Raw genomic sequence first — 84,917 nt, forward strand, 5'->3', positions numbered from 1 at the left:
GGCGACTGACGTGCCAACGGTAACCGCGACCGCTACAGCGATTGCAACCGCGACCGCAACGTCGATTGCGACCGCAACGGCAACCAACGTACCGACTGCAACAGCCACGGCAATTGTAACTGCCACGGCAACGGCAACCAATGTGCCAACTGCGACGAGCACCAACGTGCCAACCGCAACGAGCACCAACGTACCAACCGCAACGAGCACCAACGTGCCAACCGCAACGGCTACGACTCAACCAAGCCCATTCAAGATTTTCTTGCCAATCGCAATGAAAGGCGAATAAATCTTCGTAAGCTCAGCCGCCCTGTTTGTTCAACAAACAGGGCGGTTTTTTTATTAAGCGAGATTTTTATGATACAGTTCGAGATGCGGTGAGAATGGTTCTCAAAATCTATTTAGGAGGTCTTTGTGATCGATCGTATGTTCCTTTCGCCGACTATTCACATGCATATGGGGTCGCTTGTGATCATAGTTAGCCTTTTGGCGATGGGTTATACCTGTTGGTTGGCTTGGAAAGGTAAGGAGCTTAATCGCTGGGCGAATGTGGCGATTATTAGCATGCAAGTCGCGATTATGATTCAAGCACTGTTGGGGATTAAATTGCTTGATCAAGGGCTTGGTGTCGTGCAGTTATATATTCATTATGTCGGCGGGCTGGCTCCACTTTTCTTTTGCTCGCTGTTTTATTGGATTCCGATTGCGCGCCCGAAGATCAAAACCCGTTTTGCAGCAGCCGTCACAGTTGGCTCGTTTTTGTTTGTGATTATGACCTTTACAATTGGCCAAGCCTATGTGCGTGGCACAATTTAATTGATCATCAGCCTCTCGTAGCCGCAAAACTATGAGAGGCTTGCTTGATCTTAATCCTTGGCTAAATCTGTTCGAGTTGGCTACGGGTGCGCTCATTGTTCAAATTGCCAGTGTTGAGCGTGGTTGCTGGCTCGAACATCATCAACCAAACTTCTTCGGTTTCGGCCACCGGACAATGCTCGACCCCACGAGGTACAATCAACATATCGCCTTGATTCAGCACTTGGTCCCCATCACGCAGTTGCATGCGCAAGCGGCCTTGCACCACGAAAAATAATTCATCTTCATGCTCGTGATGATGCCACTCAAAAGCGCCTTGAAGTTTTGCCACCTTAACGTGTTGGCCGTTAAGATCACCGATCACCCGTGGATTCCAATAATCGTTGAAGTGAGCGAATTTCTCAAGCAAATTAATCACTGAAGGCATAGGTTGGCTCCTTAAAACGAATGCGCTGCTTAAATAATAACCCGACTGACCCCATTTAGGATCAATCGGGTTGCTGATTGAGATTAATGCTATTTAGATTGTTGGGCAAGCGGCAAGTATTGGGCTGCTGAAGCTGGTTTTTGCCAAACTTCAACATAATCAACTTCGAGCAAGCCATTGCCCGCCACAATACTATCGACGGTTGATTGTTTGATGCCGAAGTAGGCACAGCCTGCTGGTAATGGGTTGCCAGTGCAGCCATTGTAGCCAGCGGGATATTCGCCGCCCAAAGCCAAGTTCAAGATGAAGAATTTGGGATTGTCATACGTCCATTGGCCATAATCGGCGATGATTTGGGCACGGGTAAAGCTCAGAATTTCGCGATCGTCGACGAACCATTTAATAAAGGTTGGGTCCCATTCGACAGCGTAGGTGTGCCAATCGCCCGTTGTTTGGCCTGCTGGTAAATTGACCAAGCCGCCAGCCGAGCCAGCACCCCAATAGCCTGGGCCATGCAATGCGCCTGATGTCCAGTTGCCATAGCCAATATTTTCCATAATATCAAGCTCGCCGTTGCCGGGCCAGCCAACTTCATTAATATTTGCGCCCATCATCCAGAAGGCTGGCCAGTAGCCCTCGCCAACTGGCATTTTCATACGCGCAACCATCTTGCCATATAAGAAGCTTTGGCGGCCTAAGCCGAAAATTCGGCCTGAGGTAAAGGGATAGCCATTGGCGGTTTCTTTGCGAGCTGTGATTTTCAAGGTTCCGCCGCTGACCGCGACGTTGTTGCTGGTATATTGCTGCTGCTCGCCATTGACATGCACATCGTTATCGTAGGCCCAATTGCTCATGTTCAAGCTGTTGCCATCGAAATTTTCAACCCAAACTCGGCTATAGCTTCCAGTCAATGGCGTAGGCGCTGGATCGTAGCTTGGGTTGCCTGCGTTGCAGCCGTAGACTTCCAATTCCCAGATTGAATAGCCATATTCGGTGGCTTTTTTGGTCATATTGATGCGCAAATAGCGGCCAGTAACTGGGTTCAGATTGTAGTCGTTGCTGGTTTGGGTGTTGCCAACCACGCTACGCAGCGTCGTCCAATTGCTGCGATCATTCGAAATTTGAATTTGATAATCGGCAGCGAAGGCTGATTCCCACAAAATGCGCACGCGATTGATTATGGCATTGCTTGAACCTAAATCAACATACAACCACGCATTAGCTGGGCCGCTTGGATACCAAAGATGGCTCCAGCGTGTGGTCGTGGCGTTGCCATCAACAGCTTGGGCCGGAGTCGAAGTTTTCGATTCGTAAAACCAAGCATAGGCTGGTTTGTTCAAGGCAATGTTGCTCGAAGTTGGGCAGCTATTTGGAATGGTGGTTGGTTGGGCGGTGGGCTGAGCCGTCGGTTGGGTCGTTGGCTGAACTGTTGGTTGGCTGCTGCCACTATAAATCTCAACCTCAAATAACGAAATACCATACGCTGTGGCGCGAGTGATGCTTTCGATTCGCAAATAACGGCTTGTGCCACTGATGCTCAAATCGTCAAGATTGCCATCGCTGTTGCTGATGGTTTGAATTGTCGTCCATGTGGCGGCATCGTTGGAGGTTTGGATGCGGTAGCTCGTGGCGTAGGCTGCTTCCCAACGCAAAACAATGCGATTGAAGCTTTGCACACTGCCAAGATCAACCCGCAACCATTGGCCATCGGCAAAACTGCTGCTCCAACGGGTATTGATATTGCCATCGACAGCATAATTGGCTGCTGTGGCCGCATTTTCGTTGCTTGAAGCAAGTGTTGTTTTGTTTAATGCAAGATTGCTGCTATCTGTAGCGCCATAAACCTCAAATTCAAACAGCGAAATGCCATAGGCTGTGGCGCGAGTGATACTTTCAACCCGCAAATAACGGCCTGTGCCACTGATGCTCAAATCGTCAAGATTGCCATCGCTGTTGCTGATGGTTTGAATCGTCGTCCACGTGGCGGCATCGTTGGAGCTTTGGATGCGGTAACTGGTGGCGTAGGCTGCTTCCCAGCGCAAAACAATGCGATTGAAGCTTTGCACACTGCCAAGATCAACCCGCAACCATTGGCCATCGGCAAAACTGCTGCTCCAACGGGTATTGATATTGCCATCGAGTGCCAGTGCCGCGCCAAAATCAGCATTTTCGCTGCTTGAGGCCAGCGCCGTTTTGCCCAGCGCGATGTTGGTTGCGGCAAACGTGCTTTGGGGCTTGCCCAAAAACAGCATTGGTCTGAGCAGCAAACAGGCTAATAAAGCCAAGCGTGATCCACCACCAGCAGAAAATCGTCTCCTTGAGAACATTGTTGGTGCTCCTTTGATCAAAAGACCAATACTTATTCCAATGAAATTAATTAAAACACGTTAAGATATGCGCATGCAAGAGTTTTAATCAAAGATGACTTGAAATAGCTGTTTGAATAGCTAGCTAGCGCTACCTTTTGCTTTATCGGCGTGTGAAAGGAGTGTTATGGATAGCTACGATAGTGTGGTGATTGGCAGCGGACACAATGCCCTGATTGCAGCAGCCTACTTGGCGCGGGCAGGCAAATCGGTGTTGGTGCTCGAAAACAACGATCGCCTTGGTGGGCTAGTTCGAACGGAAGAATTAACCTTGCCTGGCTTCAAGCACGATGTCTATTCTTCGGCGCACCCACTTTTTACCACCAGCCAAGCCTATGCTGAGCTTGGCGCTGAGTTAACCGCCCGTGGTTTGCGCTACATTAACACCGATATTCCAACTGGTGTATCGTTTAGCGATGGCAGAACCGCGATTTTACCTCAAGCCTTCGAGGCTGTTTTGACCGAGGCTGAGCGCTTAGCAGCGGGCGATGGCGCAATCTTTGGCCAAATGCTGGCTTCATTCAATCCCTATGTTGAGGATGTGTTTCGCTTGTTTGCGATGGATTTGCAATCGCCCACAGCGCAAACGATTATTCAACGCTTGTTGCGTGGCGAAGCTGGCTATTCGCCATTTAGTAAGTTGCTGTTTGAAACGGCGCGCCATGTGGTCAGCCCATTTCAATCGCCAGTGATGCAGGCCATGCTTGCGCCATGGGTGATGCATCTTGGCCGCAATCCCGATGAAATTGGCAGTGGTTTGTGGGTTTATCTGATTGTGTTGGCGACGATGGGCGCGGGCATGGCCACGCCTGAAGGTGGCAGCGAGCAATTAGCCGTGGCTTTGGGCCGTTTAATTAGCGATCATGGCGGCGTGATTCGCACGCAAACCGCAGCCACGCGAATTGTGCTGGATAATGGCAAAGCCAGCGAAGTGCATACCAATAGCGGCGAGGCCTTCAAGGTGCGCGAGCATGTTATTGCATCGGTCAATCCTGATCAATTGTATTTGCGCTTGTTGGCCGACACTCCATCACCAGACCATGTGCTCCAGCAAGCCAAAAATTATCGCTATGGGCGCGGTTGCGTGCAAATTCATTTGGCGCTCAGCGAGCCGCCGCGCTGGCCTGATGCTCGCTTCAATCGGATTGGCCAGCCGCATCTAACTGATGGCTTGAATCAATGCACCTTGGCGGTTGCCCAAGCAATGGCGGGCTTGCTGCCGAGTAATCCGACTTTTACTGTTGATTGCCCAACCAACCTCGACCCAAGCCGTGCGCCAGCAGGCAAGGCGATTATGCGGGTGCAAGTGCTCGAAGTGCCATGTCGCCCGCTTGGCGATGCTGCTGGCCAGATTGCGGTTGGCGATGGCACATGGACAGGCGATTTGACCAAGCGCTTTGTTGAACGGATTTTGGCAATCGTTGAACGCCATATTCCCAATATTCCGTCGAGTGTTTTGGGCATAAACGTGATTACGCCAAGCAGTTTGGCCCAATTTAGCCCCAACCTTGGGCCTGGCGATCCCTATGGCGGCGCACACGATTTGGCGCAAAGTTATCTGTTGCGGCCAATGCCAGCTCAACCAAGCCACCAAACCTTGGTGCCCAATATCTTTATGCTTGGGGCTGCAACCTGGCCGGGCCATGGAATTAACGGTGGTTCTGGCTATATTGTGGCTAAGCAGCTGTTAACTTAATTGGCTCGACGGCGCTGCCGCTGCCAACTAATGCCATGCCAAACAGCACGCAAGCAGGCTAACCATGCGATGCCGCCAATCCAGCCAGCGCTAATATCGGTAGGATAATGCACGGCAAAAACGACCCGTGAGATGCCAATTAGCACAGCGATTGCTGCCAAACCACAAATAATGCCCAAGCGCCGTTGTTGGTGCTGGCCATAACTGAGAGCAATTGCCAAACTGCCGTACCATGCTGCTGCTGCCATGGCATGGCCACTGGGAAAGCTATAGGTGCTAATCTGGTAGGCTGGCTCGAAGATGCTGGGGCGTGGTCGCTCGAAGCCCTGTTTGAGCACCGTCATCCAAATTGCTGCCCCAAGCAGGGCTAAGACGATTAAGCTCAAGCGACTGCGCCATGCTGCTGGCTTGCGCCGATACAGCCAATAACCAACGAGCAGGGTTTGGAAACTTAAGCCATAGAGCGTGCCAATCCACGTTGCCAAATAAAAAATTGGCGTGAGATAGGGCACGTGGCTACGCAACCAAAACCCACCAGCCAAGCCATTAAGATCAAATTGGTTAATATCACTATTAATAAAGCCCGAAAGCCACCAAAAAATGGCAATCAGGCCAGCAGTGGCAGCGGTAGAAATCAGGATTGCGCGCAAACCGCCGATTGCAGTTTCGGAAACATCTGCTTGCCATGTATCGTTGGTTGGTGATTGTTGCATCGAATTGAACTCCATTAAGCTAGCTGGTGGGCCTCTATAGCAGGCTTAAGGCCAACAAAAAACCACGGAGCCGAGGAATTGGCTCCGTGGTTGTTCAATACTGCCGAGTATGACTAGATCCGGCTGCGGCCCCAACCAAGGTAGAGACCTGCCCCGATTAGCACGATCGGCACCCATACCATACCAAGACTTAGTAAACCTGGCAAGGTGGTAATTGCGATGATCGTACCAACAACAAACAAAATCGAGGCTGGAATAAAGCCCCAAAAGCCGTTGGTGCGAAACAGTGGCTTACCAAGCAGGCCAATTGAGCCAAAGCCCAAGGCTAAGCCCCAAACAACCGACAATCCATTGGTAAGGTCGGCAAAGGGAATCCCAACCGCAAGTCCAGTCAGAATTGCCGCAGGAATGAAAAGCCCAAATAGGCGTTTGGCAAAGGCAAAGAAGAAGAAACAACTGGCAATCGTAAATAAGATCATGGCTGGAATAAATGCGTCGGTATCGATCCCAAAATCAGCACCGCCCATCAAACGAGCTAAAAACCATAAAACTCCAAACACAATCAAGCCAATTGCGGCAATCCCGCGTGAATCGCGTTGCGCAGTCAGTTGATCTAAAAGTTTGTTGCTTGGCGCTGGTTGATTGGTTTGATAGATCGGATATTGAGCTTGGGCAGCCTCGATTTGGCGTGCGCGTTCGGTATCGTGATCAGTATATGGTTGCATAACTTCCTCCTATGGTTTTGGCCTCGATTGGACGACAACACGTTCACAGTTGTTGCAGCACTGTGAATGAATATGAAATTTATTTGCTCTTTCAACTTGACGCTCTTTGTATAATAGCCTGCACCGGACGTTTTGGCTATATCCAGTTTGCTGATTAACTGCATTACGCTTAATTAGCGCTGTTTTAGGGATGTTATGCGCTTGAGCTTTGTTCGTTGGTTGCTGCTATTCAGCATGCTGGGTTTGTTTGGGCTTCGCTATTTAAAACCAATCCAAGCCCACATTGCTCCTCCTGTTTCCCATGCTCGCGTTGCTGCCAACCCAAATATGTTTAATTGGGATACGTTTCAGCCGATTCCCTTGGCTCGTTTTGAAGCTGGCGGGGCAATTGTTGGCGATAGCTTGTATGTGATTGGCGGGTTTTATACCAACCAAGTGCAAGCCACCGATACCGTTTTTGCCTACAATATCAGCACCAATCAATGGCGAATCTGCGCTAATATTCCCGAAGCGATCACCCATGCGCCTGTCGTGGCCGATGGAAATTTGATTTATGTGCTGGGTGGCTATATTGGCGATTCGCCAGGCGGCAGCACGCAGCATGTCTGGGTTTACAACACCATTACCAATGCTTGGAGCCGTGGCCCAGATTTGCCAGAAGATCGTGGCGCGGCTGGCGCAACCAAGTTGGGCCGCGAAATTCACTTTTTTGGTGGGGCGCATCGCCGCGATCGTCAGCTCGAAGAATGGGACAGCGACCAGCATTTTGTGCTTAATTTGGATAGCCAAGTTTGGCGCACAGCCGCACCCATGCCCAATGCCCGCAATCACCTTGGCGCGGCGACGCTGAATGGCTCTGTCTATGCAATTGGCGGTCAATATTTAGCCGCTGAATCGACCAGCAGCCAAGTCGAAGTTGATCGTTATGACCCCGTTACCGATAGCTGGACGCGAGTGGCCGATTTGCCCAAAGGCCGTGGCCATATCACCTCGTCGGTGTTTGAAGTTGATGGCCGAATTATGGTCGTTGGTGGCTCGGTCAATGGCGGCGATTATGGCTTAGCTTCTGCCGATGTGATGCTTTATGATCCTAACGATGATGTATGGATGAAATTAACCTCGATTCCCGGGGTGCGCAAAACTCCGGTGGGCGCAGCCTATGGCAATAAAATTTTGGTTACCACAGGCGGCTATGTGCCCAATCCTGAAATGTGGATTGGCCAGCTTGAAGATCATTGGGAACTGGCTCGAACCTTGCCAATCTCGCTGGGCGAGGCTTCTGGTGGGATTATTGGCAATAAAATGTATTTGGTTGGCGAGAGCAACGGGGCCACGGCGGCCTTCGATTTGGGGGCAAACTCGTGGAATGCTGGTTTGGCCCAACGCCCGTATAAAAGCCATAGCCACAGCGCCCAAGTTTGGAATCAACGGCTCTATTTGTTTGGCGGCGCAGGCACAAGCGCTGGCAAAGTCCAAATCTATCAACCTTCGAGCAATAGTTGGTCGCAAGGCGCAGCCATGCCATTTGCCACAATGGCCGCTAGCTCTGCATTAATTGATGGCAAAATCTATGTTGCTGGCGGAATTGTCAGCGGCAATACCGCAAATTATCATGCGCTGTATGATCCAGCAGCCAATACCTGGACTCCGTTGCCAACCATGCCCTTGGCGCGTAATGGCGCTGCCGGTGGCACTGATGGACGCTATTTCTACCTCTTTGGCGGGCGCGCTAGCGGCACAACTGGCGCGGCGAGCGCCGATGTACAAATCTATGACCCGCTTAGCCAAACTTGGACGAGCAGCCTGAGCGACCAGACAATTCCGCCGTTGCCACAAGCGCGCGCTGATTTGGGCCAAGCCATTTGGTACAAAGGCGAATTTTATCTGCTGGGCGGAGCTGATCAGTCAAGTGTGAGCGATCGGGTTGATGTGTATAATCCTGTGACCAAAACTTGGCGCAGCGTGGCGGCCATGCCCACGGCGCGCCAAGGCCATGCGCCAATGTTGGTTGGCGGGCGCATCTATGTGCCTGCTGGCGGAACCCAAGCGACAAGCAGCCAATCGCGCATTTTTGAGGTCTATAATCCTGGCGCTGCTTCCCAAGCGTCAGCAACGGCCACGCCAACCACAATACCGACCAATACTGCTACCAACACTGCGACAGCTACCCCAACCGCGCTACCGACCAACACGCCAACCAATACGGCAACCGCAACTAATACACCGACGAATACGGCTACGCCAACTGTGATGCCAACTAACACTGCGACAGCTACGCCAACTGAATTACCGACAGAAGTTCCAACCGCAACCCCAAGCGCAATACCGACGAATACGCCAACCAATACAGCTACGCCAACTGTAATCGCAACCAATACTGCGACGGCTACACCAACTGAATTACCGACAGAAGTGCCAACTGCAACGAATACCGAAATACCAACGAATACAGCGACAGCTACGCCAACCGAATTACCAACAGAAGTGCCAACTGCAACGAATACAGCGACGATTATGCCAACCGCAACGCTTGAGCCGACCCAGCCAACCAACCAGCTAATCCAGATTTATTTGCCGTGGGCAAGCAAATAGCTGCATGCCCTCACCCCAACCCCTCGCCCACGGAGCGGGCGAGGGGCTTTTTATTGTGGTTCTTGTCACAATTCGTTGGTAAAAATGGGTGCTAGGGGTGAGGGCATGAAAACCGCATTAGCCCAGTACAGGCTGTTACGAGCTTATTGAGTTTGGTGCAGAAAATCGAGCACCAGCTGATTGAATAATTCGGGATTATCCATGTTGGCGCAATGGCCAGCATTTGGCAAGCCATGGTGCTCAGTGCTTGGCTTACGCTGCTGCCATTCACGACCTGCTTGCACAATAACCGCCTGATCATGCTCGCCAACCAAAATCAATAATGGGTGCTTTGGTGCTGTTTGGTTTGGGTGCATGAGCTGATTCAATTTGCTCATTAATCGAAACGATGAGCGTGAAAAATGCTGCATGCGTTGGTAAAACAAGGTTTGGCCTTCTGGATACAACACGCTGGTTCGGGCAACATAACGCCGAAAACGTTCCATTGAGAACACCACCAAAAACACCCATTTCAGCATTTCTTTGCGTTGCGCCCGCATAATCGCTCGTTGATCGCCAAAAATGCTGTAGCCACCAACCACAATTAGGCTTTTGACTAAGGCTGGGTAGCGATAGCCAAATTCTTGCGCGATGAGTGAGCCAAGCGAAACCCCCAATACATGGGCTTGAGTCTGATTTTCTGCTTGCAAAATCGCTGCTAAATATTCTGGGGTCCGTTCGATGCCAATTAGGCTTTGGTTTGGTTGCGAACGGCCATGGCCAGGCAGATCGATCAAGATAACATAATGTTGTTTGGAAAACATTTCAATCTGCTGAACAAAACATTGATGATCACCAAATGCTGGGTGAATCAACACCAAACTTGGGTTGTTGGGATTGCCCAGCGTATAGTAGTGCAAATCAAAATCGTGCAACGCCATTATTTTGGCGTTTAGCGCATCATTCATGGCCAGTTTCCTCAAGCTTGGTTAATAATTGTTGATACCAATTGATACTGAAGTTGTAGTAGGCCACGCCATATTCTAAGGTAAGCCATTGAAAATCGGCGATCGCTTGTTGATGTTGGTCAACGGCGGTTTGTTCGCGTTCGCGCAACAAGCTATTGAGCTGGGCATGGACAATTTGCAAGCTTGTAAGATGTTCGCGCACCAGCCGAATGCGCTCGTTTGGGGTGAGAAAGCCCATAAAAAACAAGCGCGTTAAGGCTGGTTCTTTGACCTTCTCTTGGGGAATGGCACTTGCCAGCCATTGATCGAAGGCAATTTTTCCCACAGGTGTGAGGCTGTAGATTTTTTTAAATCGACCAGCCTCAATTTGTTCCTCTACAGTAATTGCTTGCTTAGCGATCAGTTTTTCAAGCGCGCTGTTAATGCTGCCAAAACTGGCGCTATAAAACAGCGAGATCGTTTCTTCAAGAATTTTCTTGATTTCGTAGCTGCTGCGTGGCTTGAGCAGCAATAAGCCCAAAATTACATATTCCATAATATATCCTTACGTGATATATCTAATAGTAATATTATTTTGGCAATTGTCAAGGTGTTAGGCGCGTATCAATAATTTGAAGCACCAATTCTGATTTGCTATGATCAACAGTGAATCTTGGAGCGAATTGCTTGTTATTTGGGAGGTTGCTATGGCCCATTCATCAAACATCAAACCAGAATCGTGGCTCGTTTCAGCGGGGCGTGGTTCGCAGCCAGGCGATCCCTTGAATGTGCCGCTTATGCCAGCCTCGAACTTTCTGATTGGCAGTGGCCGCGAATACTCGCGCGACGATGGTACGCCAACGTGGGAGGCGCTTGAAGCGGTGGTCGGTGGCTTAGAAGGTGGTAAAGCACTGGCGTTTGCCTCAGGCATGGCGGCGATTGCGGCAGTGTTTGATCAGCTGGCGGTTGGCGCGCTGGTGGTGCTGCCTGATGATTGCTATCAAAGCGTTGCTGGGCTGGCCATGGCTGGAGCTGAGCGTGGACGTTGGTCGTTGCAGCGGATTGCAGTTGATGATACTGCTGCGTGGGTTGTTGCGTGTGCTAAGGCCGATTTGATTTGGCTCGAATCGCCATCAAATCCATTGCTGACGGTTGCCGATTTAGCGGTTATTTGTGCTGCGCCGCGCAAAGCAAGTGCGATTGTTGCGGTTGATAATACTTTTGCAACCCCGCTCAACCAGCAGCCGCTTGCTTTTGGCGCAACTGTGGCCTTGCAGTCGGCAACTAAATTTATTGGTGGGCACTCGGATTTATTGGCTGGTGTTGCCACAACCAATGATCTTGGCTTCTGGCATGCGCTCAAAAAATCACGTGAACTAACTGGAGCAACGCCCGGCACACTTGAAGCGTTTTTGGCTGTGCGTGGCGCGCGTACTTTGGCGGTGCGGCTCGAGCGGGCGCAACAAAGTGCAATGCTACTAGCCGAGCGGCTTGAAGCCCATCCGCAGGTTATGCGTGTGCGCTATCCTGGTTTGGCCTCGCATCCAACTCATGCGACGGCGCAACGGGTACTCAAAGGTTTTGGCACGATTATTTCGTTTGATCTTGTGGGCGGAGCTGAGGTTGCCGATGCAGTTTGCAAGCAAGTGCAATTAATCCACCATGCGACCAGCCTTGGTGCAGTTGAATCGACGATGGAACGGCGGGCGGCAATTCCTGGGCAAGAGCATCTGCCGCCATCGTTATTGCGCTTGAGCGTTGGGATTGAGGATGTTGAGGATTTGTGGAATGATCTTGCAGCAGCGATCGCTGCTGCAACCAGCTAAATTTAATAGTGGGAATGAAGAGTTCCCTCACCCCCAACCCCTCTCCCGTGGCGCGGGAGAGGGGCGTTTGGTTCAGTGGTTTAAGCCTGATTTCTTGGTTTTTCAATCGTGCTCCCCCTCGCCCGCGTCTAGTGGGAGAGGGGGTGAGGGAACTTATCCCAATCTAGGCTGCTGGGCCAGCTACGCCAATCACATAGCGATCGGCGGAGAGCAAGCGTTTGGCTGCGGCGTGAATTTGCTCAAGCGTGACTGAGCCGATAATCTCGGGGTAGCGTTGAACATAATCCAGCCCCAGCTTGAAGCGCTCGATATTCAAGAGCATGTTGGCAATACCGCTGTTGGCTTCAAGGCTAATGCCCAACATTCCCGTGAGATAGGCCACAGAGTCGCTGCGTTCGAGTTCGCTAATGCCTTCGGCCAGCAAACGATCAACTTCTTCTTGAATGGCATTGAGGGCGCGATCAACATTTTTGGCATTGATCCCAGCGTAGACAACCCATGCGCCAGCCCCAACATCGGCATCGATCCGGCTGGTGGCGTAGTAGGCCAAGCCCTGTTTGTCGCGCACATTCTCGCCCAAACGGCCCATCAAGCCTAGTTGGCCAAGCACCAAATTAGCCATCATGGCTGCATAAAAATCAGGGTCGGTGCGGGCTAAGCCGGGCACAGCCCAAACCAAGTCGGATTGGGTTTTGCCTTCGACCACAATCTCGCGGCGCAGGACGTTCTGCGGTTGGGCAACTTCGGGCACGTTGGTGGTTGGCGGCTCGCCTTGGCCTTGCCAATCGCCAAACCAGCGCTCAACTTCGGTCAAAATCGCCGTTTCATCAATATCGCCAACAATTGCAATAGTGGTTGCTGCTGGGTGATAGCGTTTGGCAAAGGCTGCCAAATCGGCGATCGTAATGGATGGCACGGTTTCGAGCGAGCCATTAGGCGACAAATAATAAGGATGATCGCTGGGATACAGCTGTTCGCGGGCGGCTTTGGCTGCTTGCGAACGTGTATCTTGCTCGCTTTGGCGCAGCATCGTTACGAATTGGGTGCGTAGGCGCTCAATTTCGCGTTCGGGAAAGGTTGGGTTGCGCAGCACATCGGCCAATAATTCCAAAATTAATGGCGCATCGTCGCTCAGTGCTTTGCCCCCAAACGAAGTCGTATGACGGCCTGCGCTGGCGGCAATTGAGCAGCCACGATCTTCGGTGAGATTGGTAATATCGTGGAAGCTGCGCGTGGTTGTGCCACGATTGAGCGCCGAGGCGGTGAACACGGCCACGCCATTTAATGCTGCTGGCTCGTGCACTTGACCAAGCGCAATTTCACCTTGAATGCTTACGGTAGGGCTGTTGGGATTGCGTTGCAATAATACAACGATTCCATTGCTCAGCACATGGCGGGTTACTTGCGAGCCATTATTGGCTGCCGCAGTTGCTTCGGCTTCAGCAGCTTTGGCATTATAAAAGCTCAGCGCTGGGTGAAATGTGCGAGCGGTTGGGGTAATTTGGCCGCCACCGCTGCTATTGCTTGGCGTGAAAATCCCGACATTGCGCTTTTGCGGTGCTAGATATGCTTGGGCAACCCGTTGCACATCGGCAGCAGTAACCGCAGCAATTTCATCCAACGAACTATCGGCGCGTTCGTAGCTATCGAGAGTTTGCCACATGCCCAACATCATCGCTTGGTTGCTAATGCGTTCGAGGCTATAGGCTTGTTGCGCGCGCACTTGGCGCTGAATTTTGTGCAATTCTGCATCGCTAATTGGCGTTTGTTGCAGCTTTTCAATTTCGCTGTAGAGCGCTTGCTCAACTTGCTCGACTGTGCGATCTGGCCGCACGGTTGCGCCAACTTCGAATAAAAATGGATCAAGCGTGGCCATAAACGACGAATAGGCTCCGGTCGCCAATTCGCCCTCGACCAAAGCCCGATACAAGCGGGCTGAACGATTGGTTTGCGCGCCGCCACCAGTGAACGACGGCGATTTGCCGCCAGTCAAGACTGCATCAAGCACGGTTAATGCGGCCCAATCGGGCGAGGTGGCTGCTGGAGCATGGAAAGCGACTTGAATCATCGAGTTGGGGCCGGGCCGCGAAACATGGACGCGGCGTTCGCCTTGTTGCTCTGGCTCTTCGCCGCGCACTTCGGGTAATGGCAAGCCTTGAGGAATCGGCCCATACAATTCTTCGATTTGCTTGAGCACTTCGTCGGTTTTGAAAGCGCCGACGACAACCAGCACCGCATTATTGGGGGCATAAAAGGTTTTATAGTGGGTATATAAATCTTCGCGGGTCATAGCCCGTAGGTCGCTCTTCCAGCCGATTACGCCATTCCGATAGGGGTGAACCTTGAAGGCGGTGGAGCGTAATTCTTCATCGAGCCAAAAACTCGGGCTATTTTCGTTGCCCTCGCGTTCGGAGATAATCACCGTGCGCTCAGAAGCGACCTCATCAGGATCAAACGATGAATTGACCATGCGATCAGCTTCGATTTGCAAGCCCAATTTCAAGCGATCGGCTGGCAAGGTTTCATAATAGGCGGTGTAATCGATCCAAGTAAAGCCGTTGAAGGTACCGCCATTGCGCGCAATCGTCGCATCGAAGACACCTTTGGGCATTGAGGGCGTGCCTTTGAACAACATATGCTCGCACCAGTGTGAAATGCCCGAAATTCCCACCCGTTCGTTGCGCCCGCCAACTTTATACCAAATCCAGTTGGTGGCGATTGGCGCGGTATGCACCTCGCGGGTAATTACGGTCAAGCCATTGGGCAGCCGATGAACATTGGTTGCAAGTGTCATCATCTGTCTCCTGCAAAAGAAACCTGTGAGTATTATAGAACCGAAAAGCTGGCCGCGCTGCTTACAAGCTATTAACATTCGCACTGCTAAAATCCCACTTAGAGGGGACAAAGTACGGGCGAATAAACAGGATTGCGAGGGCGATTATTCTAGGCTATGATGGATTTAGCCCTTATTAATCAACAAAATCATTCAGCGCCAATCTGATCCCTGTCCCACGTGCGATCACTGGTGCGCCAGCAATGGAGCCTCCCATGCAAATCATCCTTGACCATGTTCAAGCGCACCTTGACCACTATGTTAAAACCGCGACAGATCGCGTGTTTAATGCCAAAATCAATCTCTATCGCAGTTTTAGCTATGAGCAATTAGAAACCTCAATTCGCTATGCCTACATGGCGTTTGTGACCGATCTGAACAATGGCACGGTTGAAGCGATGCCCAATTTTCTGCTGCGCATCGGCCCGCAACGGGCTGAACAAGGCGCATCGGTCGAAGATATTTTGTTTGGCATCAATATGGGCGTTGAGGTAATTAGCAACGATTTGCTTCAAACCTTTGAGTCGAATCCAACCGCGTTGTTGTGGTGGATGCAACGCATGCACGCGATTATCTATACTGGCGCAATGAAACTTTCGGATACAATTCTCAAGTTACGCGAACAGCATATTCGCGAGCAGGCCAGCCAAATTGCCGAAATCTCCACGCCGATTATTCCGCTTTCGCAAGGGGTGTTGGTTGTACCATTGATTGGTACGTTGGGCGAACATCGCGCCAGCCGCATTACCGAAGCGCTCTTAAATCGCATCAGCGAGGAGCAAGCCTCGACTGTCTTGATCGATGTAACGGGGGTTCCGGTGGTTGATACCCAAGTTGCTCACCATTTAATTCAATCGGCCCAAGCTGCTAAGTTGGTTGGAGCAGAAGTATTGTTAGTGGGCATTCGGCCTGAGATGGCGCAGACCTTAGTGCAACTTGGGGTGAATTTGCAGGGTGTGCGCACCCAAGGCACGTTGCAAGCTGGAGTTGAGTATGCCTTTGAACGTCAGAAACAGCAAGCAGCCAAAGCCTATCGCCGCTAATGATTGAATGCTGCGTAGCCTGAAATCGGCTGCAAATTGGTAGTACAATGACTGCCAACAGAACCGTTAGGCGGCTCAGTGCCGAGTTGTTGAATGGTTTTGGTGCTGAAGAAGCTTGTTTGTGGCCGTGAGGAAGCATGCATGATTGCTGCGGATTTTTTTGATCAGGTAATTGATCGAGTTAACACCAATTCGGTAAAGTGGGATATGCGCGAGCAATACCTTGGCGGCGCTGATGTGTTGCCATTGTGGGTTGCTGATATGGATTTTCGCTCGCCGCCAGCGGTTACAGCGGCCTTGATCGAGCGTGCTCAACACCCGATTTATGGCTATGCTGCGCGTCCTGAGCGTATGTTCAAGGCAATTCAACACTGGAACCAGACCCGCCATAACTGGGAAATTCCTCAAGAACATATCGTAATTAATCCTGGAGTGGTGTTTGCGCTAAACGTGGCAGTCCGCGCTTTTACTCAAGCAGGTGACGGAATTGTGGTTCAGCCGCCAGTGTATGCACCGTTTTATGGGGCAATTACTGATAATGGCCGAACGATCATCGAAAATCGGCTGCTTGAAGTCGATGGTCGTTACCAGATTGATTTTGCTGATCTCGATGCCAAACTAACTCAAGCCAAAATGTTGGTTTTGTGCAGCCCGCACAATCCAGTTGGGCGGGTTTGGAATGCAGATGAGCTGAATCGAATTGCTGATTTATGTTTGCAGCATAACGTCATGATCGTTAGCGACGAAATTCACTGCGATTTAACTCTATTTGCCGAATTTACCCCGCTTGGCCGTTTGCGCCCTGATTTGGCCGACCTGCTGATTACCTTGGCCGCACCGAGCAAAACCTTCAACTTGCCCGGTCTGACAACCTCGTATGGTGTGATTGCCAATGAAGAAAAGCGTAAGCTCTATGAGGAAGAAAAAGGTCGTAGCGGCTATCACGTTGGCACCGTCTTTGGCGATATTGGTCTGACCGTGGCCTATGAAGCTGGTGCTGAATGGCTCGATGCGTTGCGTGAATATCTGCGTGAAAACTATCGCCTGATTGAACAAACTTTTGCTGAGCATCCACAGGTTCGGCTAACTCCGCTCGAAGGCACCTACTTGGCATGGCTCGATTTTCGGGCAACTGGCTGGAGCGAAGACGAATTGACCGAGCGTTTTCGGACGCAGGCCAAAGTTGGGCCAGAAAAAGGTGGCTTGTATGGCGAGGCTGGCTTGGGCTTCTGGCGGGTCAATTTTGCCACGCCGCGCTCGGTGCTAGCCGAAGGCTTGCGGCGCATGCAATTGGCCTTAGCAGAACATAGATCATAGAACATAGAACATAAGGCGCTTGGCTGCGGGATGAGTTGTTTGAAAACTCAATAATTTGTCCCATAGCCAAATCCCTATAGCTCATAGCTAAGCGTGTACTATTGTTGCTGAATTACGAATGGTAGATAAACAAGTTCTTGATCAATTGTATCGGGAGCTGATGGTAGGCTCACTTGGATAATGGTTGAGACGTTATTGCTGCTATCACGGAAGCGAGCATAATAGGTATCAGCGATTGGCATACTGACATATTGACTAAAGGGCTGCCAAACATCGCTTGCTTGTTGGTTTGTCCAAAGCTGCATTTCGGTGATAGAGCCTGCATTGCTGCTCGCTGCTAATTTCAAAAACATTTCAGTTTCAGTATTGCTGAATAGTGTAATGCTCCCAGTTATAGTCTCAGTTTGGCTAGCTTGAATTGTTGTTGGAGCTGGGGTAATTGGCTGAATTGTATTTTCTGGCTTAAGTGAACCATTTCTTCGATAAATCCGCATGCCACTTGGCGAGCCACGAAACCAAGCTAAGGTGCGACTAAGAGTTGTACGCATGCCATTTTCTAATCCAGGATCATTGACCATATAATTAGCTGGATTAGTGCCATTGCCTCCAAGTACAACAATAAAGTGTTGTGAGTCAGATCTGCTTAATTCTAAAATGACCGGGCCTTGACGTAGCTCTTGTTCCAAACGAGCATAGGTAAACCCATTTATTCTTTCTACAAAACGTACTTTGTAGTCACTGCACGGCAGAATTTTTGGGCTTGGCCAATTCATCCCACATGCATCATTTCCAAGACACGTATTGAGTGTGCCTGGATTTTTATCTGCGCCATAGAATTTAAAGACCATTGCTAATGAACTTAATGCGCAGCCAACATTACCGATTGAATTAGTACATTTTCCAATTTTATGATTTTTCCAGGCTGGGTCTGCTTGCCAGAAAAAAGGCACATTCCATGGTGGGTTTGGACTGGGTGTTGGTGGTGGCGGTGGAGTTGGCGGTGTCACTGGCGCAGCTAATGAAATGTAGATCCGTCGTTGGATTGTGTGCCATGAATTACTTATGGTGCTGTGATAGCGAATTTGTAAAGTTGCAGCGCCAGCCGGAAAGGAACGAAGATTGATGGTTGCAAGAAAGCCAGTATTGCGAAAACGCATATCGCTATAGGCATCTTGCACATCTTGGCGTGGCTGGGCCGTCGCAACTGAGCTAATAAGCGTATTATTTAAGCGAACTTCAACCGCATCGACTCCTGAACTGCCATTAATTGCGCCAACATCGGCAGCCCAACCACGGAGATATATTTGGCCAAAAACCACTTGATTTTCCAATGGCTCATTAATATCGCCAACGGCTGCCGAAACTGCGGCTGGTTGGGCAGGACTACAATTACCAACTCCAAGCCCAGTAATTCGGCAATCTGTGCGAGCAGCCCGTTGCATAAATGCTTCTTCGCTGAGTATCCCATCATTGGCCGTGGCATAGATACGAAAAACTTCGCCAGTATTGGCTTGCGCATTTAACACAACTCGCCACCAGCCATTTGCATTTGGTGTGCATCCCCCACTGCTGCCAGCACGATGAAAGATCTCAGTCCGCCAGTTATTAATGCTTTCCGAGCGAAATTGAAAATTTGGCGAATCGGCGCAGATCCGTAAACCAATGGTAGTCTTGCCATTTTCAGCAATAAAAAAGATTGGCATACTATGAACTGTTGATTCAGGATGTTCGACTAATTGCTGATTATCTCTTGCTTTGAGGGGCATTGGCTCAGCTGCTTTTGTGCTCAAACTATGGCCAAAAAGGCTTTGCACAAGCACTAAACAGCTGAGCAAGCAGTAACGAAGGCCCAAACGGCGTGAACGAGCAACGAATGGATGATTGTTCATAAACGGCCTCTCGCTGAAAACTACACGCTTAATGCGTGACAATTAGGAGATAGATCTTGATGCAAAATTGGATTAACTTTAAACATTTGGCTTGAGCAGAGTATAGCGATCGCGGTATAATTGCGCTGCTAGGCATCCCTAGCGGTTTAGGGTTATGCTAGGTATCCCTAGCATGCTCAGTGGGTTCAATTGCAAGATAGGCTAGGGTGGCACTGACGCGATTATCGACGTTGAGTTTCGTGTAGATGCGGTGGAGGCTGGTTTCAATTGTGCCTTCGGTAGTGTTCAACAGTTGGGCAATCGCTTTATTGGTTTTGCCTTGAATCAGAATTTGCATAATCCGCTGTTCGTTGACCGTAAGTTGAACTGCTTGCTTGCTCATCGCTGCTCCTTTGGCGTAATGATGCCTAACTCAAGCTTGAATGGATGATCGTGGATGCCAAGGGTTTAGCTGGCTATAAACCGCCTGCCAGCCACGATCAATTGTTTACCTAATCCAGCGGGATAGTTTGAGCCTACTGCAAGCGGCAAAAACGAATCCGAAGATGGTTGCAAGCATTGCTCTGTGGGTGTGAAGCATTGGATTATGGGATAGCACGATGATACCTAATCGCCTAGGAAAACACATCGCTACATTTAGCGATTTTTGACCTGCGCCGCTGGTTTGAGCGCTTGCTGATTGCGGGCGGCATAAACTGCTTGTTGGCGCGATTTAACCCCAAGTTTACTCGCGCTATTGCGCAGATGGCTGCGCACAGTCCAAATCGAAATATCCAAACGCTGGGCAATTTCTGCATCACTACAACCTTGATCAACCAATTCCAACACATCACATTCACGCGCACTAAGGCTATTCATACGGCACAGGCTCCTTAATTCAATTAAGCATGAATTCGCGATTCACACTGTTTGGTTGGTCTGAATTCCGGATGCTGCGCAGCACAAGAACTTGATGCAGCTACTTTACCAAGGCGTTGCAGCTTGCAGTTATGGTTTTTTAGCACTCGCGAATCAATTGCATGCTTGAACAGCCAATCGGGTGGATTTTTCAGGGGGAATCATGGATTATCGCTATCAAGCCTATACCTTTGCCGAATTGTTACGAATCTTTTTCGAACGCAGCCGTAGCGAGATAATCAATCAAAATAGTCTTGCCCAAACAGTAGGCGTGTCGGTGCCAACCCTGAGTAATTGGTTCACCGGCAAACATACGCCGCGCTTCAAAGATCAGGTTTTGCGCTTAGCCACAGCCTTGGGCCTAACTGCGCTAGAGGCCGATTTGCTGCTGTGTTCGGTCAAAGACGCATGGAATACCTATAGCACGCCGCATGATGTTTTGCAGAAATATGCGATTGTGCGCTATCGTGAGGAGTTGGTTTCGCGGGTCGATGGAGTTGCTGATCTGGATGTTTCGCTGGCAACAGTGCAATCAACATGGCAGCTTGCAATCCACGATTCTTTTGTTTCAAATAGCCACCATTGGGGCTTAGGTTACAAAGATGATGGGGTTTGTCGGGTTGAGCGCACAATGAGCAATGGTAATTATCAACTAACATTACATAATCGTTTTCATAATGATGTTTTTATTGGCGGCGATTCCCACTGTTTTGCGCCGCCGAGCTATTACCTAAGCGTCTATGCCCAACGGGTCGCGGGCGGCAGCGAAAATGATGGTTTTGCGCTTATTTTTGAAGAAATCAGCGATGCTAGCCACGCAATTTTTCGCATTCGCGATCAACTCCAAATTGCGTCGGTAATCAGCACCCGCAACGGCGGCGACTATTTTCAGATTCACCTTGATCGCACTTCAGCCCCAATGATTCGTCCAGCTGCGTTTAATCAATTGGGCTTGTTGGTTATTGGACGCAAACATCATTTTTTTATCAATAATATTTGGGTTGGCTCGGCGGAAATTGAGCGCTTGCCGCAGGCGCGGCTTGATCTGGGGATTATTAGCCAATCGCCAACCCCAGTTATTTGCCGGTTCCAAGATTTTCGGCTCTATACGCCGCCAAATCGCTTTGCAGCTAACGAACATTCCGATTAACAAGAAGTAAATGCGACGCGTAATTAATCCAACAAGCTGCTTAAATGATCAAGCTCGACCAGAATCTACGCTGATTCGGGCCAAGCACTTGCGCTTTGCGTGCAATTCTAGGCTTGGCGAATTGTGAAAATCGATTAAGGTGGGCTGAATGTGAACAGAGTCTATGGATTGCGGTATAATTGCCCTGCTAGGATCTCCTAGCAGTTTGGTCGGCTTAGTTTTGGTCGCTAGGTTCAAGCGCAAGATAGGCCAGCGTCGCACTGACGCGATTATCAACATTGAGTTTGGCATAAATCCGATGCAGGCTACTTTCAATCGTGCCTTCGGTGGTTTGCAACAAGTGAGCGATTGCTTTGTTGGTTTTGCCTTGAATCAGAATTTGCATAATCCGTTGTTCGCTGGCGCTAAGGTGGTTTGCTGGCTTAGGCATACATGCTCCGTTTGGCTTGGTTGCTTTGATGCTTCTATCCTACCTACGAGGAGCGAAAAGATCTATTTAGATCGTCTTTAATCAAGCTAAAACTTTTTTTGGCTAGCTGCCGAGGTATCGCGTCGATGACAATCACTAGATTGGCCTTGGCCAAACTCCTTGCAACTGATAGTGCGATTACTCCGCAAAGTTATTTTCTTTTTGATCAACCGTGTACGCTTGGCCGAATGGTTGATAATACGCTGCATATTGATAAGCGCAATGTTTCGCGCTATCATGCCGAAATTTATTTTGCTGCTGAGCACTTCTGGCTGCTTGATCGGGCGAGCCGTAATGGAACCTTTGTTAATGATTATAAAATCGCACCAAATCAGCCCTATCAATTAAATAATAACGATTGCATTGGCTTTGGTACTAGTCGCCGCTTATTGATATTTATGTGTGATAATGCAACCACAGAAATAGAACCCCAAGCTGAATATAGCTTATTATTCGACGATCAACACTTGCAGTTTTACCTTAATCAAACCCTTGTGCCGATTCGGGCTGGAACAATGAAATTTAAATTACTCAAACATCTGTACGATCAACGGGGCCGAATTTGCTCACTTGAAGCATGTGTGCGCGCCTATCAACCCCCAGATTATCGCTATCAGCCAAGTTTGGATAATCCTAATTTGCATACCCATATGAGCCAATTACGCATGCTGTTGGCCGATATTTATCCAGGCGAAATAATTGTGACCTATCCCAATCTTGGCTATAAGTTACTGTGAACGGTGATCTGATGCATGAATTCAAGATCTTTGCTCAAGGCAGTTTGATTCAGCAACGCTATGAAGTGCACGAAATTATCGGGCGCGGTGGCTCGGGTATTGTCTATAAAGCGCTGGATAAAACTATTCGGCGTTGGGTGGCAATTAAACAAATTGTGCATGAAGAGGCAAATTATGCGCGCTTTATTCCAGAAGCTCGGATTTTAGGCGGCCTCAATCATGCTGGTTTGCCCCAAGTCTTTGATTGTTTCGTTGAACAAGCAATGTTCTTTGTGGTGATGGAATTAATCGCAGGCGATACCCTTGCCGATCTTGTTACCCGCCAAGGTGCGCCACTCGGCCTAGAACAGGCTCTGGAATGGATCAACGCTTTGGGCGTGATTATTGAATATTTACATCAGCAAACGCCGCCGATTATTCACCGCGACATCAAACCGCAAAATATTAAAATTACTGCTAGCGGAAATTTGGTGCTGTTGGATTTTGGGCTAGCCCAAGGTTCCGCGCAAGTTACGGCCAACTCGACGATTGATGAAGTTATCAACGGCTTTAGCCCTAATTATGCAGCGTTGGAGCAGCGCAATGGCAATCAAGTCGATCAGCGCAGTGATTTGTATGCTTTGGCGGCAACCTTCTATTATGGCTTGACTGGGGTTGCGCCAGCCGATTCATTGGAGCGGGCGATTGCGGTTGCGGCGGGCTTGGCTGATCCCTTGATTCCATTAGCTATTCATCAGCCGACGATTCCTAGCCACATTGATCGAGCCTTTGCTCAAGCCCTCTCCTTAAATCCAGCGCTACGCCCAGCCTCAATTGACGATTTTAATCGCCAATTAGTGGCTTCCCCGCCAGTTCAAACCGCGCAACGGCGTTGGCCGGTTCGGCTAGCGCTTGGTTTAAGTTTGCTAATTGGCTTGCTGGTTATTGTATATCCAAGTATTAATCTGGATTTTAGTGCTTCAGATTCAGCAACTGGGTTGGAGCAAACGCTAACATTAACTCCAAGATCTGCGGCTGCGCTTGACCAGGATGCAGCAACGCCAACAATCTTGCTGCCAACAATGTTGCCAGCGAGCCAATTGGTTGATCCCACGATTTTGCAAACTCAAGCCGCCCAATTACGAGCTGAAGCTGCCCAGTGGACGCAGATTTTTTCTGATACGTTTGAGCTGAATCGCAATAACTGGTCATTGCAAACCACGATTGATGATTATGCCAATAGTACGCTCTCGCTGCAGGCTGGCAAGCTTGTTTTTGATGTAACCTCAAATACGCCAACTGGCTCAATTGCTTGGAATTTGCAGCCGACTATGCCCTATGTCGAAGATTTTGCACTGTCGGTTGATATTACCTGTGTTGTTTGCGAGCCTTCAACCGAGCCAGGTTTGGTTTTTCGCAAAAGTGGCTTGCTCAACGCTGAAACCTATTATTTTCTTTTGTATGGCTTTGATCAGCGAGTGCGCATTATTAAGCAAGTGCCGCACGATGCACTGCGGGTTGGTTGGGATATTGCTCCAAGCATCGATCAGCGCAAAAATATGACCCATCATATCGAACTGATTGTCAAAGGTGATCAGATGGCGGTGTTTATCAACAATCGCTATGCGCTCAAGGTTGAAGATAGCACGTACTCATCAGGCTATCCGCATCTTGCTGTTTATCTTCAAGGAGCCACGACCGAGCAAGTAAGCTTTGATAATCTGTATCTAGCGGTTCCAGCCGATCAAGTTAATCGCACCAAACGCTAAAGCGCAAAAAAACGATTGGCACAGCAGCCCAAATCTGTACCAATCGTTTCTATCCTTCGTATATGTTCTTGCTCTCTGTTCTCTGCTATGCCAACGGCTTGCGATGGGTGCTTGAGCGATATTCAACCTCGAAGCCACATTGTTGATACACGCTCAATGCGCCAGTGAGGTTTTCGCTATCGACCCCTAAGGCTGCCTCGGTCATGCCCATCTCGCGGAACATCGCGAGGCTACGGTTGATCAAGGCTGAAGCTACACCTTGTTTGCGCCAAGGCCGGCGTACGCTGATACTTTCGGTATAGCCACGTTGGCGGTTATACTCGGCATTTTCTTTCTGATCAAAATAATTGAGCACCATGCCCACAACCTGATCGCCGCTCCAAGCGACTTGCCAAATCGCTGGCTGGAACAATGGCGATTGTGTCCAGCGTTGAAAATCGGTTTCGCTTGGCTCGGAAAAGCCCCAGTGATCGCGGAAGGATTCTGCATCTGCTTGCCAAATTTGGCGGTACAGTTCTGGGGTGCTTGGGCGCACTTCAATACCTTCGGGCAAGGCTTGGCTGCCAATCGGCTGGCTTAAATCGCGTTTCATGCTAAAACTATGGCGAATTGGCTGATAGCCAAATTCAGCATAGAGCTTGGCGCTGTAGGAGTTGGTATCGCTCGCATGGGTTTGCAGAAACGCTGGCTTGTTGGTGGGGTTGGCGGCATGCACAGCGCGTTGACGTTGCTCTTGATGGGTCAGAATTGCATGGCCAATCCCGCGATTAATCCATTCAGGCTTGATATGGGCGAGGGTGCGGAAAATCCGATTGCCAACTGCTTCGTCGTACCAATGGGTAAACGCATAGCCGATTGCTTGCTGATCAACTTCAAGGATGATCAAATCTTGCGTAAGATCGCTGTTTGGGGTGTTGTGATATTGGTTTTGTAGCTCGGTTGCTCCAACCACATTTTTGTGGCCAAAGGCTTTTGATGAGGCATTAAAAATTTTGGCCATTGCGCTAAAATCGTTGTTGTCGCGGAAAAAGCGGGCTTGAAAGCCGTCGATTTGGGGTGGATTAGCAAATTGAATTGCTTGCTGTTGCTCGGTCATAAAACGCTATCTGCTCCTACGGTCATTAATCGTTGCTGCGCTCAAGTATCGTTTGCTGGCCGCGCTTTGCCATCAGCCTTAGGCCGATGCATGCTCTCCGCCTTGCGACTGAGCATAATCAAGCTGGTGGATTCTGATGGTATAGTTAAGCGAGAGTGTTTGCCTCACGCTATGTTCAGAGACTTTGCAGCATGAAGGAATCGAATGAGTACTGATGTTATTAATTTAATTTTTGGCATGAAACTGCGTCAAGCCCGCCTCGAAGCCAATTTAAGTCTGACCGAATTTGCTGCACGAGCCGAGTTATCGCCATCGTATGTGACTGAGATGGAGAAGGGACGTAAATATCCCAAGCCCGATAAAATTGTTAAAATGGCCCATGTGTTGGGCAAAGCCTACGATGAATTGGTCTCGATTAAGCTGAATCCTGCTTTGGCTTACCTCGAAAATATGCTCTCGTCGCCGTTGTTGCGCCATTTTCCCTTCGAGGAATTTGAGCTTGATCCCAATGAATTGGTCGGCTTATTTACCAAAGCTCCCGATAAAGCGAGCGCCTTGTTGCACGCCATTTGGGAAATTGCCCGTCAATACGATATGAAGGATGAGCATTTCTTTCGGGCAGCACTGCGTTCGTATCAAGAAATTCACGAAAATTATTTTCCCGAAATTGAAGAAGAAGCTGAAGCCTTTGCTGCCAAATATCAACTTAATCTATTTCCAGTTGGCATCGACCAACTCAAGCAGATTTTGCAGCAACAATTTGGCTATCGAGTTGATGAAACCAGCTTGGCTGATCACGAGCTACTTTCGCATTATCGTGCTGTTTATATTGACACGCCGCGCAAAACCTTGTTGATCAACCCAAATTTATATGAGTTGCAGCGCAAATTTATTTTGGCGCGCGAGCTTGGCTATGCCGCCTTGGGACTGAACGAGCGCTCAGTCACCTCAACGCCTGATCAAGTGTTGTCGTTTCGCCAAGTTTCGAATGATTTTAAAGCCTCGTATTTTGGCGGAGCTTTATTGATGCCCCGCCAGCCGATGATTGCCGATATTTCGACCTTGTTCAATCAAACCAGCTGGAGCGCCGAGCCGCTGCTGGCGATGCTCAATCACTATGATGTAACGCCTGAAATGTTGCTCTATCGGTTTAGCGAGGTGATTCCCGCGGCTTTTGGTATTTCGCTGCACTTTTTGCGCTTTCACAATGTTGAAGGTTCATACAAACTAATCAAGCGGATCAATATGAATCGTTTGTTGCTGCCAAGTGGAATCGGTTTACATGAACACTATTGTCGGCGTTGGCTGGCCTCGCGTTTGCTGATCAACTTATCTGAGCAGACGGGGCCACAGCAGCAGCCGTTGGTCGATGTACAAATTTCGCAGTTTTTAGAAAGCCAAGATCGCTTCTTGGATATTGGGTTTGCCCGACCCTTGGTGCTTACGCCAACCGTCGGTAGCAGCGTGGTGGTTGGTTTTCGCTTTACGCCTGAGTTAGCGAAGGTCATCAAGTTTGTTGATGATCCAGCGATTCATCGTACGGTGATTCATGAAACCTGCCAGCGCTGCCCAATTGACGATTGTGCGGTGCGGAAATCGGTTCCAACCGTGCTGTGGGGCGAGCAACTGCGCGACCGCCGTAACGCCGCGATTGCCGAGATTCGGCGTACCTTATTGCCATAATGTGGTTAATCCTCAACCAATCAGCAACAGCGCCAGCCCTTGGCGCTGTTATTATTTAACCCCAAGTCCTAGGACTTATGACCGAATTGACATCGAATAGTGTTAGAGTTATTATTTGACTTATCAGTCATATTTTATTTGATGGTCAAATAATGGCTGAGCGTAAGGAACTGAGCATGCTAAGCCCTGAGAAACCGACCAAGCCTGCCGTGTCGTTGAAAGAGCGCCAACGCGAAGAACGGGCGCGCCTGATTTTAGAGGCCGCCCAAACGATTTTGTTGGAGCGTGGCTATCACGAAACCTCGATTGACGACATTGCGGGCCAAGTTGGGATTGCCAAAGGTACGGTCTATTTACATTTTCCCAGCAAAGAAGATTTGATGATTGCCTTGGTGGAAGGGCAATTACAAAATTTTGTGCACGTGATCGAAGAAGTGGCGGCGAGCACCAGCAGCGCTCGCGAACGCTTAGAAGCGATTTTGCAACGCACCTACGATCCGAGCGAAGCACGGCGCATGCAGATTTTTCTCGAAGTGTTTGGTAGCGCCGATATGCGGTCGCGCTTTGCTGAAAAACACGAGCGAACCCAGCCAATCATTGATCATGCGCGTAGTTTGTTGCGGGCAATTATCGAGCAGGGCAAAGCTCAGGGGGAATTTGATCAGCACATCTCAACCAAAGTGATGATTGTGATGTATCTCAATTTGCTTTCACCTCGCAACTATCATCATCTGACAACTGATCAAACAGTGGCGTTTGAAGAGTTGCTGCCTCAAATAATTCAAATTTTCTTCCATGGGATTTCACGGAAGCAAGCTTAAGAAAGGCGCGGAATGGAAACGGCAATTAAGCAAACGGCTTCAGCAGCAGCCGAATTTGAACAGCCACGCTATACCAAGCGCGAAACCTTGCTCACAATGTTGAGCGTGCTCTTGGTGATGCTGTTGGCCTCACTTGATCAAACAATCGTTGGTACGGCGATGCCCAAAGTCATCACCGAATTGCACGGCTTTGATCGCTATACTTGGGTTACGACGGCCTATCTGTTGGCTTCAACGGTGATGGTGCCAATTTATGGCAAGCTTTCAGATATGTTTGGGCGTAAGCCGCTCTTTATCTTTGGCTTAATTGTCTTTTTGATTGGCTCTGGCTTGTGTGGCGCAGCCCAAAGCATGAACCAATTGATTATTTTTCGTGGCTTGCAAGGCTTAGGCGCAGCCGCCTTGATGCCGATTGCCTTAGCGATTGTTGGCGATTTGTTCACGCCTCGCGAACGTGCGCGCTGGCAAGGAATCACTGGCGGGGTTTTTGGGATTTCGGCCATCCTTGGGCCTACCGCTGGTGGCTGGCTGACCGAACACGTTTCATGGCGCTGGATTTTCTACGTCAACTTGCCGCTGGGCATTATCGCGCTCTTGACCTTGATTTTCTTGATGCCAACCCTTGGCCGCAAAGCCCAACGGGTCAAAATTGACTACATCGGCTCGATTTTATTGGTTGCCGGAACGGTTCCGCTGTTGCTGGGCTTCACTTGGGCTGGCTCGAAATATGCTTGGCTCTCAGCCCAAGTCTTGGGGATGTTTGGCTTGGCGGTTGTGTTTTTGGGTGCATTTATTGCCTACGAAGCATGGCTCGAACGCAATAATGGCCAGCCAATTATCGAACCAAGCCTCTTCAAAAACAGCATTTTCCGCATTTCGGTGCTGATTACAATCATCTCGAATATGGCGCTGTTTGGCAATATTTTCTTCTTGCCGTTGTTTGTGCAAGGGGTGATTGGTACCTCGATTACCAATAGTGGCTTGATTATGACCCCGTTGATGCTGACCGCGATTATTTGTAGCGTGGTGGCGGGCCAAATCGTGGCCGCAACTGGCAAATACAAAATTATTGCAATTGTTGGCATGGCAATTAGCGTCTTGGGTGGTTTCTTGCTGCTGCAACTCGATTTGAATTCGACCAATACCAACGTGGCGATTGATATGGTTGTGTTGGGGTTAGGCATGGGCGCGGGAATGTCGCTGTATACCTTGATTACCCAAAATGCCTTGCCAAACAAAATTGGCCAAGCAACCTCAGCCTTGACCTTCTTCCGCTCGATTGGTAGCACAATTGCTTTGGCGGCGATGGGTTCGGTGATGAATTCGGCCTATTTGCCAGCGTTCAAAGCAGCAATTCCCGCTGAAATTGTGCAAAGCGTGCCAGCAGAAAGCTTGGCGGCCTTCAACAATCCACAAATTTTGCTTTCGCCTGAAACGCAATCGCTGATTCAGGCTCAGTTTGCCCAAGGCGGCGAGCAAGGCCAAGCGCTCTACAACACCTTGTTGGGCGCGGTCAAATATGGCTTGGTTGATGGTATTCACCATGTGTTTATTTTCAGCTTTGGCATCACGGTTTTGGGCTTTGTGGTCGTCTTCTTCCTCAAAGAAATCGAACTGCGCGGCGGACGCAAAAAAGCTGGCGCGCAAGTCGAGCAAGATGGCGAAGCCGGCGCAGCTGGCATGGCAGCGTTTCACTAGAAGAACAAAGAGCATAGAACATAGGGATTTGGGATTTGGGATTGGCAACCGTGTCCCCTCACCCCCCAGCCCCCGCTCCCACGAAAACGCGGACGAGGGGTAGCATCCATGTTCACCACGCCGTGCGGTAGAACCACAAGATTAAAGCCCCTCGCCCGCGCCGTGGGAGAGGGGTTGGGGTGAGGGGGAATCGTTGTTAACGCAATGAATCAGTACACATAGAACATAGGGATTTGGGATCGGGAATCGGTTGTTGGGGATCGGGCTAGTTGTAGCTCGATCCTCATTTTTTAATGCAAAAGTCAGAAGTCAGAAGTCAAAAACCAATAGCCAATAGCCAATAGCTGTACTAGTTCATTTGATTGGCAACCGTTTTCCCTCACCCCCCAGCCCCCGCTCTCACTGAACGCGGGCGAGGGGGAGTACCGTTTTTACCAACGAATTGTGGCAGAACCACAGCGTTAAAGCCCCTCGCCCAGTGGATGGGAGAGGGGTTGGGGTGAGGGGATCAGGCAGTGGTTAACCTGATGTACCAATACAAATAGCCAATAGCCATTTCCCCTTCGTGCTCTTTGTGCGCTTCGTGGATCACATTTTTAACGCAGAGATTTAAGAAGGATGAATTATGAATTATGAGGGATGAAGGGCAGAAAGCAAAAGTCAAAAGTCAAAAGCCTAATTCTACTAATCTGTGGGAATCTGTGGCTAAAACAGCCTTCGTGCCCTTCGCGTGCTTCGCGGTTTCAACTCTTCGTGTTCTTCATGCGCTTCGTGAATCAAAATATACTAAATTATCTGCTAGCGAATATTCGCTTGACAGCTTTAAAACATTGTGATATTCTTCGCTCAGTGAAAATTCGCTGGCGATAAAAATTATCTACCAAGCATGTTTTTACTAGAATCCATGCACCAATCCAACGTCGATGGTGACGCACCGGAAAGGAACGACCGCATGACTGATCGGCAACATGGCGTGAAAATCAACGCCCCCATCACCCCCGCTGCGGCGGAATTGTTGACGGAACCAGCTCTCCACTTTTTAGCTGCTTTGCATCGCAGCTTTGACCAGACTCGCCGCGACCTATTGCACGGACGAGTGGAACGCCAAAGCCGACTCGATGCAGGCGAACGCCCTGATTTTCTCGCTGAAACTGCTCCTATTCGTGATAGCGACTGGCAAATTGCCCCAATTCCTGATGAAATTCGCAATCGGCGGGTTGAAATCACTGGGCCAATCGATCGCAAAATGATCATCAATGCGCTCAACTCTGGAGCCAACGTCTTCATGGCCGACTGTGAAGATGCCACAACTCCAAGCTGGGATAATTTGGTCAGCGGTCAATTGAATTTGCGCGATGCAGTCAACCGCACGATTAGCTTCACCAACGAAGCTGGCAAAGCCTATCGCTTAAACGACCAAGTTGCGGTGTTGTTTGTGCGGCCTCGCGGCTGGCACTTGCTCGAAAAGCATGTCACCGTCGATGGTGAACCAATGGCTGGCGGTTTGTTCGATTTTGGCTTGTACTTATTCCACAACGCCAAAACCTTGCTCGCCCGTGGCTCTGCTCCCTACTTCTATCTACCAAAACTTGAAAGCCATCGCGAAGCCCGTTTGTGGAATGATGTTTTCGTCTTTGCTCAAAAGCAGCTCGGCCTGCCCCATGGCTCGATCAAAGCAACTGTCTTGATCGAAACAATTTTGGCAGCCTTCGAGATGGACGAAATTCTCTATGAATTGCGCGACCACTCTGCTGGCCTCAACTGTGGCCGCTGGGATTATATTTTCAGCTGCATCAAAAAATTTGCCAAACTTGAGCATTTTGTGCTGGCTGATCGGGCTTTCGTAACGATGACCTCACGTTTTATGCGCTCATACTCCTTGCTGGCGATCAAAACTTGCCATCGCCGTGGTGCGCATGCGATGGGTGGTATGGCAGCCCAAATTCCGATTAAGCACGATGCCCAAGCCAATGCCGAAGCCCTCGCCAAAGTTCAAGCAGATAAAGAGCGCGAAGCTCGCGACGGCCACGACGGCACATGGGTTGCGCACCCAGGCTTGGTTCCCTTGGCCAAGGCCGCCTTTGATGCCTTGATGCCTGAAGATAACCAAATTGGCAAGCAACTTGAGGTTGAAATTACCGCCGATGATCTGTTGCGTTTCGAGCCATCAGCACCAATTACCGAGCAAGGCTTGCGCAAAAATATCAGCGTTGGCATCCAATATATCGAGGCATGGCTTGGTGGCTTAGGCTGCGTGCCGCTCTACAACCTGATGGAAGATGCAGCAACTGCCGAAATCTCACGCGCGCAAGTTTGGCAATGGGTGCATCAGCCCAACGGCATCACCGAAGATTTTCGCAAAATTACCCTCGAATGGGTGCGCGAGTTGGTTGTTGAAGAATTAGCCACAATTGAACAAGAAGTTGGCGCAGAACGCTATCGCACTGGTCATTATGCCCGCGCTAGCCAATTGTTTGATCAGCTAGTTGCCAACCCAACCTTTACCGAATTTCTCACCCTTCCCGCCTACGAACAAATCGATTAATTGCATTCATTGGCAGCGTGCAGGTGCTAGCATCAAACAACAATGACTAAAACCTGCAATGCTGTGTCGGGATAGATTTGATTTTTACTCGTTACCTTGGCGACGTTGCCCTAGCGCTTTGGCGATTGTAACGAGCTACATGCCACCATTGTAATTTGACAAAGGAGTCAGCCATGAACACCACGAACGGTATCTCAACAACAGAACTGGAACGGGGTTGGGCAACGGACGCACGTTGGCAGGGGATTCAGCGCGATTACACAGCCGAAGATGTTGTGCGCTTGCGCGGTTCAGTCATTATTGAGCAAACTTTAGCTCGTATGGGTGCTGAACGCTTGTGGGATCTCTTACACAGCGAAGATTACGTGCATGCGTTGGGTGCGCTGACTGGCAATCAAGCCATGCAAATGGTTAAAGCTGGCTTGAAAGCAATTTACTTGAGTGGCTGGCAGGTTGCTGCCGATGCCAATATGGCAGGCCAAATGTATCCCGATCAAAGCTTGTATCCCGCTAACAGCGTGCCACAAGTGGTCAAACGGATCAACCAAACCTTGCAACGCTGCGACCAAATTTATCACTCAGAAGCGAAAGATGGGACCTACTGGTTTGCGCCAATCGTTGCCGATGCCGAAGCTGGCTTCGGCGGCCCATTGAATGCCTTCGAAATGATGAAAGCCATGATCGAAGCTGGCGCAGCAGGCGTTCACTTCGAAGATCAATTGTCATCGGAAAAGAAATGTGGCCACTTGGGCGGCAAAGTGCTTATTCCAACCAGCCACTTCATTCGCACGCTGCAAGCAGCTCGTTTGGCCGCCGACGTGATGGACGTACCAACCTTGGTCGTCGCTCGCACCGATGCCAATGGCGCATACCTCTTGACCAGCGACGTTGATCCTCGTGACCGTGAGTTTTGTACCGGCGAACGCACTTCAGAAGGCTTCTTCTGTATTCGCGGCGGCATCGATTCAGCAATTGCCCGTGGCTTGGCCTATGCGCCATATGCCGACCTGATTTGGTGTGAAACCTCAACCCCAGATTTGGAAGAAGCACGCAAATTTGCAGAAGCGATTCATGCCCAATATCCAGGCAAATTGTTGGCCTACAACTGCTCTCCATCATTCAACTGGAAGCGCAACTTGGACGATGCTACGATTGCTAAGTTCCAAAGCGAACTCGGCGCAATGGGCTACAAGTTCCAATTCATCACCTTGGCTGGCTTCCATGCCTTGAACTACAGCATGTTCGATTTGGCAACTGGCTATCGCGATCAAGGCATGAGCGCCTATGTTCAATTGCAACAAGCCGAATTCAACCGCGAAAGCGAAGGCTACACCGCCGTCAAGCACCAACGCGAAGTTGGCACTGGCTACTTCGATATGGTGGCCCAAGCTGTTTCAGGTGGCATGTCGTCGACCACCGCCTTGAGCGGCTCGACCGAGCACGAACAATTTGTTGGAGCCCATTAGAAAGTCAAAAATCAGAAGTCAAAAATCAAAAGGTAGGATTTAGGGGTAGAAACAGAACATAGAACATAGAGCATAGAACATAATCCTAAAAATCTGTGGCAATCTGTGGCTAAAACCTAGCCTTCGTGCTCTTCGTGGTTTCAATGTTCTAGCCCCTGAATCCTACTCGATCTGCGACTATTGCAAAGCCAGTGAGCCGGTTTTGCGATGGTAAAAAATACCCTGCATTGCTCGCACCGCGCTGATCCTTCCATGAGATCGCGGTGCGAGTTTTTTGGCTATAATACAACCTCGCTTGTGTTTTGGAGATTTGGCAATGGCGCAGCATCGCAATGTGATTTTGATTGGCATGCCTGGCTCAGGCAAAAGCACGCTAGGGATTTTATTGGCCAAAGCGTTGGTCTTTGATTTTATTGATACTGATGTGGTAATTCAAACTCGCCAGCATGGCCGCTTGATCGAGATTCTCGAACGCTTGGGTCCTGAGCAATTTTGTGCGGTCGAAAACCAATATTGTGCTGAGCTAGAGCTTGATCAATATGTGGTGGCGACTGGCGGCAGCGTGATTTACAGCCCCGATGCCATGGCCAATTTCCAGCGGCTTGGCACAATTGTCTATCTGGCGATTGAATTCGCTGAACTTTTGCCCCGGATTAGCGATATGGATTCGCGCGGAATTGTGATGCAGCCAGGTCAAACATTTGCCGATTTATATGCCGAGCGCGTGCCACTCTACCAACAATTTGCCGATATTACTGTGCAGTGCACTGGCGATGATCACGAGCATACGGTCAGCCAAATTATGGCGGCGTTAGCTGCACATACTTAATTTGGCTGTGCTCAACGCTAATTGTGCCATCGGTAGCGAAAAAACGCTCGCCACTATCAACTGGAATCGACAGCAAATCAATGGGAGCTGAGCGTTTAATCTTGCTGGTTAATTCGCCAATCACCTGAGTTAATGGTTCTAGGTTGCTGGCCCATTTGGCAAATACAAAATGGGTTTGGCGATAGCGTTTGAGCAAGGTTTCCAATTTATCCATGCCCACGTGGCCAGCCTCGCCCCAAAATAGCGGCAAACCATGGTTATCCAGCGAGATCACATCGGGCTTATAGCGCAGGCCAATTGGGGTTTCAACCCTGGCCTCTGGATAGTTGGGCAAATACAAAGCCCAAATTAATGCCTTCATAATCACATGTTCGCTCGATTCGACTGGGCGTTTAATCATCACCACCTGCGAACCATGGGCCTTGAATGTCCATTTACGGCGCAAAAATAGCTCATTGCTCATGCTGAAACTCCCCATGCATCTTAGCGTATAGCTCTAGGCTATCTATTCTACGAATTGAGAGTTTGAAAGGATTGTTGTTATGGATTCAATATTTTCGTTTTTGGTATTTGTCGGTTTGGTTGGGCTGATTATCGCTTGGCATGTTTTTGAACATAAACGCTCAGTTCAGTTAATTCAGCAATGGGCTGCTAGCAACGGCTATCAGATTTTCGATCTTGAGCAGCGCTGGTTTCGGCGCGGCCCCTTCTTTTGGCGCTCTAGTAAATATCATACCGTGTTCTATGTTGATGTGATTAATGCTCAAGGCGCGACGCAAGCTGTTTGGATTCGCTGTGGTGGCTGGTTTAGCGGGCTTTTCTCCGATCAGCTGACAGTCCGATTCGATTCATAAGTTTGAAACCAATCCCAATAGGGTGTGTTTTTGATCAAGCGCCGATTATAATCAGGTGCTTGATCGTTCCACCAAACTGGGCCACGTTCGCCGAGCGCCACTTTACAACGCTGAACCTCGGCACGAGCAGTGCGTTCGGCCTCTTGGTTTTGTTGGCGCTTGGCTTGGCCAACAGCGCGGCGGGCGTTCATCAATTGATTGATCAAATGTTGACGTTCTTCAGGATCTAAGTTTGGGTTGCTACAGCGCCATAAGCGTTGCTTGACCACAAAATAGCGTCCATCGGGAGTTGTTGGATATTTTGGCATAGCTGCTCCTTGCGGTTGCATACCAAAAATGATGCCAACGCAACGTTTAATCATTAACTGCGTATCGAGAGCAAGATTGTTTTGAAAGGAGAGGTTTTTGATGCTTGTCTATGTATTGGTTACTTTAGCGGTTGTGAGTGGCGCATTTTTGCTTGGCCGCTATCAAATTCTCAAACGCGATGAACATATTGAAGCTTGGGCTGTGCAGCAAAAATATCAAATTGTAGCGATTAAACGCCCTTGGCTGAGCCTTGGCCCCTTTCTCTGGCGCACAGGCGAAAATGATCAAGTCTATAAAGTTGAATTACGTGATCAGACTGGCGAAAATATGAGTGGCTGGTTGCGCTATCGCGGCTTTTTATTTGGCAATTATGAAATTGATTTAGAAGTTGAATAGTTTTTTGAAATAAAATTTGCTTTTGAAAATGCGGATGGTGCAGAGCTAAAAATTCAGCCTTGCACTATCCGCATTTGAATAGATTGAGATTATATTGACAAATGCTTGCCAATATAACCAATAATAATTTTATAGCGTGCGCCGTCAGGCAAGAAATGAATCCGTACTGCGTCTGATAATTTACTATGCCATTCAAATAATCTATCCTTGCCATCGGAACATCTAAATATTCTTTCATGACTATATAAATTCATTGTAGATTTACTTTCGGTGCTACAACGTAGTTTTAAGCCATTTTTATCAAAAGTACCAGTTTGCCAATTTGCAGCATATGCTTGAAACTGAAATAAATGCCGCTTAATATGCGGCCAATTTTGATCATTAGCTTCCAATTGTTTTAGTGCATCCAGTGCCGTTTCTGTCCACTCTAAATCAGGGAATAACTCACTGCACCGTTCATATGCATCACGCCCATCACGAACTGAACGTTTATTAATTTCCTCGATTAGCGGCTTATTTTGCTGAATATGTTGTGGACTGCTATGGTGAAGGACATCATGGTGTTTTTCGGCTAATTCACCAGAATCATCGAAAAAAAACTCTTCAATTGTTAATTGATTGTTATCCCAATCAGAATGGCTTGCTAAACTTATCGCAATACCATCAAGCATAACAGCCATACCTAAACCAAGCGCAGTTTGCTGCTTAAACATAAATTCAGAAGTATGTTGTTTATCAGTTAGGCTAGCTTCTTGAGGATGATCCTGTAAGTACGGCGATTTAGTTGCCATACTCATAATATAGGTACGTTGGTTTTTATATCGACCTTTCATCTCGGGTTCATTTATCCATTGATGAAAATAATAATTAGGTGCTAACTCCATTGTATAAATCGGTTGGTGTAAGCGCATTGTATTTTTTCCACCAACAGTTTGCATAGTTTGAATAAGTTGTAACAATTGTGTATGAGCTTGATGTTGATCTGCGGCGATGGTGATTGAGCGATCATTTAATACGATATCAATTCCCATGGATCAACTCCTTGGCATCATTAATCGTTCTAAACTCTTATCAAATTCATCAAAAAATCCATCTGGCCATTGATCAATTAACCCATCTTGATCAATCGTTGGGGTTGAAACTGTATGGCGAGTTTGACCTTCGATCATACGGCGCTCAAAGTAATTTAATTGCACATCGGCTGGGTTAATTTTGCCATCGTGAACAGCTAAACGAATGCCATTTAATACATGATCACTATGGCTTTCAACCACAATTTGGACTCCAGCTGCTGCTGCGTAGGCCAAAAATTGACCCATGAGTGCTTGACCGCGTGGATGTAAATGAGCCTCGGGATTTTCGATTAATAATAATGAATTGGGCTTGGCTGATAAAACCGCTACTAAAATAGGTAAGGTATAGGTTAATCCAAAGCCAACATTGGTTGCCCGAAAAGCATTCCCTACAACTCCATCATTGACGAATGAGAATCGTAAACTTACCAAATCAATATCAGGGTTCCCTGAAATGTTGATTCGTGTGCCTGGAGAAATTTCACTTAGCCACGCTTCAACTTCATTGCGTAAGGTTAATGTGTTTGATTGTTCATGATGTAATTTTTCGTTGGGAATTAATTCATTGCCAAATAATGATAAATAGTGAATCGCATATTCGCCGCTTGGGCCAAGTTGGCGATGTTGGCGCACGAGATAATCCGATGTACCGAATGATGTGCGTGGCCCAATCCTTTCGGCTTGAAGATACTGAAAGTCATCAGTGAATAGATTACTAAAAATAATATCATTATTGAAGTAGGTATCCGATGCTCCAACCAGTATGCTATTTAATCCATCAGGCGCAGCTTCAATATCCAAGACATCGGTTGAAGAATTATATTGATAGCGCCATTCATCGACACTAGTTTTGCTATAAAGCTTCAAGCCGATACTAATTGTGTCATCATCAGCATATTCAAAGAATACATCTTGGGCCGTACCGAGTCGAACTAAATCACCATTAACTGCTAAGCCTTGGGTTATGAGGCCTTGTTGAAACGATTGACGTAATAAAAGCAATGATTGAATAACTGACGATTTGCCCATGCCATTTAATCCCGACAGCAAGGTTAGCTTGCCAAGATTAATTTTTTGGTGACCAAAGCACTTAAAGTTGTGTAAAACGATCGATTCAAGCGTTTGTAATGGTTGTTCACTCATTTTAATACCTCTTGAATAAGGTGAGCAATTCGGCGGAAACGAATATTAACTTTATTTGTATCACCAGTACCTTGTGAGATTGCTTTATCGAATTCGCGATCATGGTTCAACATTGCAATAAATTTTTGCATTAATAGATTTTTTCTTCGGACAAGAACTTTGATTTGATCATCGCTACAATTGCTTAAGTTAACTGACCATGATTCAAACAGCGATTTATTGATCATTCCACGGGAAGCATTTGCTTTATAGCGTTTGCGAAAAGCGTCTTTATCAAAAATGGCTTTCGCTGCACGCATTGCCCGGCGGAACTGTTGCTCAAATGAATCGAGAGCCTTTTGATCAAGCTTATTAATTGTAGCCATTGTATTGCTTAAAAAGCTATCGAAATCGGCAAATTCATTGCGATTATATTTTTCAGGAGGTACCAGATGAAAGGCAATGAAGCGTAACACAAATTCACGGTCACTCATGCGCGATGTAGGTACAGAGTTGGTAGTAGCTTGCTTAAATTCAGGAAACTCAGCCATTCGTTTGAGCAATTCGGTTGCTCGCCCTTGATGTAACGCGTGGCGAATCTCTTGGGGCGAAAGTGGCAATCCACCAGTATTAATCCGTTTGAAGATATTGAATTTAACTTCTTCTGGTGTTCCTGGAGCAATTTGGTAAATTAATACTTGAGTTTCCATAATCCGCCGTTGGAAATTTCTAGGCAGATCGTCAAAGCCTTTATCCGTAATCGTATTGAGGAATTCTAAGCCTTTGAGTTTTAATTGATTTTCTGGATGATTTTTTTTTGCTAAAATAAAATTATAGAGAGTTGTTAATCGTTGGAGTCCATCAACAATAATCCAGCGGTCTTCGTTTGTTGCATCCATATAGAATGCTGGCAGTGGAATACGAATTAGAATCGACTCGATTAAGCGGCTTTGGGCTTCGCGGGTCCATAAACCTGCTTGACGCTGAAAAGCTGGTTGCATATCAATCTCATTATTTTCCATCCGTGAAATTAAGAGATCGACAGTCATTGGCTTAAAATCAATTCGGATCTGGCTAGGATTAAAGGGTGTAATAATTAATTCGTCATCATCCTCTTCTTCTTCTTCAATATCGTTACTTAATCCATATAATGCTGCCTGTGATGATAGCTGGAAGCCTTGAAATCCACCTTGTGGTAACTCCTCTTCATCATCGTTATTCAGATCCAAATCTTCATTATTATCAACCATTGGTTCTTCCTCATCGTAGAATGCTGTTGTATTGTACTATAGCTGATTGATTTTTAGTGGCCCTGATTTGCGCCGACCATGCGGCGGAATAGGCTGCCAACCAAGCTAAATGGTTGTGGTTCGGCAACGCCCAAGCGGCTGGAGCTTGTTTGATCGATTAATCCAATCACCCGCGCGAAGGTTTCGATTTGTTGCTGCATCAAATCAAAATCAAGTTTATCGATGGCTGCATTGCTGGGCGTGGCGCATAAATAATTGGGCGCAGGAATTAGTGAAATTGTGGGAATATTGGCTTTGTAGAATGGCTCGCCCTCGCCAAAATAAATATTGTTGATCGGCAGAATGGTGAGCACACGCTGCTTGGTGCGCTGCAAAAGCGCGGTGTAATACAGTTGCTCCAGCATTGGGCTGGTGGTGTAGGTCAACTCAATTTCTGGTTGGGTCGTTGGTTGATAGCTGGTGAAAGCTCGATTATCGTGCCATTCGCTACAGCCTAGATGCTCCAAGGTAACCCCTGCAACCGCCCGAAATTGCTGGCCGTTCCATAATGCTGGGTGCTCGGCGAGCCATGTGCTGGTTGCTTGGCCGTGCTTGCCAAGTTGCGGCAGTTGAAAGTGACCAGTGGCAAAAATGAAAATTAAATTTCGCTCAAGGCTTTGGTTTTTGAACCAACGTACCAAGGCCAATAATCCGAGCGCACCATTCTCTTCTGGGGCGTTCGGCCCATCGGTGTGGGTATTAATCAAGATGCTTTCGTTCGATGTTTGGCTTGGCAAAACCACATACAAGCTTTCAGTTGGGCTTTGCTCGGTTAGCGTGGCTTCTAACGTGAAGCGAATCTGTTGGCCTTGAGCAGCTGCTTGCTTGAGTTGCTGGCCTGTGCTGTGATCAATCCAAAGGGCTGGGCATTCTTGGTAGTTGGTGGTGAAGGGTAGATATTGATCTTCAGCATTGGCTGACGAGATTTTCGACCACATGCAAATTACGCCTTTAACCCCGGCTTTTTTGGCAGCTTGCAGGTCGGGGCCGCCGAGAAACGAGCCAAGGGTTGGGTTGCGCAGCGTTTTTGGGAGTTGGGTGGTGCTGGCTTGAGCCGCCTTGGTTGGGTGGATAAAAAGCATAGTTGGCAATGCTGGAACTGCAACTTCGACCAAGGCTATTTTGCCAGCTGCTTGCTGAAAATTGCCTGGGCTTTTGCCACAATCGACCAATTCGCCAAGAATGCCTTCGGCGGGCGTGCAGCCAGAATAGGGATAGTAGAAACTTGTGGTAATTGCGGTTTCGCTGCGATTGGCGTTTTGCAGCGCCAAGCCCCACTTTTGGGCTTCCCAGCGCGTGAAATAATAGCGATCGCGCTGAACTTCGCAGCCGAGGGCAGTTAATTCGGCGGCCAAAAATTCGATAAAGCGCTGATGAGCTTCGCTGCCGGTTAGACGTGGCCCTAATGCTTCGAGATAGCGATGCCAGCCAATTAATTCTTGATGGGTGGTAATCTTCATGAATCCAGCCTCACTCGCACAGGATGTTCGATCAACTCGGTTAGTTCGAGCACAATCTCGCGATGCCACGCCCAATCGTTGCGTAGCTGGGCGACAATCAAATCAGTTAAGTTCATGTGCAGCCAATAGCAGCGTAAACGCTTTTCAAGATTAGCGGGAATTATATCGTACTGTTGGGCAAATTTAAGCCATGGTTGTAAATAGATAGTGCTTTGCCCATAACAGCTTTGTTGAGCAAGATCGTATACCCAATCGCCATAGCCAAATTCGGCCCAATCGAGCACAGCCACAATCGCTTGCTGCTGGCAAAGCACATTATCAAAGCCAAAATCGCGATGGATTAATGAGCGTTCGGTGGTGATTGTGCTGAGCAACCGTTCCATGACGCGATAGCCTTGACGCAATAAGGCTCCGGTCTGGTCTTGGCGCTCGATCCAATCGTGCCAATCGTAATCAAACTTATAATTGCCAAGATCTAAAATTTCTTCGGCCCATGTTTGGTAGCGGCCTTGGCCTTGGCTGTTGGCCAAACCCCAACCAGTGCTTGGGCCAAGGTCTTGTTGATGCAGCTGGTGCAGTGTTTGAAACAGGTGCGGCTGGATTTGGCTGAGTTGTTGTGGCTCAAGCGCTGAGATGGTTTGGCCTGCGATGAATGGACTAATCGCGTAGACCCAGCCATCGGCAAATTGCTGATGCGCCAGGATTGGCGGAATTGGCACATGTTGGGCCCAATGCTGGGCGGCGTAGGCATCTTTTAAAAAATCTTGGTAGTGCTTGCTGATGCGCACGACATAAGTTTGGGCATTGTGTTCAAATTGGTAGGCTTGGGCAAACCAACCAGCGCCGATAAAGCTGATGTGTTCGAGCTGAAAGCCCGAATCGGCTTCGATTGCTTGGCGTAACAGGTGAGTAAGCTGCATCAAACATCCTCACACAGACACTATTCCACCAGCATTGTACCCCGAAGTGCTTAATCCACGAAGGACACGAAGGGTTGAAACCGCGAAGAGCGCGAAGGACGCGAAGAACGTCACGCTCCATGGGGAGAGTATATCCCTTCATCCTTCATCCCTCATCCTTCATCCTTGCCGTTGGCCACAGATTGGCACAGATTGCTTTGATTAGGTTCGTGCATTCCCAATAGCCAAAAGCCATCATTGTTCTGCGCCGTTGCGTTAATAATTAATATATAAGGATAGGAAAGGATGGAAACCGCGAAGAGCGCAAAGAACGCGAAGGTTTCGTTTTTTTAGCCACAGATTTTTATGATTATTTTATATCCTTTGCGCTCTGACTTTTGACTTCTGACTTCTACATTTTGCATTCATCCTTCATCTTGCATTCATCCTTCATCCTTCATCCTTCATCCTTTGGTTCTCTGCGCCGCTGCGTTAAATGTTGCCTTTTGCCTTTTGCCTTTTGCCTTCTGACTTCATCTCTCATCCTTCATCCTTTCTTCCTCCCCCAATGCTAGTTATGGGGGTGGACTAGCGATTGATTGCATTGAGGCCTACTTACCAGCATACTTGAGTGCTAGAATTATTAAAATTGCGCTGGTTTAGGTGAGGAGCAATCGGTGCAACGCAACCTTGGGTTTGGGCTATTGGGGATGCTGCTGTGGCTGGTTGGGTTGGCAGTATGTGGCGGCCTGTTTGGCTGGAATTTGGCTTGGCTCAAGGAGTGGCAATGGCTAGCTGAGCAAACTGGCTGGCGTTTTTGGCTAGCCCAAGTGATTTTTCGGGCGCTCTTGTTTTTGCCATTGGTGCTAGGATTGTTGTTATTGCTGCATCCTTTATGGCTTGGGCGGCGCTTATTGCCAACACCCAAGTCTGATTCAACTGTAATTGCTGCCCCGTTGGCCCACGAAACGCTCAATCGGCGACGTTTTATGATCGAGGCGGGCTTGCTTGGTGGTTTGGTTGGCTATAGCAGCATGATCGAGCCATTCAACCCCGAAATTGTAGAGCTTGAGCTGCCAATCGCCAATTTGCCAAGCCGCTTCGAGGGCTTTAAAATTGTCCAATTGAGCGATTTGCATGTGTGTGCTTACACTCCCGCCGATGATGTGGCCCGCGCTGTGGCCTTGATTAATCGGCTTGATGCAGATATTGTGACGATTACTGGCGATTTTGTTGATCGCCATGCCAAATTTGCCGATGATGCGACGATTCCGTTACGCCAATTACAAGCCCGCGAAGGCATTTTTTCGGTGCTCGGCAACCACGATTATTATACTGGCGATATTGAGCGCATGATTTGGGCAATTAAACGCGCTGATTTGGGCTTGTTGATCAATCAGCAAACCGTGATTCGGCGTGGCGCTGAGCGCCTAAATCTGGTTGGCTTGGACGATCCCAAGCATAATGATGGCAATGGCTGGAGCCATGGCAATATTGATTTGGCGCGGGCGTTTGCCAACCTGCATGCTAGCGATCCATGCATCACATTGTTGCATAATCCGATTTTTGCGCCGAGCGTGATTAGTGCTTATGCGCCGCAACTTGTGCTTTCTGGCCACACCCATGGCGGCCAGATTTGGGTGCCGATCTTGACTGAACAAGCGGTGCGTTCGCGCGATCGCTTTGTGGAGGGCCGCTATCAACTTGCCACCAGCCAGATCTATGTTAATCGTGGTTGGGGCTTTACTGGCCCGCCGTTGCGTTTTGCCAAACGCCCAGAAATTAGCGTAATTCGGTTGACGAGGGATCAGGGGTCAGGGTTTAGGGATCGGGGATAGTTTTTAGAATCAGATTGGATAATTTAGGAAGCAGATAGTGGCAACAATTATTCCTCTGATGCGCCATGTTGGGCGCTGGGTAGGCTTGGCCTTGGCGATTGGGCTAGCTGCTGGTTTGGCAAGTGCGCTTTTTCTCGTTAGTTTAGCGTGGGTAACTCAGCTGCAAACCACCAATTGGTGGCTGTTGCTTTGTTTGCCGTTGCTTGGTGGCTTGGTGGCTTGGCTCTATCAGCGTTTTGGCCAGCGCGTGGCAGCTGGCAATAACCTAATCATCGAACAATTGCATAACCCTGACGCAGCGGGAATTCCCTTGCGGATGGCTCCGTTGGTATTGCTTGGAACCTTGCTGACCCATCTTGGTGGTGGCTCTGCTGGCCGAGAAGGCACTGCGGTGCAAATGGGTGCAAGTTTGGCAGCGCAGCTTGGCCGCTGCTGGCGTTTGCCGCAGGCTGAATTGCGTTTAGTGCTGATGATGGGTATGAGTGCTGGCTTTGGGAGCGTGTTTGGCACCCCGATTGCCGGCACGATCTTCGCGCTGGAGGTGCTTGCATTTGGAGTTTTGCGCTATGAAGCAGTATTGCCATGTTTGGCGGCGGCCTTGGTAGGCGATGGCGTGGTGCGTTGGCTGAATATTGTGCATAGCCATTATCAGGTTGCTAGCGTGCCCGATCTTGGTTCGATTTGGGCTTGGTTGCTTGGGGCGGGAATTTGCTTTGGGCTTGTTAGCAGAGCGTTTGTGATCTGGATTGAACTGGTGCAGAGTAGGTCGCGGCGTTGGCTACCCAACCCAATTCTGCGGGCAATGCTTGGCGGCTTAGTGATTGTAATTATAAGTTTTTTGCTGAATACTCGTGATTACAATGGATTGAGTTTGCCTTTGCTGGCCCAAGCATTTGAGCTACAAGGCGTTGTACCATGGGCTTTTGCGATTAAGTTATTGTTAACTGGTTTGACGTTGGGTGTGGGCTTCAAAGGTGGTGAAGTAACGCCATTGTTTGTGATTGGCGCGACGCTTGGCTCGGCATTGGCTCAGCTTTTTGGTTTGCCAAGCGATCTGCTGGCAGCTTTGGGCTTGATTGCGGTCTTTGCTGGGGCAGCGAATACGCCGATTGCTTGTGTTTTGATGGGGATTGAATTGTTTGGCTCGGCGTTGCTCGTGCCATTGATGCTGACAACCGTGATTGCCTACACAATTTCGGGCCATCGCGGAATCTATGCGGCCCAACGAGTTGGCTGGGCGAAACGGCATAATTTGGCGGAGCATACTGGTAAGCGGCTTGATGAGTTGGAGGCTGATTAAATGCGAGAGGCCCGAACTCTAGCCTAGTGTCGGGCCTCATTGTTGCTATTGATTTGCACACATCAATACGTTTAAACTACCACGTCAGTCCTAAAAGCGCTGGGTTTTTCCATTAAACTACGGCCCCAAAGTTTGGCGGAGCTGGCTAGATTCGAACTAGCATCCAGCGGTATATGCATGATAGTGCTTGACTTGATGTTCAACAGCGAATACTGAATCTAGAGCGATAATCTGAATTTGAGTGGCTGTGTCAGCGCCTCTGCCAATTGGGCTACCCAGCCGAATGTGGTGGCTGGGGGAGGATTCGAACCTCCACTTTCTAACACACTGTGCCGATTCAGCTTGAGCTTTAGCCTCAGCTTGCGCTCTTGCGCAGCAGTATTGTAGGCCAGTTTGGAAGTTTGGGCAATCGTGCTTTAGGCTGATCCACGAGCAACGAGGGCTTAGGGATCAGGGGTCAGGGGCTAGATTTGGAAACCGCGAAGGCCACGAAGGGGCTGAAACCACGAAGAGCACGAAGAACGCGAAGATTAAGTTTTTTCGCCACAGATTGGCACAGATTTTTATGATTATTTTTTATATTCTTCGCGCGCTGATTTTTGATTTTGACCTTTGACTTTTGATTTCTGACTTTTGCATTTATCCCTCATCCTTCATCCTTCATTCTTATGCGTTAACTTTCTGATCTACGAAGCGCACAAAGAGCACGAAGGCTAAGTTTTTCGCTAGGCATTGCCCAAATTTCACCAATTAATGTCCGATAACCATTAACCTCTGATCCCTGACCCCTAGCCTCTGACCCCTACTCTATACAGCTCAAACGTGCGTTGCAACATGGTTTGCACCTCAAATTGCTGTTGAATGCATTGGCGGGCAGCTTGGCGACAAGCTTGATTTAATGATTGGTCGCTGAGCATGCGCCCGATGGCTTGAGCTAGTGCGGTGCTTTGGCCTGGCTCGACCAATAAACCTTGTTGGCCATCGCTGATTGCTTCGCGCGTGCCGTCGGTGCTGCTGGCCACAATCGCCTGCCCACTGGCCATGGCTTCGAGCAAAGCAAATGATAAGCCTTCGTAGAGCGAAGGTAACACAAACACATCAAGCGCGGCGAGCGCTGCGGGCATATTCCGCTGTTGGCCGACAAAATGAACCTGATCTGGCTTTGGCAAATGCTGGGCAGCTTGACGTAATTCGTGCTCTAAATCGCCTTCGCCAATTAAGGCTACATGCACATTGGGTTGCTGTTGCCAAATTGTTGGCAAGGCCTCGAACAAAATTTGGTGGCCTTTTTGGCGACTCAAGCGGCCAACCACGCCTAAAAGGGGCACATCGTGGGGAATTTGCCAAGCCGCGCGGGTTGCTGGATTGCGCGGTTGGGGCTGCCAGCGCTGGCTATCGACGGCATTATAAATGGTGTGCAAGCGCCGCTTAGGAAAGCCAAATTGCTCAAGTAACAACTGGGCATTGCCTTGCGAAACTGCAATTCCAGCGTGCAACGTGGCATATTGCCAGCGCCGATTGAGCAAGCGCAAATGGTGCGAAAGCCAATTGAAACGCGGAATTGACGTAACTAGCTGGAAGGTGATAATGCGGCGTGGAACGCGGGCCAAGGCTGCACCCAGCACCAATTCAGCGGCTCGGCGTGGCGAGGGCACGACAAAATGCACAATATCGGGCCGCAATTGGCGAAAAAGTTTGGCTGCTTGGTTAACCGCTTTAAACGATAAGCCATGCTCATGAACTGCATCCAAGGTGGCGATGCTGGCTCCATGAGCTTTGGCCCGATCGATCAAAGGTTGGGTGGCTGCACGCGGCGGCATCAACAATCCAAGCTCAAAACGCTGTTGATCGGCATGCATCAACAGCGTTTCTAAATAGCCTTCAGCGCCGCCAAGACCAGTGCTATCGGTAACAAACCATAGCCGTTGTTTCACGCAGGCACTCGGTAAATTGCTAAGCGGGTTTGTTGAATGCGATAAATTGGCAGCCGATCGGCTAGCTCGTTGACACAGCGCGTTACGCCAACACACTCAGGATGGGCATCGACCCAGGTATAATCATCCCAAACCACCACGCCACCAGGCCGTACCAATTTGAGCGCCACTTCGGTATCGGCCTTCACAAAGGGATATGAGTGGTCAGCATCGACCAACACCAGATCCATTTGGCCATAATACGGGCTAAAATCAAATGGCTCTAAACCAAGCCAAAGTTGGCTGATTTTGCTGGCTTCAGGGGTGTTGTGAAAATGCTGGCCTGGCGTGAAAGTTAATTCAAACTGATAGCCGTTGCGCCGCAAATATTCGTTGCGGGTTTTGAGATCAAGATCAAGCGTGTAGATTTTGGTTTCGGGGCTGCTATGTTGGGCCATCATGCGCGTGGTTGCGCCCATGTAGGTGCCAAATTCAAAAATCGTTTTGGGTTGGCTAATTTGGGTCACGCCCGCCAACGACAACAATTCGGCCAAGGGCATTTCCATGGTATCGTCGCGCACAATCGATGCAACTGGCACTTCGATGCTCGCTTGGCGACCTTCGGGAAATAACTCAGGCAACGAGCGTTGGGTCAGGGTATATTCGGCGTAACGGCCATATTGCTCAAACAAACGTTGGCGCACGGTTTTTTGGTTGCTGGCAACCCGCCAAGCAATGTAGCGTTGCATAATTGGCTTGGGAATAAATGGCCGCACTCGGCTTTTCCACGACATAGCGATTCCTTTTACACTGAATAAAGGCTGGTAATTGCTTGCGATAATTCGGCCAGATCGACGGTAGCCGTGCCAACTTTGCCGACCACGATGCCCGCCGCGATATTGGCCAATTGCATAGCCTGCTCCAAACTGCTGCCGCTGGCCAAAGCCAAGGCCAAAATGGCCACGACCGTATCGCCCGCTCCGGTCACATCGTAGACATTGCGAGCATGAGTTGGCAAAAAGACTGGTGCATGCTGGTTACGATAGAGCGCCATGCCATCAGCGCTGCGGGTGATAATCACTGCCGCGCCTTGCAACAAATCCAATAATTGATCGGCGGCACGTTGCAGTTGTTCAAGGCTGTGTAAGCTGAGGCCAGTGACGACCTGGGTTTCTTGCAGGTTGGGTGTAATTACGCTGGCTTGGGCATAGCGTTGATAATTAATTCCCTTGGGATCGACGACCACCGGAATGTTGTAACGCCGCGCCTGTTGAATCACATGTTGGCAAACCCGCTCTGTGAGCACGCCCTTGGCATAATCGGAAAGAATGCAGACCTGACAATCAGCGAGCTGTTGATCAACCCACGTACACAGCGCTGTTTCACTGGCCGAATCGAGCGCAGTGTTGACCTCGCTATCATAACGCAACATCTGTTGGTTATGCGCGATAATCCGCGTTTTGAGCGTGGTTGGGCGTTGGGCCTTGATCAAGCCGCTGCTTTCGCCAACGCCAGCTTGTTCGAGCGCCAGTTTGAGCTGTTGGGCAGCCAGATCGTCGCCAATTACGCCGCCAAGCAGCACTTCTGCATTGAGCGCGGCAATGCTAGCGGCCACGTTGCTGGCTCCACCAGGTCGATAGCTGCGCGAGCGCACATTGACGATTGGCACTGGAGCTTCGGGCGAAATCCGCGTAACATCGCCCCAAATATATTCATCGAGCATCACATCGCCAACAATTAAGACTCGTTGTTTGCTTAATTTGGCCAGTGTTGCGGTTAATTCATGCACGATGAATCTCCAATTCGATCAGCTCATGGGCGGGCCGCGGCTTGATATAATCAATCTTTAAGGGCTGTCCAACCAAGGCCAATTGCTCTTCGACCGCCGCCAGCACTTGCTCAGGCGTAATTTCCTGCATACATTGGCGCTCGATTGGGCAATTCTCCCAGAGCCAGCAGGGCGCACAATTTAATGGTGTGTATAAATTGCTGTTGCAGCTATAGCCCGATTGAAATGGCGCTTCACGGCCGCCAAAAATAATCACCGAGCGGCAATCGACAGCTCGTGCCAAGTGCATTTGAAAGCCAACAAAGCCAATAAATAATTGCGCCGCCTGCAAAATTGCTGCTGATTCGCGAATACTAGCTTTGCCACGCAAATCAAGCACATGCTCAAGTTTGGGATCGCTAGTCATGCCAAGTTGGACGACGGTAAAGCGTTTAGCTACTTCGTTGACCACAAGCTGCATGCGTTCGGGATACCATTCTTTGGTAGCGATTGGATAACGCGCTGCTAAAATTGAGCTTTGTACTACAATATAAGGCTTGGAAATAATATGTTGTGAACGTTCAGCCTCAGTTAAATGTAGATAAGGCCGGATACCAACTGGATAATCAATGCCTAGCACCGAAGCCATATTTGTAATTAGATGTTGCTGCGGTGGTAAATCACGGCCTTGCTCTTTAATATGGGTCGTATAATTCAGCCGTTTAAAGGCCATATTATGCTGTTCGATAATGTTGAAATAATAGGGCATAACTGGAATAATCCCAGCAACATCGGGATTATGGGCGAATAATTCGGGATTGTTGGTTTGCATCCACAGATCGTTTTCGCCATGCTCGCGTAACGCCCGAAAAATCGCTGTACACAATAATTGATCGCCAAGGCCGCCACCAAAGCCTAGTACTCGCTTGATTATTAGCTTGCGCACGTGTAAATTTAAATGCCACCAGCGTGGTATGAATTTACTTTGCCAATCGTAGCGCAATCGGCGCTGAACTCGCGCTAAAAATGAAATTTGGTTTGGATCTGCCACAACTAGGCCTCAATTTTCTCAGGCACTGCTTGGTTACAGGCAGCGTAGAGCGCTGCTTCAACCCGATCGATCATCGTGGTCATGCGAAACTCGCGATCAACAATCGCGGTCGCTTGCTGGCGCAGTTTGTCAGCTAAGGCTGGTTGGGTGAATAACGTGGCAATATGGGCTGCGCAGCTAGCTGCATCATCGCGAGCAAAGACCATGCCAGTTTCTTCGTGCTTGATAATTTCGGTCGTGCCGCCAGTATCCGAGGCCACCACCACCAAGCCCATTGCCAGTGCCTCGACGACGCTGATGCTAAATGGCTCATCCCAGCGTGATGGGAAAATCAGAATATCGTGGTTAGCGTAAATGTCGGGCAGTTCTTGGCGTGGTAATTTGCCGCGCCAATCAACGCTTTGGCTGATGCCCAGTGTTTCGGCGTAGCGCTGCATGTCGCTGGTATATTCTGCAGAAAGCCCAGCGCCCACAATCGAGAGTGTTGCTTGTGCGAAGCCATGGTTTTGTTGCACCAAGGCAAAGGCTTCGAGCAAGGTTTCCATGCCTTTGTGGCCAGAAATTTGGCCAACGAATAACAGTCGTTGGCCCATCGGTGCTGAGCGTTCGCGGCGCACAAATAAATCGTAATCAACGCCCCAACGAATAACGTGAGTGTTGGGCATGGGGCCGATTGGCTGGGTTTGCTTGAGCAAAAAGTCGCTGGCAAAAATCGCATTGGCATAGCTAATGGGCAGATGATTGCGAAAGCCTGTTTTGCGTCCAAGCTTCCAGCCCAGCAGTTTGCGCCCAAGCCAACGCAACGGATGGCGCGGCATATAGTGCCATGGATCGAAAATGCCAATCCGAATTGGCCAGTGATCGGAGATGAAAAAGACGGTGCGATAGCCTTGATCTTGCAGCATACGCACTGCCGACATCGACGCTTGATAGAAGCTCCACACAAACACAATATCGGGCTTTAGCTCTTTGACAAGCTCTAAAATCCGTGGTTGGTTATGCATTTCGCGTTCGTATAAACGCCGTTGATGGGCTAAAGTAGTTTGGGCAACGGGATGGACATCTATTGTTAGCGATCGTTCGATATACGTATCGATTACTGGTTGATCAAGACCATAGGTGCTTGTTAAAACGTGAATGCTATGTCCACGTTTTTGAAGCCCTTCGACAACATCTTTGCATCCGATTTCATAGCCACCAATATAATAAGGCGGGTATAAGCTAGTTAGTACTAGGATTTTTAGCTGCGGCATTAATCGAGTTCCTTTGTGGCATCCTGAGTCCATTGCCATCGACCTTCTAGTCGAACGCTACCAGCATAATCTAAACGGCTCATTGAGGCTGGTGTCGTTGGGCCAGGCAAAATTTCTATCTGAGCACACCCAGGGAGGTAATCTAAGGCATTACCATCACCAGAGCGTGAGCCTACATCAAGCAAATAGATGCCAGGTTGCAGTTGTAGCGTATCTATTATGACGTGAGCTTGACCTTTATTTCCCCCGTGAATAGTGTAGCGAGAGGAATATAAATCACTATCGATAGAAAGTAAACGTGTACCTTCAAGTGACGATAAACCAAATCCAAAAGAAACGCCGTAGACTGTACTATAGGCTTCATAATTGAAACTGACATTAAGCGGTTGACCATGAAGAATTGGCTCACCATTATTAAAAGTGAGTTCGGTTATTTTGAGCCGTTTGCCAAAATCATATTGGCGAGTTGCCTCGCTCAAATCAACGCGCGAGCTGCTTGAGGTCACAGTTTCCATCAAATATTCATTGACGATTGAGGCCGATGGGCCATCTTTGAGCACTGTGCCTTTGTTGAGCCAAATAACGCGTTGACATAAGCTGCGAATTGCTGCCATATTGTGGCTAACAAACAGCACCGTGCGGCCATTCTGGGCAACTTCGCCCATTTTGCCCAAGCATTTCTTTTGAAACTGGGCATCGCCAACCGCCAACACCTCATCGACGATCAGAATTTCTGGCTCAAGGTGGGCGGCAACCGCAAAGGCCAAGCGCAAATACATGCCGCTGGAATAATGCTTAACCATCGTATCGATAAATTGCTCAACTTCAGCAAACGCCACAATTTCATCGAATTTGCGGTTAATTTCGGCGCGACTCATGCCCAAAATCGCGCCGTTGAGATACATATTCTCGCGGCCTGTGAGGTCGGGATGAAAGCCCGTGCCAACTTCAAGCAAGGTGCCAACTCGCCCACGAATCATGGCCGAGCCAGCGGTTGGCTCGGTGATGCGCGAAAGCACTTTTAACAAGGTGCTTTTGCCAGCGCCGTTATGCCCAATAATCCCCACAACCTCGCCTTGATTGACATCAAACGAGACATCGCGCAACGCCCAAAACTCTTTGGTTGCGGCTTGGGTTCCTTGGCCACGCAGCGCCGAACGCAAACGCCTGGCTGGCGCAAGCATGGCATCGGACACAGTTTCGCGAAAGGTTTTCTGAAACGAATTCGCCCCAATGCGAAATTGCTTACTTAAATGCTCGACCTGAATCGCAATCTCGCTCATTGTTACACCATATCTGCAAATTGTTTTTCAATGCGGCGGAAATATAACGCTCCGGTAACCATCAGGAAAAGGGCAATGCCAACCGATGGCAGCATCGTTGACCAGGTGATTTGGCCAGTGCCAAGCAGCGACCAACGAAAGCCATCGATTACGCCAGCCATTGGATTTAGCCCATACACCCAGCGCCATTGGCTGGGAATTAAGCTGCTAGAGTAGGCCACCGGGCTGCCATATTGCCAAAGCTGCGCCATAAACGGAATGACGTAGCGAATATCACGAAACTGCACATTTAATGCAGATAACCATAAACTTACCCCTAAGCCCGTGATAATCACCAATAAAATGAAGAGTGGTAGTGCCAGCATGCGGATGCTTGGCGTAATATCAAACCACAGCAACATTCCAAACATCACCACAAAGGCAATCGCAAAATCGACCAAGCCACCGAGGACGGTCGAGATTGGCACGGTTAGGCGGGGGAAATAGACTTTTTTGATCAGGTTTGCGTTGCCAACTAGGCTATTTGAGCCTTGACTGAGGGCATTAGCAAACAGCGCCCACGGCACCAGCGCCGTAATCGAAAAAGCTTCGTAGGCGATGCCATCCGAGGGCAACTTGGCCAGCCTGCCGAAAATCAACGTAAAGACAATCATCGAAAACACTGGTTGGATAATTGCCCATGCTGCGCCAAGCACTGTCTGTTTATAACGGACTTTGACATCGCGCCAAATCAGAAAAAACAGTAATTCACGGTAGGCCCAAAGTTCGCGCAATTGCAACGAAACCCAGCCATTCGATGCTTCTATCCGCGTGATGGAGGTTGTTTGTAACGTCGTGGAGGCTCTTTGCACTGTTTTTCTCACCACACAATGTTTGTTAACAGACGAAGCCATTATAGCATATCACGCTTGGCTTGGCAGTTTGTTGGGTTCGGGGATCGGTTGTTGGGGGTCGAGGATCAGTTTTGATCCACGAAGAGCACAAAGAGCACGAAGGCGACATGGCTATGGGCTTTTGGCTCTTGACGTTACCAACCCATGTCCGATAGCCAACAGCTGTAATGGTTCATTGCGTTAACCACCGCATGATCCCCTCACCCCAACCCCTCGCCCATCCGATGGGCGAGGGGCTTTAACCGCATGGTGTTGGCGCACTGCGTGTTAAAAAAGGGTCTGCTCCCCTCGCCCGCGTGCAGTGGGAGAGGGGCTGGGGCAGTAAAGCCACGGTGATACGACTCGACAGCGGAGGCTCCCCTCGCCCGCGTGCAGTGGGAGAGGGGCTGGGGGTGAGGGAATGAACCATGGTTGCCAACCTAATGAACCATTACAAACAGCCTCTAGCCATCAGCCAACAGCCAAACCTCCTCAATACCAAGGCAGCTACTCATGCTCAGGTTTTGTACCAGTGGCATCAACATAGGCATGAATACGGGGGTAGGTATAGCTATCGGATTCGCTAATGTAAATGGTGCGCAACCCATAGACTAAATTATCGGTTTGAATTTGGCTCAACATATCGTGGGCTTTGATGGTTGGGTCGATGCTCTGCCAAATGCGCTCAAAATCGGGCAGTTGCATCAAACTGGTAATTTTCTCTTGATACCACGATTCAAATTGGCAGGTGCGATTGGCCTGTTGAAAACTATAGACATAGCTACGGGCGACTCGCTCCCATTGCAAACCACCTTTATTTAAAAGTTTGCGGGCTGAATAATGCTCATGATCAAACATGAAGTGCAAGATATTGCGATGTTGTTCGGGAATGTTCTCAAAGCGTAGCCCTAAAAATTGCTGAAAAACATGCACCATCGGTTGATTAATCGCCAACAAATCCCAAACCTGATTAACCAAAAACGCCGGATACACCAAAATATCGAGTAAACTTTGATATTGGGCAATTTGGGCATCGAGGGCTACCCCGCTGAGAATATCGGGATCTTCTGCATAGCCCGCGCTGCGCAACAGATGGTTGCGCTCATGGGTTGGACATTCCAACAAACTGGCAATTCCACGCACAACATGCTCGGCGACCTGATTCTTGGCGCGTTGCTCGAGCAGTCGTTTATACGTTGGATATTCGGCCCAAATTGCTTGTTGGCTAAAAGGATTAGGCTGCTTTTTTTGTTTATTGTGCCAAAGCTGATCTTCAAAGGCGCGCTTGCGTTGAATCCGAATAGTTTCGGCAGCGGCAATAAAGGCGGCGTTGATTTGTCCAGCCCGATCGTTAATTTTCGTCATTGCTTCTTTGCCTTTTTCAAGGATAAACCCCCTTTTTTGATGCTATCAAGCCTTTGAAACAATGTCAAGCTAGCTTGATTTAGCGTAACAAAACCCTAGACAAATATCTAGCCAAATAGTTGCGAAGCCGCTATGCTAGGTCGTAGAAGGTCGCCATATGCATCAGTTTGTGGGAGAGTTGAGCAGATACGGCAGGATTGACATATTGGGGTATGTCAATCCTGTTGCTATTTAAACTCGCTTAATTGCGCCAAGCAGCGTAAGATTGTTGCTAGCGACTGCTCATTTGTTACAACTCCTAAATTTAACGTTAAACCCGAATTTCAGCCCTTGAATGCTTGGGTGCTAGGCAACGTATGCATGAGGTGGCTATGAACGACCATTTTCAGCGTCAGTTTGTTGGATTTCGGCGGATGCGAAGCGCATGCTCATTGCTGCTGCTTATGAGTTTGCTTTGGCTCAATTCGCTTGGCAATGGCTTGGTGAAGCAAGGATTTGCCCAACATAATCCCAATTCGCCGCAGTGCCTTGGCCCAGAAATGACCGTCACCAGCGCCGCCGATGCTGGCCCAGGCTCGTTGCGCCAAGCACTTGCTGATGTATGCGACGCTGGCTTGATTAACTTTGATAGTGCTAAAAGCATTCATTTGGCCAGCACTCTGAGTTTGAATCAACAGGTAACGATTGCTGGTGCTGAACATAATGTTGTAATTAGTGGTGATAGCGACCAAAATGGGATTGCTGATGTGCAACCATTTTTGCTTACCAGCACTGCTAGCGTGACCATGAGCAACCTGATGATTGTTCATGGCACGGCAACCAGCGGTGGCGCGATTCAAAATCAAGGCCAGCTTTGGCTTGAATCCGTTCGCTTGGTTGATAATCATTCAACTGCTACGGTTAATGGCCAAGGTGGTGGTGGCCTCTACAACACTGGTTGGGCAAGCTTACGCAATTGTGTTATCGAGCAGAATACGGCGGCTCGTGGCGCTGGAATTATGGTTGCCAATGGCGGCAAGCTCCAAATCGAGGATTGTATTATTCGCACGAACATTGCCTCGACTGCTGGCGGTGGCTTGCTGAATGCCCTAGGTGGCACGATTGCAATTGTTGATACCGCAATTTTGAGCAACACCGCCTCGATTGGTGGCGGCTTACGCAACACTGGCGCAACTACCACGATGCAGAATGTGCTGCTGCAAGCCAATCAGGCAACCAATGCTGGCGGGGCAATTAATAGCAACGGGGTATTAACAATTACCCAAAGCTTGTTGCAGGGCAATATTGTCGATGGAGTGCAAGGGCTTGGTGCTGGTGGCGCAATTCAGCTAGAGGCTGCTAGTAGCCGCACCACATTAATCAATGTGACGCTGAGCGCCAATCAAGCTAATGGTGGCAGCGATGCTGGCGGCGGAGCAATTATGCACTACGATGGCACGCTCAACATCATCAACAGCACAATTGCCGATAACCAGACAATTGGTTTGAATGGCGCAGGAATTCGCCAAGTTGCTGGGACGGTCACACTCGTCAATTCATTGATCAGCAATAATCGTAAAAATGGCTTGGCCAACGATTTGGCGGGCAACTTCGTTTCTGGCGATTACAATTTGCTTGGCGATGTGAGCGCTGCGAGTTTAAGCGGCTCGACGACCAACACATTAACCAACACAGCGCCATTGCTCGCTCCATTGGCCAATTACGGTGGTTCAACTGCCAGCTATGCGTTATTGCCTGGGAGTCCTGCAATCGATGCTGCTGGTGCTACGAACTGCCCAAGCAACGATCAACGTGGGATTGCGCGCACTACAAACTGCGATATTGGCGCGTTTGAATCACAAGGATTTCGCCTAACTTTGGTGAGCGGCGACCAACAAACGACCCTCACCAACACGCCATTTGCTGCGCCGCTGGTTTTTTCGATTACGGCGAATGCTGCTGAAGAGCCAGTTGGCCCTGGTGGTTTGATTCACTTAACTGCGCCAACCACTGGGGCTAGCATTTCCCCAGCTACGGTAACTATCCCAACTACTAGCAATGGCATGCACAGCGTTATGCTCGCTGCCAACGCTGTGGCGGGCAGCTATCAAGTTTTGGTTAGTGCGCGTGGCGTAATCAGCCCATTAATTGCTAATCTGAGCCAGCGCCAGCAAAACTATGCTGTTTTGTTACCGTTTGTGGTTCGTCAATAAGCCTCTGCTGATTACTCTCAGTCAACGCCCCTCGCCTGCATAGCGTGAGCGAGGGGTTTTTCCTGTGCTGAATTTTATGTTTGGTGAGCTATTTCTGCTGCTGACATCAGTTGGTAATCTGCATAGATAGCATTTTGCTGCGCTGCACGCTAGGCTGATAGCAGTTTTTGTATGCAGGAGTTTGGTCTATGGCTCGCCGTTCGCTTATCCCTCATCGCCGATTGCAGCGCGCATTGCGGTTTGATCGCGGCTTGCCTAAGCCGTTGATCGTGCTGTTATTGCTCGATTTATGTTTATTGTTGCCAGTGCCATTTTTATTGCCAGCGGTTTTTGGCGAGCGGCCCGTGGCGCAAACCGCGCTCCAAACCCACGCTGACGCGCCACTTGCAACGCCGATCGCTCATGGCGCGGGCATTGGCAGCGCTGGCGAACACCGCCAACTGCCGTTATTAATTGATGCGGTGCGTTTGCAAGATGCGCGTTATGGCGATGCGCAAACGGTGGCAACTCTCATCGCCAACTATCTGCCAGCCTTGGCCGACCAAAGCTTTGCGATTGGCAATGGCATGCAACAAGATGCTGCCAATATTATCACTGGGCAAGCCCTGCGCTGGAATATCAATCCCTTGGTCTTGGTCAGCTTATTGACCATCAATCACGGTTTAACCAACTCCTTAGCCTTTGATAAGGCCTTTGGTGGCCCTGAAGCTGGCTTTCAGCACCAAGTGCTGTGGGTCACGCTTAGCTTGCGCGAGGGTTTGAGCCAACCATTAACTAACACCTTTCCGCTTAATGATGGAAGTTGGTGGTCGACCGAGCATTCCTTGGATTTGGCCAACGCCAGCTTATTGCGGGTTTTGGCCAAATCCCACAATCGTGATCAGCTTGAAAACTTGCTTGGGGCTGGCAACGCGGCTTGGGTAGCCAAAGTCACGCCAATTATGGGCGATCCACGTCAGCCAATCTACAATACGGTTGCTGATCAACCATTTATGTTTACCCCGTTTAATGCTGCCAATCATCCAATTGCCCAATTCGACCATCAATATCCCTTGATCAAGGCCGATGGGACGATGCTGAGCAATGGTTTAAGCTTCGAATTGGGCTATGATGGTCATAATGGCTGGGATTATGATTTGCCTGCTGATAGCCCAATTTTGGCTGTGGCAGCGGGCAAAGTGCTGTTTGCTGGCTGGGTTGATAGCGGTTGCGCAACGCCCGCCGGAGTGGTTGTGATTCAACATAACAATGGCTATCGCAGTTCGTATTGGCATTTGGCGCGGGTTGATGTGCAGGCTGGCAGCCAAATTGCCCAATCGGCCTTGATTGGGCTGGTGGGCCAAACGGGCTGTAGCGTTAATTACCATCTGCATTTGAGCATTCAGCGCTTGGGCCGCGATGTTGATCCTGCTGGTTGGTGCAGCAATTTGCCTGATCCTTGGGCGGTGCATCCTGCTGGGGCAAGCAGTAGGTGGCTTTGGCTGGATCAAGTTGATAGTTGCAATCAACCGGCGCTGAGTAGTTTGGCCGACGATAGCGATCCGGCGACTACCACCCGCTATGGCAGCCATTGGCAGGCTGATGCAGTTGGCAATTTCAATGGCTCGCATTGGACCAACAGTGGTGGCCAAAGCCTCTGGCGGCCATGGATTGCCCAAGCAGGCCGCTATCGTGTGCTTGTGTTTATTCCGAATGTGGCGACCAATGCAGGCACGGCGCATTATCGGGTGGCGCATAGCGATGGCATGAGCGAAATCGTGATTGATCAAGCGAAGCATGCTGGGAGTTGGCTGAGTTTGGGTGACTTTTGGTTTGAGCCTGGGCAAATTGGTCGCATTGGCCTGAGTGCGGTTCCTGGCACAGTCACTTGGGCCGATGCGGTGGCCATCCAGCCGCTTCAGCCCTAGCGCACAATCGAATTGTGATGCTTGGAGTACGGCGCAGCAGATTGCTAAGCTAGGCCATTGCAACAGAACTTACAATTAAGCAACAGCCTTGGCTAAATCGGCTAAAAATGCTTCGGCAGCAGAATCGCTGATCAAGCGCGTATCATAACTTAGGGTTGCAATTGCTTGTTGGCTAATTTGCAAAGCCTCGCCAAGCAACACTTTGCGCACACCGCCAATGTGCAAGGTTGCCGATTGACCGTAGCGAATCGGCGCTGCGCTCCACAGATTGACATCACTTTGAATAAAGCTAAATACGCAAGGATGTTGGTTTGCGTTGATGCTTAATGCTCGTTGCAAGCCGCGCAAATTGAGATCGGCTGCAAAGGGAATGCTGGCGCTGCCTGCTGGATGCTCGGCATAAATATGCAAGCTGGCGCGTTCCAGCCGATCGCCATCGACCCAAAGGCTGCGCAACAACGGGTGGCGCTGCAATACATGGATTGTTGCCAAGAGGAGTTGGGCGGTTAGCTCGCTATGGGCAAAGCGATCAACGCTAATTGGGTGTGAGCAATAGGCTTGCGGAATGGTTGCGGCAGCGATTTGGCGCAATTGAAGCTGCTGTTGTTGCTCGTTGGTCCAGGCTTGCAGGCTGCTTGATTGTTGGGTTGGTTGCTGAGCTGGCTGCTGGACGGGTTGGCTTTTTGGGGCAGGCACAATAATCACCTGCTCTGATTGGGCAAACGCATTGCCCATTTGTTCGGCGACACAAAAGCCATCGGCTGGGGCTGCGAGTTGCTCAGTAGGATTGAGTGTGGGTGCGGCGTGATCAGGCAAGTGGGCTAAAATATCACGTTTGCCAACCCGACCATCAGCCAACGTGCCGCTGATCGTGCTTAAATCGAGCTTATGTTGTTCAGCAATCTTGCGCGCCAATGGGGTGACAGCAAGTTGGCGTTTTGACACCGTTTCAACAAATTGTAATAATGGAGTGGTTGCATCGAGGCTGGCTCCCTCATTTACCAATAATGCTGCAATCGTTCCAGCGTGCTGTGCTGGAATTGCCCATTCAGCGTGAGCATCAACAACCAAAGCCACAATCTGGCCTGCTGCAACCACAGCACCTGGTTGAATCAACCAACGAGCTAAGCGAGCACTTGATTGAAACGGTGGTAAGGCCACTGACGATGCCATGAACACTCCTTTGTGATCTACATAATGACAGTTGAGGCAGCCCATTGGCAGGAGCAATCACCAGAGATTCCAATGACTGCGCGCTGAGACGCAAGCTATTGTACCATGGGGATGAATGCATCAAAACGTTAACGATCTTAACCGTAACGAATTGCGCATTCAGACGGTATACATTGAAAGGGGATGCTCGTTTTGCTCGAGTCTCTCAGCGATCAAGAAATTATCGAACGCGCCAAAGCCTACGATCATGCAGTGCTGCAACACCTTTACGAGGTCTACTCGCCAGCGTTGTTTCGTTATATTTATTATCGCATCGGCGACCGTGAAACTGCTGAAGATATTCGCGCCGATGTATTTATCAAGATGCTCGAAGGCCTTGGTTCATTCAATTATCAAGGTTGGAGCATCGCCTCATGGTTATATCGCATCGCCCATGATCGGGTCGTTGACCATTTACGCCGTCAAGGGCGACGCAAACAGGAAACCTTGGTTGATACGGTGGTTGATCCTACCGACGGGCCTGATCAACAGTCGTTAGCATCGTTGGATCATGCTGAACTCTATGCGGCGTTACAGCAACTCACCGATGAGCAAGCTGAAGTGATCATACTGCGATTTTTGCAAGATCGGAGTATTCGTGATGTTGCGCAAATCACTGGTCGTAGCGAAGGTGCTATCAAAGCATTACAGCATCGGGCACTTAACGCGCTAGGTCGATTACTTCGACCAGTGGGGGACTAATGAATGATAATTTGAGCGAGCTGGTGATTGATGCTTGGCAGAATGGGGTTAGCCTCGAAACGCTCTGCAAGCAATATCCGCACCATGCCGACGCTATTCGCCAATTAATTAATCCATTAATCACACTTCAACAGGTCAAGGCACCAACTCTGCCTCCACGGGCGAGTCAAGCGCAGGCCGATTTTCTGCGTTTAGCCCAACACTATCGGGCCCAGGCCGCCGCAAAGCCGAAGCAACGCCGTTCGCTACTGACCCAACGTTGGTTGTGGGCAACTGCAACGATCGTCGTCTTGCTGTGCTTGAGTGGCAATCTGGTTTTATCGGCTTCAGCTCGTGCGCTGCCAGGCGATAATCTATATAGTGTTAAACGCTGGAGCGAATCGCTGAGCCTTGCTTTTACGCCCAGCGATCAGCAGTTGGCTGTGCGGATTGAGTTGGTCAATGAACGTCAGCGCGAAATCGCCAGCTTGGTGGCGTTAAATAAACCGGTGCCAAATGGCTTGCTTGACGAAGTGGTGAATGAAACCCAATCGATCGCGTTAGCACTTGCGCCAACCAATACCAACGATCCCCGCCGCGATCAGTTGCGCCAAGCCAATCAACAACTGCAAACAACGATTGCGATTATCCCAAGCGAAAATCTTGGCGATGACATTAAGCACCATGATTTAATTGAGACGCTTGATCAAAGTAGTCAGCGTGTGGTTGCGAGTGCTTCGGCCACCCCAACCCAAATGGTCAAGCTTCTGCTTGAACCAACGATTAGTGATCAATCAGTCACCGTATTTGAACCAACGGATGGGCCAAATATTGCAAACCCACGTGTGCCGCCCAAGCCCCAAACTCCGACACTTGAGCCAACCGAGGTTGTTTTGCCGACCTCGACGAGCACCGCATTGCCAACCGTGAAGCCAACCAAGGTTCCAGCACCAGTAGTCAAGCCGATTGCAACGGCTACCTTCGTGCCAACGCTGTTACCAACTAGCACTCAGTTGCCAACCGACGTGCCAACAGCGACCGAGTTGCCGCCAGCAACAGCCTTGCCAACGAGTGCTCCAACCAATCTGCCAACAGCGACCGAAAATCCCATTATTGGGCTGCCTACTGCAACACCAGTTGTTGTGCGTAACCCAACCGTGGTAGTGCCAACCAAAGTGCCTGAAGATATTAAACCAACCGAAGTGCCAACGCCACAACCGACGGCGGCAGTGCCAACCAAGGAGCCGCCGGCCCCAGTGCCAACCAAAGTACCTGAGGATAGCAAAGGCCAACCGCAACCAATTAGCCATAACTAGCTTGTCAGGGGCGAGCGAGCAGCGGTCAGTTATCAGCAATGAGTGCTTTTGATAGCTGGCCGCTGTTGCCATGCAGGAGAACATAGAGCAAAGAGCATAGAACATAGAGCACGAAGGGACACGAAGGTATTTTAACCACGAAGGGCACGAAGAGCACGAAGGTTAAGTTTTTAAAGCCTCACACCTCTGCACCTCTGTGTTTAAAATAAAATTCTTTTCGCCACGAATTCCACGAATGATCACTATTCATCCCTCATACTTTGGTTCTCTGCGCCGCTGCGTTAAACGCTGATTCCTGATCTCCTATTCAGCCTTCTGACTTCAGCCTTCTGACTTCTGACTTTACGTGACGCACTGCATTCTAAGTCGGCTATAATAGCGCCAATAGATTGCTTGTTGTAGCACAAGGAGATGATCGATGGCGATCACAAAAGTCGGGGTACTTGGCTGTGGCTTGATGGGCGCGGGCATTGCCCAAGTTGCCGCCCAAGCAGGCTTCACGACGGTTGTGCGGGAAGTTAATCAAGCTGTGTTGGATAAAGGCTTGGCTCGCATCAATGCTATTTTGGACAAGGATGTGAGCAAAGGTAAGCTTAGTGCCGCCGACCGCGATGCAAGCGTGGCCCGTTTGCATGGCACCACCAGTTTCGACGATTTGGCTGATTGTGATTTGATTATTGAGGCGATTGTTGAGCAGTTGCCGGCCAAACGCGAAGTCTTTACGGCGCTTGATGCATTGTGCCCCCCCAGCACGATTTTTGTTTCCAATACTTCATCGCTAACGATTATGGAAATGGCAGCAGTCACCAAGCGCCCCGATCGCTTTGCAGGCTTGCACTTCTTCAATCCTGTGCCAGTTATGAAATTGGTCGAGATTGTGCGTGCGCTGACGACCTCCGATGAAACAATTGCCGCATTGCACGAATTTACCCGCGCCTTGGGCAAAACTCCAATCGATACCAGTGACACCACCGGCTTTATTGTCAATCGTTTGCTTGTGCCATTTTTGCTCGATGCAGTGCGCCTGCTGGAAAGCGGCGTTGCTACGCGTGAAGATATTGACGAAGGCATGAAACTGGGCTGTGGGCATCCGATGGGGCCATTAACTTTGCTCGATTTTGTGGGCATTGATACGGTCTATTCCATTGCCAATATTATGTTTGATGAATTTCGCGAGCCACGCTTTGCCCCTCCACCATTGCTGCGACGCATGATGCTAGCAGGCCACTTCGGGCGCAAATCGGGCCAAGGCTTTTATAAGTATGAGGGATGAGGGATGAAGGATGAATCACTTAATTCATCCTTCATTTCTATGCATTTGTTTGATCTTTCACTGGATTCTGCGCATTTTCGACTTATAAATCGTGCGAGATGAGCAATATTCTATTAATGTTTGATCCAAACTTCATCTCTCATCCTTCATAATTCATACTTACAGACAGGGGATTTCGATGGCATTTGAAAATATTGTGTTTGAAATTAACGAACAGGTTGCGGTGATTACGGTCAATCGGCCTAAGGCCTTGAATGCCTTAAATAGCGCAACGATTCGCGAATTGGGCCAAGCGGTCGATCAATTGGCCCAAGATTCCAGTGTGCGCGCCTTGATTATTACTGGTGCAGGCGAAAAAGCCTTTGTTGCTGGCGCTGATATTAGCGAAGTCAACAGCATCGAAAGCTCATTACAAGGCAGCCAAATGTCGGAAGCGTTGCACGCTGTGTTGTGGAAACTTGGCGAATTACCCCAAGTGACGATTGCTGCAATCAACGGTTTTGCGCTTGGCGGCGGCTTTGAGCTAGCCTTGGGCTGCGATATTCGGCTTGCCAGCGAACAAGCTCAAGTTGGCTTGCCCGAAGTTGGGTTAGGCTTGGTGCCTGGCTGGGGTGGCGCATTGCGCGTGCAACGCTTGGCTGGCACTGGCGTGGCCAAATATTTGGTGCTGACTGGCGAGCGCATTTCGGCGAGCGAAGCCCAACGGCTTGGCTTGATTGAAAAAATCGTGCCAGCAGCAGAATTGCTCGATGAAGCTCATAAACTGGCAGCCAAGGTTGTCAAAAATGCGCCATTGGCGACGGCTCTAGCAAAGCGCTTGATCAATCGTGGTGCTGAAATGAGCCTGCGCGATGCAATTGCCTACGAAAATGGCATTTTTGGCCAGCTCTGCGTGACCGAAGATGTTAAAGAAGGCACCAGCGCTTTCTTGGAAAAACGTGCTGCCAAATGGCAAGGCAAATAGCCGAAACTCCGCCAAAAGATGGAGTTAATCTAGCAGCGATTTGGCTATAATTGCACAGACGTTCTGTTATGGGAGTGTGTATGCAAAACCCTAATCTCGAATCTATGCTTGCGAAGCTCGATGCTGATCGGGCGGCCAATCAAGCCAAATTTGGTGAGCTTGACCCAAATGCCTTGGTTTATGCTGATGGCCCGTGGACGGTGACGAATATCATTAGCCATCTGACGATTTGGGAAGAAGAGTTTTTGAAGGGTTTGCAGGCCCATCAGGCAGGCCAAAGCTACCTGACCGAAATGCCCGATTTAGAAGGCGAAGACGCAGGGCTGAACGCCTTCAATGCGCGTACGGTTGGCGAACGCAAGCACCTGAGCTACCAACAAGCGCTGGAGCAATGGGCTAATGTGCGCCAGCAAATTAAGGATGTTTTGGCAAGCCTTACGCCTGAACAAATCGAGGCTCCAATGGTTGCGCCTTGGGGTGGCGATGCAGCTTCGCCAGTTGCCCAAACTGGCGGCTGTCTATGGCACGAAGGCCATCATCTGAAGGAAACTTTGGATGCTGTGAATCCTGATCGCGCCCAAGTTGGTTAATAATTGCAGCCCTGCTTCTTTATAATCAGAAGCAGGGCTGTTTGAGAATTCTAGCCGCGGCGTTCGTAGTTTGGTGCTTCGTTGGTAATTGTCACGTCGTGTGGGTGGCTTTCGGCCAAGCCTGCTGGCGAAATCCGTGAGAAGCGGGCGTTTTTGCGCAGTTCATCAACATTGTGCGCGCCAACGTAGCCCATGCCTGAGCGCAAACCACCAACCAATTGATAAATCGTATCGGCGAGCGCGCCTTTGTAGGGAACCATGCCTTCGATCCCTTCGGCGACCAGTTTGCGGGCAGGCTGATTGCTTTGGAAATAGCGATCGCTGCTGCCTTGTTGCATCGCGCCAATCGAACCCATGCCGCGATAGGATTTGAACGAGCGCCCTTGGTAGAGAATCATCTCGCCTGGCGATTCGTCGGTTCCTGCCAACAAGCCACCGAGCATAACCGTGTGTGCGCCAGCAGCCAAGGCTTTGGCTACATCGCCGCTATACTTGAGGCCACCGTCGGCGATGATAGGCACGCCTGCTTCTTCGGCTGCTTTTACACACTCCATCACTGCTGTAACTTGCGCCATCCCCGCCCCAGATACCACCCGAGTGGTACAAATGGATCCGGGCCCTTGTCCGACCTTCACCGCATCAGCACCGTGTTCAATCAGGGCACGTGCACCTTCGCCGGTGCTAACATTCCCGCCAATGATTTGCAGGTCGGGATATTGTTGTTTGATACGGGCAATCGCATCGAGCACTGCTTTGGAATGGCCGTGAGCGGTATCGACTGCAATCACATCAACGCCTGCTTCGACCAACAACTTCACGCGCTCTAATTCGCTTGGTGAAGCGCCAACCGCAGCGCCAACCCGCAAACGGCCAAATGCGTCTTTGGTGGCGGCGGGATGTTCGATCTGTTTTTGAATATCCTTGACGGTGATTAAGCCAGTCAGTTTGCCATGTTCATCGACAACCAACACCTTTTCGATCCGATGTTGATGCAAGGCTTGCTTGGCTTGATCGAGGGTTGTGCCCACGGGCACGGTCACAAGTTCTTCGCTGGTCATCAATTCGCTAATTTTGCGCATGGGGTCGGTTTCAAAGCGCAAATCGCGGTTGGTGAGTATCCCAACCAATTCACCAGCAGCACTGGTAATCGGCACCCCTGAAATATGGTAATCGCTCATCAGTTCCCACGCCTCGCCGATGGTTTGTTCGGGGCGCAAGGTAATTGGGTCGGTAATCATGCCACTTTCTGAGCGCTTGACCCGCCGCACCAAATCTGCTTGTTGGGCAGGAGCCATATTTTTGTGAATAATGCCAAGGCCACCTTCGCGAGCAAGTGCAATCGCCATACGATCCTCAGTCACCGTGTCCATCGCAGACGAGACAACTGGAATATTCAAACGAATCTCGCGGGTTAGCCACGTGCTAACGTCGATTTGCGAGGGCAAGACATCAGAGTAGGCTGGAATCAGCAGCACATCATCATAGGTCAGCCCTTCAAACGCGAACTTAGCACTCCAATCGATTGGCATGGGGTTATCCTCCTTGGGATATATGAAAAGCTCACCGCAGCATGCAGTGAGCCATCCGACGCACAACGCTGCGTCATCCTTCAGTTGTCCGATTGCCGATACAATGGGCCTATTATAGCACCATCGTGAGCTTGCTTTGCCAAGGCAGCGCGCAATATTCAGCTAAATCAGCAAGGCGCAGGAATTAACCTGCGCCTTGGTAAAACTTAGGGTGTGCGCCAACTCTCGTCGTAATCGCGGCCAAGTAGCAGCACCAAGGCCGGCTTGCCCTTTGGTTGTTCGGGCGCGGGGCTGGTTTTGCTCACCACAATGATGTTGCGACTGTTGATGCCCAATTCGGCGGCTAGTTGCTCGCGTAGCTCTTTATGATTGCCAAAATCGATAATTTTGGTGGTGTCGTAGACGGTTGAAGCGGTTGACGAGGCCAGCAATTGATATTCGCGATTTTCAAGGTGGGTCGCAACATCGCCCGCCAACCCGCTAATTTGTGCCCCATTGATCACTTCGATGCTCAAGTTATCGTCTGATGGTGTGTTTGAGCTACCATCAACTGGGCTGTTGGTATCGGGAATTGGCGAGGTCAACAGTTCGTTGACGGTGGCATTGATGCTTGATTGATCCCAAATTGGTACATATTGAGCTGCATCAATATAACCTGCGACGGCGCTAGTATCCCATTTGACGCTCTTAATGCGGCCATTGGCGATGTCGGTGCCCAGCCCAGCCAAAGCGCGCAAATTACCAAGATCGGTAATCGGCAGGTCGGTGTAGAACGAGCCTTTGAGTTGTTCGCTGAGGCTGTTCAACGAATCAATTTGATCAAACAAGCCTTTATCTTTGAGGGTTTGTACGAATGCTCGAATCACATCTTGCTGGCGGCGTGAGCGGCCATAATCTGCATCTTGATGGCGCGAGCGAGCATAGCGCAAGGCGGTGGTGCCATCCATGTGCTGCAAACCAGCAGGAATATACAGCCGAATCAGACCATAATCGCCGTCGTCGGTTGGGTACGAGGCATCCCAAAGCGGGCGTTGCACATTGATTGTGATGCCACCAACTGCGTCAACAATTTTGCGAAAGCCTTTGAAATCGACTTGAGCGACATAATCAATGTTGAGATTGAGCATATTGGCAACGGTATCGCGGGTTAGGGCCATGCCTTCGGTTGAAGGATTGGCCATTTTTTTCTCGATTCCACGTTTATAGCCCAATTCATAGGCCGCGTTGATCCGTTGTGAACAGCTTCCAGGATCATCGTAGCCTGGAATTTCGGCGCAACTATCGCGGGGAATGGAAACCATGCTGGCCCATTTTTGCGCTGGATCAACATGCAGGACGATGATCGTATCGGTGCGGGCTTCGGTATCATTTTCGCGTAAATCAACCCCAATCAACAACAAGTTAAAGGGATCTTTGACAATATCGGGGGTCGCGAGTGGTTGGTTTGGCGGCGAATTTGGATTATTTGGATTCTCAACCACACTGCGCTCTGGCGTTGGAATGGTGACCAACATATCGCTGGTAGCACCCTTGACCTTGAGATAGCCCCAAAGAGCTGTACCACCGCCAACCAAGACCACAGCCAGCAAGATGCCAAGCGCAATCATGCCACAGCCAGCGCCGCGCGAGGTTGTTTTGACTGGGGGTTGTTTGTGTTTGGGTGGCAAAGGCCGTGAAGTTGGGCCTGCGCCAACTGCCGATTGAACAGCCTTTGGTACGCGCACATAGGCTCCCTCGTGCTCGGCGCGGGGAACCGTACGCGCCCGTGGGCGAGCAGGAGCAGCCTGGTTGTTCAACAGCAATTCATTCATTAACGCTGCATCGTTAGGGTTGGAACTGGCCTTGCTTTTTGGGCGCGAGCGCGTGGGCAAAGGCGTGGTAGCTTGACTACTAACATGCTCAGCATCGAGCGATAGATCGTTGGCTGACCCGTTGGTCGATTCCTCAGGCGTATCGGTTTTTGCAGGCATGCAGCTAACTACTCCTTGTTTGTTGATGATTGATATTGCGCACGATGATGCAGCACGAAGTGTTCAACCGCATCTAAAACTGCTGGCGATTCGCCATCGCGGAGCATTTCGTGGCCACTTTTATCGAACCAGATTAATTGTTTATCGACTGAGCCGACTTGGCGGTAGATGGCTTCGGCAGCAGCAGTTGGAATTGTACGATCTTGATGTGAATGAATGATTAAGATTGGCGCAGTAATTCGTGGCAATTGTTGTTCCACGACTTTGGCATAGCGCCATAATGAGACAAACGCCGGTGCAGGAAAGCGCCGATAATTACCATGTTGGCGACCTGTCTCTTTATCGTACCAGCCAGCGCCCATATCGCGGTTTTCATCGCCCCACATGCCCAGCATTGGCGCAACATAACGCGCTCGATCGGCGTGTTTGTAGTGAAAGCGCATGGCGGCGGCCACGCTGACCACGCCAAGCACCTCATCGCGATGAGCGGCAGCCAGATGGTTGGCAACCAAGCCGCCCATCGAAAGCCCAATTAAAATAACTTTATCGACCTCGCGGCGTAAATCGCGAAAGGCTGCGTTGGCATCAGCATACCAATCGTGCCATGTCACGCCTTGCAAATCTTCGGGCAAGGTGCCATGGCCACGCAAATAGGGCATGCGATAGGGAATATTATGCGGAATTAAACGGCTTGGCACACGATTGACTGAATCGGCGCATGATGTAAAGCCGTGTAAAATTAAACAACCAACAGTTGGCATGAATACTATTCTTTCTTACACCGTGCTGCCACTTTTGGTATAATGCGACAGCAGATCATTCAACGGAGAACCGTAATGGGCATTAAAGAGTTTTTTGTGGCATTTCGCGATGCCATCGATGGCGAATATGATCGGCGGGTTAAAGCCGCCAGCGAAGTCCGTGAATATAACATTGGTGGCCATGGCCATCATGATCATCATGATTCAGACCACGGCCATGAGCATGAAGATGCAACCAATCTAGACGCTCACGATACCGAAGTCGTTGTGGATAGCCACGCTGGGGAAGCCACTTCACAGCACTAAACGCACGACAGCACCCCAAAAACGGGGTGTTGTCGTTTTTATCCACTCGTATCATGCCATAGCCACGGCACAGCGTCAATCCAACGCAACTGACAGCTAGGTGAAATAGAACGTAGGAATCCATGTCACATCAATTGCCCCCAGGTTTTACGATTTTAGCGATTGAAACATCGTGCGATGAAACCGCTGCCGCCGTGATTCGCGATGGTCGCGAGATTGTGGCAAATAGCGTTGCTTCGCAGATCGATATTCATCAGCGGTATGGTGGTGTTGTGCCCGAAGTGGCCTCACGCCAGCATATTTTAACCATTACTCCGGTGATCAATACGGTGCTGGCCCAAGTGCCTGGTGGTTGGAGCTCAATCAACGCGATTGCCACAACCTATGGCCCAGGCTTGGCTGGCGCATTATTAACTGGCATCAATACCGCCAAAGCAATTGCGTGGTCGCGCAATTTGCCGTTTATCGGGGTCAATCACTTAGAAGGCCATATTTATGCTTCGTGGTTGCATACGGCTAAAGAATTGGCCTATCAAGCACCCGAATTTCCATGTGTGGCCTTGATTGTTTCTGGCGGCCACACAGCGCTTGTGCTGCTCAACGATCATGGCGATTATCGCTTGCTTGGGCAAACCCGCGATGATGCGGTGGGCGAGGCCTTCGATAAAGTTGCCCGCATTATGGGTTTGGGCTATCCTGGTGGCCCGCAAATGGAGAAAGTTGCCCGTGGGGTTAACCCTGGTGCGCTCAAATTGCCGCGCGCTTGGTTGCGCGGAACCTACGATTGGAGCTTTAGTGGCTTGAAAACCGCTGTGCTGAATGTGGTGAACGATCGTTTGGGCGAGCGCATGGAGAAAGTCAAATTGGCTGAGGTTGACCCTGCGTTTACCGCCCAACTTGCTGCCGCCTTCCAAGATTCAGCGGTTGATGTGTTGGTGCAAAAGACAGTTGCCGCCGCTCGTGAATACAAAGCCAAAACGATTATTTTGGCTGGTGGAGTTGCCGCTAATACCGCCTTGCGCGAACGGCTCAGCGCTACCGCCAAGCCAATTCCGGTGGCCTACCCGCCAATTTGGCTTTGCACCGATAACGCCGCCATGATCGGCGCTGCCGCCTATTATCGTTATCAGGCAGGCCTGCAACAAGATTGGTCGCTCGATGCCACGCCGAGCCTCAAGCTGATTTAGCAGGGGCCAGAGGTCACTTTCAAGGGTCGGTTGTTAAAATCCCCTCACCCCAACCCCTCTCCCACGAAAACGCGGGCGAGGGGCTTTAACGCCGTGGTTCTTGCAAAAATCCTTGGTAAAAACGGGTGCTCCCCTCGCCCGCGTTCAGTGGGAGAGGGGCTGGGGGTGAGGGAATGCTATTCTTGCTAATCCAATGAACCATTACACATAGCCATCAGCCCATAGCCTCATCTGCTCTGCGCCTCTGCGTTAAACATAGAATCTCTCCTATATTGTTTAACCCTTATGGTCTATGTTCTCTGCTCTTTGTTCTTACACCTGACACACCGGACAAAGATGGGTTGAGCGTTGCCCCACGACGATGCGCTCGATCGGCGTGCCACAGCGGCGGCATGGCTCGCCAGTGCGGCCATAGGCTTCCAGGTGATATTGGTTTTCGCCGCTTGCACCATAGGCATCGCGATAGTTGACCAAGGTTGTGCCGCGATGCTCAATCGAGTTGCGCAGCACAATTTTTATGGCCTCGAAAAGCGCTGCGACCTCTGCTGGATTGAGGCTTTTGGCTGTACGCAAGGGATGAATTTTGGCCAACCACAACGCTTCATCAGCATAGATATTGCCAATGCCAGCCAACACACTTTGATCAAGCAAGGTTGGCTTGATTTTAGTGGCTTTGCGTTGCAAGCGCTGGCTAAAATCGGCTAGCGTAAAATCGTCGCCCAATGGCTCTGGCCCCAAGCGTTGGTTCAGTTCGGCCACACCACTGCTATCAACCAAGCTCCAGCGGCCAAATTTGCGTGGATCGTGGAAGCGCAACTCGCGGCCATTATCCAACTCGACGACCACATGGGTATGTTTGTCAGTTGGATGATCAGCGGCGACAACCAACATTTGCCCAGTCATGCGCAGATGCACAATCAAGGTTTCGTGGTTATCAAGCTCGATCTGCAAATATTTGGCGCGGCGTAGCACCTGCTGAATTTGACGTTGGGCGATGGCTTCGGCAAAAAGCTCAGGGCTATGGGTATTGACAATTTTGGGCCAACCAAGGCTGCGTAAGGCGACAAAGCGCCGCCCGACCAGCTCTTGCTCAAGCGAACGGCGAACAGTTTCGACTTCTGGTAATTCTGGCATAAGTGTTTGTTTCTAAAATAAATAACCGGACTGTATGCACAATCCGGCTGTTTGCTGGTTAACGTTCGGGCGTGCCAAGCGCGCTATGGCCACCACCACCGCTGGTATTGTCGATCAAAATTGTGCGTTCGGCCACGACTGGCAAGTTCGAGGCAACCGTGATGGTGTGCGATTGCAGGTTCGGGTCAATCGTATCGAGCAAAATCGAAATGCGACCTGTGCGCGGAATGGTGTATTCAACGACTTGGCTCGTACCATCATCTTTGCCAAGCGTAACCGTCACTTGGGCTGGGCGTTGATTTGGATTCAACACCAGCAAAAATTCGGTGGCTGGGTCGGCGGTGCGACCTTCGGCAAAGTGCCAAACATAATCTTGCTCGGCAGCACCCATGCTGTTGGTGGCGCTATTGCCGCCATTGAAATAGCTGGTGCGTTCGGCCACAATCGGCTGGCTTGAGGTCAACATTGTGCCAACTCCTTGGGGCGAGGGCACAATTTCGCGCATATCAACATCGAGCCGCGCCAAGGCTGGCACTTGATAGCGGCGGGTGAAGGTCGAGCCTTCCTCGGTCATAAAGGTCGTCGTAATCGCCGCCGACACTGGATTTGGATTGAGCAAGGCCAAGGTGGTGACAAACGGATCAAGGGTTGCGCCTTCCGCAAAATACCAGGTATTTGATGGCGCAATCGCTCCTTTGGTCAAGAAGCCGCCGCCCTTGGTTGGGCCAACTAAAACCGTGCGTTCGGCTGCAATCGGGGCAGTTGCCGCGACCCGCAGGCCAAAAGCTTTGGGATTGTTGTTGCTCAAATCGACTTGGGTGCGGGTAAATGGTGGTAGCAACACTTGGCGCGTGCTGGTAATGCCATCGGTTGGCATAATTAGCAAGTTTGCTACAACTTCGCTTGGCTGTGGATTGTAGAGCGAGAGCAAGCTTGTGCGATCGTTGGTGCCATCGCCTTCAGCAAAATACCACGTGCGGCTCCAACGGCTAATGCCCGATTCGCCCAATGCATCATTGGCAAATAACATCGTGCGATCGCCAACAATTGCTTGGTTTGAACTAACTTCGATTGGCAAATTGAAAGTATCGCTGAAAATTTCGTTGGCGATAATATTGACCCGTTGGCCGGGCTGAATTTCGTATTCGCGGCGCACGGCATTGGTTTGGCCGGGCAAGAAGGTGACGATGGTGCGCGCAACTTGGTTTGATGGATTGAACAACATAATCCGCTCGTTATAATCGCGGGTGTTGCTTTCAACAAAGGTCAAGCGTTTGCGCACGGTCAATTGGTCAGCGGTGCGGCGAATCGATTCAGCTTGCTCAACATCCAAGCCACCAAGCACGGTTAATGTTTGGGGCAAACGATAGGCTTCGCTAATCCAAGCGATAATTTGGCCCAAGCCAATGCGCGCTGCATCGGTTAATTCGCCAAGCAAGGCTAAGCGAATCGTGCCATTGCTGGCTGGAAAGCCGTTGCGCCCAGCATAGACATTGCCAGCTTGATCGACCACAAATTGATAGGGCAGATCGGCTGCGCCTTCTGCTTGGGCAGCTGCTTGCAAGGCCCGCAACATGGTTGGCGGGTCGGCTTGGTTATTGAGCGGCAAACTAACTAATTCGATGCGGCGGGGCCGTGAAGGCAACAAATTGGGAATGCCAGGCAATGCGCCCCAGCTGGTGCGGCTAATCACTTGCGGTGGGCGAGTAAAAGTTGTGCCGCCAAAGGCAGCAGGTGCACGATTAAGCTGGTCGGTCAGGCTTGGGCCGCTGCTGGTATCGAGAAAGCGCCAAGCGATGGCTTGCAAACTTGGTGCAGCAGGTTGGCTTGTACTGGCAAAATCAACCTGATATTGCAGCCAACGTGAACCGGCCTCGACCCCAATTGGGCCCAGCAACTGCTCGCCTTCGGCCAAAATTTGGGCTACATTCAGAGTTTGCCATTCGCGCCATTCGGTGCCATTGGCGCTGGTGCGTAGCTTGAGGCTGAGGCTGGTGCCAACTGGCAAATCAAAATTCCAGTGCGCTGAAACTGCATTCCAAACAAATGGAACTTCGTGGGCAACCGATGTGAAAGTACCCTGCGTTGCAGTTTGATCGAGCCGCAACTCGCCATCGCTATTATTGGTCACTAACAAGCCTTCGAGCGTGCCAGCCTGCCAATCGGCGACCGATGTTTGGGCAAAGGTGGCAGTTTGCACCTTGCTCGCGGGGCTGGTTTGGGCATTCGCTCGCCAAGCCACGCCACTGAGCACCAGCGATAATCCAACTGCTGCCATGAAAAACGTACGGCGCATAGGTACCTCGTCGATACAGGAAAATTAAGGACTATAGGCTATAGGCACAGTTACAAGCTGCAACTGTGGCCTATAGCCCTTAATTTTTGATGATGGAGAACTTAATTAATCAAGCCACTCTGGGTCGTAATAGTTGGCAGCATTCCAGAGAATCCAGCCATACGTGCCTTCGACCTCGGCGACAGCTTGCATTTGAGCGCGAACTTCGGTGCGCCCATATTCAGTGACGGGATTGAGCCAGGTTGCGGTGAAGGCTTGCAGCCAAGGCCGTTGCACTGCATATTTGCCTTCCATGCGTTTTTGGCCCTTCTCGATGCTATCTTTGACGATCTCGTATGGGTGAGCGTCGGCGTTATCGAAGCCCAACTCATTGCGATCGTAGTGTGAAGGATAGACCATTGCACAAACATAATCGGTGTGATCGGCCATAATTTCAAGGCTTTGGCCAATTTCCCACATGTTGCGCCAGGTTGCATAGCCAAACACGTCGATTGAGAAGAACGCACCTGCACCGTTGATGTCGCCATGGGCGCGCTTGAGCACATCGCCAATCGCTTCGTACATCACTTCAGGATTATTTTCTGGATCGATCGGTTGCGAGAACACCAAATTGCTGGTGCTGCCATCCGATGGGAAGCGAATATAATCGAATTGTACTTCATCAAAGCCATAATCGGCAATTTCTTTGGCAACGCCAACATTATACTCGGTGACGTTCTGATTGAATGGATCAAGCCACTTCAGACCGCCATCATCTTCCCATACGCCGCCAGTGACGCGGCTTTGGGCAGCCCATTCAGGGTGAGCATCGGCCAAGCTATTATCGCGCATCACCGCCATCCGGCCAATTAAGTAGATATTGCGTTTGCGGGCTTCAGCCACAATCCATTCCATATCCAAATAATCAACCGCAGTATCTGCTTCAATCACCAATGGATGCTTGGAAATATAGCCAACCATACCAACTTCGCCAGCAATATCGAGCTTGATGTCAAGCACAATTGCATTAACTTCGGTTTGATCAACCAGATCAAACAATTCGGTTAATGCAGCTTTCGATGAGCCAGTGGCGGCGGTGATATAAATTGCTTTGGCAACAAATTCTTCTGCTTCAAGATCAGCGGTGAATTTGCCATCGCTGAGCGCCGTCCATGCCTTGCGATAGCCAGGTGAGAGCACCTGAATTTGGGCATTTTCGGGAACGCCAGTTAATTCATAGGTTCCATCGGGCTTGAGCCGCGTCATAGTGACTGCTGTGCCCGTGTAGGGGTAGGTTTCGTCTGCGCCTTCAAATGGCTTGACCATCGCGATGACCGTGCCCTTGGTAAGCGGCTTGCCAGTTTCGCTATTGACGACTGAGCCGCGCACCGTTGAAGGTCGCAAGACAACATCCAACGAAGCTGCTTGGGGCAATTCCAAGGTTTGGCTGCTATAGTCGGTAGCACTAAACACCACGGGCGCGTTCAAATCGATGTTGCGCACCGTGTAGCGGCCTTCGGCATCGCTTTGAGCCGTGGCATTACCAACCTGGACGGTGGCTCCGCTCACTGGCTTTTGGCTATATTTATCGCTGATGATGCCGCTTAAGCTGGTTGGGCGCAACGACACATCATAGCTGGTTTGCTTTTCAAGGGTTGCGGTGGCGCTGGTGTAATCGCTCGCTGCAATCACAACTTCGGCTTTTTCATCAACATTGGTCAATTTGTAGCGGCCATCGGTGCCACTGGTGGCTTGGCTGCTGCCAGCCTTGACCGTTACGCCTGCGACAGGTTGTTGTGAGTATTGATCGAGCACAACCCCGCTAATCGTATTGGGCCGAATCGTCAGATTAACTTCTACCGGCGTTTGCTCGTTGACTGGGGTTTTATCGGCCAAGCTAAGCGTGGCTGAGCTATAATCGCTGGCTTGAACCAATAACGAATTGGTGGTTTCCCATTCATTAATCGTCCATTTGCCAGCATCATCAGTTGTCGCGCTTGCTTCGCCAACTTGAACGGTTACTCCAGCAACGGGCTTTTGGGTATAGCTATCTGTTACAATTCCCGTCAGTGGCGGATTGCTGCTGCCACAGGCGGCAAGGACCAACGCAACAGCGCCAAACAGACCTGCTGTTAGGCGGCGCTTGGTTTGACTCACAAAATACATCACTTCTGACCTTCCTAAGCTTGTGGTGGGTGTCGGTTTAGACGGCGGTAATCATACGTTGCCCATCATTGCCTGTCAAGAAAAAACGCCCGCCTGCCGAGGCAGTTCGAGCGTTTTTTTGATTAAGAGTTGCTAAGTTTAACGTTCAAGATGATACGGCACGCTAATGACAATTTTATTGCGCCGGAATAACAGCGCGCCTTTTAAGAAGAAGGCGGTTTGGTTATGCAAGGCATATTCCCAAATTCGCGCCGGAATAAATTCAGGCAAAATGATCGTCAGAATGTCATCATGGCGCTCAGCTTCAATCCGATCAACGTAGCGTAAAATTGGCCGTAATAATGATCGATATTTAGATATTTCAATATCCAAGGGCACATCTGGCTCCCAGTTTTGCCAACGCTCTTGCAAGCGGGCAGTTTTTTCGTGCTCATGCTCAAATTCAATATACAAGGCGCGAACCTTGCCTGGTGCAATCGATTTGGCATATTCGAGGGCCTTAACCGTGCCACGATGCAATGATGAAACTAGTACAATCACATTATTTTCTAAAGCAGCTGGTTTGCTAAACCCTTCTAAGGAAAGTTGTTTTGCCACACCTTTATAGTGGTGATTGATCGCCATAAAGATCAACACCAACACTGGAATACAAATTACGACCAGCCATGCGCCTTCTTTGAATTTGGTCGTGCCATTGATAATTAACACGATCCCGGTGGCGATTGCCCCAACAAAATTAACAACTAAATTAAGTTGCCAACCCTTGCTCTTGAGCCGCAACCAGCGCAAGACCATGCCCGATTGCGAGAGCGTGAACGAAAGAAACACCCCAACCGCATACAAGGGAATCAAATTGGTGACCGAGCCATCGAAGCCAATCACCAATAGCGCCGCCGCTACCGAAAGAAAAATAACCCCATTTGAAAAGACTAAGCGATCGCCCAACGATGAGAATTGGCGTGGCAGAAAGCCGTCACGCGCTAGCAACGACATCAAACGGGGAAAATCGGCGTAGCTCGTATTGGCGGCAACCAACAAAATTGCTGCCGTCGAGATTTGCAACATGCCATGCATGACCTTTGGAAAGCCTGTTTCAGTTCCCGTGGTGCGGCCCCAAATACCGCGCCCAATTTGCGAAATCACGGTTTCGTTGAATTGCGGGCGTGCGCCGTATTTGTGGGCAAACCAGGTAATGCCTGCGAACATAACCAAAAGTAAACCAGCCATCCAAACCATGGTCACGCGGGCATTGTGTGGCTCGGGCTTGCGAAAAGCTGGCACGCCATTCGAGATCGCCTCAACCCCAGTCAATGCTGAACAGCCAGAGGCAAAAGCTCCCATCAGCAAAAATGCGGTTATGCCTTCGTTGCCCAAGGGCGAGAAGCTTTGTTCATGCGGCCCCATCAGGCTATCCGAAAGCACCAACGGCTGAATCGTACCAGTCAGTTGTTTGTAAAAACCATAGCCAAGCGTCAACAGAATGATCGTGACGAAGAAATAGGTTGGCAGCGAGAAAATCGCCCCCGATTCACGAATCCCGCGCAAATTGGCCAGCGTCAGCAGCACAATCCCAATGATACAAATTTCAATTCGATATTCGCGTAGTGGCTCGACCAGCGAGATCAACTGCGAAACGCCAGATGAAATCGATACAGCGACGGTCAGAATATAATCAATTAATAATGCGCCACCAGCAATCAAACCAGCGAGTGTGCCGAGATTATCCGAGGCCACGATATACGAGCCGCCGCCGCTTGGATAGGCGGTGATAGTTTGGCGATACGAAATGGTGACGATCATCAGCAACACAGCGATCCCAATGCCCAGCCAGAGCGAGGTGCTGAATGCAATCACGCCAGCTGGCACAAGGTGCACCAGCATTTCTTCGGTGGCATAGGCAACCGATGAGAGCGCATCGGACGAAAAGACTGCCAGCGCGGTTTTTTTATCCAGCCGCTCATGCGATTGGGCAGCAGTTTCCAACGGATTCCCCACTAAAACCCGCTTTAATTGCGTCAACATGGAAAAACTCCTTGGCGTTTCCTCAAAATGAGGTTTGTTATTCAATTAAATTTGAACAAATGTTCTGTATCAAAGGTCGCAATCAAGCAGACTCAAGCCAGCGATTGACCTAGCTTAAGCAGGCGCTTAGTTTGGAGCGTTATGGTTGCAGAGTTGGTTTAGGCGTGTGGGGGAGAATGAGGTGAGTGCCGTGCTTGTTGGGAGCAATACGGTAAGCCGACATTGGTTAAGTTGGATTGGTGGAGCTGAAAGCGCATACCCGTTTCCGTTTGCATTAAAAACCGCCAACTACACGAGTGGTATGTCGGCGGCGAATATAGGCTTGATTATAGTCCACTCAAGGTTTTTGTCAATGAGATTTGTTAACGAATATGAACTAGTAATAAGCGGGCTTGATTTATTTCAAGCCCGCCGATCGAGTGTTATGCAGGATTTTTGACCACAATATCTTCAGTGCTACCAGGCAGCGCGTGCAAGTGATAGGGCACGCTAATCACCACCACATCTTCATATTTGCGCAATGCCAGCAAGAGCATCACAGCTGTTTGGTTGTGCAGCGCCTTAGCAATCGTCGAATCGGGCACAAACTCTGGAATAACCACCGTGATCAAATCGCTTGGAAACTCTTTGCTATTCACTTGGTCGACATAATCAACCAGTGGCGTGAGATAATCGCGGTAGTCGGTGTGTAAGAAGACCAATTTGGCCTTGCCCAACACTTCATCCCACTGTTCCCAGCGTTTGCGAGTTTTGGCTTCTTCTTCGTCGCTGCCAACCACCTGCACTACCCGCACATCGTCGGTCAGTTTCAAAGCATATTTGATGGCGCGCAACGAGCCACGGTGAATGCTGCCAACTGGCACAATTGCCACATCAGCAGGCGAGCGCAAATCGCTTGGTTGCAGGCCACTTAGGCTTAAATTGGTCGCAACATGGTCATAATGCTTCTTGATTGTGCGGAACAACAGCATAATCAAAGGCAAGGCCAAAATAATCAGCCATGCGCCTTCGGTAAATTTGGTGACGGTCAACACCACCAACACCACTGCCGTCAAACCAACCCCAATCATACTTGGAATCCGTTTGAGCTTGTAGTTTGGCTCGTAGTGCAAGGTTGTGATGCCCGTGTTGAGGCTTTCGCCTGGTTTGAGTTTGGCAACCTTGCGCCACATCACAATCATGCCTGCTTGCGAAAGCGTAAACGACAGGAACACACCAATTGCATACAATGGCAACAGATGATGTTCTTCGCCGCCGAACACTGCCAGCAAAACTGACGACAGGAACGCCAGCGCGATCACCCCTGAGCTATAGACCAAGCGGCTGCCCAAGCGCGAAAGCCAGCGTGGCAAGAAGCCGTCATTCGACAAAAACGCAGCGATCCGTGGGAAGTCGGCATAGGCGGTGTTGGCTGCTAGGATCAAAATAAACATTGTGGTAAATTGAACCCAGTAGTAGAGAAAACCGCTGCCCACAACCGTGCGAGTCATCTGCGAAAGCACGCTTTCGCCGCCTTCATGCAAAATCGTAATTGGAATATGGGTGGCGATAAAGCTAATCCCGATGAACAAGGTCATAGCCATAATTGCCATCGCCCGCATCGTGATAATCGCATTTTTAGGGGCGGGATTTTTGAAGGCCTGCACCCCGTCGCTGATTGCTTCGATCCCAGTCAAGGCAGTACAACCGCCAGCAAAGGCCCGCAGCACCAGCCAAATAAAGCCGAAGTTATCGAGGCCTGAGCGCGCAGCTTCATCGGTGGCAACGCTACGTGGTGGCAATGGCTCGCCAAAAATTCCAAAGTAACGCGCCATTCCAACTGCTAGCACCAGGAAAACCCCAATCACGAAGGCATAGGTGGGGATGGCAAAGATGGTGCCGCTTTCGCGCAAACCGCGCAAATTGAGCCAGGTAATTAACAGAATAATCCCAATTCCAATTAACACGCGGTGTTCATGGAAAAAGGCAACATCGGGAAAGGCCGAAGAAATTGCTTTGACCCCTGCCGAAACCGAAACCGCCACTGTCAGCACATAATCACTAAGAATCGAAGCACCTGCCAACCATGAAGCTGTGCGACCGAGGTTATCCTTACTGACCATATATGCGCCACCGCCCATCGGGTAGTGGTGGATGGTTTGGTTGTAGCTCAGTACCACCAACAGCACCAAGGCTGCAATCCCGATTGCAATCGGTAAGGTGTAACTCAAGGCAGCGGCGCTGATCAAAATCAACACCCGCATAATTGCTTCGGTGGCGTAGGCATTGGAGCTAATGGGGTCGGATGCAAAGACTGCCAATCCGCGAATGTTGTCGAGCCGTTCGTGATGGGCACTACTGCTGGGGAACGGCTTCCCGATGAGTAGCTGTTTGATATTCATGGTTGATGTCCTTTCAAAGTGGGTTGACAGCCCTACCACTTCGTTGATGTGCTCTAAAATGCGCCACTGGTTTTGCCAGAAGCGGCAAAACTGTGACGCATTCTTCTGTCAGCGTTAGACTATACGTTGGTTTTAGCCTAGGGTTGCTTAACCCGTTATCACGCGCACCAAAAAGATCGTAACCATTACGAGGCCAAGTGAAACCTGTATTGCAATGCTTACGAGCCAATTTTTGATGGTGCGCCATGAAACATCAAGCACGAATTTACCATCGCGCCAGCGTTGCCACTCTGGCAATAATGCCCCTATGATCGAACCAATCAACATGCCTGGAATATTCAGGATGAATAGGCCAATAATACCACCAATCATACTAAAGATGGTAGCCCAAATTGAGGCCCCGCCACGGCGCTGGCCCAAGGCTCCAACCCAAATATCACTGGTCATGGCAATCAGCGCAATCACGCCTAAAACAGCCAAGGTTCCCCAGCCCACCACCACAAATTCAGTCATGGAGGCGTAAAGCAACGCTCCCAGCCAAATCAGGGCTGCCCCGGGTAAGATTGGCAAAATAACCACACTGACCAAGCCCAAGAACATAATCAACAATGCTAGTGCTAGTGCTAGTTCCAAATTTTAGCCCTCAAAACGTAAGTGCGTCTGCCCAACTTCGATCACATCGCCAGGTCGAACCAATTGGCGGCCTTGAACCGGAATGCCATTGATTTTCGTGCCATGGCTGCTGCCCGCATCTTCAATTTCAATGCCACGCGGATCACGATAGAGAATCGTATGCCGCCGCGAAACCGTACTATCGCCACTCAGCGCGACATCTAAGCCTGCTTCGCGGCCAATAAAGACCTGATTTTCGCGCAGCAAATAGAACTTGTTCACTTCGGCTCCGCGCACAACCGTCAATTTGCCCCATGCTGGGCCAGCGGCTGGCGCTGCGCTTGGCGGTGCGTAGCTCTGGCTCAATGGTGGCGTTGATCCGACGATCGGTTGCGATGCAAGGTTGCGCTGATCGTACATTGGTTGTTGTTGGAAGGCTTGATCATATTGAATTGGTGGCGGCGGGGCGAAACCGCCAACCGGAATTGCTCTTGGGCGCGAGTTTTGCTTGCGGCGGCGCACTAAGAATACCGTCAAGCCACCCAAAACAACCAGCATCACCGCGCTAAAGCCAAGCAGCTTGATCAAGTTGGATTTGCCTTCGGGGCCGCCAACCGCCGCTGCACTGCCCTTAATTGGCCCACCAAGCGCGTTACACGCATTAATTCGGCCTGTCCCAAGGTTACTTGGCTCGAAATAGGTTACTGGGCCATAGCGCTTAATTGGATTTTGCGCCGAAATATCATCGGCAGTTTTTTCAATTTCGGCTCGCACTTGGTCGGCGTTCCAATCGGGGTGCTGGGCAAAGAGTAACGCCGCTAAGCCTGCAACGACGGGCGTGGCCTGCGATGTGCCGCTCATTTGGTCGTAGTTTTTGTTGAAGCGCTCTTCGGCAGGCAAGTCTCTGGTCATGTAGACATCGTAGGTCGGCATGGTTGAATAAATGCCTGCGCCTGGAGCCGAAACCGAAATCCAGTTGCCATAATTCGAGAAGTCGGTTTTGCGATCTTCAGGGTCGGTTGCGGCCACAACCATCGCAAATTCTTCGACTCCAAAGGCAAAGTTGGGCAATGGCACAAACGAATTACCAGCGGCGATAATTACCAGCACGCCAGCAGCATCAGCTTCTTGGATTGCAGCAACAATATCTTCGCTATCGAGCGGCAACATCGAACCAAGGCTCATATTGATAATCTGGACATTTTTGCTGACCGCATAGCGAATGCCTGCAATAATATCCTGATTGCTGCCAGAACCATCGGCGGCCATCACCCGAATTGGCAAAATGCGCGTGCCACCGCCAGCAACCCCGGCAATCCCTTTGCTATTGTTGATTGTGGCGGCGATAATGCCTGAAACATGGGTTCCGTGGCCATTTTCATCAGATGGATCATCATCGCCATCGACAGCATCAAAGCCATCGGTGCGCAAAATATCGACCAAATCTGGGTGATTCATATCAACGCCAGAGTCGATGACGGCCACAGTCACATCGGAACTGCCCGTCAGATGCTCCCATGCGCAGGTTAGGCCAAGCTGACGAATAACCCATTGTTTATTGGCATCGGGGTCGTTGGGTGGGCTCATTAAGGGATTTTGGGCAGCGACAGGGGTGCTGACCAGCAAAATCAAACAAAAAACAAGTGCAATGCGACGGCTCATGATATAATCGCCTCCTGACAAACACTCAGCACGCTGGAGGATTCCCCATGCGTTTCAAACAGTTGCTTATAGGCTGCCTTTTGCTAACACTCACAGCCTGTGGTGGCGATGATACCGCACCCGTCAACCAAGTCAAGGCATTTGTTGCAGCAACTGAAGAACGGAATGTTGATCGGATGGTCGCATTGATGGTGCCCGAGATGCGGCGTGATGCTGGTTGGCAGCTACGACAGGTCATGCCACGAATCAAATCAATCGATTATCAAAATGATCAATATACGCTCGAAAAGATCGAAGATGGCCGCGCGTATGTCCAAATTAATGGCACATTGGTCGGGCAGATGGACGATGGTGCAGCGATTAATTATCCTGCCAATCAATTGGTCGAACTTGTTGAGCAAGATGATGGCACGTGGCTGGTTGCAAACAGCGGTTTTGAAGTTCCAAGCCAACCTTAAATTGAAAATGGTACGAGCGCTGAAACTTCAGCGCTCGTTTGGTTTAGGCATTCGGTTCAACAATTTCGAGCACTGCTTCGTTCAATGGCAGGGCATACACGCCTGCTGAGCGCCGTGGAAATTGGTGTTGGCTGACCGGCAAGAAGCGCGCTGCATCTTCCAAATATAAATATTGGGTAATAACGGTACGCATCTGCTCGATTTCTAGCACGTTGAAGGCATTTTTACCGCGATACCACCGCCGCCCGCGCCGCGAGGTGGCGGTGCCTGCTTGCACAATCACCGTACCTTGGCGCAAATCGGGGTCGAATTCGAGCGTGTTGCCGATGTATGAGGCATGGGTGTGGCCACATAACACCAACTCAACATTGCTGCGATCGAAGGTTTTGAGCGCCGCCGCTGCGTTCTGAATCACATCGCGCGTTTCGCCTGGCGGCATAACCGGATGGTGATGCATAATCACGATTTTACATAAGCTATCTGGATAGCGTGCCAAGGTACGATCAAGTTGCAGCAATTGTTGGTCGGTCAATTTGCCGCCATCGACCGTGAACGAGCGGGTCGTGTTGACCCCAACCGCCACAAAATCTTCATTTCCCCAAACTGGCTCCAAAATTGGCGAGATATATTTTTTGTAGTAATAATTGGGCCGCAGCATGCGATAGAGCGCGTTATACAGCGGCACATCGTGATTGCCCATGACCGCAATGGTTGGTTGGGGCAATTGGGCGATAAAATCGCGAATGGTCAGCCATTGGCTTTTAATATCGGCCCGCTGCACAAAATCGCCAGACAACACCGTTAACGTTGGCTTGATTTGCCAAGCAGCCTCAAGAATTTGTTTGGCTTTTTCGGGGTTGAACGGTGGTCCTGCGTGCAGATCGGAAAGGTGTAGAATGCGCGATGCCATTAAGCAGCTTCCTCGCCTTCGCTGGCTGGTGTGGCTGTCGGTTTGGCTTGGGCCAAAGGCTTACCTCGTGCGGCCTGAGTTAATTGATAGGCTACCGCCACTACTCCTGCAAGCATTATCACAAGCATCGTTAATTTGATCAGCAAAAGCAGCATATCCACCTCAAGTTGTATAGAAAGAATTCGCGCTTATTGTACCATGGTGGCGTTTGATTGCTACCTGTGGAGATAGTCGAATGCTGATTGCAACTGAACGTGGCGATATAACCCTGCGCACTGCCCAACCCGAGGACTGGCCCGAATTTAAGCGTTTGCGCTTGCTGGCCTTACAACAACACCCCAGCTTTTTTGGCTCGGATTATGCCGAAAGTGCCGCCCAGCCTGATAAACATTGGCAAAAACGGATTGCCAATCTGAACCCTGCTACGCAGCAAATTTTTGTGGCACTGCATGAAGCGCAGCTTGTAGCAACAGTAGGCATTCGACGCGAAAGTGGAGCCAAATCGAGCCATCAAGCAACCATTTGGGGCGTGTATACCGACCCTGCGTGGCGAGGCCATGGCCTTAGCCGCCAGCTTGTTGCCATGGCCGAAGCTTGGGCTTGGCAACAAGCAGTGGCAATTATTCGCCTGATGGTTCATGTTGCCAATACCAGCGCAATTCAGCTCTATAGCCGCTGTGGCTATAGCGTCTATGGAGTCGAGCAAATGGCCATTTATTCCGATGGCGTGTATCACGATGAGTTGTTGATGGCGAAAAAGAGCGCAGAACATAGAGCATAGATGTACTGGTTCATTAGGTTGGCAACCATGTCCCCTCACCCCCCAACCCCCTCTCCCACTGAACGCGGGCGAGGGGGAGCCGACCATTTTTCGCCAAGGAATTGCGGGAGAACCACGCGTTTAAAGCCCCTCGCCCAGCGGATGGGAGAGGGGTTGGGGTGAGGGAATCAGGCGGTGGTTAACCTAATAAACCAGTACACATAGAACATAGAACATAGAACATAGAACATAGAACATAGAACATAGAACATAGAACATAGAACATAGAACATAGA

71 protein-coding genes are annotated in these 84,917 nt (G+C 49.9%); 31 read left to right on the forward strand and 40 right to left on the reverse strand.

Going from position 1 to position 84,917, the window contains the following annotated elements:
* Both ACFMKP_RS05005 and ACFMKP_RS05010 read left to right on the forward strand, forming a co-directional pair.
* On the forward strand, nt 1-289 hold a 289-nt coding region (locus ACFMKP_RS05005; protein ID WP_382289626.1), incomplete at its 5' end, for a hypothetical protein.
* Nucleotides 290-468: 179 nt separating this feature from the next.
* Nucleotides 469-816 (forward strand): hypothetical protein, encoded by a 348-nt coding sequence (locus ACFMKP_RS05010; RefSeq protein ID WP_382289627.1) that lies wholly within the window; start codon nt 469-471, stop codon nt 814-816.
* A gap of 61 nt (nt 817-877) precedes the next feature.
* Here the strand turns inward: ACFMKP_RS05010 and ACFMKP_RS05015 are convergent, their stop codons facing one another.
* Together ACFMKP_RS05015 and ACFMKP_RS05020 are read right to left on the reverse strand one after the other, a co-directional pair.
* Nucleotides 878-1,243 (reverse strand): cupin domain-containing protein, encoded by a 366-nt coding sequence (locus ACFMKP_RS05015; RefSeq protein WP_382289629.1) that lies wholly within the window; start codon nt 1,241-1,243, stop codon nt 878-880.
* A gap of 89 nt (nt 1,244-1,332) precedes the next feature.
* Nucleotides 1,333-3,570, reverse strand: coding sequence for a discoidin domain-containing protein (locus tag ACFMKP_RS05020; RefSeq protein ID WP_382289631.1), 2,238 nt, complete (start codon nt 3,568-3,570; stop codon nt 1,333-1,335).
* Between the two features lie 166 nt (nt 3,571-3,736).
* On the opposite strand from ACFMKP_RS05020, the gene ACFMKP_RS05025 reads away from it, so the two are divergent.
* Nucleotides 3,737-5,305, forward strand: coding sequence for a phytoene desaturase family protein (locus ACFMKP_RS05025; protein ID WP_382289633.1), 1,569 nt, complete (start codon nt 3,737-3,739; stop codon nt 5,303-5,305).
* Here ACFMKP_RS05025 and ACFMKP_RS05030 read toward each other — a convergent pair.
* Complete coding sequence (locus ACFMKP_RS05030) at nt 5,302-6,018, reverse strand: phosphatase PAP2 family protein (protein ID WP_382289634.1); 717 nt, start codon at nt 6,016-6,018, stop codon at nt 5,302-5,304. The two genes, ACFMKP_RS05025 and ACFMKP_RS05030, sit on opposite strands and share 4 nt — an antisense overlap.
* Nucleotides 6,019-6,131: 113 nt before the next feature.
* Entirely contained in the window at nt 6,132-6,743 is a 612-nt protein-coding gene (locus ACFMKP_RS05035; RefSeq protein ID WP_382289636.1) for a hypothetical protein, read from the reverse strand.
* A gap of 195 nt (nt 6,744-6,938) precedes the next feature.
* On the opposite strand from ACFMKP_RS05035, the gene ACFMKP_RS05040 reads away from it, so the two are divergent.
* Nucleotides 6,939-9,335, forward strand: coding sequence for a Kelch repeat-containing protein (locus ACFMKP_RS05040; protein ID WP_382289638.1), 2,397 nt, complete (start codon nt 6,939-6,941; stop codon nt 9,333-9,335).
* A gap of 143 nt (nt 9,336-9,478) precedes the next feature.
* Here the strand turns inward: ACFMKP_RS05040 and ACFMKP_RS05045 are convergent, their stop codons facing one another.
* Complete coding sequence (locus ACFMKP_RS05045; RefSeq protein ID WP_382289640.1) at nt 9,479-10,282, reverse strand: alpha/beta fold hydrolase; 804 nt, start codon at nt 10,280-10,282, stop codon at nt 9,479-9,481.
* The gene (locus ACFMKP_RS05050; protein WP_204756066.1) at nt 10,275-10,817 is read right to left on the reverse strand and encodes a PadR family transcriptional regulator; all 543 of its coding nucleotides are present in this window, start codon (nt 10,815-10,817) and stop codon (nt 10,275-10,277) included. The genes ACFMKP_RS05045 and ACFMKP_RS05050 overlap by 8 nt, the downstream gene beginning before the upstream one ends.
* A 151-nt stretch (nt 10,818-10,968) precedes the next feature.
* Here ACFMKP_RS05050 and ACFMKP_RS05055 point away from each other — a divergent pair, with 151 nt between their 5' ends.
* Complete coding sequence (locus tag ACFMKP_RS05055; RefSeq protein ID WP_382289642.1) at nt 10,969-12,087, forward strand: trans-sulfuration enzyme family protein; 1,119 nt, start codon at nt 10,969-10,971, stop codon at nt 12,085-12,087.
* 163 nt (nt 12,088-12,250) lie between these two features.
* Here the strand turns inward: ACFMKP_RS05055 and ACFMKP_RS05060 are convergent, their stop codons facing one another.
* Nucleotides 12,251-14,884, reverse strand: a complete 2,634-nt coding sequence (locus ACFMKP_RS05060; RefSeq protein WP_382289644.1) for a M16 family metallopeptidase — start codon at nt 14,882-14,884, stop codon at nt 12,251-12,253.
* A 251-nt stretch (nt 14,885-15,135) separates the two neighbouring features.
* Between ACFMKP_RS05060 and ACFMKP_RS05065 the strand changes: the two genes are divergently transcribed.
* Nucleotides 15,136-15,963: an STAS domain-containing protein gene (locus tag ACFMKP_RS05065; RefSeq protein WP_382289646.1), complete on the forward strand. Its 828-nt coding sequence runs from the start codon at nt 15,136-15,138 to the stop codon at nt 15,961-15,963.
* 141 nt (nt 15,964-16,104) lie between these two features.
* Nucleotides 16,105-17,280 carry a MalY/PatB family protein gene (locus ACFMKP_RS05070; RefSeq protein ID WP_382289648.1) on the forward strand — a complete coding sequence of 392 codons (1,176 nt, stop codon included), beginning with the start codon at nt 16,105-16,107 and terminating at the stop codon, nt 17,278-17,280.
* Between the two features lie 98 nt (nt 17,281-17,378).
* Here the strand turns inward: ACFMKP_RS05070 and ACFMKP_RS05075 are convergent, their stop codons facing one another.
* From ACFMKP_RS05075 to ACFMKP_RS05085, 3 genes are all read right to left on the reverse strand, one after another.
* The gene (locus ACFMKP_RS05075) at nt 17,379-19,046 is read right to left on the reverse strand and encodes a hypothetical protein (protein WP_382289650.1); all 1,668 of its coding nucleotides are present in this window, start codon (nt 19,044-19,046) and stop codon (nt 17,379-17,381) included.
* A 280-nt stretch (nt 19,047-19,326) separates the two neighbouring features.
* A complete protein-coding gene (locus ACFMKP_RS05080) occupies nt 19,327-19,551 on the reverse strand; it encodes a helix-turn-helix transcriptional regulator (protein WP_382289652.1) in 225 nt (74 codons plus the stop codon).
* A 254-nt stretch (nt 19,552-19,805) separates the two neighbouring features.
* Nucleotides 19,806-20,027 (reverse strand): LuxR C-terminal-related transcriptional regulator, encoded by a 222-nt coding sequence (locus ACFMKP_RS05085; RefSeq protein WP_382289654.1) that lies wholly within the window; start codon nt 20,025-20,027, stop codon nt 19,806-19,808.
* 202 nt (nt 20,028-20,229) lie between these two features.
* Between ACFMKP_RS05085 and ACFMKP_RS05090 the strand changes: the two genes are divergently transcribed.
* Nucleotides 20,230-21,216 carry a helix-turn-helix transcriptional regulator gene (locus ACFMKP_RS05090; RefSeq protein WP_382289656.1) on the forward strand — a complete coding sequence of 329 codons (987 nt, stop codon included), beginning with the start codon at nt 20,230-20,232 and terminating at the stop codon, nt 21,214-21,216.
* Between the two features lie 214 nt (nt 21,217-21,430).
* On the opposite strand, the gene ACFMKP_RS05095 is transcribed toward ACFMKP_RS05090, so the two are convergent.
* Nucleotides 21,431-21,646 (reverse strand): response regulator transcription factor, encoded by a 216-nt coding sequence (locus ACFMKP_RS05095; RefSeq protein WP_382289658.1) that lies wholly within the window; start codon nt 21,644-21,646, stop codon nt 21,431-21,433.
* A 125-nt stretch (nt 21,647-21,771) separates the two neighbouring features.
* On the opposite strand from ACFMKP_RS05095, the gene ACFMKP_RS05100 reads away from it, so the two are divergent.
* Together ACFMKP_RS05100 and ACFMKP_RS05105 are read left to right on the forward strand one after the other, a co-directional pair.
* Entirely contained in the window at nt 21,772-22,422 is a 651-nt protein-coding gene (locus tag ACFMKP_RS05100; RefSeq protein WP_382289659.1) for an FHA domain-containing protein, read from the forward strand.
* An 11-nt stretch (nt 22,423-22,433) separates the two neighbouring features.
* Nucleotides 22,434-24,170: a serine/threonine protein kinase gene (locus ACFMKP_RS05105; RefSeq protein ID WP_382289661.1), complete on the forward strand. Its 1,737-nt coding sequence runs from the start codon at nt 22,434-22,436 to the stop codon at nt 24,168-24,170.
* Nucleotides 24,171-24,255: 85 nt separating this feature from the next.
* On the opposite strand, the gene ACFMKP_RS05110 is transcribed toward ACFMKP_RS05105, so the two are convergent.
* A complete protein-coding gene (locus ACFMKP_RS05110) occupies nt 24,256-25,266 on the reverse strand; it encodes a GNAT family N-acetyltransferase (RefSeq protein ID WP_382289663.1) in 1,011 nt (336 codons plus the stop codon).
* A 204-nt stretch (nt 25,267-25,470) separates the two neighbouring features.
* On the opposite strand from ACFMKP_RS05110, the gene ACFMKP_RS05115 reads away from it, so the two are divergent.
* The 6 genes from ACFMKP_RS05115 to ACFMKP_RS05140 all read left to right on the forward strand — a co-directional run bounded on the left by ACFMKP_RS05115 (nt 25,471) and on the right by ACFMKP_RS05140 (nt 34,308).
* A complete protein-coding gene (locus ACFMKP_RS05115; protein ID WP_382289665.1) occupies nt 25,471-26,949 on the forward strand; it encodes a helix-turn-helix domain-containing protein in 1,479 nt (492 codons plus the stop codon).
* Between the two features lie 176 nt (nt 26,950-27,125).
* Nucleotides 27,126-27,770 carry a TetR/AcrR family transcriptional regulator gene (locus tag ACFMKP_RS05120; protein WP_382289667.1) on the forward strand — a complete coding sequence of 215 codons (645 nt, stop codon included), beginning with the start codon at nt 27,126-27,128 and terminating at the stop codon, nt 27,768-27,770.
* Between the two features lie 12 nt (nt 27,771-27,782).
* Nucleotides 27,783-29,468: an MDR family MFS transporter gene (locus ACFMKP_RS05125; RefSeq protein ID WP_382289669.1), complete on the forward strand. Its 1,686-nt coding sequence runs from the start codon at nt 27,783-27,785 to the stop codon at nt 29,466-29,468.
* A gap of 952 nt (nt 29,469-30,420) precedes the next feature.
* Complete coding sequence (gene aceB / locus ACFMKP_RS05130; RefSeq protein WP_382289671.1) at nt 30,421-32,013, forward strand: malate synthase A; 1,593 nt, start codon at nt 30,421-30,423, stop codon at nt 32,011-32,013.
* A gap of 173 nt (nt 32,014-32,186) precedes the next feature.
* Nucleotides 32,187-33,479 (forward strand): isocitrate lyase, encoded by a 1,293-nt coding sequence (gene aceA / locus ACFMKP_RS05135; protein ID WP_382289673.1) that lies wholly within the window; start codon nt 32,187-32,189, stop codon nt 33,477-33,479.
* Nucleotides 33,480-33,795: 316 nt separating this feature from the next.
* On the forward strand, nt 33,796-34,308 hold the full coding sequence (locus tag ACFMKP_RS05140) for a shikimate kinase (protein ID WP_204756081.1): 513 nt from the start codon (nt 33,796-33,798) through the stop codon (nt 34,306-34,308).
* On the opposite strand, the gene ACFMKP_RS05145 is transcribed toward ACFMKP_RS05140, so the two are convergent.
* Complete coding sequence (locus tag ACFMKP_RS05145; protein ID WP_382289675.1) at nt 34,280-34,771, reverse strand: hypothetical protein; 492 nt, start codon at nt 34,769-34,771, stop codon at nt 34,280-34,282. The two genes, ACFMKP_RS05140 and ACFMKP_RS05145, sit on opposite strands and share 29 nt — an antisense overlap.
* A 79-nt stretch (nt 34,772-34,850) precedes the next feature.
* On the opposite strand from ACFMKP_RS05145, the gene ACFMKP_RS05150 reads away from it, so the two are divergent.
* The gene (locus ACFMKP_RS05150; protein ID WP_382289677.1) at nt 34,851-35,162 is read left to right on the forward strand and encodes a hypothetical protein; all 312 of its coding nucleotides are present in this window, start codon (nt 34,851-34,853) and stop codon (nt 35,160-35,162) included.
* On the opposite strand, the gene ACFMKP_RS05155 is transcribed toward ACFMKP_RS05150, so the two are convergent.
* Nucleotides 35,135-35,470: a hypothetical protein gene (locus ACFMKP_RS05155; RefSeq protein ID WP_382289679.1), complete on the reverse strand. Its 336-nt coding sequence runs from the start codon at nt 35,468-35,470 to the stop codon at nt 35,135-35,137. The two genes, ACFMKP_RS05150 and ACFMKP_RS05155, sit on opposite strands and share 28 nt — an antisense overlap.
* Nucleotides 35,471-35,570: 100 nt before the next feature.
* On the opposite strand from ACFMKP_RS05155, the gene ACFMKP_RS05160 reads away from it, so the two are divergent.
* Nucleotides 35,571-35,867 (forward strand): hypothetical protein, encoded by a 297-nt coding sequence (locus ACFMKP_RS05160; protein WP_382289681.1) that lies wholly within the window; start codon nt 35,571-35,573, stop codon nt 35,865-35,867.
* An 89-nt stretch (nt 35,868-35,956) separates the two neighbouring features.
* Here ACFMKP_RS05160 and ACFMKP_RS05165 read toward each other — a convergent pair whose 3' ends face one another.
* The 5 genes from ACFMKP_RS05165 to ACFMKP_RS05185 are packed head-to-tail and all read right to left on the reverse strand — an operon-like array spanning nt 35,957 to nt 41,731.
* The gene (locus ACFMKP_RS05165) at nt 35,957-36,898 is read right to left on the reverse strand and encodes a hypothetical protein (RefSeq protein ID WP_382289683.1); all 942 of its coding nucleotides are present in this window, start codon (nt 36,896-36,898) and stop codon (nt 35,957-35,959) included.
* A 3-nt stretch (nt 36,899-36,901) separates the two neighbouring features.
* On the reverse strand, nt 36,902-38,083 hold the full coding sequence (locus ACFMKP_RS05170) for a DUF3696 domain-containing protein (protein ID WP_382289685.1): 1,182 nt from the start codon (nt 38,081-38,083) through the stop codon (nt 36,902-36,904).
* Nucleotides 38,080-39,312 carry a DUF262 domain-containing protein gene (locus ACFMKP_RS05175; protein ID WP_382289687.1) on the reverse strand — a complete coding sequence of 411 codons (1,233 nt, stop codon included), beginning with the start codon at nt 39,310-39,312 and terminating at the stop codon, nt 38,080-38,082. The genes ACFMKP_RS05170 and ACFMKP_RS05175 overlap by 4 nt, the downstream gene beginning before the upstream one ends.
* Nucleotides 39,313-39,365: 53 nt before the next feature.
* A complete protein-coding gene (locus ACFMKP_RS05180; RefSeq protein WP_382289689.1) occupies nt 39,366-40,811 on the reverse strand; it encodes a hypothetical protein in 1,446 nt (481 codons plus the stop codon).
* Nucleotides 40,808-41,731: a phosphotransferase family protein gene (locus ACFMKP_RS05185; RefSeq protein WP_382289691.1), complete on the reverse strand. Its 924-nt coding sequence runs from the start codon at nt 41,729-41,731 to the stop codon at nt 40,808-40,810. The genes ACFMKP_RS05180 and ACFMKP_RS05185 overlap by 4 nt, the downstream gene beginning before the upstream one ends.
* A 656-nt stretch (nt 41,732-42,387) precedes the next feature.
* On the opposite strand from ACFMKP_RS05185, the gene ACFMKP_RS05190 reads away from it, so the two are divergent.
* Both ACFMKP_RS05190 and ACFMKP_RS05195 read left to right on the forward strand, forming a co-directional pair.
* Entirely contained in the window at nt 42,388-43,548 is a 1,161-nt protein-coding gene (locus ACFMKP_RS05190) for a metallophosphoesterase (RefSeq protein WP_382289693.1), read from the forward strand.
* Between the two features lie 37 nt (nt 43,549-43,585).
* Entirely contained in the window at nt 43,586-44,848 is a 1,263-nt protein-coding gene (locus tag ACFMKP_RS05195) for a chloride channel protein (protein ID WP_382289695.1), read from the forward strand.
* 788 nt (nt 44,849-45,636) lie between these two features.
* Here ACFMKP_RS05195 and ACFMKP_RS05200 read toward each other — a convergent pair.
* The 8 genes from ACFMKP_RS05200 to ACFMKP_RS05235 form a co-directional block, all read right to left on the reverse strand.
* On the reverse strand, nt 45,637-46,782 hold the full coding sequence (locus ACFMKP_RS05200; RefSeq protein WP_382289697.1) for a glycosyltransferase: 1,146 nt from the start codon (nt 46,780-46,782) through the stop codon (nt 45,637-45,639).
* Nucleotides 46,779-47,555, reverse strand: coding sequence for a class I SAM-dependent methyltransferase (locus ACFMKP_RS05205; RefSeq protein ID WP_382289699.1), 777 nt, complete (start codon nt 47,553-47,555; stop codon nt 46,779-46,781). The genes ACFMKP_RS05200 and ACFMKP_RS05205 overlap by 4 nt, the downstream gene beginning before the upstream one ends.
* A gap of 11 nt (nt 47,556-47,566) precedes the next feature.
* Entirely contained in the window at nt 47,567-48,550 is a 984-nt protein-coding gene (rfaE1, locus tag ACFMKP_RS05210; protein WP_382289701.1) for a D-glycero-beta-D-manno-heptose-7-phosphate kinase, read from the reverse strand.
* Complete coding sequence (locus tag ACFMKP_RS05215) at nt 48,543-49,580, reverse strand: glycosyltransferase family 9 protein (RefSeq protein WP_382289703.1); 1,038 nt, start codon at nt 49,578-49,580, stop codon at nt 48,543-48,545. The genes rfaE1 and ACFMKP_RS05215 overlap by 8 nt, the downstream gene beginning before the upstream one ends.
* 2 nt (nt 49,581-49,582) lie before the next feature.
* A complete protein-coding gene (locus tag ACFMKP_RS05220) occupies nt 49,583-50,833 on the reverse strand; it encodes a glycosyltransferase (protein ID WP_382289705.1) in 1,251 nt (416 codons plus the stop codon).
* Entirely contained in the window at nt 50,833-52,116 is a 1,284-nt protein-coding gene (locus ACFMKP_RS05225; RefSeq protein ID WP_382289707.1) for an ABC transporter ATP-binding protein, read from the reverse strand. Before ACFMKP_RS05225 ends, ACFMKP_RS05220 begins: the two co-directional genes overlap by 1 nt.
* 2 nt (nt 52,117-52,118) lie before the next feature.
* The gene (locus ACFMKP_RS05230; RefSeq protein ID WP_382289709.1) at nt 52,119-52,895 is read right to left on the reverse strand and encodes an ABC transporter permease; all 777 of its coding nucleotides are present in this window, start codon (nt 52,893-52,895) and stop codon (nt 52,119-52,121) included.
* Between the two features lie 600 nt (nt 52,896-53,495).
* Nucleotides 53,496-54,353 carry a hypothetical protein gene (locus tag ACFMKP_RS05235; protein WP_382289711.1) on the reverse strand — a complete coding sequence of 286 codons (858 nt, stop codon included), beginning with the start codon at nt 54,351-54,353 and terminating at the stop codon, nt 53,496-53,498.
* 371 nt (nt 54,354-54,724) lie between these two features.
* Here ACFMKP_RS05235 and ACFMKP_RS05240 point away from each other — a divergent pair, with 371 nt between their 5' ends.
* Both ACFMKP_RS05240 and ACFMKP_RS05245 read left to right on the forward strand, forming a co-directional pair.
* Entirely contained in the window at nt 54,725-56,545 is a 1,821-nt protein-coding gene (locus tag ACFMKP_RS05240) for a choice-of-anchor Q domain-containing protein (RefSeq protein ID WP_382289713.1), read from the forward strand.
* 188 nt (nt 56,546-56,733) lie between these two features.
* Complete coding sequence (locus tag ACFMKP_RS05245; RefSeq protein ID WP_382289715.1) at nt 56,734-58,452, forward strand: peptidoglycan DD-metalloendopeptidase family protein; 1,719 nt, start codon at nt 56,734-56,736, stop codon at nt 58,450-58,452.
* 75 nt (nt 58,453-58,527) lie between these two features.
* Here ACFMKP_RS05245 and ACFMKP_RS05250 read toward each other — a convergent pair whose 3' ends face one another.
* Entirely contained in the window at nt 58,528-59,625 is a 1,098-nt protein-coding gene (locus ACFMKP_RS05250; RefSeq protein WP_382289717.1) for an E3 binding domain-containing protein, read from the reverse strand.
* A 192-nt stretch (nt 59,626-59,817) separates the two neighbouring features.
* On the opposite strand from ACFMKP_RS05250, the gene ACFMKP_RS05255 reads away from it, so the two are divergent.
* The 5 genes from ACFMKP_RS05255 to ACFMKP_RS05275 all read left to right on the forward strand — a co-directional run bounded on the left by ACFMKP_RS05255 (nt 59,818) and on the right by ACFMKP_RS05275 (nt 64,488).
* Nucleotides 59,818-60,366 (forward strand): sigma-70 family RNA polymerase sigma factor, encoded by a 549-nt coding sequence (locus ACFMKP_RS05255; protein ID WP_382289719.1) that lies wholly within the window; start codon nt 59,818-59,820, stop codon nt 60,364-60,366.
* Nucleotides 60,366-61,661, forward strand: coding sequence for a DUF5667 domain-containing protein (locus tag ACFMKP_RS05260; RefSeq protein WP_382289721.1), 1,296 nt, complete (start codon nt 60,366-60,368; stop codon nt 61,659-61,661). The genes ACFMKP_RS05255 and ACFMKP_RS05260 overlap by 1 nt, the downstream gene beginning before the upstream one ends.
* A 418-nt stretch (nt 61,662-62,079) precedes the next feature.
* Nucleotides 62,080-62,934, forward strand: coding sequence for a 3-hydroxyacyl-CoA dehydrogenase family protein (locus ACFMKP_RS05265; protein ID WP_382289723.1), 855 nt, complete (start codon nt 62,080-62,082; stop codon nt 62,932-62,934).
* Between the two features lie 178 nt (nt 62,935-63,112).
* Complete coding sequence (locus ACFMKP_RS05270) at nt 63,113-63,898, forward strand: enoyl-CoA hydratase/isomerase family protein (RefSeq protein ID WP_382289725.1); 786 nt, start codon at nt 63,113-63,115, stop codon at nt 63,896-63,898.
* Between the two features lie 80 nt (nt 63,899-63,978).
* The gene (locus ACFMKP_RS05275; protein WP_382289727.1) at nt 63,979-64,488 is read left to right on the forward strand and encodes a DinB family protein; all 510 of its coding nucleotides are present in this window, start codon (nt 63,979-63,981) and stop codon (nt 64,486-64,488) included.
* A 50-nt stretch (nt 64,489-64,538) separates the two neighbouring features.
* Here ACFMKP_RS05275 and guaB read toward each other — a convergent pair whose 3' ends face one another.
* The 3 genes from guaB to ACFMKP_RS05290 all read right to left on the reverse strand — a co-directional run bounded on the left by guaB (nt 64,539) and on the right by ACFMKP_RS05290 (nt 68,748).
* Complete coding sequence (guaB, locus tag ACFMKP_RS05280) at nt 64,539-66,017, reverse strand: IMP dehydrogenase (protein ID WP_382289729.1); 1,479 nt, start codon at nt 66,015-66,017, stop codon at nt 64,539-64,541.
* A gap of 206 nt (nt 66,018-66,223) precedes the next feature.
* Nucleotides 66,224-67,987, reverse strand: a complete 1,764-nt coding sequence (locus ACFMKP_RS05285) for an LCP family protein (RefSeq protein WP_382289731.1) — start codon at nt 67,985-67,987, stop codon at nt 66,224-66,226.
* Nucleotides 67,988-67,995: 8 nt separating this feature from the next.
* Nucleotides 67,996-68,748: an alpha/beta hydrolase gene (locus tag ACFMKP_RS05290; protein WP_382289733.1), complete on the reverse strand. Its 753-nt coding sequence runs from the start codon at nt 68,746-68,748 to the stop codon at nt 67,996-67,998.
* A gap of 75 nt (nt 68,749-68,823) precedes the next feature.
* Between ACFMKP_RS05290 and ACFMKP_RS05295 the strand changes: the two genes are divergently transcribed.
* On the forward strand, nt 68,824-69,054 hold the full coding sequence (locus ACFMKP_RS05295; RefSeq protein WP_382289735.1) for a hypothetical protein: 231 nt from the start codon (nt 68,824-68,826) through the stop codon (nt 69,052-69,054).
* Between the two features lie 122 nt (nt 69,055-69,176).
* Nucleotides 69,177-70,241 (forward strand): tRNA (adenosine(37)-N6)-threonylcarbamoyltransferase complex transferase subunit TsaD, encoded by a 1,065-nt coding sequence (gene tsaD / locus ACFMKP_RS05300; protein ID WP_382289736.1) that lies wholly within the window; start codon nt 69,177-69,179, stop codon nt 70,239-70,241.
* Between the two features lie 312 nt (nt 70,242-70,553).
* Here the strand turns inward: tsaD and mutM are convergent, their stop codons facing one another.
* From mutM to ACFMKP_RS05335, 7 genes are all read right to left on the reverse strand, one after another.
* On the reverse strand, nt 70,554-71,375 hold the full coding sequence (gene mutM / locus ACFMKP_RS05305; protein WP_382289738.1) for a bifunctional DNA-formamidopyrimidine glycosylase/DNA-(apurinic or apyrimidinic site) lyase: 822 nt from the start codon (nt 71,373-71,375) through the stop codon (nt 70,554-70,556).
* 58 nt (nt 71,376-71,433) lie between these two features.
* On the reverse strand, nt 71,434-73,671 hold the full coding sequence (locus ACFMKP_RS05310; RefSeq protein WP_382289740.1) for a DUF5719 family protein: 2,238 nt from the start codon (nt 73,669-73,671) through the stop codon (nt 71,434-71,436).
* Nucleotides 73,672-73,776: 105 nt separating this feature from the next.
* Nucleotides 73,777-75,816, reverse strand: a complete 2,040-nt coding sequence (locus ACFMKP_RS05315; protein ID WP_382289756.1) for a putative glycoside hydrolase — start codon at nt 75,814-75,816, stop codon at nt 73,777-73,779.
* Between the two features lie 138 nt (nt 75,817-75,954).
* Nucleotides 75,955-77,838, reverse strand: a complete 1,884-nt coding sequence (locus ACFMKP_RS05320) for an APC family permease (RefSeq protein ID WP_382289742.1) — start codon at nt 77,836-77,838, stop codon at nt 75,955-75,957.
* Nucleotides 77,839-78,260: 422 nt separating this feature from the next.
* Nucleotides 78,261-80,219: an APC family permease gene (locus ACFMKP_RS05325; protein ID WP_382289743.1), complete on the reverse strand. Its 1,959-nt coding sequence runs from the start codon at nt 80,217-80,219 to the stop codon at nt 78,261-78,263.
* A gap of 147 nt (nt 80,220-80,366) precedes the next feature.
* Nucleotides 80,367-80,852, reverse strand: coding sequence for a DUF456 domain-containing protein (locus ACFMKP_RS05330; protein ID WP_382289745.1), 486 nt, complete (start codon nt 80,850-80,852; stop codon nt 80,367-80,369).
* Nucleotides 80,853-80,855: 3 nt separating this feature from the next.
* A complete protein-coding gene (locus ACFMKP_RS05335; RefSeq protein WP_382289747.1) occupies nt 80,856-82,493 on the reverse strand; it encodes a S8 family serine peptidase in 1,638 nt (545 codons plus the stop codon).
* Nucleotides 82,494-82,540: 47 nt separating this feature from the next.
* Between ACFMKP_RS05335 and ACFMKP_RS05340 the strand changes: the two genes are divergently transcribed.
* Complete coding sequence (locus ACFMKP_RS05340; RefSeq protein ID WP_204756118.1) at nt 82,541-82,951, forward strand: hypothetical protein; 411 nt, start codon at nt 82,541-82,543, stop codon at nt 82,949-82,951.
* Between the two features lie 43 nt (nt 82,952-82,994).
* Here the strand turns inward: ACFMKP_RS05340 and ACFMKP_RS05345 are convergent, their stop codons facing one another.
* On the reverse strand, nt 82,995-83,861 hold the full coding sequence (locus ACFMKP_RS05345; protein ID WP_382289750.1) for a metallophosphoesterase family protein: 867 nt from the start codon (nt 83,859-83,861) through the stop codon (nt 82,995-82,997).
* Nucleotides 83,861-84,016 carry a hypothetical protein gene (locus ACFMKP_RS05350; protein ID WP_382289752.1) on the reverse strand — a complete coding sequence of 52 codons (156 nt, stop codon included), beginning with the start codon at nt 84,014-84,016 and terminating at the stop codon, nt 83,861-83,863. The genes ACFMKP_RS05345 and ACFMKP_RS05350 overlap by 1 nt, the downstream gene beginning before the upstream one ends.
* A gap of 80 nt (nt 84,017-84,096) precedes the next feature.
* Here ACFMKP_RS05350 and ACFMKP_RS05355 point away from each other — a divergent pair, with 80 nt between their 5' ends.
* Entirely contained in the window at nt 84,097-84,642 is a 546-nt protein-coding gene (locus ACFMKP_RS05355; protein WP_382289754.1) for a GNAT family N-acetyltransferase, read from the forward strand.
* Nucleotides 84,643-84,917: the final 275 nt, after the last annotated feature.

It is taken from the genome of Herpetosiphon sp. NSE202 (genome assembly GCF_042688385.1).
Classification (GTDB): Bacteria; Chloroflexota; Chloroflexia; order Chloroflexales; family Herpetosiphonaceae; genus Herpetosiphon.

Coding starts and splice junctions, on each gene's coding strand:
- ACFMKP_RS05075 (WP_382289650.1), bottom strand. CDS start 19,046: ATGCCCCTCAAAGCAAGAGATAATCAGCAATTAGTCGAACATCCTGAA.
- ACFMKP_RS05250 (WP_382289717.1), bottom strand. CDS start 59,625: ATGGCATCGTCAGTGGCCTTACCACCGTTTCAATCAAGTGCTCGCTTA.
- ACFMKP_RS05225 (WP_382289707.1), bottom strand. CDS start 52,116: ATGAGCGAGATTGCGATTCAGGTCGAGCATTTAAGTAAGCAATTTCGC.
- ACFMKP_RS05285 (WP_382289731.1), bottom strand. CDS start 67,987: ATGCCTGCAAAAACCGATACGCCTGAGGAATCGACCAACGGGTCAGCC.
- ACFMKP_RS05235 (WP_382289711.1), bottom strand. CDS start 54,353: ATGACGAAAATTAACGATCGGGCTGGACAAATCAACGCCGCCTTTATT.
- ACFMKP_RS05260 (WP_382289721.1), top strand. CDS start 60,366: ATGAATGATAATTTGAGCGAGCTGGTGATTGATGCTTGGCAGAATGGG.
- ACFMKP_RS05180 (WP_382289689.1), bottom strand. CDS start 40,811: ATGAAGATTACCACCCATCAAGAATTAATTGGCTGGCATCGCTATCTC.
- ACFMKP_RS05205 (WP_382289699.1), bottom strand. CDS start 47,555: ATGTCGTGGAAAAGCCGAGTGCGGCCATTTATTCCCAAGCCAATTATG.
- ACFMKP_RS05340 (WP_204756118.1), top strand. CDS start 82,541: ATGCGTTTCAAACAGTTGCTTATAGGCTGCCTTTTGCTAACACTCACA.
- ACFMKP_RS05085 (WP_382289654.1), bottom strand. CDS start 20,027: ATGAATAGCCTTAGTGCGCGTGAATGTGATGTGTTGGAATTGGTTGAT.
- ACFMKP_RS05025 (WP_382289633.1), top strand. CDS start 3,737: ATGGATAGCTACGATAGTGTGGTGATTGGCAGCGGACACAATGCCCTG.
- ACFMKP_RS05095 (WP_382289658.1), bottom strand. CDS start 21,646: ATGCCTAAGCCAGCAAACCACCTTAGCGCCAGCGAACAACGGATTATG.
- ACFMKP_RS05015 (WP_382289629.1), bottom strand. CDS start 1,243: ATGCCTTCAGTGATTAATTTGCTTGAGAAATTCGCTCACTTCAACGAT.
- ACFMKP_RS05355 (WP_382289754.1), top strand. CDS start 84,097: ATGCTGATTGCAACTGAACGTGGCGATATAACCCTGCGCACTGCCCAA.
- tsaD (WP_382289736.1), top strand. CDS start 69,177: ATGTCACATCAATTGCCCCCAGGTTTTACGATTTTAGCGATTGAAACA.
- ACFMKP_RS05345 (WP_382289750.1), bottom strand. CDS start 83,861: ATGGCATCGCGCATTCTACACCTTTCCGATCTGCACGCAGGACCACCG.
- ACFMKP_RS05120 (WP_382289667.1), top strand. CDS start 27,126: ATGCTAAGCCCTGAGAAACCGACCAAGCCTGCCGTGTCGTTGAAAGAG.
- ACFMKP_RS05170 (WP_382289685.1), bottom strand. CDS start 38,083: ATGAGTGAACAACCATTACAAACGCTTGAATCGATCGTTTTACACAAC.
- ACFMKP_RS05115 (WP_382289665.1), top strand. CDS start 25,471: ATGAGTACTGATGTTATTAATTTAATTTTTGGCATGAAACTGCGTCAA.
- ACFMKP_RS05050 (WP_204756066.1), bottom strand. CDS start 10,817: ATGGAATATGTAATTTTGGGCTTATTGCTGCTCAAGCCACGCAGCAGC.
- ACFMKP_RS05310 (WP_382289740.1), bottom strand. CDS start 73,671: ATGCGCCGTACGTTTTTCATGGCAGCAGTTGGATTATCGCTGGTGCTC.
- ACFMKP_RS05105 (WP_382289661.1), top strand. CDS start 22,434: ATGCATGAATTCAAGATCTTTGCTCAAGGCAGTTTGATTCAGCAACGC.
- ACFMKP_RS05070 (WP_382289648.1), top strand. CDS start 16,105: ATGATTGCTGCGGATTTTTTTGATCAGGTAATTGATCGAGTTAACACC.
- ACFMKP_RS05160 (WP_382289681.1), top strand. CDS start 35,571: ATGCTTGTCTATGTATTGGTTACTTTAGCGGTTGTGAGTGGCGCATTT.
- ACFMKP_RS05035 (WP_382289636.1), bottom strand. CDS start 6,743: ATGCAACCATATACTGATCACGATACCGAACGCGCACGCCAAATCGAG.
- ACFMKP_RS05315 (WP_382289756.1), bottom strand. CDS start 75,816: ATGTATTTTGTGAGTCAAACCAAGCGCCGCCTAACAGCAGGTCTGTTT.
- ACFMKP_RS05185 (WP_382289691.1), bottom strand. CDS start 41,731: ATGCAGCTTACTCACCTGTTACGCCAAGCAATCGAAGCCGATTCGGGC.
- ACFMKP_RS05155 (WP_382289679.1), bottom strand. CDS start 35,470: ATGCCAAAATATCCAACAACTCCCGATGGACGCTATTTTGTGGTCAAG.
- ACFMKP_RS05125 (WP_382289669.1), top strand. CDS start 27,783: ATGGAAACGGCAATTAAGCAAACGGCTTCAGCAGCAGCCGAATTTGAA.
- mutM (WP_382289738.1), bottom strand. CDS start 71,375: ATGCCAGAATTACCAGAAGTCGAAACTGTTCGCCGTTCGCTTGAGCAA.
- ACFMKP_RS05055 (WP_382289642.1), top strand. CDS start 10,969: ATGGCCCATTCATCAAACATCAAACCAGAATCGTGGCTCGTTTCAGCG.
- ACFMKP_RS05150 (WP_382289677.1), top strand. CDS start 34,851: ATGGATTCAATATTTTCGTTTTTGGTATTTGTCGGTTTGGTTGGGCTG.
- ACFMKP_RS05090 (WP_382289656.1), top strand. CDS start 20,230: ATGGATTATCGCTATCAAGCCTATACCTTTGCCGAATTGTTACGAATC.
- ACFMKP_RS05100 (WP_382289659.1), top strand. CDS start 21,772: ATGACAATCACTAGATTGGCCTTGGCCAAACTCCTTGCAACTGATAGT.
- ACFMKP_RS05175 (WP_382289687.1), bottom strand. CDS start 39,312: ATGGTTGATAATAATGAAGATTTGGATCTGAATAACGATGATGAAGAG.
- ACFMKP_RS05320 (WP_382289742.1), bottom strand. CDS start 77,838: ATGTTGACGCAATTAAAGCGGGTTTTAGTGGGGAATCCGTTGGAAACT.
- aceB (WP_382289671.1), top strand. CDS start 30,421: ATGACTGATCGGCAACATGGCGTGAAAATCAACGCCCCCATCACCCCC.
- ACFMKP_RS05030 (WP_382289634.1), bottom strand. CDS start 6,018: ATGCAACAATCACCAACCAACGATACATGGCAAGCAGATGTTTCCGAA.
- ACFMKP_RS05325 (WP_382289743.1), bottom strand. CDS start 80,219: ATGAATATCAAACAGCTACTCATCGGGAAGCCGTTCCCCAGCAGTAGT.
- ACFMKP_RS05240 (WP_382289713.1), top strand. CDS start 54,725: ATGAACGACCATTTTCAGCGTCAGTTTGTTGGATTTCGGCGGATGCGA.
- ACFMKP_RS05335 (WP_382289747.1), bottom strand. CDS start 82,493: ATGAGCCGTCGCATTGCACTTGTTTTTTGTTTGATTTTGCTGGTCAGC.
- ACFMKP_RS05165 (WP_382289683.1), bottom strand. CDS start 36,898: ATGGGAATTGATATCGTATTAAATGATCGCTCAATCACCATCGCCGCA.
- ACFMKP_RS05290 (WP_382289733.1), bottom strand. CDS start 68,748: ATGCCAACTGTTGGTTGTTTAATTTTACACGGCTTTACATCATGCGCC.
- ACFMKP_RS05245 (WP_382289715.1), top strand. CDS start 56,734: ATGGCTCGCCGTTCGCTTATCCCTCATCGCCGATTGCAGCGCGCATTG.
- ACFMKP_RS05020 (WP_382289631.1), bottom strand. CDS start 3,570: ATGTTCTCAAGGAGACGATTTTCTGCTGGTGGTGGATCACGCTTGGCT.
- aceA (WP_382289673.1), top strand. CDS start 32,187: ATGAACACCACGAACGGTATCTCAACAACAGAACTGGAACGGGGTTGG.
- ACFMKP_RS05080 (WP_382289652.1), bottom strand. CDS start 19,551: ATGAGCAAGCAAGCAGTTCAACTTACGGTCAACGAACAGCGGATTATG.
- ACFMKP_RS05145 (WP_382289675.1), bottom strand. CDS start 34,771: ATGAGCAATGAGCTATTTTTGCGCCGTAAATGGACATTCAAGGCCCAT.
- ACFMKP_RS05220 (WP_382289705.1), bottom strand. CDS start 50,833: ATGCCGCAGCTAAAAATCCTAGTACTAACTAGCTTATACCCGCCTTAT.
- ACFMKP_RS05045 (WP_382289640.1), bottom strand. CDS start 10,282: ATGAATGATGCGCTAAACGCCAAAATAATGGCGTTGCACGATTTTGAT.
- ACFMKP_RS05065 (WP_382289646.1), top strand. CDS start 15,136: ATGCAAATCATCCTTGACCATGTTCAAGCGCACCTTGACCACTATGTT.
- ACFMKP_RS05110 (WP_382289663.1), bottom strand. CDS start 25,266: ATGACCGAGCAACAGCAAGCAATTCAATTTGCTAATCCACCCCAAATC.
- guaB (WP_382289729.1), bottom strand. CDS start 66,017: ATGCCAATCGATTGGAGTGCTAAGTTCGCGTTTGAAGGGCTGACCTAT.
- ACFMKP_RS05140 (WP_204756081.1), top strand. CDS start 33,796: ATGGCGCAGCATCGCAATGTGATTTTGATTGGCATGCCTGGCTCAGGC.
- ACFMKP_RS05060 (WP_382289644.1), bottom strand. CDS start 14,884: ATGATGACACTTGCAACCAATGTTCATCGGCTGCCCAATGGCTTGACC.
- ACFMKP_RS05265 (WP_382289723.1), top strand. CDS start 62,080: ATGGCGATCACAAAAGTCGGGGTACTTGGCTGTGGCTTGATGGGCGCG.
- ACFMKP_RS05270 (WP_382289725.1), top strand. CDS start 63,113: ATGGCATTTGAAAATATTGTGTTTGAAATTAACGAACAGGTTGCGGTG.
- ACFMKP_RS05275 (WP_382289727.1), top strand. CDS start 63,979: ATGCAAAACCCTAATCTCGAATCTATGCTTGCGAAGCTCGATGCTGAT.
- ACFMKP_RS05295 (WP_382289735.1), top strand. CDS start 68,824: ATGGGCATTAAAGAGTTTTTTGTGGCATTTCGCGATGCCATCGATGGC.
- ACFMKP_RS05040 (WP_382289638.1), top strand. CDS start 6,939: ATGCGCTTGAGCTTTGTTCGTTGGTTGCTGCTATTCAGCATGCTGGGT.
- ACFMKP_RS05350 (WP_382289752.1), bottom strand. CDS start 84,016: ATGCTGCTTTTGCTGATCAAATTAACGATGCTTGTGATAATGCTTGCA.